Annotated in this window: 82 protein-coding genes; 41 read left to right on the forward strand and 41 right to left on the reverse strand. The window is 49.4% G+C overall.

The genetic code is table 11. The features are described 5' to 3' along the window. The first annotated feature begins 157 nt into the window (after positions 1-157). From CX664_RS03050 to CX664_RS03065, 4 genes are read left to right on the forward strand one after another with little or no spacing between them, the layout of a single operon-like run. Positions 158-733, forward strand: a complete 576-nt coding sequence (locus CX664_RS03050; protein ID WP_101745307.1) for an adenylyltransferase/cytidyltransferase family protein — start codon at positions 158-160, stop codon at positions 731-733. Beyond that, the gene (locus tag CX664_RS03055; RefSeq protein ID WP_101745308.1) at positions 730-1,344 is read left to right on the forward strand and encodes an NUDIX domain-containing protein; all 615 of its coding nucleotides are present in this window, start codon (positions 730-732) and stop codon (positions 1,342-1,344) included. Before CX664_RS03050 ends, CX664_RS03055 begins: the two co-directional genes overlap by 4 nt. Next, a complete protein-coding gene (locus CX664_RS03060) occupies positions 1,319-1,900 on the forward strand; it encodes a hypothetical protein (RefSeq protein ID WP_101745309.1) in 582 nt (193 codons plus the stop codon). The genes CX664_RS03055 and CX664_RS03060 overlap by 26 nt, the downstream gene beginning before the upstream one ends. 54 nt (positions 1,901-1,954) lie before the next feature. Next, positions 1,955-2,299 carry a tryptophan synthase subunit beta gene (locus CX664_RS03065; protein ID WP_101745310.1) on the forward strand — a complete coding sequence of 115 codons (345 nt, stop codon included), beginning with the start codon at positions 1,955-1,957 and terminating at the stop codon, positions 2,297-2,299. Positions 2,300-2,364: 65 nt separating this feature from the next. Here CX664_RS03065 and def read toward each other — a convergent pair whose 3' ends face one another. Further along, entirely contained in the window at positions 2,365-2,976 is a 612-nt protein-coding gene (gene def, locus CX664_RS03070) for a peptide deformylase (RefSeq protein WP_101745311.1), read from the reverse strand. A gap of 161 nt (positions 2,977-3,137) precedes the next feature. On the opposite strand from def, the gene purU reads away from it, so the two are divergent. Together purU and CX664_RS03080 are read left to right on the forward strand one after the other, a co-directional pair. Further along, positions 3,138-3,992 (forward strand): formyltetrahydrofolate deformylase, encoded by an 855-nt coding sequence (purU, locus tag CX664_RS03075; RefSeq protein ID WP_101745381.1) that lies wholly within the window; start codon positions 3,138-3,140, stop codon positions 3,990-3,992. Between the two features lie 110 nt (positions 3,993-4,102). Beyond that, positions 4,103-4,387, forward strand: coding sequence for a Lar family restriction alleviation protein (locus CX664_RS03080; RefSeq protein WP_101745312.1), 285 nt, complete (start codon positions 4,103-4,105; stop codon positions 4,385-4,387). On the opposite strand, the gene znuA is transcribed toward CX664_RS03080, so the two are convergent. Then, on the reverse strand, positions 4,380-5,321 hold the full coding sequence (gene znuA, locus CX664_RS03085; RefSeq protein WP_101745313.1) for a zinc ABC transporter substrate-binding protein ZnuA: 942 nt from the start codon (positions 5,319-5,321) through the stop codon (positions 4,380-4,382). The genes CX664_RS03080 and znuA overlap by 8 nt on opposite strands. Positions 5,322-5,462: 141 nt before the next feature. On the opposite strand from znuA, the gene CX664_RS03090 reads away from it, so the two are divergent. After that, positions 5,463-5,717: a hypothetical protein gene (locus tag CX664_RS03090; RefSeq protein ID WP_101745314.1), complete on the forward strand. Its 255-nt coding sequence runs from the start codon at positions 5,463-5,465 to the stop codon at positions 5,715-5,717. Positions 5,718-5,823: 106 nt separating this feature from the next. Here CX664_RS03090 and CX664_RS03095 read toward each other — a convergent pair whose 3' ends face one another. The 3 genes from CX664_RS03095 to CX664_RS26150 all read right to left on the reverse strand — a co-directional run bounded on the left by CX664_RS03095 (position 5,824) and on the right by CX664_RS26150 (position 8,612). Continuing rightward, complete coding sequence (locus CX664_RS03095) at positions 5,824-7,281, reverse strand: hypothetical protein (protein WP_101745315.1); 1,458 nt, start codon at positions 7,279-7,281, stop codon at positions 5,824-5,826. A 35-nt stretch (positions 7,282-7,316) separates the two neighbouring features. After that, a complete protein-coding gene (locus CX664_RS03100; protein WP_101745316.1) occupies positions 7,317-7,805 on the reverse strand; it encodes a type III secretion system chaperone in 489 nt (162 codons plus the stop codon). A 630-nt stretch (positions 7,806-8,435) separates the two neighbouring features. Further along, complete coding sequence (locus CX664_RS26150; RefSeq protein ID WP_163372284.1) at positions 8,436-8,612, reverse strand: hypothetical protein; 177 nt, start codon at positions 8,610-8,612, stop codon at positions 8,436-8,438. Positions 8,613-8,839: 227 nt separating this feature from the next. Between CX664_RS26150 and uvrD the strand changes: the two genes are divergently transcribed. Further along, the gene (uvrD, locus tag CX664_RS03105) at positions 8,840-11,017 is read left to right on the forward strand and encodes a DNA helicase II (RefSeq protein ID WP_101745317.1); all 2,178 of its coding nucleotides are present in this window, start codon (positions 8,840-8,842) and stop codon (positions 11,015-11,017) included. 223 nt (positions 11,018-11,240) lie between these two features. Continuing rightward, positions 11,241-13,604 (forward strand): WD40 repeat domain-containing protein, encoded by a 2,364-nt coding sequence (locus CX664_RS03110; protein ID WP_101745318.1) that lies wholly within the window; start codon positions 11,241-11,243, stop codon positions 13,602-13,604. A 70-nt stretch (positions 13,605-13,674) separates the two neighbouring features. Here CX664_RS03110 and CX664_RS03115 read toward each other — a convergent pair whose 3' ends face one another. Continuing rightward, positions 13,675-14,646, reverse strand: coding sequence for an ankyrin repeat domain-containing protein (locus CX664_RS03115; RefSeq protein ID WP_180966358.1), 972 nt, complete (start codon positions 14,644-14,646; stop codon positions 13,675-13,677). A 232-nt stretch (positions 14,647-14,878) separates the two neighbouring features. Here CX664_RS03115 and CX664_RS03120 point away from each other — a divergent pair, with 232 nt between their 5' ends. Further along, the gene (locus CX664_RS03120) at positions 14,879-16,000 is read left to right on the forward strand and encodes a TRAP transporter substrate-binding protein (protein ID WP_101745320.1); all 1,122 of its coding nucleotides are present in this window, start codon (positions 14,879-14,881) and stop codon (positions 15,998-16,000) included. Here the strand turns inward: CX664_RS03120 and murI are convergent. Further along, complete coding sequence (murI, locus tag CX664_RS03125; RefSeq protein ID WP_244910618.1) at positions 15,976-16,878, reverse strand: glutamate racemase; 903 nt, start codon at positions 16,876-16,878, stop codon at positions 15,976-15,978. The two genes, CX664_RS03120 and murI, sit on opposite strands and share 25 nt — an antisense overlap. Before the next feature lie 272 nt (positions 16,879-17,150). After that, the gene (locus CX664_RS03130) at positions 17,151-17,846 is read right to left on the reverse strand and encodes a hypothetical protein (protein ID WP_145999789.1); all 696 of its coding nucleotides are present in this window, start codon (positions 17,844-17,846) and stop codon (positions 17,151-17,153) included. A gap of 464 nt (positions 17,847-18,310) precedes the next feature. Between CX664_RS03130 and cdd the strand changes: the two genes are divergently transcribed. The 5 genes from cdd to parC all read left to right on the forward strand — a co-directional run bounded on the left by cdd (position 18,311) and on the right by parC (position 25,090). After that, positions 18,311-19,219, forward strand: coding sequence for a cytidine deaminase (gene cdd / locus CX664_RS03135; protein ID WP_101745322.1), 909 nt, complete (start codon positions 18,311-18,313; stop codon positions 19,217-19,219). A gap of 35 nt (positions 19,220-19,254) precedes the next feature. After that, complete coding sequence (locus CX664_RS03140; protein WP_101745323.1) at positions 19,255-19,518, forward strand: hypothetical protein; 264 nt, start codon at positions 19,255-19,257, stop codon at positions 19,516-19,518. A gap of 187 nt (positions 19,519-19,705) precedes the next feature. Beyond that, positions 19,706-20,992 (forward strand): FAD-dependent monooxygenase, encoded by a 1,287-nt coding sequence (locus CX664_RS03145; protein ID WP_101745324.1) that lies wholly within the window; start codon positions 19,706-19,708, stop codon positions 20,990-20,992. A gap of 266 nt (positions 20,993-21,258) precedes the next feature. After that, the gene (locus CX664_RS03150) at positions 21,259-22,719 is read left to right on the forward strand and encodes a di-heme oxidoreductase family protein (protein ID WP_101745383.1); all 1,461 of its coding nucleotides are present in this window, start codon (positions 21,259-21,261) and stop codon (positions 22,717-22,719) included. A gap of 115 nt (positions 22,720-22,834) precedes the next feature. Continuing rightward, positions 22,835-25,090, forward strand: a complete 2,256-nt coding sequence (gene parC, locus CX664_RS03155) for a DNA topoisomerase IV subunit A (RefSeq protein WP_101745325.1) — start codon at positions 22,835-22,837, stop codon at positions 25,088-25,090. Between the two features lie 108 nt (positions 25,091-25,198). Here the strand turns inward: parC and CX664_RS03160 are convergent, their stop codons facing one another. The 5 genes from CX664_RS03160 to trxA form a co-directional block, all read right to left on the reverse strand. Next, entirely contained in the window at positions 25,199-25,846 is a 648-nt protein-coding gene (locus tag CX664_RS03160; protein ID WP_101745326.1) for a TetR/AcrR family transcriptional regulator, read from the reverse strand. 159 nt (positions 25,847-26,005) lie between these two features. Beyond that, on the reverse strand, positions 26,006-26,734 hold the full coding sequence (locus CX664_RS03165; protein ID WP_101745327.1) for a CDP-6-deoxy-delta-3,4-glucoseen reductase: 729 nt from the start codon (positions 26,732-26,734) through the stop codon (positions 26,006-26,008). Positions 26,735-26,805: 71 nt separating this feature from the next. Further along, positions 26,806-28,275 carry a 4-hydroxy-3-polyprenylbenzoate decarboxylase gene (ubiD, locus tag CX664_RS03170; protein WP_101745384.1) on the reverse strand — a complete coding sequence of 490 codons (1,470 nt, stop codon included), beginning with the start codon at positions 28,273-28,275 and terminating at the stop codon, positions 26,806-26,808. Between the two features lie 312 nt (positions 28,276-28,587). After that, a complete protein-coding gene (gene rho, locus CX664_RS03175; RefSeq protein ID WP_101745328.1) occupies positions 28,588-29,847 on the reverse strand; it encodes a transcription termination factor Rho in 1,260 nt (419 codons plus the stop codon). A 331-nt stretch (positions 29,848-30,178) separates the two neighbouring features. Then, positions 30,179-30,502 (reverse strand): thioredoxin TrxA, encoded by a 324-nt coding sequence (gene trxA / locus CX664_RS03180; protein ID WP_101745329.1) that lies wholly within the window; start codon positions 30,500-30,502, stop codon positions 30,179-30,181. A 408-nt stretch (positions 30,503-30,910) separates the two neighbouring features. On the opposite strand from trxA, the gene CX664_RS03185 reads away from it, so the two are divergent. Continuing rightward, positions 30,911-32,416, forward strand: a complete 1,506-nt coding sequence (locus CX664_RS03185; RefSeq protein WP_101745330.1) for a Ppx/GppA phosphatase family protein — start codon at positions 30,911-30,913, stop codon at positions 32,414-32,416. A gap of 224 nt (positions 32,417-32,640) precedes the next feature. After that, on the forward strand, positions 32,641-33,747 hold the full coding sequence (locus tag CX664_RS03190; protein WP_101745331.1) for a hypothetical protein: 1,107 nt from the start codon (positions 32,641-32,643) through the stop codon (positions 33,745-33,747). Positions 33,748-33,813: 66 nt separating this feature from the next. On the opposite strand, the gene CX664_RS03195 is transcribed toward CX664_RS03190, so the two are convergent. Further along, entirely contained in the window at positions 33,814-35,658 is a 1,845-nt protein-coding gene (locus tag CX664_RS03195) for a Na/Pi cotransporter family protein (RefSeq protein ID WP_101745332.1), read from the reverse strand. 593 nt (positions 35,659-36,251) lie between these two features. On the opposite strand from CX664_RS03195, the gene CX664_RS03200 reads away from it, so the two are divergent. Continuing rightward, entirely contained in the window at positions 36,252-36,674 is a 423-nt protein-coding gene (locus tag CX664_RS03200; protein ID WP_101745333.1) for an H-NS family histone-like protein, read from the forward strand. A 51-nt stretch (positions 36,675-36,725) separates the two neighbouring features. Here CX664_RS03200 and CX664_RS03205 read toward each other — a convergent pair whose 3' ends face one another. The 4 genes from CX664_RS03205 to rpmB all read right to left on the reverse strand — a co-directional run bounded on the left by CX664_RS03205 (position 36,726) and on the right by rpmB (position 39,397). Further along, positions 36,726-37,391, reverse strand: a complete 666-nt coding sequence (locus tag CX664_RS03205; RefSeq protein ID WP_101745334.1) for a hypothetical protein — start codon at positions 37,389-37,391, stop codon at positions 36,726-36,728. Between the two features lie 31 nt (positions 37,392-37,422). Beyond that, the gene (gene trhP / locus CX664_RS03210) at positions 37,423-38,748 is read right to left on the reverse strand and encodes a prephenate-dependent tRNA uridine(34) hydroxylase TrhP (protein ID WP_101745335.1); all 1,326 of its coding nucleotides are present in this window, start codon (positions 38,746-38,748) and stop codon (positions 37,423-37,425) included. A 211-nt stretch (positions 38,749-38,959) separates the two neighbouring features. Continuing rightward, the gene (gene rpmG, locus CX664_RS03215) at positions 38,960-39,127 is read right to left on the reverse strand and encodes a 50S ribosomal protein L33 (protein ID WP_034834535.1); all 168 of its coding nucleotides are present in this window, start codon (positions 39,125-39,127) and stop codon (positions 38,960-38,962) included. A 33-nt stretch (positions 39,128-39,160) separates the two neighbouring features. Next, positions 39,161-39,397: a 50S ribosomal protein L28 gene (gene rpmB / locus CX664_RS03220; RefSeq protein ID WP_101745336.1), complete on the reverse strand. Its 237-nt coding sequence runs from the start codon at positions 39,395-39,397 to the stop codon at positions 39,161-39,163. Positions 39,398-40,143: 746 nt separating this feature from the next. On the opposite strand from rpmB, the gene CX664_RS03225 reads away from it, so the two are divergent. Next, a complete protein-coding gene (locus CX664_RS03225; protein WP_101745337.1) occupies positions 40,144-44,994 on the forward strand; it encodes an NAD-glutamate dehydrogenase in 4,851 nt (1,616 codons plus the stop codon). On the opposite strand, the gene CX664_RS03230 is transcribed toward CX664_RS03225, so the two are convergent. After that, positions 44,991-45,311 carry a hypothetical protein gene (locus CX664_RS03230; RefSeq protein WP_101745338.1) on the reverse strand — a complete coding sequence of 107 codons (321 nt, stop codon included), beginning with the start codon at positions 45,309-45,311 and terminating at the stop codon, positions 44,991-44,993. The genes CX664_RS03225 and CX664_RS03230 overlap by 4 nt on opposite strands. A 393-nt stretch (positions 45,312-45,704) precedes the next feature. Next, positions 45,705-48,452 carry a DNA polymerase I gene (gene polA, locus CX664_RS03235; RefSeq protein WP_101745339.1) on the reverse strand — a complete coding sequence of 916 codons (2,748 nt, stop codon included), beginning with the start codon at positions 48,450-48,452 and terminating at the stop codon, positions 45,705-45,707. 93 nt (positions 48,453-48,545) lie between these two features. Between polA and CX664_RS03240 the strand changes: the two genes are divergently transcribed. The 6 genes from CX664_RS03240 to CX664_RS03265 all read left to right on the forward strand — a co-directional run bounded on the left by CX664_RS03240 (position 48,546) and on the right by CX664_RS03265 (position 53,712). Beyond that, positions 48,546-48,953, forward strand: coding sequence for a DUF2782 domain-containing protein (locus CX664_RS03240; RefSeq protein WP_180966359.1), 408 nt, complete (start codon positions 48,546-48,548; stop codon positions 48,951-48,953). 45 nt (positions 48,954-48,998) lie between these two features. Beyond that, the gene (locus tag CX664_RS03245) at positions 48,999-49,988 is read left to right on the forward strand and encodes a homoserine kinase (protein WP_101745341.1); all 990 of its coding nucleotides are present in this window, start codon (positions 48,999-49,001) and stop codon (positions 49,986-49,988) included. A gap of 135 nt (positions 49,989-50,123) precedes the next feature. Continuing rightward, positions 50,124-50,603, forward strand: coding sequence for a Fur family transcriptional regulator (locus CX664_RS03250; protein WP_101745342.1), 480 nt, complete (start codon positions 50,124-50,126; stop codon positions 50,601-50,603). Positions 50,604-50,616: 13 nt separating this feature from the next. Beyond that, positions 50,617-51,390, forward strand: coding sequence for a zinc ABC transporter ATP-binding protein ZnuC (gene znuC, locus CX664_RS03255; RefSeq protein WP_101745343.1), 774 nt, complete (start codon positions 50,617-50,619; stop codon positions 51,388-51,390). Then, positions 51,390-52,175 (forward strand): zinc ABC transporter permease subunit ZnuB, encoded by a 786-nt coding sequence (gene znuB, locus CX664_RS03260; RefSeq protein WP_101745344.1) that lies wholly within the window; start codon positions 51,390-51,392, stop codon positions 52,173-52,175. Before znuC ends, znuB begins: the two co-directional genes overlap by 1 nt. 67 nt (positions 52,176-52,242) lie before the next feature. Further along, complete coding sequence (locus tag CX664_RS03265; protein ID WP_145999790.1) at positions 52,243-53,712, forward strand: hypothetical protein; 1,470 nt, start codon at positions 52,243-52,245, stop codon at positions 53,710-53,712. 118 nt (positions 53,713-53,830) lie between these two features. On the opposite strand, the gene CX664_RS03270 is transcribed toward CX664_RS03265, so the two are convergent. From CX664_RS03270 to CX664_RS03290, 5 genes are all read right to left on the reverse strand, one after another. Then, positions 53,831-54,487 carry an SCO family protein gene (locus CX664_RS03270; protein ID WP_101745346.1) on the reverse strand — a complete coding sequence of 219 codons (657 nt, stop codon included), beginning with the start codon at positions 54,485-54,487 and terminating at the stop codon, positions 53,831-53,833. A gap of 9 nt (positions 54,488-54,496) precedes the next feature. After that, entirely contained in the window at positions 54,497-55,399 is a 903-nt protein-coding gene (gene cyoE / locus CX664_RS03275) for a heme o synthase (protein ID WP_101745347.1), read from the reverse strand. 2 nt (positions 55,400-55,401) lie between these two features. Next, positions 55,402-56,502: a COX15/CtaA family protein gene (locus tag CX664_RS03280; protein WP_101745348.1), complete on the reverse strand. Its 1,101-nt coding sequence runs from the start codon at positions 56,500-56,502 to the stop codon at positions 55,402-55,404. 73 nt (positions 56,503-56,575) lie between these two features. Then, the gene (locus CX664_RS03285) at positions 56,576-57,160 is read right to left on the reverse strand and encodes a hypothetical protein (protein ID WP_145999791.1); all 585 of its coding nucleotides are present in this window, start codon (positions 57,158-57,160) and stop codon (positions 56,576-56,578) included. 14 nt (positions 57,161-57,174) lie between these two features. Beyond that, entirely contained in the window at positions 57,175-57,879 is a 705-nt protein-coding gene (locus CX664_RS03290) for an SURF1 family protein (RefSeq protein ID WP_101745350.1), read from the reverse strand. 102 nt (positions 57,880-57,981) lie between these two features. On the opposite strand from CX664_RS03290, the gene CX664_RS03295 reads away from it, so the two are divergent. Beyond that, entirely contained in the window at positions 57,982-58,197 is a 216-nt protein-coding gene (locus CX664_RS03295) for a DUF2909 domain-containing protein (RefSeq protein WP_101745351.1), read from the forward strand. Positions 58,198-58,200: 3 nt separating this feature from the next. On the opposite strand, the gene CX664_RS03300 is transcribed toward CX664_RS03295, so the two are convergent. The 6 genes from CX664_RS03300 to CX664_RS03325 form a co-directional block, all read right to left on the reverse strand. Then, complete coding sequence (locus tag CX664_RS03300) at positions 58,201-59,091, reverse strand: cytochrome c oxidase subunit 3 (RefSeq protein ID WP_101745385.1); 891 nt, start codon at positions 59,089-59,091, stop codon at positions 58,201-58,203. 86 nt (positions 59,092-59,177) lie between these two features. Further along, positions 59,178-59,741, reverse strand: a complete 564-nt coding sequence (locus CX664_RS03305) for a cytochrome c oxidase assembly protein (protein WP_101745352.1) — start codon at positions 59,739-59,741, stop codon at positions 59,178-59,180. Between the two features lie 15 nt (positions 59,742-59,756). Beyond that, entirely contained in the window at positions 59,757-61,349 is a 1,593-nt protein-coding gene (gene ctaD, locus CX664_RS03310) for a cytochrome c oxidase subunit I (protein WP_101745353.1), read from the reverse strand. Between the two features lie 11 nt (positions 61,350-61,360). Then, the gene (gene coxB, locus CX664_RS03315; protein WP_101745354.1) at positions 61,361-62,548 is read right to left on the reverse strand and encodes a cytochrome c oxidase subunit II; all 1,188 of its coding nucleotides are present in this window, start codon (positions 62,546-62,548) and stop codon (positions 61,361-61,363) included. 776 nt (positions 62,549-63,324) lie between these two features. After that, complete coding sequence (locus CX664_RS03320) at positions 63,325-64,245, reverse strand: hypothetical protein (RefSeq protein WP_101745355.1); 921 nt, start codon at positions 64,243-64,245, stop codon at positions 63,325-63,327. Between the two features lie 60 nt (positions 64,246-64,305). Beyond that, a complete protein-coding gene (locus CX664_RS03325; protein WP_101745356.1) occupies positions 64,306-65,217 on the reverse strand; it encodes a hypothetical protein in 912 nt (303 codons plus the stop codon). Between the two features lie 424 nt (positions 65,218-65,641). Here CX664_RS03325 and CX664_RS03330 point away from each other — a divergent pair, with 424 nt between their 5' ends. Beyond that, positions 65,642-66,292 (forward strand): hypothetical protein, encoded by a 651-nt coding sequence (locus CX664_RS03330; RefSeq protein ID WP_101745357.1) that lies wholly within the window; start codon positions 65,642-65,644, stop codon positions 66,290-66,292. A gap of 311 nt (positions 66,293-66,603) precedes the next feature. On the opposite strand, the gene CX664_RS03335 is transcribed toward CX664_RS03330, so the two are convergent. Both CX664_RS03335 and prlC read right to left on the reverse strand, forming a co-directional pair. Continuing rightward, positions 66,604-66,858, reverse strand: coding sequence for a YheV family putative zinc ribbon protein (locus CX664_RS03335; RefSeq protein ID WP_101745358.1), 255 nt, complete (start codon positions 66,856-66,858; stop codon positions 66,604-66,606). Between the two features lie 141 nt (positions 66,859-66,999). Further along, positions 67,000-69,048, reverse strand: a complete 2,049-nt coding sequence (gene prlC, locus CX664_RS03340) for an oligopeptidase A (RefSeq protein WP_101745359.1) — start codon at positions 69,046-69,048, stop codon at positions 67,000-67,002. A gap of 310 nt (positions 69,049-69,358) precedes the next feature. Here prlC and CX664_RS03345 point away from each other — a divergent pair, with 310 nt between their 5' ends. The 4 genes from CX664_RS03345 to CX664_RS03360 all read left to right on the forward strand — a co-directional run bounded on the left by CX664_RS03345 (position 69,359) and on the right by CX664_RS03360 (position 71,454). Beyond that, positions 69,359-69,940: a gamma carbonic anhydrase family protein gene (locus CX664_RS03345; protein WP_101745360.1), complete on the forward strand. Its 582-nt coding sequence runs from the start codon at positions 69,359-69,361 to the stop codon at positions 69,938-69,940. 192 nt (positions 69,941-70,132) lie between these two features. Continuing rightward, a complete protein-coding gene (locus CX664_RS03350) occupies positions 70,133-70,363 on the forward strand; it encodes a hypothetical protein (RefSeq protein WP_145999792.1) in 231 nt (76 codons plus the stop codon). A 94-nt stretch (positions 70,364-70,457) separates the two neighbouring features. Further along, on the forward strand, positions 70,458-71,048 hold the full coding sequence (locus CX664_RS03355) for a YhgN family NAAT transporter (RefSeq protein WP_101745362.1): 591 nt from the start codon (positions 70,458-70,460) through the stop codon (positions 71,046-71,048). A 112-nt stretch (positions 71,049-71,160) separates the two neighbouring features. Beyond that, positions 71,161-71,454, forward strand: a complete 294-nt coding sequence (locus CX664_RS03360; protein ID WP_101745363.1) for an ArsR/SmtB family transcription factor — start codon at positions 71,161-71,163, stop codon at positions 71,452-71,454. 267 nt (positions 71,455-71,721) lie between these two features. Here CX664_RS03360 and mnmG read toward each other — a convergent pair whose 3' ends face one another. Next, a complete protein-coding gene (gene mnmG / locus CX664_RS03365; protein ID WP_101745386.1) occupies positions 71,722-73,602 on the reverse strand; it encodes a tRNA uridine-5-carboxymethylaminomethyl(34) synthesis enzyme MnmG in 1,881 nt (626 codons plus the stop codon). Between the two features lie 672 nt (positions 73,603-74,274). Here mnmG and CX664_RS03370 point away from each other — a divergent pair. The 4 genes from CX664_RS03370 to CX664_RS03385 all read left to right on the forward strand — a co-directional run bounded on the left by CX664_RS03370 (position 74,275) and on the right by CX664_RS03385 (position 80,361). Beyond that, positions 74,275-75,285 carry a Fe(3+) ABC transporter substrate-binding protein gene (locus CX664_RS03370; RefSeq protein ID WP_101745364.1) on the forward strand — a complete coding sequence of 337 codons (1,011 nt, stop codon included), beginning with the start codon at positions 74,275-74,277 and terminating at the stop codon, positions 75,283-75,285. Between the two features lie 13 nt (positions 75,286-75,298). Beyond that, positions 75,299-76,936 carry an ABC transporter permease gene (locus CX664_RS03375; protein WP_101745365.1) on the forward strand — a complete coding sequence of 546 codons (1,638 nt, stop codon included), beginning with the start codon at positions 75,299-75,301 and terminating at the stop codon, positions 76,934-76,936. Next, the gene (locus tag CX664_RS03380; protein ID WP_101745366.1) at positions 76,933-78,132 is read left to right on the forward strand and encodes an ABC transporter ATP-binding protein; all 1,200 of its coding nucleotides are present in this window, start codon (positions 76,933-76,935) and stop codon (positions 78,130-78,132) included. The genes CX664_RS03375 and CX664_RS03380 overlap by 4 nt, the downstream gene beginning before the upstream one ends. A gap of 201 nt (positions 78,133-78,333) precedes the next feature. Beyond that, on the forward strand, positions 78,334-80,361 hold the full coding sequence (locus CX664_RS03385; RefSeq protein WP_101745367.1) for an F-box/WD repeat-containing protein: 2,028 nt from the start codon (positions 78,334-78,336) through the stop codon (positions 80,359-80,361). A 143-nt stretch (positions 80,362-80,504) separates the two neighbouring features. Here the strand turns inward: CX664_RS03385 and CX664_RS03390 are convergent, their stop codons facing one another. The 4 genes from CX664_RS03390 to CX664_RS03405 are packed head-to-tail and all read right to left on the reverse strand — an operon-like array spanning position 80,505 to position 86,650. Further along, on the reverse strand, positions 80,505-81,842 hold the full coding sequence (locus tag CX664_RS03390; RefSeq protein ID WP_101745368.1) for a lysine N(6)-hydroxylase/L-ornithine N(5)-oxygenase family protein: 1,338 nt from the start codon (positions 81,840-81,842) through the stop codon (positions 80,505-80,507). Continuing rightward, complete coding sequence (locus CX664_RS03395; RefSeq protein WP_101745369.1) at positions 81,839-83,677, reverse strand: IucA/IucC family protein; 1,839 nt, start codon at positions 83,675-83,677, stop codon at positions 81,839-81,841. Before CX664_RS03395 ends, CX664_RS03390 begins: the two co-directional genes overlap by 4 nt. Then, entirely contained in the window at positions 83,674-84,702 is a 1,029-nt protein-coding gene (locus tag CX664_RS03400) for a GNAT family N-acetyltransferase (RefSeq protein ID WP_101745370.1), read from the reverse strand. Before CX664_RS03400 ends, CX664_RS03395 begins: the two co-directional genes overlap by 4 nt. A gap of 28 nt (positions 84,703-84,730) precedes the next feature. After that, the gene (locus CX664_RS03405; protein WP_101745371.1) at positions 84,731-86,650 is read right to left on the reverse strand and encodes an IucA/IucC family protein; all 1,920 of its coding nucleotides are present in this window, start codon (positions 86,648-86,650) and stop codon (positions 84,731-84,733) included. Positions 86,651-86,904: 254 nt separating this feature from the next. On the opposite strand from CX664_RS03405, the gene CX664_RS03410 reads away from it, so the two are divergent. From CX664_RS03410 to CX664_RS03435, 6 genes are all read left to right on the forward strand, one after another. After that, positions 86,905-88,179: an MFS transporter gene (locus CX664_RS03410; protein ID WP_101745372.1), complete on the forward strand. Its 1,275-nt coding sequence runs from the start codon at positions 86,905-86,907 to the stop codon at positions 88,177-88,179. After that, entirely contained in the window at positions 88,161-88,553 is a 393-nt protein-coding gene (locus CX664_RS03415; protein ID WP_145999793.1) for a hypothetical protein, read from the forward strand. The genes CX664_RS03410 and CX664_RS03415 overlap by 19 nt, the downstream gene beginning before the upstream one ends. A 115-nt stretch (positions 88,554-88,668) precedes the next feature. Then, positions 88,669-89,499, forward strand: a complete 831-nt coding sequence (locus CX664_RS03420; protein ID WP_101745374.1) for an ABC transporter ATP-binding protein — start codon at positions 88,669-88,671, stop codon at positions 89,497-89,499. Beyond that, positions 89,500-90,423, forward strand: coding sequence for an iron-siderophore ABC transporter substrate-binding protein (locus tag CX664_RS03425; protein ID WP_101745375.1), 924 nt, complete (start codon positions 89,500-89,502; stop codon positions 90,421-90,423). Continuing rightward, on the forward strand, positions 90,420-92,438 hold the full coding sequence (locus CX664_RS03430) for an iron ABC transporter permease (RefSeq protein WP_180966360.1): 2,019 nt from the start codon (positions 90,420-90,422) through the stop codon (positions 92,436-92,438). The genes CX664_RS03425 and CX664_RS03430 overlap by 4 nt, the downstream gene beginning before the upstream one ends. A 98-nt stretch (positions 92,439-92,536) precedes the next feature. Then, complete coding sequence (locus CX664_RS03435; RefSeq protein WP_101745377.1) at positions 92,537-94,747, forward strand: TonB-dependent receptor; 2,211 nt, start codon at positions 92,537-92,539, stop codon at positions 94,745-94,747. An 86-nt stretch (positions 94,748-94,833) separates the two neighbouring features. Here CX664_RS03435 and CX664_RS03440 read toward each other — a convergent pair whose 3' ends face one another. The 3 genes from CX664_RS03440 to CX664_RS03450 form a co-directional block, all read right to left on the reverse strand. Continuing rightward, the gene (locus CX664_RS03440) at positions 94,834-96,297 is read right to left on the reverse strand and encodes an F-box/WD repeat-containing protein (RefSeq protein ID WP_101745378.1); all 1,464 of its coding nucleotides are present in this window, start codon (positions 96,295-96,297) and stop codon (positions 94,834-94,836) included. Between the two features lie 549 nt (positions 96,298-96,846). Continuing rightward, positions 96,847-98,355, reverse strand: a complete 1,509-nt coding sequence (locus tag CX664_RS03445; RefSeq protein ID WP_101745379.1) for an F-box/WD repeat-containing protein — start codon at positions 98,353-98,355, stop codon at positions 96,847-96,849. A 258-nt stretch (positions 98,356-98,613) separates the two neighbouring features. Next, positions 98,614-100,035: an F-box/WD repeat-containing protein gene (locus tag CX664_RS03450; RefSeq protein ID WP_101745380.1), complete on the reverse strand. Its 1,422-nt coding sequence runs from the start codon at positions 100,033-100,035 to the stop codon at positions 98,614-98,616. Positions 100,036-100,202 lie beyond the last annotated feature (167 nt).

A 100,202-nucleotide genomic window follows, 5' to 3' on the forward strand; every position in this document is an offset into this window, starting at 1 on the left:
GCAGACATCCTGAAATCCATATGAAACGGCGAAGAGCCTGAATCTTTAACCGCTTCGGAATAAACCAACTGTCTGGCTGCCTTCGGTAGACCCTGTAAAATCGATATAATCAGGCCACGCTTTTGTCAGCGCGGATACCATCAAACACGGAGACTCAATGATGAGCCCTATCAAGCTGGGTGTTTTTGGCTCAGCATTTGACCCACCAACACTTGGGCATCTGGATGTGTTACAACAGGCAGCCACCTGCCATGACTGCATCCTGCTGGTTCCCAGTGCCTTTCATGCTTTTGACAAAAACCCTCTGCCATTCGGCCTCCGTGTGCAGATGCTGCAATGCTTTATTGATGAAGCAGAGGCTGGCTGCCCCCTGGAGGTATGTGATCTGGAGGCAGAACTGCTGGAACAGAACCCCGGCAGGCCGGTATACACCTATGACCTGATGGCAGCCTTGACCAGTCAGTACCGGGATAAAGCCACACTGTCCTTCATCAGAGGGCCGGATAATGCCAGGCCGGAAACCTGGAACCGATTTTATAAATCGCAGGAAATTGAGGAAACGTGGCCGATCTTTACCGCCACTGAACGGGTGGCCATCCGCAGCAGTGAGGTCCGCAATATTCTTGAATCCGAAAAAATAGCCGATGATCTTCAGCAGGGGTTGAATATGCTGCTACCTTCTGTTCAGGCGTTTATTATCAATAACAACTTATACCAGACAGGGAACCCATGAAGCTTTCAGGTCTTGATGCCCGCGATGTACAGGTTCAGGAAGAGGCAAAGGTTTATTCAGGCTTTCTGAAGCTCTTTAAATACACGATTACGCATCGGCTCTTTAACGGGGGAGTCAGCCGTCCCCTGATCCGTGAAGCCACCGTCAGGCCACCCTCTGTGGGCGTTATATTGTTTGATCCGGTTCATGACCAAGTGGTTCTGGTGGAGCAATTCCGCATGGGACCTTTTTTGAGTGACGATGACCCCTGGTTGCTGGAAGTGGTTGCCGGCATCAGTGAGCCTGGCGAAACCCTGGAAGAAGTTGCCCTGCGCGAAGTAGAGGAAGAGACCGGTTATCAGATTACCTCATTAATGCCGGTCTCTGATTTCTATGTCAGCCCCGGAGCCAGTAACGAAAAACTCAAGCTTTTCTGTGGTCTGGTAGACGCCACGGCTGCTGGCGGCATTTTTGGTGTTGCCGATGAAGGTGAGGATATCAAGGTTCATGTTCTTCCCTTCCGGGAAGCTTATGATATGGTGGAAGACGGAAGGATTGCCAATGCTCCAGCGGTCATTGCACTGCAATGGCTTAAGCTGCATCACCATGAGTTATGCCAACATGAAAAATAACCTCTTCCCAACCTGGCTCCGGCAACGGTATGCCTTTATCTTTATTGTCAGCTTTTTTGCGGTGACGCTCGCTGGATGCCAAACGAACGGCAAGATTTTCCCTGAATTGAAGCAGGAAAAGCTCACGAAGGATAATAATTGGACCGTATTACCCTTTATCAGCCACGCTAAAGTTCCATACGAGGATCTTATTCAGCTTGAACGTATGTTGTTGGTCCAACTGCCCTCGAAAGGTATAAAAAACCCTACAATTTATCACTTACCTAAAACTTTCTCGGTTCCGGATTACCTTTCCGAGGTCTTCCAGGTTGAGCAAGCCCGCGTGTGGGCCATCAGTCAACACATCAAGTACTCCATATCTGCTGAAATTCTTGAATGGCGCTATGACCAGCAGAATCGCTTTTCCACAGCTCTGAGCTTGAAAGTTAATGATTTATCATCGGGAGACCTGGTTTGGAGCATAGATGGCCTGGGAGAAGGGCGACCTGGTGAAGCGGCCTACGACGTGAGCCGCAAACTGATTGCTGATCTGGTGGCTGCCATGCCGCTTCAATAAGCACAGCGGCACCGGAAAACGGATACCAATTAATCAAAAACGAGAGAAAAGGACATGCTCTACGTACTCAGGGATGATAACAATCAGGTGTGTGCCGTTTCAGAGAAACCGCTGTCCAATGAGTGGCAACAGACCGGGATGGACGACGAAAGCCTGATGCTCTTTCTGCACAATAATCCGGAAATCAGCACCGGCATTATGACGTCTTCCGATGCCGATTTTATCCGGGTACTTGAAGATGTGATTGATCTGTTAATTGATAAGCAGATCATCCAGTTCACCGAGTTTCCGGATGCCGTTCAGGCAAAACTGCTCCATCGTCGCAGATATCGTGAAAGTCTCAGGAGTAATGCGGATACTACGCAGCTTCTGGAAGACGGTGATGACAGCATCTTTTAACTGAAAATCTGCCATCGTCAGAGTCAGATGGCTTTCACATGAATTCTCAATGCCTGGTCAGCAGGCTATCTTTCCGCCGAAATCATCCCCGGTGGTGTCATTCGGGCATTGATGGTTGGCCAGTTTTCCGGCCAACAGCTTTGGGTTTCCATTGATATATTGGGCACCATCAGCGTTGTTTCATCAATCCGTTCCGGAAACAAGATCCCGTCCAGGTGATCAATTTCATGCAGCATAACCCTGGCGGCAAACCCATCCAGAACAGCCTCAATAATATTGCCCTGATCATCAAAGCCCCTGACTTTCACGTTTGCCGGTCTGTTCACCCATCCTCTGATACCCGGAACGGACAAGCATCCCTCCCATGTCCAGCAGGTTTCCTCACTGACTTCTATGATCTGGGGATTGATCCAGAATGAAAGCGGAATATCGGGCACGACGGGATAACGTGATTTCGTCTCCTCAGTCACTCCTATGCACAATACCCTTGCCCCCCAGCCAATCTGAGGCGCGGCAATACCAATACCGTTTGCCTCAATTTGCCTGTTACGCAGAGTCTGGAGATTGTGCTGGAAATCATCGGTCAATATATCATCAACCCACACCTGTTGATGTTGCTGAAAAAGCAGGGGATCACCCATGATGACCAGATCCGGGCTATCAGGCAAACGCATCATTACAAGAACCGCTCCACATCTGGTTATAATCAATCAGTGTAACTTAATGACCCCGCAGAACGGTGAAAATTCCACTGAAGCACTGATCAGCATCAGGCAAAATATGATTTCATAGCGACTACTACTTATAATTGCTGCTCAATTTACGTTTATTAAGCACCATGAACAGAACTTATCGTTTACTTGTTTCCTGCCCGGACGCTACAGGCATCGTAGCCACCGTCAGTGACTTTATCGCCAGACACGGCGGCTGGATTGTTGAAGCCAATCACCACGCTGATCCAGTGACCGGGCGCTTTTACATGCGCAATGAAATCAAAGCGGACAGTCTGCCTTTTTCTCTGGATGAATTTAAACATCATTTCACCCCTGCTGCTGAAAAGCTCAGTCTGGACTGGCGCATCAATGACTCAGGAGTTCCCCAGCGTGTTGCCCTTCTGGCCAGTAAAGAGGCCCACTGCCTGTCTGACCTGCTTTACCGCTGGCGAAGTGGCGACCTGAAAATGGAAATACCCTGTGTCATCTCCAATCATGAAGATTTGCGCAGCTATGTGGAGTGGCATGGTATTCCCTATCACCATGTACCTGTGGATAAAGGGGATAAGGCATCGGCCTTTGAGGCAATGACATCACTGCTGGAACAGTACAGTGTTGATACAGTTGTACTTGCACGTTATATGCAAATTTTGCCACCGCAACTGTGTGAGCAGTATGCCGACCGTGTCATTAATATCCATCACAGCTTTCTGCCTTCTTTTGTGGGTGCCAAGCCCTATCATCAGGCCTACGAGCGAGGCGTTAAGCTGGTGGGTGCCACCTGCCACTACGTGACGGAAATCCTTGATGCGGGCCCGATCATCGAGCAGGACGTCATCCGGGTTGGGCATCACCACCTGCCAGAAGATATGGTGCGCTTAGGAAAGGATGTCGAGAAAAGTGTACTGGCACGGGGATTGAGGTATCACATCGAAGACCGGGTTATTGTTGATGGCAGCAAGACCATTATTTTAGGATAGTGCTATACGATTGCCGCCATCCTGTGGATAAGCTGTGAAAGTCTGTGCATAAGCTATGAATACACAGGGTATAACCAATCCATGACGCAGATATCGCTCAGGGAAGAGTCATGAAACTACAGTCCTGCCCCTGTTGCCGGGGTAAAGCCATATTTGCCGACCTGATCATCGGCAAAGGCAGTCAACGGGTAAAAATGTGGCAGGTCAGCTGCACTGGCTGTGGTTTATCCACAGAGATGGACGAAGATAAAAGATATGTGGCAAAACGCTGGAATCTTCGCCAGGAGTACGCAAATCTGAAAATGTGGGTAACATTGCTGGCAGCCCTGCTGCCAGCGTCGATCATCATCAGTCTGCTGCTTGGCAACCTGATGGGTATCAGCCTGATCAGCTGAGTTTATCACTCTTCTTCACCGTACCCTGAATACAACTGGTGATGTTATCCACAAGCTGGTTGATAAACGTTGCATAGCTTTCAGGTCCGGATTGAATATTTTCTGCCAACGGGTCAAGCACACCAACCTGGACGGAAAGCCCTTCTGTCAGCCGCTCAATATAAGCAGGCTGGAACTGTGGCTCCCGGAAAATGCAAGCTGACCCCACTTTGTTCAACTGCCCTTTCAGGCTTACCAGGTGCCGGGCCCCGGGTTGCTGCTCAGGATTCAGGGTGAAATAGCCGGCAACTTCCAATCCATACTGCTCTTGTAAATAGCCATAGGCATTATGAAAAACGAAAAATGGCTGCCTGCCTGATTGTTCTACTTTTTGACCGTTGCGTACGTCCGTCTGGTCCATGCTGTTCAGAAACAGAGCAAGATTACGCTGATAGCGAGACTGGTTAACCTTGTCCACAGACATCAACACCCGGGCCATCTCTCTGGCAATAACCCTGGCGTTATCGGTGCTCAACCAGATATGAGGGTCATAGTCACCATGATCGTGATGCTCTCCATGCTCGTGAATATGGTGCTCATGCTCTTCACTGCTGCGCAGGCGAATGCCATGCATGTCCATCGCGGATACGGCTTTTACCCCCTTTGCCGAGGCCAGCATTTTTGGCAGAAAAGTCTCCATTGAAGGGCCTACCCAGAAAATGACATCCGCATTTCTTAACTTGCGGGCATCAGAGGGCTTGAGGCTATGGCTATGAGGTGAGCTTCCCGGAGGCAACAATACCTCAGTATGAGTCACCCCCTCCGTCACCGCCTGGGCAATCAGCTGCAAGGGCTTGATGCTGGCAAGAACCTTTGGTGGCTCAGCACTTGCGAAGCAGCTGACAGTCATTAGTAATGCTGTCATCAGCAACGGTTTAACAGGGACAAACTGCATACAAAATCCGCTCTTTTGGAAAGCGTTATAATATAACACTTCAATCTGAATAGGTATCAGGTGAGTGGTCTTCACTGGATGCGATTAACACAGCAACAAGTTGAATTCTCCAGTGCCCACTGGAAAGGCTATCATTGAGCTATGGCAGGGCTTGGCTCCTTTGCTTTTGGAGACGCTGCCAGAAGGCGATTGGAGAAGTACAAAAGCAGATCGCATCTCACGCCCAAAAATGTGATCTGTTCAGAAATGGCTGTTCTTCTCTATCAGTTATTCGTGATTGAAGAAGACGAGAGTCAAGGTTTCATCAGACTTGACGCCAGACGGACGCTTCCCGGAACGCTGGCCTTATCCCTTTTTGAGGGTGCTCTTTGGAATCTCATTGGCCGGGGAAAATAATAGACACCTCCCCGGGCCAATAGCGATGGGGAAACAACCCGGTGTTAGCTATAAAAGTGCAAGCTCATTTCAGGATTTGCAAATACTTTTTTGCAACAGAATCTGTTTAGACCTCTACTGGTCGTTCTCGCTCCCCTTTTACAGTGATGCCTCCGTCCGGGATCCAGAAAAAACTAACGGGCTCAAACTGTGTTGGTCTGATTTTGTCCTTAATCGTATCCCAGCACAGAGGTCTCGGGTCGTTGTCTCTCACCATAGTGCTGATTTTTCCATTCTTGCCAAATTTGTTGCTCCAGGCGATTGTCTCGCTGCTTTCGACAAGCGTTCTGTTTTCCTCTCGCCTCAACCAATGAAAAGGGGCGGGTGTCTTTGATTTGTCCGCCAACAAACAGGCCAGATAGAATTCAGGCCGCTTGCCCGGCTCTCGGTCATTCAAAGATAATTCATCGATTCGCTCGACTCCATCTTGTTCAGCACCGCGTATGTACATTTCCAGCATAACCCCGGCTTGGCGCTGCTGAAGGTTTTCAAGCCTTTGAATCTCTGATTGATTATTCTCTAGCTTGGCTGCCCAGAGTTTTTGCCCTATCGTCTCGTCAAAGACAAAGTTGTTGTCTATGGTTTTAGGGTCAACCAACTTATAATTCAATGATCGTCCCATCTCGGGCTGTTTTTTGTCCAGATCGGGGTCATAGCAGCTCACTGCGTAAGCGTAACAATTGACGCCAGGATTTCCGTACCAGTTGACAGCAGAGCCTTTGCCGGGTGTACTATACAGCCGGTCCTCCATAGCATCAAACAACCGTTTCCCGAAAGTCGTTAATACAACTTCCGGGCCATGCCCTGCTCGGTTCTCGCGGCAACTATAGTCTTTCAAAGCTTCGTGAATATCGACTTTGCCGTCATTTTGGAGCGACTCAAGGTCGGTAACCAAGTCTGAAAGTACATGATAATTGCCGCCTGTTGCGGCAACCAGCACGTGAGCTTGAACCGCCAATCGGTCTTCCGGACCAAGCCTCAACATGGCGTCCGACAAAAAGGCGGCCTCCAGCCTGCTGTCCCGATCTGTGAACAGTTTGTCAACCTTTCCTTCAACAAGTTCTGCGACTTCTTCAGGCAACTGCCTGATTGCTTCTTGTGATATGTCTTTTAGTTTTTGGATCTGAATGTCTTTGTGAAGATCCCGGATTCTATCGTACGGCAGAGTCCTCAGTTTTTCCTTCACCTCTTCGTGAAGAAGCTTGGCGACGACAACATCCGTCTTGGTGGAAAATGTGCCATGAGTAATGGTCTGTGTGACCTTTCCAATGATGGTTTCTACTTCATTATCCGTGAATCCGCTCTCGCGCAACGCACTTTCAACGTGCTCCCTGGCTCGCTTGGCCCGTGTTACGCCGCTAGTTCCAAACAACCACCCAGAACCCCACTTTATCTGAGATGTCTTTACGTAGATTGTCTTCCCTGTATTGTCGGTTGATTGGTCCGTGCGTAAATGCTCATTACCCTCCGCGGCTTCGGCAGCCTGTAAGATGTTGTGCAGTTTGTTATGCAGAATTTGATCCATCACTTGATTCTCTTAAGGGGATTGATTTGTGTTGTTCAGACCTTAAAAAGACCATCCGTAATCGGGGCGATATCTGCATACGGACTTTCTTGTGAATCATCGTTTTCTGCTGTTAAACCGCCCTGCATCATAACGGCCTGCCAACGACGCGCACGAGCGGTGAAGTTCTCAACCACCGTCCGTAACATTGAAAGATCCAGATCTGCAACAAACAGATCGAGCAATTGCATCAAGTTTCCGCCTGGCTCGGTCAAAGCGATCCGAATCCCTTCCGTGGTTTCAAATAGCCAGTTGTATTCCAGCAGCGTTTGATACGTATAGTTCTGCCGCTCTTCGCCAGGCTTGCCAATCGGGGCGATCAAAGTGAGCTTTTGTAGTTCCGGGCTATACAAAAAATCAACCCACACCGATTCTTCGTAGACCAAAGTCCACCCACTCTCATCCTTCTTCTTTACGATTGCATGAACATCTGTTAACGGGCCGACATCAATCATTAGTTGATTGATTTGTTCGAGTTGTGACATTCAATACTCCCTTATCAAGCAATGGCACCTGCGCAAGCATCTAACCCTCAAATTACCTGTGTAATGGTCTTGCCACTCAGGATTCAATTAATACCTAAATCATGAAATCCAGATTTCAAGAGGCCAAATAAATGAATTGAACAAGCCTTCCTAATTCAAACATGCTGCCTTCGAGCCAATATAGCCCTTTCAAGAGAATACGCCACACCTGATTCGTCACATTTTTGCCTGTTTTGGTGCAATATTTTCACGCGTCATGGGCATTTGTTACAGGTAATTGTCATCTGTCTTCTATCTATCAACAGTTCACCTTAAGTGTCAAAATAACCCGCGTTCTAACCTGCTGAAATTTGATCAGGGATCATAAGGCCTCTGATTAAGGCCGATGAAGCAATCCAGAAACCAGTGAAGAACAATGACTACAAAATGGCTACATTGAGTGGCAGTGTGGCATGGCTCACCAAAAAGCCGATGTCGACAAAACGACATTAAACCATCACAAAAACCAGTTTCAGCCTTGCTAAATTCTTGACGAAAGGACGGAGCAATTGAAAATCGCAGAGAGTCGTATTTTTGCGAAAACAAACCTTCGCCAGCGAGTACGCAAAGGTTCGTATTTATTTGAAGTGGTTAGATGCCTTCCCAGTAATCTTCCCCAAAGATGGCGCTGAGCCGCTTATCTTCTTCCCGATCCTCAAGCGCTCTGCGGATTTGCAGGGAGCGCTTGGAACCTTTCTGCTCAAGTTCAGGACGGATCAGGTGCTCATCCAGAATGAACTCTTTCTCGGCTTTTTTACCTTTTCCCATAACAGCATCCTCTTCTTGTATTTGTTATTAAATGATGCCTGATTACGATTACCAAAATATTAAATTACTGATCGTACGACAACTACTCATGTCGTATAAAAATGTGCGATAAATCGCACAAATCAACCATTACAAGACCTCATGGCGCAGTTTCGCTAAACTCTCACTGTTCTGGAAAATACTCTCCCCATCACCAGGGGGCATCGACTTCTGACTGAAAGATTCTTATGGACGTAACCTCAATACTTGATTCACTGAATGATGCACAGCGCAGTGCTGTTGCAGCTCCCGTCAGCTCTATGCTGGTTCTGGCCGGTGCCGGTAGTGGTAAAACCCGCGTACTTGTCCACCGGATCGCCTGGCTGGTGCAGGCTGAAGCCATGTCCCCTTATTCGGTGATGGCCGTCACCTTCACCAACAAGGCCGCGGCAGAGATGCGCTCACGTATTGAGGAACTGCTGGGCATCGCCCCCAGGGGAATGTGGGTGGGTACGTTTCATGGTCTTTCCCACCGTCTGCTCAGGGCACACTGGAAGGAAACAGGACTGCCCGAAAACTTTCAGATTCTGGACAGTGACGATCAGCTGCGCGTGCTCAAACGGATTATGAAAGCCATGCAGCTGGATGAACAGAAGTGGCCGCCACGTCAGGCCCAGTGGTTTATCAACAGCAAAAAAGATGAAGGACTTCGTCCCGATTACATTGATCCCGGTTACGACCCATTTGAACGCACCATGGTTGATGTTTATCGACGCTACCATGAGTACTGCGAACAGGTGGGAGTGGTGGACTTCGGGGAGCTGCTGCTGCGGGCACACGAGCTGCTGCTGAAGCGGGCCGATATTCTCCAGCATTACCGCGAACGCTTCCGATACATTCTGGTGGATGAGTTTCAGGATACCAACGCCGTGCAGTATGCCTGGCTGCGATTGCTGGCGGGAGACCAGGACAAGCTGATGGTGGTGGGTGATGATGACCAGTCCATTTATGGCTGGCGCGGTGCCAGAATTGAGAATATACGTCAGTTCACCCATGACTTCCCCAATGCCCAGACCATCAAACTGGAACAGAATTACCGCTCTACCGGCAATATCCTGCAGGCCGCCAATGCCGTTATTGCCAATAACCCGGATCGTCTGGGAAAAGAGCTGCGTACCGATGGTGATAAAGGCGAGCCAGTGCACCTGTACGCCGGCTTTAACGAGATGGACGAAGCCCGATTTATTACTGACCGGATTAAAGATGCCATCACCAAAGGCACGGCCCGCAGCGATATTGCCATCCTTTACCGGTCCAATGCGCAGTCCCGTATTCTTGAAGAGGCGATGCTCCGGGCTGCGATCCCCTACCGAATCTACGGTGGGCAGCGCTTCTTTGAACGGGCAGAGATCAAAAACGCCCTGGCCTATCTCCGGCTTGTCCGGTCGCCGGATGACGACACCTCTCTGGAGCGGGTAATCAATATTCCCACCCGGGGTATCGGTGAGAAAACCGTAGAAAAGCTCAGAGAGGCGGCCCGGAGTCAGGGTATTTCACTGTGGCAGGCGCTGAAAAACCTGGTGGCAGCCTCGGCGGTTGGCGGTAAGGCGGGTAAATCCATGGCCGCTTTTGTGGAATTGATCGAGTCCCTGAGCCATGCCGGTGAAACACTGGATCTGGGTGAGCTGTCCGACCATGTGGTCACCATGAGCGGCCTGATTGACCACCACAGCAAAGAGAAGGGCGAGAAAGGTCAGGCCCGGGTGGAAAACCTGGAAGAACTGGTGAATGCCTGTCGTCAGTTTGATATGGACGAACTGTTCCTTGATGACCAGCAGGGTGAAGAAACCGAAACCATGACACCTCTGGATGCCTTCCTGGCCAATGCCGCACTGGAAGCGGGTACCAGTCAGGCCGATCAGTTCCAGGACAGCGTGCAGATGATGACGCTTCACTCTGCCAAGGGGCTGGAGTTCCCGCTGGTCTTTCTGGCCGGTATGGAGGAGGGGTTATTCCCCCATAAAATGTCGTTGGATGAAGGCAACCTTGAGGAAGAGCGTCGGCTTTGTTATGTGGGTATTACCCGAGCCATGGCAACCCTGTATCTGACCTATGCCGAAAGCCGACGCCTGTACGGCAGTGAAACCATGAACCGCCCTTCCCGTTTTATTCGGGAGATCCCCGGTGAACTGCTCCAGGAAGTGCGCCTTGGTGGCACCATTACCCGACCGGTAGCGACTCGCATGGCACCGGCATCCCCTGACCACGGTCTGTCACTGGGCCAGCGCGTCCATCACAACGTGTTTGGTGAGGGAATCGTGATTAATTACGAAGGTGATGGCAACCAGGCCCGGGTGCAGGTCAATTTTGATTCTGAAGGCGCTAAATGGTTGATGATGGCTTACGCTAACCTGTCTCCAATCTAAGGGCATTGCTGATGGTGCATTGCCTCTTGCCTGTTTTCGCCGCCGACGCAGGCAGCCTCGTAAAACCCTGGAGCAGGAACTTTTGTTAAATTGCCAGATCTTAATGCTCAGGAACTGAATAAATGATCAGGCAGGTAATAGATGATGATTCCAACACCCTTGGGATACTAACCTACCATGCCCGTATAAATTCCATTCCTGTGTCAATTTGACCGGAGTTATCATGCAACCAATTGCGCAAGGCAGTGCAGCCGCAAGCAGAATAGAAACCAATGAACGGCAGTTATTTAATGATCTGAAAACGCTGAATAAATCAGTGGCTGCCTTTAACAAACAGGTCTCAGAAATTTCTGGACCGGACCAGTTCAAATCACTTGAACGGTTGAGGCTGGATTCACCACCTGAATTGACGTTCATCACCGCTATCGGTAAGCGTAAGCTGGAAATTATCGGACTGAACGTTTCCATGGTGCCGCAGTCGCCAGGCATTGGTTTGGCCGATGCATCGCAACAACATGATGAGCAACAGAATATTCCGTACGATAGTCACACCGAGCCTGAACCGACAGATAATACTATAGGGCCTGCTGGTGCCATTTCAGCAAATAGTGGCAATACCCTGACAAGACCATCAACTGACGACTCATATACCGAATCATCAACTGACTACTCAGACACCGAATCATCAACTGACACCTCAGACACCGAATCATCAACTGACACCTCAGACACCGAATCATCAACTAACATCACCTCAGGCACCAAATCATCAACTGACATCATCTCAGGCACCAAATCTATTGACCCAATCAAGGCTCGTATTATCCAATGCCAGGCCAATTATCTGGAACTCAAACTGGCGACTGGCGTCGGTTGTTATATTCGCGATGTCAGCATCAGCCCAACGAGTAAAAACCTGATTATCAATGGTTGCGACGATGAGAACGAGTTTAGTCTGAGCATCTGGCGACAGGGTGCGGATGGCAACTGGTTGCCAAAAGGGCGGGTCAAGAGTTCTGATGCAATCTTTCGTTACCAGCTTAACCAGTCGGAAAATACACTCCTGAGCATCAGCTATGATGGCAATATCTCGATGAGTACGCTGAACAGCGATGGCCGTTGGCAGGAGGCGGTGGTGCTTGAGCACACCACCACTGATGAAAAGTGTCCGAGGGTTAAGGCAGACTTCAGCCCCTTGCAGGACAAAATAATGTCCTACGATCCACAGACCGGCAAAATCAACGTATTGCGCGAGGATAGCAACGGTCGGTGGACCCCGCTAACCCAGGCTAAAGAGATCAGTCACTGTCAGCAAACTGTGCCACATCAAGTGCCTTTCGAGGCCACGAACCATTATTTACTGACTTACCAGGGTACAACAGCGACCATTTGGGGCTGTAGCGATGAGACTCACTGCCTGGAGGAGCAAAAGGTCATTGAGTGCAATAGGCAAATTGCCGGTGCTCAGCTGAGTCATGATGAGCAACATGCCATGATCTTCACCGAAGGTGGCCAGGCTATCTTTCTGGGTTGTGATGTCGATGGCAATTGGTCACAGATCGGGGAGATCTGTCATCCTGAATGGAGCATGAATGAAGACTACCAACCTTGCGCCAAACCTATTTGCGAAGCCGCCTTCAACGCCTCCGGGCACCTTGCGCTGACCCGTGATACCGACAATACATTTATTATTTCAGGTTATGACGCCAACGGTGACGCTAACGACAATCCCTGGGTAGTAAAAGCGAAAATTCACAGGTGTGCAGAGGCCAAATTCAGCGCCTCCGGGCATAAATTATTGGCCAACTCCGGTATTGGCTCCTTTAAACTCTGGGACTACAACAGTACTGACCATCGGCTGGTTAATGGCCAGACCATTTACCACAGTGGCAGTCACAAAGCTATCTTCAGTCCCTCAGAGAACCTTCTTCTGAGCTATGGCAATGAAACAAATTTCGCCTGTATTTGGGGGCATGACGAGGAAGGTGATCTGATTGAGAAAACGAGGATATATCATCAGGGGGGGATTGACTATGCTGCCTTCAACGCTCAGGAGGACTGTGTGCTGACCCGCAGTCGTGACCGGACGGTAAAAATTCAGGCCCTCGACAGCCAGGGCAAACGTCAGGAACCATTGGTGGTTCAACATCGAAACAGTATTATGGACGCTCGGTTTTCCCGATCAGGGCGGCTTGCCTATACCATTAGCCTGGACGACACCGCTTGTATCCTGGGGCGCAACGATAATGGCCAGTGGATGAAACTGGCGGTGACGGACTCTGATGCCGACTTCATCAGGGACGCTAGTTTTAATGAATTGGAAAACCATTTTCTAACCTATGGCAACAAAATGAACAAGAAGGACAAACACCAGCCTGGCCTTGTGCAACTCTGGGGTATTGGTGATGATGGCAAATGGTCAAAAAAAGAGCAGATAAAACTGGATCATCCCGTTAAATCGGCCAAATTTAGCCCTGATGGTGATCATTTATTGATCTACTGTAACGATGGTATATGTTATTTTGCTGACTTTTTAAAAGGCGGTACTGCATTACTCTGGAAGATTCCTGCCAGCCCGGGGCAGTAATAACCCACCTGGTTATTTCATGCCCGATTTTTCTTCCTCATATCAGACGGCATTCCTGCTCTTTTCTTGCCTATTCCTGCTGCAGTGCTTTCAGCTCCAATGACGTTTTTGCCCCTTTGGCAATCAGGCGTTCTGCGCACGCAGGGTTGCTCCTGTGTTTGGCGAGGTCCAGTGGTGTGATGCCAGGGCGTTCAGTAGCGACGGCATTGACATTCGCTCCCTTAAAGAGCAGCGCTTCCACGCAATCGACCCTTTCCCAATTGGCTGCGTGGTGCAGAGGAGTGAGGCCAAATGTACAGGTAACGTGGATATCTATCCCCGGGGTGTCGAGCAGCAACTTCAGGCTATCGGTGTTACCCTTTGCAGCGGCCCAGTGTAAAGGAGTGAGACCATAGACATCCTTGGCATTGATATCCACCCCGGGGTGAGCAATCAGCAATTTCAGGCAATCAGTGTGACAGGGGGTACCATTTGTAGCAGCCCAGTGTAAAGGGGTGAAACCATCGTCTTCGAGGGCACTGACATTCACTCCCGGGGTCTTGAGCAGCACCTTGAGGGAATCGGTGTCACCACAAAAGGCGACCATGTGTAAAAGGGTGGATCCATCGCTTAAGGTAGCGTTGACATTCGCGCCCGCCATACACAAAAGCTCCAGGCATTTGCTATTCCTTTCCTGCAAAGTAATTAACAACAGACGTTTATCCAAAGGTATGCTGGCACCATGATCGGCTTTAATCTTCAGAATCAGTGCCAGTGCTTGCCAATTTCCGGAGCGGCAGGCGTACTCCTCTAGCGATTTGGATTCGCAAAGCAATGGCAGCACGGGAAGCTTCTGACATTCGGAACAGCGGCGTTGGCCCAGTTTGAGTTGCTGCTGATCAGTCAGTAGGGGAATACAACCAAGGTGAAGCTGGCATCCATACTGACACGATGCCTTGACTTGCAACCGGCCAGCAAATTCGTTTGTGGTGCCGCCATCCTGCTCCTGACAGATACTGCATTTAAACGACTGATCGCCAGTATTAACCCTGATACTATCCATGTTTGCACCTGTATTCATGACTATTAACTGCCATGAGACAATAAGCGGCAGAGGAAGTTCCTTATCCTGAGTAACTTCCATTTTTTTCCTGCTCGTAACAAAACCTCAACAGGCCCTGAGGCTCCTGCTTCAAAGCCTCTCTATTAATGGCAGCTTGTCAGCTTCCACCTATCCAATTACTATGCTTCTGTCGTGTTCCCTATAAATAAGATTAAGAAAACAGGGTCTTTTCATGAAACGTCGTAATTTATTGTCCTCTTTCGGGGTCGCTGCCGCAGTTGCAGCACTGGCAGGCTGTGGCCAGGGTGAACAACCGCAGCAAACCACCAATACCGGATCATTAGCACCAGAAGCTCAAACAGCCATCGAGTGGAAGCTGGTGACGTCCTGGCCAAAAAATTTCCCGGGTCTGGGTATCGCGCCTGAGCGCTTTGCCGAGTCCGTTAATAAAATGAGTAATGGTCGGCTGACCGTCAAAGTGTATGGTGGCGGTGAACTGGTGCCACCACTGGAAGTATTTGATGCCGTATCCAGTGGCACGGCGGATATGGGGCACAGTGGCGCTTATTACTGGAAGGGTAAAGACCCGGCCACCCAGTTCTTTACTGCCGTTCCCTTTGGTTTGAACGCTCAGGAAATCAGCAGCTGGATTCACTATGGTGGCGGGCAGGCGCTCTGGGACGAGGTGTATAAACCATTTAATGTAAAACCGATGGCCGGTGGCAACACCGGGGTTCAGATGGCGGGCTGGTTCAACAAGGAGATCAACAGCCTGGATGACCTGAAAGGTCTGAAAATGCGCATCCCGGGTATGGGCGGTGAAGTACTGCAGCGCCTTGGCGGGGTACCTGTGAATATCCCCGGTGGCGAGCTATTTACGGCGCTTCAGACCGGCGCTATTGATGCGACTGAGTGGGTCGGCCCATACAATGACCTGGCCTTTGGTTTCTATAAGGCCGCTTCTTACTACTACTACCCGGGCTGGCATGAGCCAGGCAGCATGATGGAATTCACCATCAATCTGGATGCATGGAATAAACTGCCAGAAGACCTGCAAGCCATTGTCAAAACGGCAGCCCGCGCAGCAAACCAGGACATGATTGATGAGTACACCGCACGGAATAATGCGGCGTTGCAACAGCTGGTGAATGAGCACGGGGTAACCGTAAAACGTTTGCCGGATGACGTACTTGTTGAACTGAAAAAGGTAGCTGATGAGATTACTGAGGAAGTTGCGGCCACCAGCGATGTGGCTGGACGAGTTTATCAATCGTTCAGCGAGTTCCGCGAGCAGTCCAAGGCTTACCACAGTATTTCAGAAGTCGCTTTTTATGAAGCCCGCTCTTTTGAGTAATTGACAACGTTCTCGCCGCAATGGACGCCACCGTCTCCCAGTGACGGTGGCGTCATCACCTCTGACCCGACGGGTAAATGTCTCACGGCAACAAATCCCATTTTCTCCAACGCTGGAACCAGAGCACTTACCTGATCATCCAGCCCTGTGTGCATAAAGAGATCGTGTGGTGCTGACTCTGCATCAAACCCGGCCGGGTCCAACAGGCTGGCAACCCTGCGGGCAATAGCAGAGCCTGAGTCGATCCAGTGAATGTCGGCAGATACCTGCTGCAACGCTGTTCTCAGCAAAGGGAAGTGGGTACAGCCAAGAACTACCACATCCGGTACCTCTTCTTCGGCAAAAAAAGGGCCAAGAATCCGGTGCAGATCGTGCTCTGAAACCGGCTCGCCCCGAAGGTGCTGTTCAGCCATCTGTACCAATTCGCTGGAACCCACTCGAATCACCTGACAATCCCCGGCAAAATCATCAATCAGCTGGTCGGTATAGCTGCGGGCAATCGTGCCAGGTGTCGCCAGAAGCCCGATGCAGCGTTTTTTTGAGTACTCACTGGCCGTCTTGATGGCTGGCACCACGCCAACAACGGGGAAATCCAGCTCTTCGCGTACCCTGGGCAGAGAGATGGTACTGGCGGTATTGCAGGCAATAACAGCGAGCGAGGGATCAAACTGTTCGGCTAACGCATTCAGGCAGAGGCTGGTACGCTCAATCACTTCCTGCTCGGGCTTTGGGCCGTAGGGAAACCCCTGAGTATCGGAACAGTAAACCACCGGAGCATAAGGTAAAGCCTGCTTTATTTCCTGATAGATACTGAGGCCGCCGACACCGGAATCGAAAATAACGATCGGCTTTACCTTTTTATTCACGGCTGTTTTCACAAGATGTTTCCACAAAAATGGTTTATTTAGCTTTTGACCATCAACAGAGTGATGAAGTTTCTCCAACCGCCATTGATGACGCAATAAGCGTTGTTTCCCATTAATAGTAAGTCTGTGAGACGGCAACCTGAAGGTAATGCATTATCTTTGGTCATATGTCGCCCTGCAACCAGCCTGCACCCGGACAACTCTGCGGGTGTGGGAGAGAAAAGCAAAAGGATGGGGGGAGGGGAAGCCCCCAAAGAGGCTTAAGACGCGATAACTAACGTCTGTCATTTAGCCAGAGACTGAAGCAGTTGAAGATCCTTATCAATTTGTACTGCCATTGCTCCGAGTGTGGTGATGTCAAGTCTATCCTGGCTGAAGACCGGTTCAGGATTCTGGATACCATCACCCATTTTTTCCGCTTTTTGCTCACCCTCCATACGGTTTATAACCGGCCTCATATTCAAGAGTTTTGGCTCAAGCTCGTTCTGATGAGCCAAAATAGCCTCCCCTAATTGATCCCTTACATCCTGGGGCATCTTGCTGAGGATATCTTCGCAACCAATGAGGCTGCCGCCGTGTTGCAAAAAGGCTTTTGCCGCCTCATAGTTGCCGGAGCTTAACGCATAATGAACGGGTGTACCTGAATGACACCACCAGCCTGCCTCATTTAACTCGCCCTTGTGGAGACTATCTTCGATATAGTCGCTCATAGCAGCATCCTGAAATACCGGGACCGTATAGAAACTTCTGGGAGCGATTTTATCGGCGGTGCACAGCGCGGCAATCATCTCAGGACTGCCAGATTCTGCCAGGGCATAAAGCAGGGGCTTATTGTTGACTGACAGTTGCTGTATAGGTTCGAGCAACAACTTTAATTCTGATTGCCGATTATTTTCCACACATCTTTGATTATGTGCTATCACTTCATCCTTCATCGCCTCAAGATGTTTGTTAAAATCCTCGACATTATTTTCCTTCAATACCTTGGAGATATCTGCCGCCCTGGCGGACTGACCGCATATCATGTTATTGATGCCGCTGGCGATCCCTGAGAGTGCTTTGGTAATAGTCCAGCTGCTTTTATCACTGTGGACCGATCCACCGACTCTCGGAACATGCTGTTGACTGGGGGCCGCACTTATTGTTCTCCCATTCCAACTGCCCTCTTTGCCGATTTTTCCGGATTTTTCGGGAAATTCGCCTCCTTGTTCAGGGATTTTTATTGGGGCATTCCCGGGTTTATGTAGTCCATTGGTGCCGCAGGTCATAATCAAATCCTTTTTTAATCAATCCTCGATTAACTTTAGCTAAAGTGTGATTCCGTTTCTGTTACTGGTAAATCCATATCCCTTCGAGCCCTGTAAACCATTGAAAAAGAGCAATGGAAATTCTCTCTTTTCCGTAGTACATAAGCAGCCTTGAATCCTGTCACCGGAGTAACGCTATGAATCACAGAGCTTTTCAGGATCAACTGGCTCAGTTCCCGGCTAATGCTGCGGATATCCTGCAACAGTTGATTCACCAGCAGGGCCGCCTTGAGCCAGAGCAAGTGAATGAGCTTCAGGGATTAATGGAGGTGCCATCGGAGCATCTTCTCAAAGCACTGCTTCCTCTCGCTGCCGCCATGAGCACCTGCCCGATCTCAAATTTTTCCGTAGGGGCGGTTGTTGAAGGCTTTCGACCGGAAGGACAAGGGCCGGTCTATCTGGGTGCAAACCTTGAAATAGCCGGGCAGCCTCTGAAAATGGCCATTCACGCCGAGCAGGCAGCGATCTGCAATGCCTGGCACCAGGGAGAAACCCGGCTGCGCCGTCTGATGGTCAATGAAGCCCCCTGTGGGCACTGCCGACAGTTTATGAACGAACTGAACGGGATCGACCAGGTGGATATTCTGGTCAGTCAGCTCAATAGTGACCAGCAGCGCCACTATAGGATCTCAACCCTGCTACCAGACGCCTTTGGCCCCGGCGATCTGAAGCAAGACACTCGACTGATGAGCCCGTCGCTGCTCTCCTTCGAGAGCCCGGACCCTGCTGATAAGCTGGTCAATGCAGCAACAGAAGCGGCCCGCCGGAGTTATGCGCCTTATTCTGGCTGTCACTCAGGCGTTGCTCTTCTTATAGATAATGGAGATATAATTTCCGGTAGATATGCTGAAAACGTAGCCTTCAACCCGGGAATGACCGCCGTAGAGGCTGCCCTGGTTAATCTCCGCCTATCCAGCCTGACCAAGGCACCGGGTAAGATTATTGACGCTGTTATGGTTGAAAACCAGGCCTCTATCTCTCATAAGGCCATGGCAGATTCAATCATTAGTCACACAGGAACAGAATTACGCTATTTCGTTGTATAAACTTATAGGAACTCATTGAGCAAGGAGGCCAGATTGTGAGTTCCGGTTACAGAATTGATTCATCATCCTCTCCCCATCTTGACTACGGCCAGGGCAATGGCGACAGTACGGGTCACAATGACAGCAATGCAAATCCTTCCTCTACAGACCACAAGTCTTACATTGACCGCTCAGGCTCAAGAAAGGGTCGGGATAAATCTCTGGAAATGCGTAAGGCCCGTAAAAAAAACCGGCGCAAAAAGAAAAAAATCTCTGAGAGAAATACCAAAGAGTTTAATGATGGCCAGACCGATGAGTGAAGGCCATCACCAGACTGCAGTTAACGTTCTTTCTCAATAATCCCTTCTCAGCCAATAGCATCTTCCCCCGAAGGGTGCCCCCGGACACTTCATTTGACTAATTCCATTCCCGGTGAAAAGATCCTGATGAAGATAGATGGTGTGCGCTGCTGCACGGATTTATGACGCTTACATACAATGCTTGCTTATGAAAAGAACAGACGCACAAAGTGATGACCAGCAACACTACGATGTACTTATTGTCGGCGGAGGTATGGTGGGTGCCACGATTGCCTGTGGCCTTGGCCAGCAGGGAATAAGGGTTGCCTTATTCGACCACTGTGCGCCATCGCCATTACCAGCGGACGCACTACCTGAACTGCGAGTGTCTGCACTCAGCACTGCATCGGAGGAAATTCTTCGCCAACTGGGCGCATGGCCACATATGCAGTCCATGCGTATGACACCGTATCGTCGTATGGCAGTGTGGGAAAAACTGCACTCCCCCTTTGGCAAAGAGATAGATTCAAGAGCCAACCGGGTGATGTTTGACGCCAGGCAGATTCATCACTCGCAGCTGGGTTTTATTGTTGAAAACCGGGTGACTCAGTCAGGTCTGTTAGAAGCCATCAAATCTTACCCATCCGTCTCTTTTTTCTGCCCGGTCAGTATTCAAACCATTCATACCTCTTCGACGCCCCCGGTGATTGAGTTGTCCGATGGTCGTCACTTTTCCGGTGATCTTTTAGTGGGGGCTAACGGTGCTAACTCACGGGTTCGCCAGGCTGCCGGGCTGGCCATGAAGCAACGGGACTATGAGCAGCAATGCTTGGTGGCAACGGTCGAAATTGCGGGCGGTTGTCAGGACATTACCTGGCAGGCCTTTACCCCGACAGGCCCGGAGGCCTTTTTGCCACTGCCGGATATTAACGGCAGAAGTTACGGATCTATTGTCTGGTATAACCACCCGGAGAAAGTTCGGGAACTGCTGGCACTGTCCGAAGAGGACTTCATTGAAGCGCTGGTAACCACTTTTCCTGCTGAACTGCCGGATGTTATTGAGCTCCATGAGCGTGGTGCTTTTCCTATTGCCCGCCGCCATGTTACTGAATATTTTCGCCAGGGTGTCGTTCTTGCCGGCGATGCAGCTCACACGATAAATCCCCTGGCAGGACAGGGGGTAAACCTCGGTTTGCAGGATGCCGCCTGGCTGATTGAAATTCTGGTGGATGCCTTGAGGGCCGGTGAAAACCCCGGCAGCCCGGAGGTTCTTGCCCGGTATGAACAGGCCAGACGAAGCGATAATGCCTTGATGATGAACACCATGGACGCTTTTTACCATACCTTCAGTAATCAGAGTAAGCCGCTGCAGCTTCTGCGAAATCTCGGCCTGACTCTGGCTGGCAAGCTGTCACCCGCGATCAACCAGGTAATGAAGTACGCCATGGGACTTTCTGGCAAACAGCCCAGGCTGGCTACCGGAAAAAAACTATAAATCCAACATTGGTCTTGTTGTTATGGTTTGCGGTGTGTTCAGCGCCATGATTTCTGACTCTCTGTACTGGCGGCTCATTTACATATCACCGTTAAATTGCCCTGCCCGGGCAATTGATTATTGTCTGACTTTTGCCGATTAACAGCATTACAAATAAACAAAAATAACACATGAAGACAGCCTCAATTTAAAGCACGCTCATCGTGCTTCTGCCTTCAGGCTTCCCTGGCAGCAACTGTTATGAAGGATTGATTTCAAGGATGATCATGACTAATAACCTCTTTTTCATCGTCTTAAGTCTGCTGTTTTTGCTGTCTGGCTGTGATTTTTCCAAGGAATATAACAAGCGGCCAGCTTATGAACAGTTCCAGCCGGGGGAAGATATGCCCGGTGGCACTGCTTCTGTTTGGGTTTCCGGGTTTAATACCATTGCCAAGCCTTCCGCCAATATGCCGGTATTTAACCGCTTAAACTTCCATAAAGGCAATGCGCTGTTCCGCCAGGACTGGCAGCCGGAATCCGGGGATGATCTGGCTTCGGATGGGTTAGGGCCTCTGTTTCATACTCCCAGCTGCAGCGGTTGCCATATTCATGATCGAAGAGGCCATGCACCAGAAGATGGAGAGGTGACCGATGCATCGGTTCTGGTTCGTCTCAGCATTCCGGCAATCACTGATGAGCAGAAGAAACGCTTGAAAAAATCAGGCGTGATTCCTGAGCCTACCTACGGTGGACAGCTGCAGGTCAATGCCCTTGAGGGTGTAAAGCCTGAAGGAAAGGTCAGGGTTACCTTTGAATATTTCAAGGTAGCCTTTGCCGATGGTCATCAGGTTGAGCTTCGAAAACCGATATTCACCATGGAAAACCTTGGCTATGGGCCTTTGGCTGAAAACACCATGATATCCATGCGGATTACGCCATCAATGATCGGCATCGGCCTGCTGGAAGCCATTTCCGAGAACAGCCTGCTGGCGAATGAAGACCCTGAAGATCAGGATGGTGACGGTATTTCAGGCAGAGCCAACCGGGTCTGGGATATCCAGAAGCAGAGAACCTCCATTGGCCGGTTCGGTTGGAAAGCAGGGGTACCGACTCTGCGACAGCAGTCGGCTGGGGCATTCAACGGGGATATGGGGCTGACCACCAGCCTGTTTCCAGATGAATCCTGTACTGAGTGGCAAAAGGATTGCCTGGAGGCTCCCAGCGGTGCGGCACCGGATGTGTCTGACTTTGTTCTGGATAAAGTGGTATTTTACAGCCGTAATGTGGGGGTGCCTGTTCGCACCAATGCCAAAAAGCCAGAGGTGCTAAAGGGCAAGAAATTATTTAATGAAGCGGGTTGTGCGGGCTGTCATCAACCCAGTTTCCGAACGGCCTCCATGGATGTTCAATCGGAAACCGCCATGACCGTTATTGAGGAGGAGCAGGCCAATCAACTGATCTGGCCTTACAGTGATTTTCTTCTGCATGATATGGGGGAGGGGCTTGCGGATGGACGCCCGGAGTTTCTGGCCACTGGGAGAGAATGGCGCACACCGGCGCTCTGGGGTATTGGCCATACCCAGCTTTTGGATCGAAGAACCGGCTTCCTGCATGATGGTCGCGCCAGAAGCTTAATGGAAGCGATCCTCTGGCATGGCGGGGAAGCCAAACAGTCCCGGGGCAATGTGTTAAAGATGAATGTCCGTGAGCGAAAGGCTCTGGTGGCTTTTATCGAATCGCTTTGATTTCTGCCAATGTGGTTAAAAAAATCTTATTGTTATACCACCATAACTTTTAGAACAAGAAAGATACTTGTTATCATGACGGATTTATTATCAGAGTCCTGAAACAGGTTTAAGCATGGCGGAGCAGATCCTTATTGGCGACGATGGAGTTGAGCGTCAGTCCCTGAGAGCGTATACCGAAAACGCGTACCTGAATTACTCCATGTACGTCATCCTGGATCGTGCCCTGCCCCATATAGGGGATGGCCTCAAACCTGTCCAGAGACGCATTATCTATGCAATGAGCGAACTTGGCTTGAAAAATACCGCCAAGTTCAAGAAGTCTGCCCGTACTGTGGGTGATGTGCTCGGTAAGTTTCATCCCCACGGAGACAGCGCCTGCTACGAAGCCATGGTGTTGATGGCACAACCTTTTTCCTATCGCTACCCACTGGTGGATGGACAGGGTAACTGGGGCTCGCCTGATGACCCTAAATCCTTTGCCGCCATGCGTTATACCGAGTCACGCCTCACTAAATATGCTGACTCATTACTGGGAGAGCTTGGCCAGGGCACAGTGGACTGGGTGCCAAACTTTGACGGAACACTGGAAGAGCCATCCATACTGCCAGCGCGCTTACCCAACCTTTTGCTGAATGGCACCACCGGTATTGCTGTTGGTATGGCAACCGACATTCCACCGCACAATCTGCGTGAAGTGGCCAACGCCTGTATTCACCTGCTGGAGAACCCCAGGGCAGGGGTTGCCGAACTTTGTGAGCATATTCACGGGCCTGATTTTCCAACGGAAGCTGAGCTGATTACCCCTCGGTCTGACCTGATCAAAATGTACGAGTCGGGCAGGGGCTCTTTACGAATGCGCGCGGTCTACCAGCAGGAAAGTGGTGATATTGTGGTGACGGCCCTGCCACACCAGGCATCCGGAGCGAAGGTTCTGGAACAAATCGCAGCACAGATGCAGGCCAAAAAGCTGCCAATGGTCGCTGACCTGCGGGATGAATCCGACCATGAAAATCCGACTCGTCTGGTGATCGTTCCCAAGTCTAACCGGGTAGATACCGACAGCCTGATGAACCACCTGTTCGCCACCACTGACCTGGAAAAAACCTACCGGGTTAATATGAACATGATCGGTGTTGATGGACGCCCCCAGGTTAAGGCCCTCGACAAAATGCTGGGCGAGTGGCTTACCTGGCGCAGTGAAACGGTACGTCGTCGTCTACAACACCGGCTGGATAAAGTGCTCAGCAGACTTCATATTCTTGAAGGTTTGATGATCGCCTTTTTGAATATTGATGAAATTATCGAAATCATCCGTACAGAAGATAAACCCAAAGCTATTCTTATGGAGCGCTTTGGGCTTTCTGACATTCAGGCTGAAGCCATCCTTGATCTCAAATTGCGACATCTGGCCAAACTCGAAGAAGTAAAGATTCGTGCAGAGCAGGACGACCTGGAGCGGGAGCGTAATTCACTTGAGTTGACCTTGGGATCAGAAAAACGTCTTAAGACGCTTATAAAAAAAGAGCTCAAAGCGGATGCTGAAAGTTTTGGCGACGATCGTCGCTCTCCCATCGTCGTAAGATCTGAAGCCCAGGCATTATCACAATCAGATTTGATGATTTCTGAATCTGTCACCATCGTACTGTCCAATAAAGGCTGGGTACGTTGCGCCAAAGGTCATGATGTTGATCCGTTGACGCTTAATTACAAATCTGGCGACGGCTATCGTTTATCTGCAAAAGGGCGGAGCAATCAGACTTCAGTATTTCTCGATTCTACCGGGCGAGCCTACTCCGTTCTGACCCATACGCTGCCTTCGGCAAGAGGGCAGGGTGAACCATTAACCGGACGAGTCAACCCTCCCTCCGGCGCAACCTTTGAAGGTTTGTGTGTTGGTGACGCCAGTGATTGTTATCTGCTGGCCAGTGATGCGGGTTATGGTTTTATTGCACAATTCTCCGATATGGTCAGTAAAAACAAGGCCGGAAAAACCCTGCTGACACTGCCCAAAAATGCCCATGTACTGACGCCAATACCCGTAAGCGGCAACAACCCGATGCTGGCCGCCATCACCAATGAAGGGCGAATGTTGGTATTCCCATTGCAGGACCTTCCCAAGCTTGGCAGGGGGAAAGGCAATAAAATTATTAATATTGCCTCTGCCCGTGCAGCCGAGAGAAATGAGCTGATGACTCAGCTTGCCATCATCAATGACGGTGATGCGCTGACACTCTTTGCCGGCAAACGCCATGTTACTTTAAAAGCCACCGACCTTGAGCATTATCGTGGCGAGCGGGGAAGACGTGGCAACAAGCTTCCCAGGGGCTTTCAGAAAGTGGATAAGGTTGAAGTGATTTCTGCAGGGTAACCTGCAGAATGATTAAGCGTCTTTTCGGATAAGCCTTTCAAGGCTTATTCCGATGAACTTCCCCCATGGAAAAATGTGATGACTAAAAGAGCATTATAAAAGTTTGTTTTAGTTATTGATTCCACAGCCACCCAGTATCATCTGGCAGACACTTTCGGTATAGGCTTCCACGTCCTCGGCATCCAGGTCCTCTTTACCAAGAACAGAAGCAACCTGGGGACCATAGTCGACGTAGTATTGAGTCGTTGCCCAGATGGTAAATAACAGATGAACGGGGTCAACCGGTCTCATCTTACCCTGGGCAATCCAACCATTAATAACCTCGGATTTTTCCTGAATCCAGTCATTAAAAGGCTGCAAATGCTCTTTAATATGCTGCCCTCCATGCAGTATTTCACTACTGAATATGCGGGATGCATTTGAATGAGCCAGCACATATTTCATTTTGGCCCGGATAAATTGTCTTAATGATGTTTCAGGATCATCATCTGGGTTGAGGCCACTGAAAACAGACTGCCATAGCTCCATGATGTGATTGAGCACCGCACCGTATAGCTCAACCTTACTATTGAAATAGTAGTGCACATTCGCTTTTGGCAAGCCAGCCCGGTGGGCAATATCGCGAATAGACGCTCCCTTAAATCCGCTGGCGACAAACTCATCTTCTGCGGCTTGAAGAATAATTTGAATGTTTTTCTGCCGGACCCGACTATTTTTTAATCCTGCCTGATCTGTTTTTGAGGGTGATGGTTGCATACTGAATACCGTACCTTGCATTGATTATACTCGATTTGAATATAGACAAGGGACGGGCTTTTTCCACGGCTTAATAAAAAACGACAGTAATCAAATAAAAAATACTGTCGTTTTTATTAAACTATGTGAATTATCTACTGTCGATATGATTAAGCCTTATCAAGATCTCGGCGCGTATGCAAAGACATCAGAGTGAATATTTTTCGCCTGGAAATTTTCTGCTACCAGTGCATCAAATGTTGCATAAACCATCTGCACAGATCCGCTGATAAAGACCTCACTGCCAAGGAGAAGGTTTTTGTCGTCTATAACCGCCTCAAACAAAAGCCCATGACGCCCTTGCCAGCCCGCTTCTCCAAGCGCATCACTGACCACCGGGTGGTAGTGAAATTGAGAAGAAGCCCAGTGAATAGGAAGATTAGGCATATAAAACCCTTCTGGCGAACGAGCCCCCCAGTACAGGTAGATATCTTGATGCCCTGACTTGTTCAATGAGAACTCAATCATGCTTTTCATCTGGGCAAATCCGGTACCCGCAGCGATAAACACCAGTGGTTTATCCGGAACACTTTCAAGAAAGCACTGACCTTTTGGCATTCGGATTGAAATGCTTCCCTGCTCAAGCTCATTGAATAGTTCAATGGAATTAGCGCTGGAAGATAACTTTTGAATATGTAATTCCAGCTCCTTTTGACCGGGAACCGGGGGACTGGCTATAGAGAACGCGCAGGCTTCACCACCTGCCAGGAGAATCTCAAGGTACTGCCCTGCCCGGTAGTCCGGGAAATAGCCCTCATGAGGCTTGAGGATGACACGGTAAATACCTTCCGATAACAACTGAAGATTGGCAACCTGGCAAGACTGGGTGGAAACTGGGTTGTTCTGCACGAATACCGCTACCTCTAACGCTTAAAACTTCAGGAACCCCGGGCTTCCTAAAGCTATATGCTACATACGTATTAATTATCGATGCCAAGCTGATCCCAAATAGCATCAACCCGATGTTTAATGGTATCTGTCATCGAAATGGCTGTTCCCCACTCCCGGCTGGTTTCACCTTCCCACTTGTTGGTGGCATCAAAGCCGACCTTTGATCCCAGTCCAGCAACGGGAGAAGCAAAATCCAGGTAATCAATGGGCGTGTTGTCGATGAAGACTGAGTCTCTTTTCGGGTCCATACGAGTAGTCATTGCCCATATCACATCATTCCAGTCCCTGGCATTGACATCATCATCGGTCACAATCACAAACTTGGTGTACATAAACTGTCGCAGGAATGACCAGACACCCAGCATAACCCGCTTGGCATGCCCCGGATACTCTTTACGCATGGTAACGACTGCCAGCCGATAAGAGCAACCCTCTGGCGGTAAATAAAAATCAACAATTTCAGGAAACTGCTTCTTGAGAATAGGGACGAATATTTCGTTAAAAGCCAATCCCAGTATTGCCGGTTCATCCGGCGGGCGCCCTGTATAGGTGCTGTGATAAATGGGGTTACGCCGGTGTGTCACACATTCAACCGTAAACACCGGGAATGACTCAACCTCGTTGTAATAGCCGGTATGATCGCCGTATGGGCCCTCATCCGCCATCTCGCCGGGATAGATAAAACCTTCAAGGACAATCTCGGCACTGGCAGGAACCTGCAGATCATTCGTGCGACTTTTGGTTAACTCGGTTTTTCTGCCCCTCAACAGACCGGCAAACGCATATTCTGATAATGAGTCAGGGACCGGTGTCACAGCACCAAGAATGGTCGCGGGGTCAGCGCCTAAAGCCACTGATACCGGAAAAGGGGTATCCGGGTGTTTTTTCTGCCAGTCCCTGAAATCAAGCGCCCCACCCCGATGGGATAGCCAGCGCATGATTAATTTATTCTTGCCAAGCAGCTGCTGACGATAAATACCCAGGTTCTGTCGCTCTTTTTCCGGGCCACGGGTAATGACCAGGGGCCAGGTGATTAATGGTGCGGCATCCCCTGGCCAGCAAGTCTGAATTGGTAGCCGGGTTAAATCAATATCATCACCTTGCAGTACCACTTCCTGGCAAGGTGCCGATTTAACCACCTTTGGTCCCATGTTCAGCACCTGCCTGAACAGCGGCAGCTTTTCAATGGCATCTCTCAAACCTTTGGGAGGATCCGGCTCTTTCAGGTAGGCCAACAGCTCACCCACTTCCCTCATTGCACCGATATCCTTCTGCCCCATCCCCAGGGCAACCCGCTTCTGCGTGCCAAACAGGTTCGCCAACACCGGCATATCAAAGCCTTTGGGTTTTTCAAACAATAGGGCGGGACCACCTTTTTTCAGGGTTCGATCACAAATTTCAGTCATTTCCAGAACCGGGTCAACTTCAAACGTGATTCGCCTGAGCTCCCCCTGTTTTTCCAGCTGATCAATGAAATCCCGGAGATCCTTGTATTTCATGAATATTTCTTCTTTGGCTCTGACTTTTTCAGGCTTTGGCAGTTTTCTCATGAACAGTGAAAACTGCGTCAGTTGAAACAGGTGATAAAGAGATTATTGCTGTCTGGTTATGAGGATCGAATAACCGAAGCTTGCCTTTCACGGTCTTTTCGGCCCGCAAAATGAACGGACTGAAAGATCAAAGTCTGACCAGGTAGTTGCGCAATGGCTCATTGGTAGAAACAGGCTTGCAGGGGCTTTGGCCTTATCCCCCGGCAGAGACTGTGATCGTGATCGACATCCTTCTCACAGTCCTTCCTGTGGGAATAAAAATTACTTCCGTTTCATGGACTGGAAGAATTCTTCATTCGTCTTGGTGTGCTTCATACGGTCCAGCAGGAATTCAATGGCCTGAATTTCATCCATTGGGTGCAGGATTTTACGCAGAATCCACATACGCTGAAGTTCTTCTTCTGTGGTCAGCAGATCTTCACGGCGAGTGCCTGACTTGTTGATACCAATAGCAGGGAAGACCCGCTTTTCAGCCGCCCGACGGTCAAGGTGGAGTTCCATGTTACCGGTACCCTTGAATTCCTCAAAGATAACCTCATCCATCTTGGAGCCGGTATCAACCAGTGCAGTTGCCAGAATAGTCAGGCTGCCACCCTCTTCAATGTTACGGGCAGCACCAAAGAAACGCTTCGGACGCTCAAGGGCATGAGCATCTACACCACCAGTAAGCACCTTGCCGGAAGAGGGAATCACAGTGTTGTAAGCACGGGCCAGACGGGTAATGGAATCCAGCAGAATAACAACGTCTTTCTTGTGCTCTACCAGACGCTTGGCTTTTTCCAGCACCATCTCGGCAACCTGCACATGACGTGAAGGAGGCTCATCGAAGGTAGAGGCGACCACTTCACCGCGCACGGAACGGGACATTTCGGTAACTTCTTCCGGACGCTCATCAATCAGCAGAACAATCAGGTAGCACTCCGGATTATTACGGGTAATGTTTGCCGCAATATTTTGCAGCATCAGTGTTTTACCCGCTTTAGGAGGAGAGACAATCAGGCCACGCTGACCTTTGCCAATGGGAGCTACCAGGTCGATAATTCGAGCGGTTAAATCCTCTGTTGCACCATTTCCCATCTCCATAGTGAGACGGTCCTGGGGAAACAATGGCGTAAGGTTTTCAAACAGGATTTTATTGCGGGCATTTTCTGGTTGGTCAAAATTGATTTCATTCACCTTGAGGAGGGCAAAATATCTTTCTCCCTCTTTGGGTGGACGAATTTTCCCGGAAATCGTATCACCCGTTCTCAGATTAAATCGGCGAATCTGACTTGGGGAAACATAAATATCGTCCGGTCCCGCCAGATAGGAACTATCAGCAGAACGGAGAAATCCAAACCCATCCTGGAGAATTTCCAGAACACCGTCACCATAGATATCTTCACCACTACGTGCATGGCGTTTGAGTATGGTGAAAATTACATCCTGCTTCCTGGAACGGGCAAGGTTTTCGAGACCCATTTCATTCGCTATCGCCAGAAGTTCAGGAACAGACTTTTTCTTCAGTTCGGTAAGATGCATAACCAGTAGTGTGCGAATGTTAAATTGAAAGGTAAGTGGCCGTTGTCTTTGCAGGAAGATCAGAAAGTATTTGACTTATTATGATAAAGGACAGCTAAGTGTTGATTGATGCCTGCGAGTGTTTATAACGGCTGCCCTGTCTGGGCCATATCCCTGAGGTCAGAAGATTCCTGACAGCCCTGTGTAATTACAGTCTATATCCATTTCTGGAAAATAATCAAGAATTAAGACTTCGTCAACTGAATTGATTTAAAAATTTAATCAAATGGCTATAAAATTGAGGCCAGTCAAGTGGCTGTAACGGTCTGTCACAACCACCAATGACCAGCAATTACAGATTGCTATCCAAAAATGCGGTCAGCTGTGATTTGGACAGGGCCCCCACTTTCGTAGCTTCTACGTTGCCGCCCTTAAACAGCATCAGCGTAGGAATACCACGCACACCGTATTTTGGCGGGGTTGCCTCATTCTCATCAATATTCAGCTTGCAGACGGTCAGCTTGCCGTCGTAGTCCTGGGCAATTTCATCAAGAACGGGGGCAATCATTTTGCAAGGACCACACCATTCAGCCCAATAGTCAACCAGTACCGGACCTTCCGCCTTCAGAACCACTTCTTCGAAGGAGTCATCTGTCACTTTGACAATTTCGCTCATGGAATGGATCTCCTAACCAGGGTACTTAATTAGTACTTAAAAGTGTTTAAAGTAAACTCAGGAGCCTTGACCGAGGGCAAACCAAACAGGCTGCCAAAAGATATCACCGGCCCAGAACTGACCTATTATGCCTGATTCATGGAATTTTGTGGCTTTTTTTTCTATAAAAATGCCATCGAGCATGGAGGCTTATAAGATTGCCATATGACACAGGCCTGTTTTTCAGTCATCAGTGTAGCTTTGCCCCGGGCAATACAGCCAGTAGGATTTGTGTGCATAACTCGATTAAAGTTAACCTTTTAACATCGGTTATGCTCCGGTCTGCAACCCGGTATTGTCTGGTTGTTGAAATGAGCATTGAAAGCACTGAAAAACATTATATTTTCAATACATTAGCTATGAAATACCATGACAAAACAAGGGCGTGAACAGTCCGGCAGCCTACCTCTGGTAGCCGCCATAGACCTTGGCTCAAACAGCTTTCACATGATCGTTGCCAGGGTGGATCAGGGTGAAATCCGACCGGTAGAAAGGCTGGGCAAAAAGGTTCAGTTAGCTGCAGGGCTTAACCAGCACGACGAGCTAACGGCTGAAGCAATGAAGCGGGGCTTCAGTTGTCTGGAACAGTTTGCCCAGTACCTCGCTGGCAATACTTTTCAAGCGGTCAGAGTCGTGGGTACCAATGCCCTGCGTAAGGCCCGAAACAGCGATACTTTTGTTGACCAGGCCCAGTCTATCCTGGGCTACCCGGTTGAAATTATCGCGGGCAGGGAAGAAGCTCGTCTCATTTACCTTGGTGTTGCCCAAACCCAGTCCGATGATAATGAGCGCCGTCTGGTGATGGACATCGGTGGCGGGAGTACCGAGTTCGTTATTGGCGAACGTTTTGAGCCAAAGTTGATGGAAAGCCTGCACATGGGCTGTGTGGTATTTACCGACCGTTTTTTTGGCAGCGGAGAACTCACACCACAACGATTCCAGTCCGCTTATTACGCTGCACGACTGGAATTACTCAATATTGAACAATCATTTACCCGTTTGGGTTGGGTTGATGCCGTAGGGTCATCAGGTTCAATCCGTGCGGTCAGCAGCATTCTTCAGGCCATGGGAGAGAGTGATACCATCACCCGGGAAAATCTGGAGATGCTCAAGCTCAAAGTCCTGAAGTTTAACCAGATCGGCCGTGTTCGTTTTCCCGGGCTGAAGCCAGATCGTCAGGCGATTTTTCCAGCAGGCCTGGCCATTCTCATGGCAGGCTTCGATGCCCTTGGCATAGAACGCATGCATTACTCTGACGGTGCACTTCGGGAGGGGGTTCTGCACGACATGCTCGGGCGGGACCGCCATGAAGACGTTCGGGAGCGAACCATAAATGCCCTGATGAGCCGCTATCATGTTGATGAGCAACAGGCCTTCAGGGTCATGAATCATGCCCGGAACTGCTTTGCCATGACGGCTGATATCTGGGAGCTGGGTGACTGCGACCTTGAACTGCTGTCCTGGGCTGCGCGTGTGTGCCAGATAGGGCTTGATATCTCCCATACACAGTACCATCGACATGGTGCTTACCTGATCGATAACTCTGACCTGATGGGTTTCAGCAAGAGAGAACAGCAGCAACTTGCGCTGCTCGTCAGGGGCCACAGACGTTCCATATCCAAGTCACTCCTTTCCGCCTGGCCCAAGGCGGTATCACGCAAGCTGATGCGGCTGATTATCCTGCTGCGCATTGCCAATGTGCTGAGTCATGGTCGCGACGATACCTTACCGGAATATTCCATAAGCTTATCCGGCTCTACCATATCCCTGTTTTTCCCGGAAGACTGGTTAGAACAACACCCTCTGACCGAAGCGTACTTTGACTCAGAACGAAGCTATCTGGCAAAAATAGGCTTCAAGTTACTGGTGGCATAGCAACGTACATAACAACGTACATAACAACGTGGTGAGGAACTAATCTGACCGCACAGTGTCAAAACAGTACGGACGAACTGTTCGGGTCTTTGATCTGACAGGTCGATATACGATCAGTGCTGTTCACTCAGCCTGCTTGATATAAATTAAGGATATCACTGGCTTTTCCAGCTTGCGTGTAGCTTATGGAAACTGGTTGTCCCTATTAATTAACAGGTGTTTCTATGATTCTTCCAGCTACCCACACAACCCAGACCATTTTGGCTCATCCTGTCCAACAGCTTCTGACAGCGCAGTCAACAAACCAGTACACGACTGAAAGTTTTGGTAATCAGCCGGGGGCTGAGGTCCTGGCCAACCGGCTTAATCAATTGGGTGAAAACCTGAAACATGTTCCTGCACATGCACTCATACACATGTGCCATAACTTCACCACTGCCTTTAATCTGCATTCAATCCTGGTGGCAGAATCCAGCCGGTTGAACGCCATAAAAATACTGCTGGCCGCTAATAACTGCACAGACCCGGCATCAATTCAGTTATTTGCCAAGAAATTCCATGATATTCCAGACTCCAATCCCAGCGTGAATTTAAGAGACAATGCGGCGGAAGACAATCAGCTGGTAATTACCCAACCCGAGGTATACCAGGGCCAACCAACGACATTCAACAACTATCGACAAACATTATTAGAGCACTTTATTGTCTGCGCATTCCCGGAGCCAGAATTTACTGTGCAACAGCAGACGCAGCTGAAAGATGCATTAACCCTGGCAGGCAGGCAGATTACCGGCAATTGGGGCTTCGGATGTCTGGATGAGCCAGTATCCTATGGCAACTTTAACCGGGAAACCGTCGCCCGCCTCTCTGCCCGTCTGAGCTACCCCAGGCAGCCTGAATGTGCCGAAAAGCTGGCTCAGATATACATGGAGCTTCAGGAGGCGTTGTTCAATCCGGAGTCAGATTTGATCAAGCTGCTGTCCGACAACTGGCAGTTTGAACTGGTAACCCTGCTGACGGAGGAGAGCGACAATCCGGCCACCCTGAGCAATGAAGCGGCCTTGCTGTTATCACTTGCAGTCAGTGAGAATCATTCGAATGCTGAGAGATTGGCGGAAGAAGGAGAAATTGAGAGGTTGACGGAAGAAATTGGTATTTTTTCAATAGATCTGGGCCGTTTTGCCGACGCAAATCTCGTGTTGAATTTCGCCGGGGCTGCCAACAAAACCCAACTTGTTAATGACGACATCAGGGCCGCAGAGGTAGCAGTTATCCGCTTCGCTGATGAACTTCTGGGTGTAAAAATTCCCCTGGAGTCACTGCATGCATAGTAGTTACCGCTTCTCCCGAGTCTGGAAACCTGAACGAGGTCGGTCAGTGAGTAATTCATGGCTCACTCATTTTTCAAAAGAGCCAGCAACGTTTTTTGGAGGAGTAGATCGAGCCTCAAAATTAAGATCGATCTCTCGATATTCTTCGCGATCCCTGGTTAACATAATCACGGCTCCATCAATAAGACTGGTGCAGGCATCATGTACATGGGCACTGTCATTCATCAAAGAGCTGGCCATAAATGAGTCAACCAGGTTGGAGCGAATGAGTTCATTCAGTTTTCTGTGCATCTGCTCATCCTGCTCACTCAGCTCCAGCTTTAACTGTTCCGCATGCTGACGAATATGATCATAATTGCGTCGTACTCCCAATACATCAATAAGCTTCAGGACTGAGGCAAGGCACAGTCTGAGCTGGTTGTATTGGTGGCGTATCTGCTCATTATCCGAATGCAGGTAATACCCCATATTTTTATAGATATGCTTGACATGCTTTATGGCCTGGACAAAATCACGACAGGCAACTTTAAGCGCAAATAACTCCTGCACCTGCGCTCTGGGAAGATTCCCTTCTATGGCTCCTGAATAGTGGATAATGTCCGCATAGATACCTTTGATATGTCGAATATACAGCTCTTTTATGGTCCATGGCTGATCATCGCGTATCCAGCTGTTCACCAGATCCGTCAGACTGTCCGACTCCCTCAGCTTGTCACCGGTAAGATATATTCCATAACAGATCAGTTCGAGTGTATTTCTGTATAAATGGTCGCACTCCCGGGTCAGGGCTCTTAGCGCCGTATCCGGATAATTCAGTGTTGCCGGGGTTAAGTAGCGCGCCCGGTGAATGGCAGGATTATCCTCAGTGGCAAGATTCAGATGAGACTGCCTGTCAGGATCGACAAAGAGCGTCTCCAGCCAACGGATAAGCAGCTGGAAAAAAGGAAGTTGAACGACTATTCCCATGACATTAAAGAGACTGTGGAACAGCGCAAGCTTCAGCGTGTAGTCGTCTGCCCCGATTGGAAAGAATCCGGCAGTAAAATCCACAAGCACTTTTAACTGGGGCAACAAAAGGATAGCCAGAGCAGCGGTGGCCACATTAAACGTAATATGTGCCACAGCCAATCGCTTCCCTGCTGCATTTGCCCCCATCGCTCCCAGCACTGCCGTTATGGTTGTACCGATATTTGAACCGATAGCCAGTGCTAACGCATTATCGTAAGTCAGCTGCCCCGCTGCCAGGGCAGAAAAGGTGAGTACCAATACCGCATTGGTGGACTGCATGATGATGGTGGCCAGAACACCAAAGATCGTGAAGACCAGAATGCCCTGCATTCCTTCCATGGAGAAGCTACTGAAATCAATCACAGTCTGGAATGCTTCAAAACCCTCTTTCATGTAATGAATACCAAGAAAGAGAAAGCCAATACCCAGCAAGATGCAGCCGAAGCCACTGAATGTTTTCTCCCGCTGACTCCTCAAAATCAAACCGAAAACGAGTAAGGGCATGGCATAGGAAATCAGCTTTAACTTCATACCATACAAGGCAACTAACCATGCACCGACAGTGCTGCCCAGATTTGCCCCAAAAATGATGCCTACGCCTGCAGCCAAGCCAATCAGGCCGGCACTGAGAAATGAAATAACAATGACGGAAACCAGCGAACTGGACTGAAGGACAGCGGTCGTGGTGATACCGAAGGCCAGACTTTTCCAGAGACTGTCGGTGGTTTTCTGAAGGAACGCCTCAAGCAGCCCCCCTGTAAAGACCTTAAACCCCTTTTCCAGATAAACCATGCCCAGCAGAAAAATAACCACACCCGCCGTGATCACCTGAAGCTCTGAGCTAACCCAAAAGCCATAAGTCAATAGCAGCAGTGCTGTTGGAAGAACAACGCGTCCGAGCATATTTAGTCCCAGGCCAACCGGTAACACCCATTCACAATCCCCATGAGCAGAAAATACGGGGCTATAGCGTCTGTTATCGACGGGTAAACAGGATCCCTCCAATGTATCTGTTCTTCAATTAATCACCATCGGGAAAACGGTTGAGCTCTGGCTGAAAAACGACGGGGCGAAAGCAAGGGTTCGGTCAAATATTGCAACATGGATGACAACAAAAAGCCGCATTGAGCCAAAGCTACGGCCCTGACTTACGCAATACAATCCAGCAAAGTATCTGAATAAAACATGTGCCTTATAACTTGATAAATAGAGGGCAGTAACCGACTGTTAACAGGGGGAACCAGTAAAATGAAGAGCTGTATTTTATAAGGATCAAACTCACCATTTCCTTGCCAATCAAACAAAATACATTACTTTTATTCATATTGAACGAGTAATAAGCAGAACCATTCTGTGAATTACCCCATACCTGCATAACTGACAGGTAACCGTTCCAGTCTTGCTTTACAGATATTTGTCGACTTTCTTAATGTCCGTGTTGATGCATTATTTATTGCCTCATACGGTCAAGGGCTCCAGTAGATTGAGGGTATACAATGAAATTACTGGATGAGTTACATCATCGGCTAGGTAGTAAATCCCGGATTCGCTCACTATTCAAAGATGTCAGTGTTCAGGAGCTGGAAAAAATTCTGGACCGCCTGAAAGGGGTACATAAGGAAAAATTGCAATCCAGGGTTAAAGAGGATGCAAAACGACAGAAAAAGATGAAAGACATTGTCGCTATACACAAAGAAATGGCGGAACTTGGTATTACGCTCTCAGATCTCGACAACATTAACGACCCGGGCAAAACGGGAAAACGCCGACGAACTGTCGCAAAGCATACCTTTCAATATGAAAATCCAGCCGGACAAACTGTGTACTGGGAGGGCTCAACCACAGGAAGACTGCCAAAAGACTTTCAGGAGTACCTGGAAAAAACTCAGAAAAAGCGGGCAGAGTGCATTATTAAGTAAAGTCAGGATTCTGTAAAAATACCGTTTCTCATTATCCCCGGCGTTGATCAGTTACAGCTGTTGCATGTGGGTGACCATTGAGCGAATCCAGAGCGTCAGGTCATCCATATCTTCAAGGGACAGTAGTAAAAGGGCCATATCAAGTGGGTCCAACTCACCTTCATGTTGAAAGACCTCACCTTTGCAGGCTGAAATCATATTCCGCAGTTCATCCACAGCCATCTTTACTTCCTGATTAACCTCCAGCAAAGCCCGGGATTGTTGTTTTCTAAATCCTGCGATGCCCAGGCGGTCCTGTTTTGCAACGCCCGACTTCAAGCTATAAACAACGCTGGCAAAGTGTTGATTCAACTGTTCAACGGAACGCTGCAAATCTTCGGTAAGCCTGGGAGGTCGATACGTTAATCGCTCAGCCAGTCGGCAGATCAGGTGAGCCAGGTTATTCTGAGTCTGTAAGAGGGAGAGCACCAGCCCCTTGGGCTGCGCGGTCAATGTTGGCTGGTTGAGTCTGGCCAGAATTTCCTGCTCCAGTTTTTCCACGGCTGGCAGAAAATCAACAAGCCATTTCGCCCGTTCATGCCACTGGTCATCGGCAGTTAACCGGCTCTGCAACTGCCTGTTCAATAGCACCAGGGCGTCCAGGATCACCTGTCGATGCTGGCTTAACGGCTTATAGGCAGAGCCGGAAAAAATACTGGTAAAGGTCGTAAGATCCATAACGATCTTATCGACTCAGAATATCACCGGATTAGGGCAGATTTCGCACCAGCAGTGAGTGGGCATTTGGCAAAACACCGTCAGGCTTTGGTATTTTTACCAGGTGGCCCGACCCGGGAGCTACATCAATACGTTCACCACGGCGATTTTCCAAATGCTCCAGATTGAACACATAGTTGCCTTTGGGGGTCATCAGCTCCAGGGTATCCCCCAACTCAAAGCGGTTTTTCACATCCACCGTTAGCTGCTGATCGTCAAACTCAACAATTTCACCGACAAACTGCTGCTTGCTTTCCCGGGAGTTACCGGTTTCATAATTCTGATACTCATCGTGCACATGGCGACGATAAAAGCCTTCGGTATAACCTCTGTTGGCCAGATTCTCCAGAGTGTCCATCATGCCCATATCAAAAGGATTACCCGCTACGGCATCATCAATGGCTTGACGGTATACCTGGGCGGTTCTGGCAACATAATAAAAAGACTTGGTCCGCCCTTCGATCTTGAGGGAGTGAATGCCCATCTCCGTTAAGCGACGAACATGCTGAACAGCCCTGAGATCCCTGGAGTTCATGATATAAGTGCCATGCTCATCTTCAAAAGCAGGCATATACTGGTCCGGACGCCCCTTTTCCTGCAGCAGGAAAATAGAGTCAGATGTTTCGCCAGTCCCAAGGGTTGGAGTAACCATCTCCGGGCTGCTACTGACCGGAATCACATCACCGCTCTCAGTCTCTTTCGCCTCATGGGCCTGATACTGCCAGCGACAGGCATTGGTGCAGGTTCCCTGGTTCGGGTCTCTTTTGTTGATATAACCGGAGAGCAGACAGCGGCCCGAGTACGCGATACAGAGCGAACCATGAACAAACACCTCAATCTCGGTATCAGGGCACTCTTCCCGGATCTCCTGAATCTCCTCCAGGGATAACTCACGGGACAGAATAATCCGCTCAACCCCCTGCCTGGCCCAGAATTTTACCGTGGCAAAGTTCACCGCGTTCGCCTGAACCGAGAGGTGGACTGGCATATCCGGCCAGGTTTCACGCACCATCATAATCAAACCCGGATCGGACATGATCAGTGCATCAGGCCCCATGGCAATCACCGGCTCCATATCCCGGAGATAGGTTTTCACCTTACTGTTATGGGCCGCAATATTACTGGCCAGATACAGCTTTTTGCCCAGGGCGTGAGCCTCATCAATGCCTTTTTTCAGATTGTCCAGTTTAAAGTCGTTATTGCGCACTCTCAGACTATAGCGGGGCTGGCCAGCATAAACAGCATCTGCACCATAGGCAAAAGCAAAGTGCATATTCTTCAGTGTTCCCGCTGGCGAAAGGAGTTCCGGTTTCATCATGACCTACAGCTGATGTTCTTGAATGGCGCGCATTATAACAGTGCAACCACAATGCAACAGTAGTGAGAGCTCACAGTTCCTAAGTGCAAAGCAGGGGATGGCAGGTTTTGATCCTGAGCAGGAATATTAACAGAGGGGGGAAAGCGCAACAGAAGTGAGTAGCGGTCCGTATCAGTTTGCCTGATACGGACCAGAGCAAAGCAAACAAGATTTACTTGATCTTGTATTCCTTGTACTCAACGTGCTTGCGAACAACCGGGTCATACTTCTTGAACACCAGCTTGTCAGGCGTATTACGCTTGTTCTTGGTGGTGGTGTAGTAGTGACCAGTGCCTGCGCTGGAAACCAGCTTGATTTTCTCACGAATACCTTTAGCCATGATTTATGCTCCTGCTAAGTTAGCTATCTCGACTTAAAAAGATTGACCGCTGGCGCGCAGATCAGCCAGAACGGCATCAATGCCTTTCTTGTCGATAATACGCATGCCTTTTGCAGAAACACGCAGGCGCACAAAGCGCTTTTCACTTTCAACCCAGAAGCGCTTGTGGTGCAGGTTAGGCACGAAGCGACGACGGGTTTTATTCTGAGCGTGGGAAACATTGTTCCCGGTAACCGGGCGCTTGCCGGTAACCTGACAAACCTTGGACATGTGGATAGCCTCTCAAACCGTCTCTTAAACCAAAATCACCAGCCATGAGGCCGGAAAACTTAACTGAATTCCAGTGTCTGCTTCGGGCAGATCTGCCCATGGTTACAGAGTCAAGAGACCTTCAAGACTCATCAGCAGCTACCCTCATACAAAGATCGGGCTTTATACCAGAATTGGACGCCGCTTGCAAATTCCATCAGGGCTACGGATTATGCTTAGCCCGCGCAAAATCAGCAATCCCAAGGCATTTTAGCTATTTCTCGACTATCTTGACGAGAGGCTTGACGAGCAGCTTGACGAGAAGGTTGACAGAAAAGCTCAACGAGAAGGCTGTCAGCAAAGCCAGGCCAACATTGTTAACGCAACCAGACACTGTTTAATCGGCTCATTACCAATAGAGCAAACGCAATTTTATACAGCGGTATTGATCGATGTCACCCAAAAGTTGTCACTGCGGAAAACCAATGATAGTACGTCGTGGTGATCAATTTATTCTGGCCCATAAGCATTGACAGTTATGGTAAGTAGTTGGCCAAATGGAATCGTATATTTCTGGCTAAGTGGGCAGTTGCTATGCAAGACGCAACGTAGGGAGCATAGCCGTAGCTATGTGACCGGAGTTGCAACGCCGCAGAGTGACTGACAACTTAGTCAGAAATATATGATTTCATTTGGTTAACTACTTATAACCCGGCAAATCAGGTGGGACAGTTTGCCGTACTCAATTCCAGTGACAGAGGAATATCATGGACCGCTTTACCGATTTTCGAGCCATCATCGTTAATCAGGTTCAATCGCTTCTGGCAAAGCGCATGTCAACCAAAGAATATGAGCAAATACAGGCGCTTGCTGATGCCTATTACCGGGGAGTTGCCAGCAAAGACCTGACCCGGATCAATACCGATGACTGCTATGGCGCACTCCTCTGCCTGTGGCAGTTTCTACAGGCCCGGCAGCCGGAACAAATCAAGATCCGCGTCTACAACCCGGAACCGGAAACCCACCACTGGCACTCCACACACAGCATTATTGAAATTATCACGGATGATATGCCCTTTCTGGTGTCTTCTGTGTTGATGGAGCTTGATCGTCAGAAAATAAAAGTTTACAGCCTGAATCACCCCACCCTTCGATTAGCGAGGGACAGCACAGGTCAGCTGCAAGCCATCAGCACGCCACAGGCAGAAATAACCGAGGCCGTTATTCGGGTTGAAATAGACCGCCAACCGGAACAACTGGATTTAGAAAAAGTCGCTGCCGGTATCCGGGATATCGTTGCAGATGTTCACAAAGTGGTTTCTGACTGGGAGGCCATGCAAACCAGGCTGGATGACGCCATTCAATGGTGTCAAAGCCACCCCGTGCCATTACCGGATGTTGAACAGAAAGAATCGCTTGCTTTTATGAAGTGGCTGAAAAAAGACAATTTTCTGTTCATCGGCTTTCGCTATTACGAGATCATCCATGGGTCAAACACACTAAGACTGCGCGCCAACAGTAAAACCGGTCTGGGGACATTCCGGGAGGCCCCCCATCAGCATCCGGTAGAGCAAGAGCTGTCCCCCTATATTGCCTCACAAATTCAGGCACCTGAGTTACTGGTTATCACCAAATCCATCAGCCGCTCAACGGTTCATCGTCCCGCACACCTGGACTATATCGGGATAAAACAATTTAACGATGCCGGTGTAGTCACCGGAGAATGGCGTTTTTTCGGACTGTTTTCATCAACCGCCTACAACATCCCGCTGGATAATATTCCGCTGATACGAAAGAAAGTGGCCAGGCTTTTAAAAAGCAACAGCTGCCCGATAAACAGCCACCGGGGTAATGCCCTCCGCCACATTATTCATAACTACCCAAGGGACGAGCTCCTGCAGGCAAGTTTCGAACAACTTAAGGCCGTCATTAATGGGATTCTTGACTGCCATGAATTGCGGCAGTTGAAAGTATTCCTTCGTCCCGACCCCTATGACCGCTTTATTACGGTGCTTATTTACGTATCCAGAGATAATTTCAACACAGAACTTCGCTTACAGATGCAACAGATCCTGCTCAGTGAGCTGAGTGGCAACAGTATTGATTTCAATGTTCAGCTATCGGAAAACCCAATGGCGCAGTTGCAATTTACCGTGCATTGTCGTCATGCCAGTCAGCAGGATATTGATGTTGAACGGCTGGAAGCCATGATTCATGAAGCGATGCTGAACTGGACAGATCACCTGCAACAGGCGTTAAAAGAGGCATTTGGTGAGGCTTCGGGTAACCGGCTGGCGCAGTGTTATCTGCAGGCATTTCCCGCCGCGTACCGGGAGGACGTTACCCCCCGACAGGCAGTAGCAGACATTCAACGTCTGGAATCGATAAAAGACAGTCATCAGATAAGCACCAGCCTCTACCGTCCGGTGACTGACCATTATCGGTGGCACTTTCGGGTGCTGGGTAAAGGCCCACTTCTGGCACTCTCAGATGTGCTTCCCATTCTTGAGAAGATGGGCGTCAGGGTTCGCAGTGCGAGGCCTTATGCCATCACCCCCTATCGACAGGAACATGCCTGGGTGCTTGATTTCAGTATTGAGCCTGATGGCCATGATAACGCTCTGACAACCAAAATAAACCCGCCGGACGTTGACACCTCAAACCATACCAACCTTGAAGATACCCATCTGCGGGAGCAGTTTCGGGAGGTGTTTATTCGCACCTGGAAGGGGGATATGGAGAATGACGGGTTCAACGGTCTGGTGGTTTCAGCCGGTTTGAACTGGGAGCAGGTTGTGCTCATCCGGGCTCTGTCCAAATACCTGATGCAACTGCCAGTGCCCTTCAGCCAGAGCTATATGCAAAAAGTTCTGAACAGCAACCCATCGGTGGTGCGTGAAATCGTAGACCTGTTCAGCATCCGTTTTTATCCGGATTTCCGTGGTGATCGCCTTAACATGGCCAATGCCTGCTCTGACCGGATTTACCAATTGCTGGACAGTGTCGCCAACCTTGATGAAGACCGGATCCTGCGTCACTTTCTCAGCGTCATCGAGGCCATGTTGAGAACCAGCGCCTATCAGAAACAGGGGGAGCCAAAAGGTTATCTGTCGTTCAAACTGCAACCGGAAAAGATTCCAACCTCACCTCAGCCAAGGCCCATGTTTGAAATATTTGTCTACTCGCCTCGCTTTGAAGGCATCCATATGCGCTGCGGGAAGATTGCCAGGGGAGGATTACGATGGTCAGACCGGATGGAGGATTTCCGCACCGAGATTCTGGGGCTGGTCAAAGCCCAGATGATCAAAAATGCCATTATTGTTCCCCACGGGGCCAAGGGGGGCTTTGTCACCAAAAATCTCCCGGCCAATGGCTCCAGGGAAGAAATACAGGCGGAAGGGATTGCATGTTATCGAGCATTTATCTCCGGACTTCTGGATCTGACCGATAACCTGCAGGGCGGAAACATCATCCCTCCGGAAAAGGTTATACGCTACGATGATGACGACCCTTACCTTGTGGTGGCAGCGGATAAAGGCACCGCCAGCTTTTCCGATATCGCCAACGATGTATCCCAATCCTATGGGTTCTGGCTGCGGGATGCTTTTGCCTCTGGTGGCAGCCAGGGCTATGACCATAAAAAAATGGGGATCACTGCCCGGGGTGCCTGGGAGTCGGTAAAAAGGATCTTCAAAGAGCGTGAAATCGATACCCAGACCCGGGATTTTACAGTCATCGGTATTGGTGATATGTCCGGTGATGTATTTGGCAATGGCATGCTACTTTCCAACCATATTCGACTGATTGCCGCCTTTAACCACCAGCATATCTTTATTGACCCCGATCCGGATATTTCAGTCAGCTTCAATGAGCGTCAGCGCCTGTTTAATTTACCCCGGTCCTCCTGGGACGATTACGACCGCAGCAAACTATCAGAAGGTGGTGGCGTATTCAGTCGCCAGCTAAAAAGCATTCTTTTGAGCAAGCAGGCCAGAACCGCACTGGCAACGGATAAAACCATTCTGTCGCCTGCGGAACTTATCCAGACAATTCTGAAAGCACCAGCGGATCTGTTGTGGAATGGCGGCATTGGCACTTACATAAGAGCCAGCAGTGAAAGCAATGCCGATGTCGGGGACCGGTCCAATGATAATGTCAGGATCAGTGCCAGTGAACTGAATACCAGCGCGGTAGGAGAGGGCGGAAATCTGGGCCTGACTCAGTTGGCAAGAATTGAATTCTCCAGCAGAGGCGGCCTGATCAACACCGACGCCATAGACAACTCAGGGGGAGTCAACAGCTCAGACCATGAAGTCAACATCAAGATTCTGCTCAATCAGATGGTGGATGATGGTGACATAACCATAAAGCAGCGTAATAGTCTGCTGGCCAGTATGACCGATGAGATCGCCAGGCTGGTTCTCAGGCATAATTTTTTACAGAGCCAGAGGCTAAGCCTGAGCCTGCAACAGAATGTTCTGCTGTTTAATGACCACCGCTTTCTGATCAGAAATCTCGAACAAAAAGGGCGTCTTAACCGGGCTCAGGATGGCCTGCCATCGGATACAGAAATTAAAGCCAGGGTGAAAGCCGGTGAAGGCCTTACCCGGCCAGAAATAGCCATTCTTTTGTCCCATACCAAGCTGGAGCTTTTTGAATCCCTGGTCTCAGCCAATGTGGCTGATGACCCGATACTGGCGGCAAAACTGCTGGACTATTTTCCATCACAACTGCGCAACCAGTTCCCTGATCAGATCAGACATCACCCATTAAAAACTGAAATACTGGCGACACATCTAAGCAACGAGGTTGGCAACCGGATGGGAGCGACGTTTATTGAGTATATCCATCAGGAAACCCGACAGTCAGAGCTTAATTGTGTCCGGGCATTTATGGCGATAAAAGAGATCTTTTCCATTCCATCCATCTGGGATCAATTTGAAAGTCTGGGTTTTGCTGTCAAAGATGATATCCAGAGAATAGAACTGTTCCGGATACAGCAGCATATCGAAAAAGCCTGCATCTGGTTGCTGAAGAATCATGGCTGCCCTATGGATATAGAGTCGCTCATCAGTAACTATAAACCGGGCGTCTGTGCCGTCAGTGGACAACTGGCACAGCTGCTCGGAGAGGAAGATTGCGCCTGGCTCGGTGGCAGGGTTGCCCGGCTTCAGGAAGCACAGCTGCCGCAAACGCTGGCGGAAACCTGTGCGAGCCTTCGATATCTTTATTACGTACTGTTTATGGTCAGTGTGGCGAATGAATATCAATTTACCGTTATTGATGTGGCCTCTGTCTTTTTTGCCCTTGAAGATTATCTGTGCCTGCCCTGGTTAAGAGAACGTATTCGTCAACTGCCGGTTAACGACCTCTGGCAACGCAAGGCACAATCATCTTTGAAAGATCAGCTGGATCGAACCCTCAATGATAATTGTATTCATGTTCTGACCCATTCACAGGGAAAGCCGGAAGAGCGCCTTAACCGGTGGCTGGAAAAAAATGCTGAGCTGATTGATCGCTGGAAAGCGACAATCCGGGAAATACAATCCGCCAGAGAGCAAAATCTTGCCATGCTGTCAGTAGCTGTACAGGAACTGTCGCTTATTGCCTCAAGCTAAGGAGGCTGACCAAGAACAGACTGCCTGCCCTGCTGCGGTGGCAGCAAATTGGTCAATAGAGAGATAAAGAAATGAACAATACAGGCGCAAAAAAAACGGTCATCAGGGGAAGATGACCGTTTCATGACATCTGTTACAGCAACATCGACAAAGTACAAAGCTAAGGGTTTATCGTGATCCGGGTGACTATCTTGAAAAACTCCGAGCATCCCAGGGAAGTAATCAACCAAGCCCACCGCCTCAGGCTCTTTAACGGTCAACAAACCCCATTCTTTAGACTCGGTTGGATAAAAATTCGGCAGAAAAAAAGCCAGCATCCGGGGGAAGGATACTGGCTATATAGCTTCGGCTACAGGGGAGCAGCCTACCACTCAAGTTAATGTCAACACAAAACACACAGTGAGCAACAAGAAATCAGAATCGAACTACTGCTTTTTTCTCATCCTCATATACTCAGACAAGCAAAATTCCAAAAAGTTCCCTGAAAAATAAAAAAAATTTAAAAAAAACCAGCATCCTGAAAAAGGACACTGGCTTTACACGATAGATGCGGGGAAACATATACCGCTTCAACATCAACAACACTTAACACACAAGGAGCAACTCATTTGAGACTCACTATATGAGACAAGCAATATGGTAATAAAGTTCCACCGTTTACAAAAAACTTACAAATAGAAGGAACCCATCAAATACATTGAAACCGTGTACTAATGGGCTTCATCCCAGTTATCCCCAATACCGGCTTCAACCAATAGTGGAACACTGAGCTCGGCAGCACTGGACATCTGCACTTTTATCCCTTCAACAACGGCGTCAACACTCTCATTGGCAACTTCAAGCACCAGTTCATCGTGGACCTGCATAATGACACGGGCATCAAGCCCCGACGCTTGCAGCCACTCATCAACCCTGATCATCGCCTTCTTGATAATATCTGCGGCAGTGCCCTGCATAGGTGCATTGATCGCTGTTCGCTCAGCACCCTGACGGCGCATACCGTTTCTGGCATTGATTTCCGGCAGATACAGACGACGACCCAATATTGTCTCCACATACCCCTTTTCCCGTGCAAAGTTTTTGGTTGTTTCCATATACCTTAAAACACCCGGGTATCGTGCAAAGTACAGGTCGATATATTCCTGTGCCGATTTCCTTGATACCCCCAGCTGTTTGGCGAGTCCGAACGAAGACATGCCGTAGATCAGGCCAAAGTTAATGGCTTTGGCACTTCGTCGCTGATCACCCGTTACCTCATCAAGCGCCACGCCAAATACTTCAGCCGCTGTCGCCTTATGGATATCCAGCCCATGGGCAAAAGCATCCAGCAGGCCTTTATCGCCAGAGAGGTGTGCCATGATTCGCAGCTCGATCTGGGAGTAATCTGCCGCCACCAGCTGGTGACCTTCCGGTGCAATAAATGCCTGTCGCACCCGACGGCCTTCCGGTGTTCGAATGGGAATATTCTGCAGGTTAGGATCCGAGGAGGATAGTCGTCCAGTGGCGGTTACGGCCTGATGATAAGAGGTATGGATACGACCCGTCGCCCCATTAATCATCTGCGGAAGTTTCTCGGTGTAGGTGGATTTGAGCTTGCTTAAGCTTCGATGCTCAAGAATCAGCTTGGGCAGTTCATAATCCAGGGCAAGCTCCTGCAAGACCTCTTCGGCGGTTGATGGCTGCCCCTTGGGCGTTTTCTTGATAACCGGCAGTTGCAGCTTATCAAACAGAAGCTCCTGCAACTGTTTGGGTGATGATAAGTTAAATGCCTGTCCTGCCACATCGTGGGCCGCTTGCTCCAGTTCCTTGAGGCGCTGGCCAATCTCCAGGCTCTGTTGTTTGAGCAGGACACCATCCACCAGGGCACCATGGCGCTCAATACGTGAAAGAATATCAACCAGCGGCATTTCTACTTCCCGGAACACCGCCGTCAACGAAGGCTCAGCCTGTAACTGCTCCCAGATGGCAAGATGGAGACGTAGCGTAATATCCGCATCTTCTGCCGCATAGGGGCCCGCTTTCTCAAGCTCAATCTGGTTAAACGTCAGTTGTTTAGCACCTTTGCCGGCAATATCCTCATATTTAATGGTTTTATGATTCAGGTAATGCTCAGCCAGGGCATCCATATTGTGCCGGGTGGCGATGGAGTTCAAACAGTAGGACTCAAGCATGGTATCAAAAGCGGCCCCCTTGATTTGAATGTCATATCGGGCCAGCACGCTCTGGTCGTACTTAAAGTTCTGACCTACTTTCTGTTTGGCCGGGTCTTCCAGCAAAGGCTTGAGTTTTTCCAGTACCCAGTTTCTCTCCAGCTGGGCTGGTGCTCCCAGATAATCATGGGCAACGGGCACATAAGCGGCCTTGCCGGGCTCAATGGCAAATGAAACTCCCACCAGTTCAGCCACCATGTAATCCAGGCTGGTGGTTTCGGTATCAAACGCAAACAGCTCTGCCGATTCCAGCTGAGTTATCCAGTCAAGAAACTCGGTCTCCTCAGTGACCACTGAATACTCACCGGTAGTACCTGATGTTTGTTCGTCAGATTCATTGCCATCGGAAACAGAGCCTTCTTTCTCCAACTCGGCAATCAACGTCCTGAATTCGTACTCTTTAAACAGCGCTAACAGTTGCTCTTTATCAAGGGGCTGCATTTCCAGACTTTCAATGGCAACCGGCAGCTCTACATCGGTCTTGATGGTGGCCAGCTGCCGGGACAACAACACAATGTCCTTGTGCTCGGTGAACTTCTCAGCAAAGTTTTTGCTCCCCCGAAAACCAAGCGCAGCCACTTCATCCAACCGCCCGGCAATCTCATCGATACTGCCGATGCCATTAAGCAGAGCCAATGCTGTTTTCTGACCAACACCCGGCATACCCGGGATGTTATCGCTGCTATCGCCCATCAATGCCAAATAGTCAATAATCAGGCTGGCAGGAATACCAAACTTACTTTCAACACCCTGTTGATCGGTATACGCATCATTCATGGTGTCAATCAGCGACACATGCTCAGTCACCAGCTGGGCAATATCCTTATCGCCCGTGGAAATGATGGTGTTGATCTTTTTCTCGGTTGCCTGTCTGGCCAGCGTTCCAATCACATCATCCGCCTCAACGCCTTCAATCATTAACAGAGGCAGGCCAAGCGCACGAACAATGTGATGTATGGGTTCTATTTGTGAGCGCAAGTCGTCCGGCATTGGTTTCCGGGTGGCTTTGTACTCGCTGTACAGGTCATGGCGGAAGTTTTTCCCCCTGGCGTCAAAAATGACTGCAACATGGCTATCCTGATATTGACGCATCAGACTGCGCAACATGTTTGTCATGACCCGGATAGCGCCCGTTGGTCGGCCATCAGCCGTGCGCAGATTGGCCCGCTCAGAAGCATGAAAGGCACGATAAAGGTAAGATGAGCCGTCGACGAGTATGAGTGGCGGCGTACTGGCTTGTTCTGACATGGATTACGGACTCACTTACGATTCTGGGTAACTGGGTATAGAATGCTCCCCAGCAGTTTAATGGTTTCCACCGCAATTATCATGAGGCTCCTGATGAAACCCTTGATAAAAAGAGCGCAGTTGGGTCTGGTGTTCTTACCCTTGTTGCTTTGTGGCTGTGCAGCACAAAGTCCGGAAGGTTCAAAGCCGGAGCAGCGAACAGCCCATACGGATAGGGGCCAGAGAGCGGTTGTGTTTACTGATGAAGCCATTAAAAAGATTCCCAGACACCTGCGCCCTGAAGCGTTGGAGAACAGGGATGACACATCGGTCGTGATTCGTGCCGGTGATTCCAGGACTTATAAAGAGTACCGGGTCGGTGGCCAGCTTTATGCGGTTCAGGTGATTCCCAAGGTAGGTAAGCCCTACTACCTGATAGCCTCAGATAATGAAGGCAACCCCATTGATCCAACAAAACGTATCCTGTTAGTGCCTTCATGGACCATTTTTGAGTGGCACTGAGTACCAACAGAACCATAGATATAATCATCCAGGAACAGGGACTTCATGTCTGTTTATACCCATTTGACACAACAGGAAATCGAGCAACTTCTGACTCGTTATGACCTGGGTAACTTAACGTCCTTCCAGGGCATTGAAAGTGGCGTTGAGAATACCAACTACTTTCTGGATATTGATGACAAGGGCAATCACCAGCGCTATGTATTAACCCTCTTTGAGTATCTGCCAGCCGACACACTGCCATTTTTTATCCAGTATACGGATGAGCTTAAAGCGTTCGGCCTGCCTGTACCCAACCCGATTCGGGATAAGAGTGGCGTTGCTCTCCAGTCGGTAAAAGGCAAACCGGCGCTGATTGTGCAATGCTTTGCCGGGCAGCACCCTGATGCCGGAAACCTCTCTCTGGACCAGTGCCAGCAGATTGGTGCGATGCTGGCAAAAATCCATAAGGCAGGACAAGATTCCTCCCTTTATCAGGAAAACCAGCGGGGACTTGCCTGGCTTGATGCCCAGCAGAAAAGACTCATTCCACTGCTTGGCCAGGATGATGCCCACTTTATGGCTGAGCAATGGCACAACATCTCTGATGCTTTGCCAGCGTTTGACAATCTGCCAACCGGGCTGATTCATGGCGACCTGTTTCATAATAATGTACTGTTTGATCAGGGCAGAATCTCAGCCGTGATTGACTTCTATCAGGCCTGTAATGACTGGCTGATCTATGACCTGGCGGTTACTGTAAACGACTGGTGTCTTACCGATAGTCTTGAACTGGATGATCACCGTACCAAAGTATTGATGGATGCTTATGCACAGATCCGGCCTTTTACTGAGAATGAACAAAAAGCCTGGCCAATCATGTTACGGCTGGCTGCTTTCAGATTCTGGATTTCCCGGCTGATTACCTTCGTATACCCGGAAACTCAGGCAGATAATGAGCAGGAGGCAAACCTCCTGCGTCATTTTCTTGATCCGAATAAATTCAGGGATATGCTGAGAAAACGAACAGAGCTTGCGCTGGCAGAATTAATCTGATTGGTTGGTATCTATTGAATCAGTATCCACTGGAACTTCAGGAAGAGTTTCACTTGATTTTAATTTTACTTTTGTAGCTATGAAACCCCGGAAAAGCGTTATATTATAACATTCAACAGTTTATTCGATCGGATCATGTCTTGCTTTAATCCCTACAGAGACCATAACCATCAGCACTGTATCAAAGATGCTTTGAATGAAGCCCGTTTACTTTGCCGGAGCCGCAATATCCGCCTGACGCCCCTCAGAGAAAGGGTGTTAGAGCTGGTCTGGCAGAGCCATTGCCCGGTCGGGGCCTATGAAATACTGGCAGAACTGACTCAGGGAGAGTCCAAACCCGCCCAGCCCCCCACCGTCTACAGGGCATTGGATTTTCTCCGGGAGCAAGGGCTGGTCCATCGCTTGTCATCCATCAATGCCTACATTGGCTGCAGCCATCCGAGCACACCACATAACAGCTGCTTTCTGATCTGTACCCAATGCCGGACCACCATTGAAATTGAACACCCGGCCATTGAACATTCCCTGGAAGACTGTGCCAGTGAACACGGCTTTATCATTGCGGATGCCTCAATAGAGCTGGCTGGTTTATGCACCAACTGCAAAACGAATTGAATAATTACATATTATGAATCAACCATTAATAGAGTTGAGCAATATCTGGATGAAGTTCCAGAACAGAGAGGTACTGACCGGGATCGATCTGCAGGTGAATCCCGGTGAAATCGTTACCCTGATAGGCCCGAACGGTGCAGGAAAAACCACCCTTGTACGGGTAGCCCTTGGATTGCAGGAACCCACATCCGGCCAGCGCTCCGTCAGAAAAGGGCTGCGCATTGGCTACATGCCGCAAAAGCTTCATATTGATGACTCCATGCCACTGACAGTCAACCGGTTCCTGAGGCTGACCGGTTGTCGTTTAACCGCCGTTCAAGACGCCCTTGGGCGAACCGGCGTCAGCCATGTGCTCCAGTCTCCCCTGCAATCGCTGTCGGGTGGTGAGCTGCAAAGGGTTCTGCTGGCCCGGGCACTGCTGCATAAACCTCACCTGCTGGTGCTGGATGAACCGGTGCAGGGGGTTGATGTCACCGGACAAAAGGAGCTTTACCAGCTGATCACGGAGATTCGCAACGCATCCAGAGACCGTGAGCACTGCGCCGTGCTGATGGTGTCCCACGACCTCCATCTGGTTATGGCATCCACCGACAAAGTCATTTGCATCAATCAACACGTCTGCTGCTCCGGCCACCCTCACCAGGTTAAACAACACCCGGCGTACCTTCGCCTGTTTGGTGGAGAGTCGGACGAGCTGGCGGTATATACTCACCATCACGACCACCATCATGGCGTTGACGGGCATATTCTTGAGCCACAAAGCCCTGTATCTGAAGGAAAACAATGATGCCGGATATTCTCTTATCTGCCTTACTGGCAGGCTATGGCGTGGCTCTTCTGGCAGCACCACTGGGCTGCTTTGTGGTCTGGCGGCGTATGGCTTATTTCGGTGATACCCTCTCTCACTCTGCTCTGCTGGGGGTTTCACTGGGGCTGATGCTGGATATCAATATCAACCTGGCCGTTATCGCCAGTTCACTGATGATTGCCGCTATCCTGGTCAGCTTCCAGGAAAAACAACAAATGGCTTCCGACACCCTGCTGGGAATCCTTGCCCACAGTTCGCTATCCATTGGTCTGGTCACCGTTAGCTTTGCGGATAATGTTCGGGTAGATATGATGTCCTATCTGTTCGGTGACCTGCTGGCAACCGGCCCCTCGGACCTTTACTGGATTTACGGAGGAGGTGCCCTGGTTCTGGCGACACTGGCATGGCTCTGGAAACCGTTGTTGTCCATGTCTGTTCATGCCGAGCTGGCCCAGGTGGAGGGCATTCCGGTCAGGAAACTCAGAATGACGCTAACCCTGCTAATGGCCCTGGTGATCGCCGTAGCCATGAAGATAGTCGGTGTCCTGCTGATTACCTCCCTGATGATTATTCCGGCAGCGACCGCCCAGCGGCTGGCGCGCACCCCAGAGCAGATGGTGATTGTTTCAGCACTGCTTGGCATCCTTGGTGTGTCCGGAGGCCTGGCGGCTTCATGGTATCTGGACACGCCTGCTGCCCCTTCAGTGGTTGTAGCCAGTTTTTTACTTTTTTTAATCACCCGGTTGATAAAAAGAAAGCAATAATAAAACCTGAGTCTGCGAGTTCACAATACAGAAACCTGCTCGAAAAGCCTGCTGCTCAAGGCTTTTCGTGCAAAGTCAGGCAAACTTAACGAATGCGAGAGAAGTTATGAAAATAAATTTTCCGAATATTTCTGAGCACAACAAATATACTCAATCGTTTGCCCGTTTACAGATTTCACCTAAAAAATTTGTCTCAACTGAACAAGATCCAGTTGAATCCGTTGATATTGATGAAGGAGAACATTATCTGGTCTGCATTGAGCACGGCATTAGAAAAATTGGCATACTGCCTGCGGATATCCAAATACTACTAAAAAAAGATCTTGATACCAGTACTCCGTGGGTAGCTTCTCAAAATGCACTCGAAAAAGCAGAACCAGCCTCGCAGTTAACTGCTCAAAAGCTTCTGGCAGATCCCCAGTGTCAGTTGAATTATCAGCTTTTTCATTTGAGCAGGACTGCTCAGAAACTGTCGGCACAACCTCATTATCAGTGGAACTCTCAACGGAAATACCAGGCGGTAGAGCAGTTTCAGAAAAATCTGCCAACAGTTTTTGAGCAGTTACCCTCACAGCAGCCCAGTGTTTCCGGGGAACAAAGTCCTGTAAACACACCTTCACCAGCAGAAAATGAGAAGTTATCTCCATGGTTTATTAAAGGAATGGCAGGGAAACTTTTAACCAGAAAAATTTTGGTCATCGAAGAACCATTTCAACTTAAACCTACAGTAGGAGAATTGGCAATATATTTAGGAATGATCAGTGATGAAAAAGAATTACCAAGATTTGCTAAAAATACAAAAGTACTTACAGAAACAGCAGATGGATCACTTGCAATGGCTGCTAAAGTGATTACTGATCAACTTTATAATCAGCATTCTGAGGTAACCATTTTAAAGGGCAGTACGACAACAGATAAAATAATTACTTTGAATACTCCTCTTAAGCGTACATTAGCGGACATTGCTATCGATGTCATCATCACAAAATATCATGACGCTGTTGCGTACAAAAAGGAACTGGCCCGATGGCTGCCAAATCACCCATTAGTAGCCTACATGGAACAGTTGGTAGCTTTAACCACTAAAATCCCTGATTACAAACCTTTGGATGATGAAACAAACAGTAAAACCAATCAACAAAAAAGAGCAATCATTAATTATATAGAAAAAATCAAACGACCATTAATAAATTTGCTAAAGGAACATTATCACCTGCGTTTTATTGAAGCGCACACACCAGAAGAAGATCTCCAGGAAGCGATTGATTATTATCAAAGAACAACCAGCAATCCTGTTCTCGACCTGGTCCAGCTTGATGAGGAATTGTTAAAGCCACACGGTATTGAAACCTTTCTTGATATTCACGCCTTCTTCAAGACACCTTTAATGAATATGAATAAAAGAAATAATTTCAAACATAATATACGAACGCCTGAGGAAGCTGAAAACTTCACACAATTGGCGAATTTAGCCATTGACCTGGTTTATGAAATCAGTAAATTTATCGAGCTTGAAATGATTCGGACCGATTCTTGACCCATCGTACTTTCGATCAGACCGCTGCCACGTAAAAACTTTTGGTTGGAACTCTCTATTAATTTGCAAAGCCAGCATCCGCTGGCTTTAACATCAAAAGGATTGTAAAAATCAAGACTCACTGGCTCTTGTCAATACTTAACAACACAGTCCTGAGCTTACCGGGTTCCAACGGTGGCCGTATAAACCCGTGATAGTGTCCTTGCGGATTAACCAGGGCCAGATTGGCACCGTGATCCACCAGATAAAACTCATCCTCAGGATCAACCACCGGGGTGAACGGGACATTCATCTGAACCGCCAGGTTATAAACACCAGCGATTTCTCCGGTAATGCCGGTGAAGTCCTTATTAAAGTAGGGTACATAGCCTTTCAGTTTGTCAGGGGTGTCTCTTCGCGGGTCCACCGTCACCATCAGGTATTGCATCTCTTTCGCCAGACTTGGCGACTTCTCCTTGAGCAGTGCGTCCAGCTTATTTAACTGACTGAGCGTTGCCGGGCAGATATCAGGGCAGAAGGTAAAACCGAAATAGACCAGGCTCCAGCGCCCCTTAAGATTTTCTGCGACAAATGGCTGGCCGTTATGGTCAACCAGCCCATCCATAGTGAAAGCCCTGGGTGTTTCAAACACCACCGCCCCCATCTGTTGCAGCTGCTCTTTGGATAACGCTGGCTTGTTGATAAATTTATTCGCCGTCACCCCGAGCACAACAGCAACGGCTGCCAGTAAAATAGTGACCGTCTTTTTCACCCCTTTACTCCTTTCTGTGTCCACAGGGACTCCTTACACCCAGAGATAAAATGAATAGTGGTCCACCAGTAACACCACAAATAACAGCATCAAATAGGTAATTGAAAACCTGAAGGTCTTGATGGCGGCGTGAGGTCTGCTGTCACGTAGCAGGACAATGGACCAGTATAAAAAGCGTGCTCCCAGGATGGTTGCACCCATCAGATAGATCACCCCACTCATACCCGTCAGGAATGGCAACAGGGTGACCATAAACATGATGATGGTGTAGAGCAGAATATGAAGTTTGGTGTAAGCCTCACCATGGGTAACTGGCAACATGGGAACATCCGCTTTGGCATACTCCTCCTTGCGATGGATCGCCAGGGCCCAGAAGTGAGGCGGCGTCCAGGCAAAAATAATCAGTACCAGCAAAAGGCCATGGCCTTCAAACTGTCCGGCCACGGCAGTCCAGCCGAGCAGGGGAGGAGCTGCCCCGGCCAAACCACCAATAACAATATTCTGTGGCGTTGCCCGTTTCAGAATCAGCGTATACACCACCGCATAGCCCATCAGGGAGGCAAATGTTAACCAGGCGGTCAGAGGATTAACCAGCACAAACAGCATGGCCATTCCCAGTGAACCAATAATAAAGGCAAAAATGACCGCCTGGAGCGGTTCAACCCGACCGGTGGCCACCGGACGATTATGGGTTCTCGCCATCACCGTATCGATCTGTCGGTCAACGACATGATTGATCACCGCTGCGGCACCGGCACAGAGAGCAATGCCCAGGTTACCAAAGAACAGAATATCCAGAGGTACCCAACCGGGTGTTGCCAGGTACATACCAATAACCGACGTTAAGATCATCAGCGCGACCACCTTCGGCTTGGTCAGCTCAAGATAATCCTTCCAGTGGGTACTCCCTGCCGGTAATACATTACTTTGACTCATGCTCAGCCCTCTCTTTCCTGCAAATCCTGCAAACTGTTGTTCAAACCACTTTTCTTAAGAGCACCGCCGAATAAGAAGTAGTTATAGGCCACCAGTGATAGCAACAACAAGGCACCACCCAGATTATGGGCTACGGCAATACTCAACGGCAGGCTCCAGATGATATTGCTCAGGCCAAGGCCCACCTGGACCGTCAACATAACCATAACCAGCAGCATCAGTTTTCGAACCGTTGATCCTATAGAACCGCCAACCCTGAAAGACACCCTGAGCGCAATAAACATTTGCAACGTCAGCAATATTACTACCAGTATTGCTCCCACTCTGTGGGCAAAATGTATGGCGGTTCTGGCCTCAGCATGCAGCTGCCCACCCAGATAATTCGGACCAATATCCTGCCCGACATCAAATCCTTCTGCAAAATTCATGGGTGGCAGCCACTGACCCTGACACATTGGCAAATCAGGGCAGGCAAGGGCTGCATAGTTGGAGCTGGTCCAACCACCAAGACTGACCTGACCAACCACCAGCACCAGACTGAACACCGCCAGCCACTTCAGGAACAGGAACGGCTTATCCGGCACCTTTTCTCGATGCACGCCGGACAACCTCAACGTTAAGAGAAACAACAGACTGAAGGTGGCAAAACCGCCCAGCAAATGAGCAGTTACAACCTGGGGCCATAGTTTTAGTGTGACGGTCCACATACCAAAAGCGGCCTGCAGGGTAATCAATGCAAGGATCAGAATGGGTAGCTTGAACGGCTGACCCGGCTCACGCCGGTGTCTGAATGCCTGAATAACAATCATCAACACCAGGAGCATCAGGGAACCAGCCACATAACGGTGGATCATCTCTGCCCAGCCCTTATCTACTTCAACCGGAGCCTCCGGAAAGAGCGACTCGGCATGGGCAATCTCCTGCTGAGTATCCGGCACAGTCAGAAAACCATAACAGCCGGGCCAGTCAGGACAGCCCAGCCCGGCATGCACCAGCCTGGTATAGGCACCCACACCAACCACAATGCTTGCCAGCAGTGTTGCGATCAGCGCCAGATAAAATCCTTTTTTCTTCATTGCCACTCCAGTGAGTTGACTACCCATTACCAACCCTTTTTTTAACCAAAAAATACCACATTAATCAAAAACCAATGACGCAATAATCATTTAGTACCCATTAACCGATATTGGACGCTTTCAGCAGCTTTTGCAGATCTTTCAGCACATCACCCCCGGGCTGATCAACCCGGTATCCCATGATCAGATTACCCAGCGGATCAATGATAAAAATACGGTTCTCTGGCCAGTGCTTAAGGCCGAGCGCGGTTTGCACATGGTTTTTGTCCGCGTTCAGCCAGTAAATGCCCGGATGTTCCGTTTCAAGTTCTGAGGAGGGCACCGGTTTTTCCGGAGCAATGTAAAACCGGGTCACCCGTTCAGACTCTTTTCCCAGGGCAATATGCACCTGACGAGTTTTATACAGGCTGGCGACACAATCAGACTCTTCACAACGGGCACTGCCAAACACCACCACTCGCCAGAGGCCCTCTGTTTCTGCGGCATCTACACTCTTTTCACCATCCTGAAGATGCAGCGCGGCAAACTGGGCCGGTGGTAGTAAAAGCTCGCCTTTATTGGTTCTTCCTTCTGGTATCCACGCCCCGGTAAAGTACATAATCCAGGCCATCCCCATAGCCATGGATGGGATCAAAATGACAAGGGCAAGCTGCAGCCGATTCTTATTCGTGGTTGTCTTGGTCATGATCACCTCACACGTCATGCTTGTTTTTGTTTACCTGAGCGAATCATCTGGAACCCATACAGCAAGAGCAGGACCAGTGCCATGGCAAACCATTGAAAGGCGTAGCCCAAGTGCTTCTCTGATTTCAGATTAATCACCATTGGGCGCATCTGTTCAGCACCCGGCTGACCGGCTCTGAGCACCATGTAAAAATCCGGCGTCGTGCTCTCTATGGCTTCGGATATTTTCAGTGAGTCAAACGCCTGGATGCGTTTCGGCCAGCCTTCTTCCCAGATGTCTTCCGCCAGCATAAAGGGTTTGCCCAGGGGCTTATACGCAAAGCCGGTCAGTATCAGATGCTCCGGATCTGTCATCACCTCCGGCAGTCGTTCCCGATCACCAGCGACAATCCAACCCCGGTCAATCAACAACCATGCTCCGTCATCGGTCAGAAACGGCATGAACAGCTCATACCCGGCCTCGCCCTGGAAAACCTGATTATCCAAAAGAAAGTAGCGATCCGGGTCAAACCGGCCGCTCACCGTAAAAGGGAGATACAAAGGATCTTCGTGACGTTGAGCCTGGGAAAGTGACAACGGCTCAAGAGCATGGCGAGACTCATAAGCCTGCTCCAGCATCAACTTTTGCTCGTAACGTGATAGCTGCCAGAAGCCCAGACTCACCAGTACCGGCAGGGTGGCAATCACTAACAGGGTCAACTTCAATCTGAATCCAAACATCAAGTGAACTGTCTTTCTATGCTATTGTGTCCCAGAAAGTGCGGAAAATACTGAGTTCATCTCAGGAGTTTGCCTTGTGGATAACTTTCTTGAGTCAGGAATATGTGGATAAAATTCGTCGTTATTGTTCTTTTTATTGCCGTGGTTATCAGTCTGGGTACCGGCTTTTATTTTTTGCTGACTGAGAAGAAGAGTTCGCCCAAACTGCTGAACTCCCTGAAAGTTCGTATCGGTCTCACTGTTTTGATTATGGTGATTATTGTCGCCGCCTGGCTTCATGGAGATATCCACAGCCAGGCACCCTGGTTGTATCGATAACCGTTAAATCAGATAAACGAAAATAAACAGTCCAACCCATACAACATCCACAAAGTGCCAGTACCAGCTGGCGGCTTCAAAGGCAAAATGGTTATCCGCCTCAAAATGCCCCTGATAAACCCGCACCAGCATCACCGCCAGCATAATGGCTCCCAGGGTTACATGAGCACCGTGAAAACCGGTCAACAGGAAGAAGGTTGAGCCATAAATACCAGCACTGAGGGTCAACCCCAGTTCGTTATAAGCCTCAATGTACTCTTCAACCTGGAAAAACAGGAATGCGGTGCCGAGTATCAGCGTCAGAATCAACCACAGTTTTATCTTGTAGCGGTCATTAGCGCGCAGTGCATGGTGGGCCAGTGTCAGTGTGATACTGGAAGCAACCAGCAGAAGCGTATTCAACAGCGGCAGGTGAAAGGGATCCACAACATCGGCAGCGCCCACAAAAAGATCATTGTCCGGATTCACCATCAGTGGCCAGCTCGCAGTAAAATCTGGCCAGAGCATTTCGTGGGTCATCGCCCCTTCACCCTCACCGGCAAGCCAGGGGACGGCCAGAACCCGAACATAGAACAGGGTGCCAAACAGTGCGGCAAAGAACATCACTTCGGAAAAAATAAACCAGAACATTCCCCAACGGAATGTCCGGTCCATCTGCGGGCTGTAAAGCCCGGCCCGGGACTCCTGGATGACATTGCCGAACCAGCCAAACAGCATCCAGGCCATAATCAGGCCACCGGCGTAAAACACATAGTGTGCACTAGAGTCCTTAACACCGGCGCTCATGTCATTCATCATCATGCCGGCCCCGAGAAGGGTCAGAAAAAGTCCAATAGACGCAATGATTGGCCATTTACTTTGGGCCGGAACGTAGTAGGTACCTTCGGTAGCCATAATACTTTCTTTCACCTCTCCTGATCTGACAGGGAGTACGCCTTTTCTCCCGAACAATCTTCTTTAGAAAATAAAGCTCAAAACATTCAGTTTAAATGGGTTACATCAAACAGCGTATAAGACAAGGTTAGCTTTTTTATATGCTTCGGCAGATCCTGATCAACGATAATCCGCAGTGGCATCACCTTTTCTTCCCATGGCTGCAACGTCTGTGTGGTAAAACAAAAACACTCGACCTTATGCAGAAAGTTGGTGGCTTCAAACGGCGTCACACTGGGAATGGCCTGGCCCACTATTGTTTTACCCGTGGGGTTTTTCGCAACAAAGTTGAGCAGGCCCGGTTCGCCGGGATGCACAGTGACCTGGGGGGTACTGGGGTAAAAGTCCCAGCTCATACCCGCATTCTTCGTGGCTACAAATTGCACCTTGATATCGCGGCTGGTATCCACTTTGGCTTCTGCCGCCTTGTACATGTATGGGTCAGGATCCGTCTTGCCGTTCAGGCCAGTCACCTGACAGAACACGTTGTACAGTGGCACCATGGCAAAACCAAAACCGAACATGCCACAAGCTACGAGTATGGAGCGAATGACAGTACGACGAGTTGAATGCTCGATGGCTTCAGGCTGCTCTCTATCCTGTTCACTCATACAGACTCCTGTCGTTTACTTTACATCCGGTGGTGTGGTGAAGGTGTGATAGGGCGCTGGTGATGGCACACTCCACTCTAATCCTTCAGAACCTTCCCAGGGCTTGGCCTCAGCTTTTGCTCCCCCCCTGATGCATTTAATCACGATAAACAGGAACAGGAGCTGCGTGGTTCCAAACATAAAACCACCAATACTGGCCATTTCATTGAAGTTGGCAAACTGCAGTGCGTAGTCCGGAATCCTGCGTGGCATGCCCGCCAGCCCGACAAAGTGCATCGGGAAGAACGTCAGGTTCATCCCGATAAAGGACATCCAGAAATGCACTTTGGCCAGCGTCTCGTCATACATATAGCCAGTCCATTTTGGCAGCCAGTAATAGCAGGCAGCATAGATGGCAAAAATTGCCCCCGGCACCAGTACATAGTGGAAATGAGCCACCACGAAATAGGTGTCGTGGTATTGGAAATCAGCAGGGGCAATTGACAGCATCAGCCCCGAGAAACCACCAATGGTAAAGAGCACCACAAACGCGGTGGAGAAGAGCATCGGGGTTTCAAAGGTCATGGAACCACGGAACATGGTGGTCACCCAGTTGAATATCTTTACCCCGGTGGGTACCGCAATCAGCATGGTGGCGTACATAAAAAACAGCTCGCCAATCAGCGGGATGCCCACTGTGAACATGTGATGCGCCCAGACAATAAACGACAGAAAGGCGATACTGGCGGTGGCGTACACCATGGAGGTATAGCCAAACAGGGGTTTGCGTGCAAATGCCGGAATAATGGCGGAGACGATCCCGAAGGAGGGGAGGATCATGATGTACACTTCCGGATGCCCAAAGAACCAGAAAATATGCTGGAACAGTACCGGATCACCACCACCACCGGCATTGAAAAAACTGGTACCAAAATGAATATCCATCAACATCATGGTCACTGCACCCGCCAGCACCGGCATTACCGCGATCAGCAGATAAGCCGTGATCAGCCAGGTCCAGACAAACATGGGCATTTTCATCATGGTCATCCCGGGGGCTCTGAGGTTCAGAATGGTCGCGATAATATTAATCGCCCCCATGATGGAAGAGATCCCGAGCATGTGGATCGCAAAGATGAAAAATGTTGTTGAAGGCGGTGCATAGTCTGTAGATAGTGGCGCATAAAAGGTCCAGCCGAAGTTGGGGCCACCACCTTCCATAAACAAGGTGCTCACCAGCATCACGGCAGCAAAGGGCAGAATCCAGAAGCTCCAGTTGTTCATCCGGGGCATGGCCATATCCGGAGCCCCGATCATCATGGGAATCATCCAGTTAGCCAACCCGACAAAAGCCGGCATAACGGCACCGAATACCATGATCAAACCGTGCATCGTGGTCATCTGGTTGAAAAAAGCCGGCTCGACAATCTGCAGTCCGGGCTGGAACAGCTCAGCCCGAATGATCATGGCCATGGCCCCACCGGTCAGAAACATAATGAAGCTGAACCACAGGTACATGGAGCCAATGTCTTTGTGGTTGGTGGTCAGAACCCAACGCATCAACCCTTTGGCAGGCCCGTGATGATGCTCCTGATCCAGGGAAGAAGCAGTATCTGTTACCGAAGTCATATCTACTCTCCTTACAGGCTCGCCTGCTGGTTATCTGGCATGGTCTGCTTGGCCGGATCTTCTACGTATTCGCCAGTTTTCTTGTACTCCACAATCTCTTTAGGGGTCACCATTTCACCGGTGTCATTGCCCCAGGCATTCCGCTCATAGGTGATCACGGCAGCAAGGTCCACCTCACTCAACTGGCCGGCAAAGGCCTGCATTGCCGACCCCTTCTTACCGTTCATAACAATATCGACATGTGCTCCGATCTGATCCGCTTCAGTGGCCATCGGGCTGCCTTTCAGTGCCGGGAAGATCGGCGGCATGCCGGCACCGTTGGGCTGGTGACATACAGCGCAAGCCTTTGTGTAGGCCTGCTCACCTCTGTCCATCAATTCCGCCATGGTCCATGTTTTATCGGTCAGCTCACGCTCTTTGCCCGCTGCGGTTTTTTTCGCCTGCAGCCAGGCGTCATAGTCTTCCTGTGACTTGGCCTCAACCACAATGGGCATATAGCCATGATCCTTACCACACAGTTCGGCACACTGCCCGCGGTAAGTACCGGGCACTTCAATATTGGTCCAGGCTTCGTTGATAAATCCGGGAATGGCGTCACGCTTGACTGCCAGGGCAGGCACCCACCAGGAGTGAATCACGTCAGCAGCGGTTACCAGAAAGCGAACTTTTTTATCCACAGGAATCACCAGCGGCTCATCCACTTCCAGAAGATAGTTGGGGTTCTTGTCCCGAACATTCCGGATCTGTTCCCGGGGTGTACTGAGGTTACTGAAAAAAGAGACACCTTCTCCGACATATTCATACTGCCACTTCCACTGATAGCCGGTAATTTTGATATCAATGTCGGCCTCGTCAGTATTGTAGATTTCCACCAGCGTTTTGGTCGCCGGAATGGCCATCAGCACCAGGATCAGAAAAGGAATGGATGTCCATACAATCTCAACCAGTGTGCTTTCATGAAACTGGTGAGCTACTGCGCCCTTGGATTTACGGTGCTTGAAAATGGAATAAAACATGACACCAAAGACAATCAGGCCAATCACGACACAGATCATCAATATGGTCATATGGAGTCCGTAGATATTCCGGCTGACCGCCGTCACACCTTCGGTCATATTGACTTCCCATGCAGCACGGCTACTACCCGTTACAGCCAGTCCCGCAAGAAGAAGAAAGAGAGATTTCGCCTGCTGCATCATTATTCCCTTACATCCCCTGACTATCCGCTGATCGCAGCGGAAACTTCTTATTATTATTGTGCAGATTTGTTGCGCTGCTTTACTTCTCAGAGGTGCGACTGCCAACGGAGCAGTTTTTCGTCCGGTTGCCTGTGTCACGATACTGACCTTTCCAATGGTCTTGTGTTGTTACCAACGTTCATCGTCTCCACCCCATGATAAAGCCCGTTTGTGTCATTTACGCAGGTAAACCACAGATGGATTTATTGAGAGGAAGCGAGATTGCTTATATTTATCTGATCTGAAAAACCCCACTACATCTATTCAAGAGCAGATATGCAATCAGTATTGAGACCAAAACAAACGGCTTAACATACACATAACTGCAAATCCAACACCTCACGCCATAAAAATACTATGGCAAATCATTCAAAGCAGAACACTCTAAGTCTGACAATAATCGTTATAGAGTATAGTTCTAAAAAACCATTAAACAACATGCTGAAAGAAAATGAAATCGCCAATTTTAAAATACTGTAAATGTCGTTTAATAGATTCCTGACATTTCCCATATCACGCCTGTAAAGGGCTGTAATTAAACAATATTTTATTCAGGTTCTATGGTGCAAAAATTTATGCCCAAGACATTCTGTTGTAACTAAAGACAATCCCCTCTGCAAAAATCAGAGAAGCAGTAAGTCTAACCAGGCTCTATCACCCTTTATAAACAGGGTTCGCCATTGCCTCTTTGGGATCTTATGAAATCAAACGTTAAGCCACCTGCAAAAATGGCTGTGTTACGACAATTTCTGCTTCTGTCTCATAAACATTTTGAAGCGCTCATACATTTCCCAGTTTTCAATAACACTGTACTTACAGTTGTCGCAGACCGTTACACAACCGGCTTTTAATATGCCATAGTGGCACGTTTTAACGGGTTTACTAAGCTCCCTTTTCAGCCAATACCTTATAATCTTTATTTCATCCAGGCTCCAGCCATCACGCAGGGGCATGCACTCCTTGTTAAAAAATTCGTGAAATTCTTCATCGTCTTTGCTCCAGAGAATACTCAGGGGAATATTATTTTTAACAATAAAGTCGTTAACGTCTTCACACTCTTCGTCATTCACGAATGCAAAGAAATAATTAATACGCTCATGTTTAGCCAGGATCATGGCACTGTGGAACCTGGCCAATGCCTGATACTCTTCGGGAGCGAACAACTCTTTACCAGACCAGTCTTTGTTCAGAAACTCAGTCAGTTCTGCAGGCAGCCTTGCTAATATTGAATCAGCCAGTGACTTTGTTTCATCCTCAGTAGGGCCATCTTCTCTCTTTCCGTCTATCCATCGTTTTCTCAAAAATTCAGTTATGTTAAATTCAAGACTGTTTTTAAGTTTTTCCGGGTTGATCTCCAAATCGAGACCGGGAACACGTCCGAGGTGAGAATTACAGGGATAAACGAGCAATAAATCATTTTCCTGAAACTTTGTCGGTGGTTGTTCAGGCCCTGCTTTCACGACACAAGACGTTTGAGTGGTTATTTGACGTTTATCCAGTGGGTGCTCTGGGCTCTCTGTGGAATCAGGAAGATGGCGTAAAGAGGCTGGAATCCCCTGAACTTTACCATTCGACTCAGCAGATGCAATAGCTTGAGGGCTGTCTGATTTGACCAGAGGTACATGTGGCTGAACAGGAAAATTTACTGATGAATACATAAGTACTTATTTCCTCTAGTTTGGCTCAAAGACACCATTTTCGGCAAACCAGTGGCAGTCTTATGACAATTTTTCCAACTGGCTCTCAAGGTTTTTAATGCGATTATATGCAGCCCGGTTTTCATGTATGCGGTAACTACGGTCGCAGATTGACACACAATCAGCTTTTAATGGGCCATAATGACAATAATCGACGTAGCTCTTCAGGCGATCATGGTCAGGATATTTCTGACAACGTTTCAATTCGTAGTTCAGCCACTCCTTAATATACCGCACTTCGTCTTCGCTCCAGCCTTTGAGCAGAGGTAAGCACTCCTTTATCAAAAATTTTTTAAATTCACCGCACTTTTCGTACCCGTAACTTGGGTATTCCCAGCCTTGTTCTTCACATATCTCGTAATTCAAAAGATCGTCTTCATTGAAAAAAATGAATGCAAAGTGGAACTTCGCCAGAGCTTGATACTCCTCGGGGACAAACCAGTCTCTACCAGACCAGTCTTTGTTAAGGAACTCATATAACGCTGCCGGCAACCTTGTTATTATTGAATCTGCTAATGACTGTTCTTCTTCCCGGGTGGGTTCATCTTCGATCTGAAAACTTTCATAACGATCATCCAATATGCCATGAATATGCCATCTAAGGGCATCTTTCAGTTTTCCCGGATTTACGTGCAAATCCACACTGGAGTGGTCAGAAAAATCTTGTGGGTAAATCAGCAATATATCATTTTCCTGAAACTTCGTCGGTGATATGCCAAGCTCTGTTTTTACGCCACCAGGCTCAACAGTAGTGATTTGTTGTTCATCCAGCGAGAGCTCTGGACGCTCCCCGGAATCAGGCAGCTGGCGTGAGCTGGAGGCTGTTATCTGAACGTTGCTATTGAATGCAGTTGCGATAGCAGCTTCGCTGATCTCTGGTTCAGACGGTGGTAAAGGTATTGGCTGAGCATTGGAGCTTGCTAACGGAGGCATAATAGCTCTACAGACCCTTTAGTTAATTTGAGGCCATAAATTTCAGTCAGACAAAATTGATGACTTCCATCGCTTATCATTTCGCGGTCATTGGATTCAATTGAACAACAGATAGTTCCGGTCTGTTGAAAAAATTTTCTATTATTAAATTCCAGACACCCCTGAGATGCCTCTGGGAAAAGCTGGCATGGCATATATTGTGTGCCATTTTTTTGACTGCACAACAGGTTCCAAAATTTAGAAAAACCCTTATTTTGCAGTGTTTTTTACATTATTTTTTATTTATAAAAATATTGAAATATATGAAAAATGAATATTTACCGTCTCTTGTTTTATCGTTGGTACTATGGTCTTTTAAACATCTACCAGACAGCCATTGCCAGTCATTCCTGCTGGCACGAATGGATGAACACAGGGGGTCAATATGGATGTACAGGCAATCCGACAGTTAATCCTTCAGGTCAAAGAGTTGGAAGCGCAAAGCAGACATCTGCAAACGCTTATCAGTGATCGGATTGAACAATTACATCGCACGATTGAGCTGCCTGATGATAATGCCTGTGAGACATTGCTGATCTTTACGATGGATTATATTGACCATGTGCCGGACTTTCTGGAAGCGCTTAATGAAGCCTCCCGGCAAGTGGGTATTCACCGGTTTATCTCACCATTTCTGGATATTGCTGAAGAAAACTTTATGGCGGCCATAACCCGGGATCAACCCGTTTCCGGGCTCGATTTATTGCTTGATAAAGCCTATTTTGCCCATCGGCTTATTGAAGAAGTAAACGACCAATATCTTGTAAAAACCGGATCAACGCTCATCCCCATGAATATGACCTGGGCGAACCTGATTGTTCATTCAATATTGGGGGAAAAGTTTGCCAATGCGCTGGATGTGATTGTGGATAAAACGGTGGATCAGATGATGCGCTCGCAAGCGATTTATCATGAAGAGAAATTCAGGGAGTTTATCCATGATCGCAGTGCTGAGGAGTGGATCAGGATCTGGTCACGCTGGAACTGCCTTTCCAACAATCTGGGTATTGAGCTTAAATTTACTGCTTCGGCCTGAACCGATGCCTAAGGTTGAACCAGCTAAACCTCCATTACACCTTTTGCAGCGACTTCTATTCCCGGGTAACCCTCCGGGAGAAAGGCCGTGCAACCTCCAACAATCCCCCTCAAACACCGTTCAAGGCACGAAATAATGCAGCATTTCGATTATTTGGATGGAAAACTACTGCGCTTCTTAAGAATTCATGGATACCGGTACTGGTGGTAACATACCAGCAGAACTTGCCCCCGGTTGTTGCCGGGCAGCTCTGGCTGGTTGTCAAAATCCGATTATCTCACGCAGTAAGGTAGACCAACACCAATGTCCCCTTACTGCTTTTTTACCGGTGGATCATCAACAAATCGAATAATGTCCGTATGATCTTCCAGAATGCTCTCTTCACGGGCAATACGGGCCTCTGGCAAATTCCCCTCCAGCCTCGGATTGACTTCCATCTCATCACTGAAGCCGCATTCCACGCATTCCCGGTAATCCCGCTCAGTCTCACTGCGGAACATTCGAACTGAATCCATTGTGCCGCAGGAGGGACATACCGCTCCTGCAATAAAGCGCTTGGTTTTCATGGCTCTTAATCCCTGACTGATGTGATAGTTATACGCAACAGAAAGCACCTCAAACTCTCTGCTGCGTATTTATTTCAAATAGCCGTCATTTAACGGCAAAACTTATCATGGATGGGGCAAAATAACTCAAAGCCCAAGCCATTAAGCCGTTTGAATACCGCTGTGTCGCAGCAACGCATCAATCTCTGGCGCTCGGCCGCGGAAGTTGACAAACAGCTCCATAGGTTCAGCAGAACCGCCTTTTTCAAGCACCTCATGGAGGAAGGACTCACCGGTTTCCCGGTTAAAAATCCCTTCTTCTTCAAAACGTGAAAACGCGTCAGCGGATAACACCTCAGCCCATTTATAGCTGTAATAGCCCGCAGCATAACCACCGGCAAAGATATGGCTGAAGCTGTTCTGAAAACGGTTGAAAGATGGCGGCAGCACCACTGCCACCTGCTTGCGCACCTGATCCAGCACGGACTGAACATCAATGTTATCCCGATATTCCTTGTGCAGTTTGAAGTCAAAAAGTGAAAACTCCAACTGCCGGACCATCATCATGGCAGACTGGAAGTTTTTTGCCGCCAGCAATTTATTCAGCATCCCTTCCGGCAGCGGCTCGCCGGTTTCAAAATGACCGGAGATAATGGCCAGCCCTTCCTTCTCCCAGCACCAGTTCTCCATAAACTGACTGGGCAGTTCGACGGCATCCCAGGCAACGCCACTGATGCCGGAAATCGCCGCATAATCCACTTTGGTCAGCATGTGGTGCAGACCGTGACCAAACTCATGGAACAGCGTCACCACTTCGTCGTGGGTTAACAGTGCTGGTTTATCGCCCACCGGCGGTGTGAAGTTACAGGTCAGGTAGGCCACCGGCAGTTGTAACTTGTCATCCTGTTTCCAGCGGGAACGGCAGACATCCATCCAGGCACCACCACGCTTATGCTCCCTGGCATAAAGGTCCAGGTAAAAGCGACCGATCACCTCTCCTTCTCTGGTGATGTTGAAAAAACGAACATCTTTATGCCAGGTATCCACGTTATCCACCGTGGCAAACTCAACGCCGTAGAGTCGATTGACCACGTCAAACATTCCGGCAATGGCTTTTTCCGCCGGGAACCATGGGCGCAGTTCTTCCTGGGAAATGGCGTACCGCTGCTGGCGGAGTTTCTCGCCATAATAGCCAACATCCCAGGCTGCAAGATCTTCAACGCCGTACTCTGCTTTGGCAAACGCTTTCAGTTCCGCCAGCTCCTGCTCCGCCTGGGGCTTGCTTTTGGCGGCCAGGTCTTGCAGAAATTCAATGACTTTATCCGGAGACTCCGCCATCTTGGTGGCCAGGGAGTATTCAGCGTAGTTCTCAAAACCCAGTAACCGGGCCAGTTCATGGCGAAGCTTCAGGATCTGCCTGATGTTGTCCGTGTTATCAAACTCCCCGGCATTTGGCCCCTGGTCAGACGCGCGGGTAGAGAAGGCGGTGTAAACCTCTTTCCTGAGCTCCCGGTTATCGCAATAGGTCATCACCGGAAAGTAGCTTGGAAAATCCAGATTCAACAACCAGCCCGCTTTCTCTTTTGACTCGGCCAGCTGCCTTGCCCCGGCCAGGGCAGACTCGGGTAATCCGGCCAGCTCCGATTCATCGGTAATCAGCTTGCTCCAGGCCATGGTGGCGTCCAGAACATTGTCAGAGAATTTGCTGGTCAGTTCGGACAGCTGCTTTTTGATCTCGCCGTAACGGGCTTTCTGCTCATCTTCCAGGGCAACACCGGCTAAACGGAAATCCCTGAGGTTATCGTTAATCACTTTCTGCTGAGCACTGTCCAGCTGCTTAAACGCTTCAGAATCTGCCAGGGACTGGTAAGCCTCGAACAACTGACGGTTCTGGCCAATACGGGTAGAGTATTCAGAGAGCAGCGGCAAACAGCCATTGTACGCTTCCCGCAGTGCTTCGCTGTTGACGACCGCGTTCATATGACCAACCGGTGACCATGCCTGCCCCAACCGGTCATCCAACTGATCCAGGGGCTCCTGCAAAGAGCGCCATCCGAGAGCGACACCTCCGAAAGCGGCACCGGAAGCCAGTAACGCGGCAAGTGCCTTTTCATTATCAGCAATAATGGATTCAATGGCGGGTTTTACATGTTCCGGCAGAATTTTGGAAAATGGGGGAAGTTCACTGGATTCCAGTAGCGGGTTAATCATAAGACAGCTCTCTATACTTTTTAAATTTCATGGTAATTATTGGTAATAGATGGGTGCGTCATCCGGTGAATTCAAGCAGAATCCGGTCAATGCACCAGGAGGCTGTCCGAGAATAGCGCCCGTAGCGAGGATGGCAGAAAATTGAGGATAAAAAGTCGGAATTTTTTAGTTAATAGTGGTTCTATTTACTAAAAAATTCCGACTTTTTAGACCAATTTGCTGCCACCGCAGTAGGGCAGTCTATTCTCGGACAGCCTCCTAGCCATTATTTGCATCCACTGAGGCAGAAACATCAGAGGAGTCCTGCTCAATGAGTCAAGCCATCCGAAGCTTCAATAATAAAATGCCAGTTCTTGGCGAAAGGGTCTATATCGACGAGAGCTCAGTTGTGCTTGGCGATGTCACGATCGGCAATGACAGCTCGGTATGGCCAACGGCGGTTATTCGTGGCGATATGCATTCCATCCGTATTGGCGACAGAACCAGCATACAGGATGGTTCAGTTCTGCACATTACCCATGCCAGTGATTTCAACCCCGCTGGCCATCCGTTGACCATTGGTGATGATGTAACAGTAGGGCATAAAGCGGTTTTGCATGGTTGTACCATCAATAACCGGTGCCTGATTGGTATTGGTGCCATTATTCTGGATGGTGCCGTGGTGGAAGAAGAAGTCATTGTCGCAGCCGGTTGCCTGGTACCTCCTGGCAAGCGTCTTGAGAGTGGTTTTGTCTACAAGGGAAGCCCGGCCAAAAAAACACGGGAACTATCGGAAAAAGAGCGCAGTTTCTTCCAATACACCGCTGGAAACTATGTCAAACTGAAAGATAATTATCTTGATAATCAGGCTCTTGATAGTCAGGCTCTTGATAGTCAGGCTCTTAATAAATAGTAGAAGGGCTGCATCCAGCCCTTGAGCCAGTCCTTAATACCACTTAAAAATCATAACGTTAATTACTCCCCCTGCATTTTTTAATCATCCTTATGAACTTAAGTAGTAATGACGCACAGACTGGTCATAACTAATCTGAAATTATCAATACAAAATATGACTTTTTTCATTTACTGCCAGAAGGAATTTCATATGAGCCAACTTTACGATGTGAGCCAGGAAAACAACCCTATTTATATACAAGCCGAGTTAGCCGATGCAGCCTTAAAAGCCGAACAATTAAGGGAAGCCAGGGAAGCCGCCGATAAGCACCACTTCAAGCTCCAGTTGGAGGAAACCATTGATCTTGACGGCAATGGTGATGGCAGGAGCCACGATTCCCGGTTGCTGAATATCCTTGCCCGTCAAAGTGTCATAGGCTGATTTATTGCCCTGAATACCCCACCAGAGGCCTATCTATGCCTCTGGTGAATATGTTATAAGCGCGTCCAGATAAACACAGCTGGCTTTTTCAAACATGGACATTTATTCAACCGTTATACTGCTATTCCTGATCATGGATCCTTTGGGCAATATGCCTGTCTTTATCTCAGTTCTGAAAGGAGTTCCTGAACAGAGGCGTAGCAAGGTGCTTATCAGAGAGCTGCTGATTGCCCTGGTTATTCTTCTGATCTTCCTTTTTGCCGGAAAATACCTGCTGCTATCACTGCATTTGAAGCAGGAATCGGTGAGTATTGCCGGTGCGATTATCCTGTTTATTATCGCCATTCGCATGATTTTCCCATCCAGCCGGGGTGGCGGCATCATGGGCAGTACCCCAGACGGTGAACCATTTATTGTTCCCCTGGCGATTCCCCTGATTGCCGGCCCATCCATTCTGGCAACGCTGATGCTGGTCTCCAGCCAGCATCCGGGAAATCAGTGGCCACTGGCCATGGCCGTTTTTATCTCCTGGGCATTGAGCGCCGCCATTCTGATGATGTCGGGTAAAATTATGAAACTACTGGGTAGTCGGGGCATATTTGCTATTGAGCGGCTGATGGGGATGATCCTGGTGATGCTCTCTGTGCAGATGTTTATGGATGGTATTGCTCACTATTCGGCCTAGTAAATACTTACTGACTGCTTCCTGAAAACAATCAACAAACCGGAAGCAGTTCCTGTACAAACCCACCATATTTCCACTATCATCGAACTATTTTCCTCATAAGTTTTCTACCATGGATCTAGATACCTGCGCCAAGGCTCTGAAAGAGTTGGGTCACCCTTCACGACTTGGAATCTACAAACGCCTGGTCAGGTCTGGCCATCAGGGTGTGCCGGTGGGAGCCCTGCAAAAAGAGCTGGACATTCCGGGTTCAACCCTTTCCCATCATATTTCAGCCCTGGTCTCTGTGGGGCTGGTTAAGCAGAAGCGGGATGGCAGGACACTGTATTGCATTCCCCAGTTCGCCACCTTCAATGAGGTCATGGGGTTTCTCAGCGAGGAGTGTTGTGCGGATGAGTCAACGTAATCCGGCGAGGTAGAGTTACCAGTGCCTGATCCATCAGGTACTGGTAACTAGGAGCCTGTAGGACTTAAGACTGTCCTACGCGGCAACTGCTCCTGCGTTGCTCTAGCTCCTGCATCCATGCAGTCGTGCGGTTGCGATAAATTGGTCTAAAAATTCCTGCTTCTTCGTCAAATAGCCCCGCTATTCTCCTCAGAAGCAGAAATTTTTATCCTCAATTTCTCGCAATCCTCGCTACGGACGCTTAAGTCCGACAGCCTCCTAGATCAATTAAGCAGCCATAGAGCGCTTTTTCATATAAACCAGCAATAGAGATACGGCAGCAGGTGTCATCCCCTGGATACGGGCAGCACGGCCCAGTGTCTCCGGTCGGGCATCGGTCAGCTTCTGCTTCAGCTCGTTGGAAAGCCCTTCGATCAATGTGTAGTCCAGCGTCTGTGGTATGCGGGTGTTCTCATAACGTCGCATACGGTCTATCTCTTCGGTCTGACGGTCAATATAGCCCTGATACTTGGTCTGTATCTCCACCTGTTCCGCGACCTGATCATGGGTTTCCGCGTCTCCCACCAGTCCGGCCACATCGTTATAGGTCAGTTCCGGACGACGCAGCAGTTCCAGAAGGCTGTATTCACGGCTTAAAGGTTTGCTGAGCTTATTTTCCAGGGTACGGGCAGCATCACTACCGGGATGGACAAACGCTGCTCTGAGGCGCTCAGACTCCTTCTCAATACGCTCTTTCTTGTCACTGAATGCCATCCAACGTTGATCATCCACCAGACCCAGTGCCCGGCCTTTCTCCGTCAGGCGCAGGTCGGCGTTATCTTCCCGCAGGATCAACCGGTATTCTGCCCGGCTGGTAAACATGCGGTAAGGCTCACTGGTGCCATTGGTAATCAGGTCATCCACCAGCACACCGATGTAAGCTTCATCACGACGTGGGCACCAGGACTCTTTATCCTGTGCCCTGAGCGCCGCATTCATACCCGCCAACAGCCCCTGTGCCGCCGCTTCTTCATAGCCGGTGGTACCGTTGATTTGACCGGCAAAGAACAAGCCACCAATGGCTTTGGTTTCCAGGGAGTACTTAAGCCCTCTCGGGTCAAAGTAATCGTACTCGATGGCGTAACCGGGACGGGTAATATGGGCATTTTCCAGACCACGAATGGATTGGATCAGATTGATCTGCACATCAAAGGGCAAACTGGTGGAGATGCCATTGGGATACAGCTCATGGGTGGACAACCCTTCCGGCTCCAGAAAGACCTGATGGGAGGTTTTATCCGCAAACCGGGTAATTTTATCCTCAATGGATGGGCAATACCTCGGACCTATCCCTTCAATTACCCCGGTAAACATGGGTGAACGGTCCAGTCCTCCACGGATGATCTCGTGGGTACGCTCATTGGTATGGGTGATATAACAGGACACCTGTTCAGGGTGATGCTCAACCGTGCCAAGGTAAGACATCGCCGGCATCGGGGTATCCCCCGGTTGCGCTTCCATCACGGAAAAATCCACACTTCGGGCATCAATACGGGCAGGCGTCCCTGTTTTCAGACGTCGAACATCCAGAGGCAGTTCTCTCAGCCGGTTGGCCAGGGCAATGGATGGCGGATCACCGGCCCGGCCACCGCTGTGGTTTTCCAGACCAATATGAATTCGACCGCCCAGGAAAGTACCTGCGGTCAGAACAACGTTTGCGGCAAGAAAACGAACGCCCATGTTGGTCACGACACCACGCACCTGGCTGGTGTTGTCATCAACCACCAGATCATCTGCAGACTGCTGAAATATCCACAGGTTCTCCTGGTTTTCCAGAATCGAACGAATGGCGGCCTTGTAAAGTGCCCGGTCAGCCTGTGCCCGGGTAGCCCTGACCGCCGGTCCTTTTCTGCCATTGAGCACCCGAAACTGGATACCGGCAAGGTCCGTCGCTGTTGCCATGGCACCGCCAAGGGCATCCACCTCTTTGACCAGATGACTTTTACCAATCCCGCCAATGGCCGGATTACAGGACATCATCCCCAGCGTTTCGATGTTATGGGTCAATAACAACGTTTTAACGCCCATACGAGCTGCCGCCAGGGCGGCCTCCGTACCGGCATGACCACCACCGATCACAATCACATCAAATTGTTTTGGGAAATCCACTGCCAACGTCTGTCACCTGTTATCAAGAGGAGATAAGGCTAGCAATTATACACCGGTTAGCCAGTGCTGTGACCCATCATTGGATAAGCGTGACCTGAAGACTTCACAGTGCCAGCCCGATAACCAGGCTTGCATAACGGGCGTGAGTGGCAACCGGTCACGTAATTTTACTCACAGCCAGTAGATCTGCCCAAAAAGTTTGGTTTTTTCTTATCAAACGACGAAGTTCTTCCAGGTAAACAACAGTAATAACAGCGAATAGCTGTTTTTTAATGTTATCTTATTTTTTTTATTGATATTGGTGTTGATAAAATCTGTGGATAAACATATAAAACCCTTTATTTTCAATAGATTATAAATTGAACAACCCTGTTACATTGTTGGTCACAAGCTTTAGTTAACCTGTCATTAAACTGTGGAAAAAAACGACCTTATCCACAGGGTAATTTTATCAAAGGGTTATTCCCTGTGTTGTTCATAGCTTATCTGTGTATATTTCCACATTTCCATAATGCCCGGGTACTTTGCCCGACAGTCAGCTGTTATGGGATCTACCGGGTAATTGGCGGATTTATCGCCATTGAATTTATCCACAGAGCAATAAAGCAGTTGCGAAGTCAGGGAAAATAAGTACAATTCGCAAACGATAATAATTCTTGTTTACAGACTGCTATGAAAAAACTCCTCTCTATTACTTCCGCTATTGCGATTTCCTGTTCTTCTTTGCTGGCCCAGGCTGCCGAAGAGGTCAATATCTACTCTTATCGTCAGCCTTTTCTGATTGAGCCCATGCTGAAAGACTTTGAACAGGAAACGGGCGTAAAGGTTAACGTGGTGTTTGCCAAGAAAGGTCTGGAGGAGCGTATTGAGCGGGAAGGCAAATTCAGCCCGGCAGATGTCGTACTGACTTCCGACATGATCAGTCTTTTTGATCTGGTTGACCGTCAACTGGTACAACCCGTGAACAGTAAAACCATTAATGAGAACATCCCTGTGCACTTAAGGGACCCGGATAACCAGTGGTACTCATTAACCATGCGGGTGCGTAATATTTACAGCTCCAGGCGCAGCGACAAGCCCGTTGATATCAACTACGAAGACCTGGCCAGCAGCAAGTTTAAAGGCAAGATCTGTACCCGCAGTGGCAAGCACCCCTACAACATTGGCCTGGTCGCCTCGATGATCGCCCATAACGGTGAAGCACAAACCAAACAGTGGCTGGAAGGGGTAAAAGCCAACCTGGCCCGTCGTCCCCAGGGGAATGACCGGGCCCAGGTCAAAGCGATCAAAGAGGGGGTTTGTGATGTCTCTCTGGGCAACAGCTACTATTTTGGCAAGATGATGGAAAATGATGATCAGAAAGCCTGGGCTGATGCCGTTTATATTAACTTCCCGAACCAGAAGACGGTGGGTTCCCATGTCAACATTAGTGGCATGGTGATGGCAAAGTACGCACCGAACAAGGATAATGCCCTCAGGCTGATGGAGTACCTGGCCAGTGAAGAGGCTCAATCCATTTATGCCCGGGACAATATGGAATACCCGGTCAACCCGAACGTTCCAGTGTCTGACACCGTGGCGGCATGGGGAGAATTCAAGGCGGATCCACTGCCTATTTCAGACATTGCCGCCAACCGAACCAAGGCTCAACGTCTTCTGGACGAAGTAAAATTTGATCTTTAGATCTTATTAGTGCATGAATCACAACTTACCAACCTACTGGAGGGCTGGCAGCTGGCTGCTGGCCCTTTTACTTTTTTCCCCTGTTATCGCCCTGGTCCTGGAGGCTCTCGCCCCTGCCAGCGAGTTATTTGACCATCTTTGGGATACCGTCCTGACCACCTACATCGTGAACAGTGTTCTTCTGATTCTCGGGGTAGGGGGACTTGGGGCTGTTCTGGCGATCCCTGCCGCCTGGGTGATGGCCAATGCCCGGATTCCGGCAAGAGATCAGCTTCAGTGGTTACTGGTATTACCACTGGCCATGCCATCCTACGTTATTGCCTATATCTATACCGACCTGCTGGAATTTGCCGGACCAGTGCAGCGTTTTCTCAGAGCGCTCACGGGTTGGACGTCAGCCGCAGACTATTCCTTCCCGGAAATACGCAGCCTGGGCGGCGCTATTATTGTGCTTGCCCTGGTGCTTTATCCCTATCTGTATCTGCTGGCCAGAACCGCGTTTCTTGAGCAATCGAAAAGCCAGACCCTGGCCAGCCGACTGTTAGGTTGCTCACCACTGCACAGTTTTTTCCGGGTAACCCTGCCCATGGCCCGTCCCGCCATCATTACCGGTCTGGCGCTTATGGGCATGGAAGCCCTGGGTGATTTTGCCACGGTAAGCTATTTTTCCGTGCCCACATTAACCACGGCGGTATACGACACCTGGCTAGGTTATGGCAGCCTGAATGCGGCGGCAAAAATCTCGGCCATGATGTTGCTGGTGGTCATGTTGTTGATCAGCATGGAAAAATACAGCCGTCGTAAACAGCAGCTGTACCAGAAAAATACCGGGCAGGAGCAGCGGGAGTTGATCGAGCTTTCCGGCTGGTCAAAATGGCTGGCTATCGGCTGGTGCTGGCTGCTGGTCACCCTGGGTTTTTTGCTGCCTTCTCTGGTGCTGGTGGAGTACCTGATTGCTTATTTCGATGATTCATGGAGCAGTGCTCTGTTTGAATACGGTATCAACAGTCTGATGGTTTCCGGTTCCGCCGCTGCAGTTGCCTGCTTTATTGCCTTGTTCCTGGGTGTTTATCAGCGTTTACAGCGCACGAGCTTGTCCCGTATCCCTGCTCGCCTGGCCTCCACCGGTTACGCCCTGCCGGGCAATGTTCTGGCCATTGGGGTACTGATCCCTATGACGCTCTCGGATAATTTGCTCAACGAACTGCTGATTCACTGGCACCAGTCACCGGTTGGGCTTATGTTCAGTGGCTCTGCCATTACCCTGGTGTTTGCCTACGTGGTGCGGTTCTCCGCCGTTGCGGTTGGCAGCGTTGAGTCCAGTCTTGGGCGAGTGTCTCCGTCACTGGATATGGCCAGCCGAACCCTGGGGTGTAACCCCGAGGAAATGGTCAAGCGTGTGCATCTGCCGTTAATTCGCAAAGGCATGCTGGCAGGGCTGCTGCTGGTATTTATTGAGGGAATGAAAGAGCTGCCTGCCACACTGCTACTGCGCCCCTTTAATTTTGAAACACTGGCTACCCGGGTCTTCCAATATGTGTCTGATGAGCAGCTGGAATATGCGGCACCTGCCGCATTAGTGCTGGTTCTGGTAGGATTGGTGCCCCTTATTATGCTTAATCGCTCTCTGGAAAGGCAGGAACAGCAATGAGTGCCCTGAACATCACTGAACTTGCCTGTGCTTATGATCGGTCAGCCAGAAAAAGCAGCGCCACTGCCGATCCTCTGGTCCTGTCCGGGGTAAACCTGGCCATAGAGGATGGTGAAATTGTCTGCCTGCTGGGTCGCAGTGGCTGTGGTAAGTCGACCTTATTAAAAGCGATCGCCGGTTTGATTCAACCGGTATCCGGCACCATTGAACTGCATGGCCGGGAAGTCAGCTCAGCTGCCCGGGTAACACCGCCAGAGCAGCGGGGCATCGGCATGATCTTTCAGGATTATGCCCTGTTTCCCCACCTGACGGTGTTTGACAATATCAGTTTTGGACTTAACAGTTTTGGACTTAAGGGAGCCTTCGGCCAGAACAAACAGACCTCCGAACAAGTCAGGCAACGGGTTCAGGATATGCTGCAGCTGGTGAACCTTTACGGTCTTGACCAGCGCTATCCACATGAACTGTCCGGAGGACAGCAACAACGGGTGGCCATCGCCAGGGCACTGGCCAACGAGCCTTCCATTCTGTTGCTGGATGAGCCGTTTTCCAATATCGACAGCCAGGTCCGTCAGCATCTGGTCAGGGAAATACGGGATATTCTGAAGCAGCAAAAAGTCGCTGGACTGTTTGTGACCCACAGTCGTGAAGAAGGTTTTGCTTTTGCGGATACCATCGCTGTCATGGGGCAGGGCAGAATCATGCAGCAGGGGACGGCCTTCGATGTCTATCACTACCCTGATAACCGTTTTATTGCCGACTTTATGGGGGCCGGCAATGTTCTGCCGGCCACCATTGAAGATGAGTTTCATGTGAGCACCCCGTTAGGCGTTGTGGCATCCACCCAACCGCTCTCTGTGGAAAAGGCAGGCACAAGCCTGGAGTTGTTTATCCGACCACAGATGGTTGCCCTCTCGGCTGTGGATAAATCTGAAGGCTTACTGTCTCAGGCCTCTACCGATACTTTTCCACAGGCCACCATTACCCGGCAGCAGTTTATGGGAAAAGGTATACGCAGCGAGATTCACCTGGACTGTTGCCAGGGGAGTTATCAGCTGGTAGCAGAGCATTCAAATCCGGTAGCCGGGAATGCCAACGTTCAACTGAACATTATTCCCCATGATCTGGTGCTGTTTGATGCTGATGGCCTGAACGCACGCCAAAAAGAAGAACCGCAACATGACGCCAAGACATAACTGATGTCAGGCTAACCCGGATATTTCATAAACTTGCTCCCGTTTGTCCTTTGCCGCTCTTAGGGAGTTTTGCTCATTCGACCGTACTCCCCGGTACTTCGCTCCCTCACAAAATCCCTTAGCGCGACAAAGTCCTGAGAATTATTTCAGATATGCCATCTCTGGACTAACCTCTTAATCAGATTTTTCCGGAGTGATCTGATGAGAGAGTTTATCTTGCCATTGCCTCCTGCACAGGAAAAACCAGATGAACCTTGTCTGAGTGAAACGAATCCGGTTATTCCTGAACAATCAGCTCATTTTCACAGGTGGAGTATTACCTCGCTACCGGTGGAATTATTGTTGAAAATTACCGGTTATTTACCCCTTAAGGACGCGTGTAATTTGGCACTTGTTTCCAGAAGAATGCACACTGTCCTGAATGAATATGGATTATTTGAAGTTGTTCGGTGCTACGGGAATCTGAGTAAGAATGAACAGCTGTTTTACCGGAGTCTGAGTATTACCAATCAACCACTGATTCATCATCTGCGGACATCAAAAATACAAGTCATTGCCGGGCAATCGTATTGTACTGAAAATTTTCCGGCAATCTGTGCATATCACGCTGATCATTTACGCAATGAAACCATTAATGCCACCTCACTTAAATTTGTGCTGCAAAACTCGTTTGGCAGGGAAGATAACATCATTGATTACTTTCTCAATGAGAATCACAGTCGGCTGCTCATTAATGATCGTCACGGCTCTCAGAGTTCTATCTGGACGGCGGGAAGTAATGGCTGCTGGAACAGGGAATTCACTATTGAGGGGCGCTGTTTCTTCGATTGTTTTAATAGCATTGATCAATACCATGACAATACTGTTTTTATCTCTGTTGATCCTCCCCCCTCTGATAGACCTGCTTTTAAAACCTATGGCGCTAAAGACGCTTTACTGTCGATTATTCAGCGGGATGGGAAAGGCTTATGGACTGAAACACAGCAAATGACTGTCGCTGAGCTTTTTCCCCATGTTGGTAATGAACAAAGTATTGATGTTAACTCTTTATCTTTTGAGGTTTCACCCGATGGCAAATCTCTGATTTATTCTGCATACACCACGCATAGCATGATTTTAAGTCGGGAATTGAATGGTCAATGGGCAACCAAAGGTGATTGCCCCCGGGGTTACAGTATTTTCAGCCCGGACAGCAATCATATTGCCATCGATCTTGAAGAATGTATCGGATTCTTTGGCAAACAAAAGGATGGCCGCTGGCTAGCCAACGGGATACTGAAATTTAACATGTATACAACGGCTCTGACAAAAACAGGAATAGATATTGATGATATAGGAGGTTTTGACACAATTGCATTCAGTCCGGACAGTCAACATTTTGCGGCATGTTTCAATTATGCCGGGGAAGATTCCGACGACATGGAAATACATGTAGAGGATTTCTTCGTGGTTGTTTTTAGTCTTGGTGATAACGGTCGATGGTCTGAAACCATAAGAATCACTAAACATCAGCCCCACCCCGTCCTATGTATATCACTGGAAGTAACCTTCAGTCCCGATAGTCAGTATCTGGTTGTTCATAGCGAAGATAATTTTGATATCTGGCATTTAACGGATAACAACGGTTGGGTAGCGGAAATAAAAGATCATGACTATTTCCAGAAGTCCGGGAGGGTTTTGCCTAATTCAATGGTGACATTCAATGTGGACTCCTCGGTATTTGTGCTGTTTCAGGAGGGATCTGCAATGGTCTGGCAATTGGACGGGGCCGGAATGTGGCACTGCCAGCACATGTTTACTTATATTTGTGACAGGGGATATCCTCGCAGGTCTGCAAACTCCGCTGTTCCTACTGCCCAGAAGCTCAGCCCGGACGGACACTCGATTATTTGTACTGACGATCGGGGGAGGCTGGATATCCAGGTGCAAAAGAAATACGGTGAATGGGTCCGGCAAACCCCGGACTCTGATTTACGACTCTGTGAACCGGATTTTAATCACGGTGGGTCCCTTTTTGCCGGCCTTGATGTTAACGACAAATCTTGCCTGGTTGTACTGGGCATAACCCCAAAGGGTGTCTGGCAGGAAAAGGGCCGCCTGCAAGCGGAGGGTTGCATTGACAGCTTCAAATTCAGTCCTTGCGGTCACTCCATACAGATCAGCTCTATGGATGGCGACCGGAAAATCCTGTCTTTTTGGCGGATCGAGCGGGAGGTTGACCAAGAATAGCCACCGTATGTAATGTAGCAGCAGCTGCCCGATAGAGCAGTCCATTCTCAGACAGCCTCTTACATCAGATTGCATGCCTTTCTTTAATCTGAATTTAAAGGACTATTCCACCAACCTTATAGATAGAGGTTGGTGAAAAAAAACTACCCATTTTCTCCTTTGCCATTGGTCAGAAAATCCGTATTACTCTGCCAGTGGATAAAACCGGGGGGGTGATTGACCGGAAATACATCGTCGTTCATCAAGTCATTGATGATGGTTGCTGAGCGCCAGGCCGTGAGGCTCAACTGCGGCTCAACAATGCCGTGACTGTGTAAACCGGCATTCACCGCATAAATCCGTCGGTCTTCCGGGCCATCCCAGGCCACTTTAAAACTTGGGGATAGCTTGAATCGATTTTGCTGATCCAGCGTTAACCGTTCCCGAATCGGCTCCAGATACTCGGGCAGTGCATTCTGAAAGCCAGTACATAGAATAACCACGTCAGCGCCCAGCCGTTCATCACATTCTGACAATGCATTGAATAAACGCAGATCATAATAGCCTGTGGACGTTAAGGACATATCCGCTAACGTTCGATCCGGCAGCAATTGCCAGCTCACATCACCGTTGCCAAGATAGGTTCGGTCATAAAGCTCCCGGTAGAGTTCCAGCAGATAGGCCGGGGTAATTCCATCACTTGCCAGCTTTTGATAATTGACGATGTGCTGTTTTTTATCACTGGGCAGTGACAGAAACTGGCTCACATAGCCCGGGGTGAAATACTCATTGGTAAAGGGGCTTTCATCCAGAGGTTCAAAACCCGCTCGCCGGGATACCCAGTTCACCTGAGTAACCTTTCCCCACTGGCCTCGCAGACAGTTCAGGAAGACTTCGGCCCCGGTCTGTCCGCCGCCAATAACCGCCACCCGTTTATTGGCTAAATCTACATCCTGAGTCATCAGGCTACCGGCATGGAAGCAGTGCGGGCCGAGCCATCGCCGGGTACACTGCGGGGTATAGGGTGATTTGCCGGTGCCCAGACAGAGATTTCTGGCTTTAAAGGATTGATGGTCAGACTTCAGCACAAAGTGATGATCGGTAAAGCTGACTTCCCGAATTTCAGTATCAAACGTGACCGAACCCAGGTTAGTTGCCACCCAGCTCAGGTATTCAACAAACTCTGTACGACTGATGACCATTTTTTCGGTGGAGAGAAATGAGTAAAAACGCCCTTTATTGACCAGAAATGAAATAAACGACCATGGGCTTGTGGGCTGAACAGCGGTAACCAGGTCTTTCAGGCAGGAAGTTTGCATATGAGCCCCTGGAAGCATTAAACCCGGATGCCAGCCAAAGGTTGCTTTTTTGTCAAAAAACCGGGTTGAAATGGTGGGCTGACTATCCAGCAGGGCAGCCAGGCTCAAATTGAATGGCCCGGCACCCAGTCCTGCCAGTTCCAGAATATCGGTTTCGCAATCCGTGATTTTTTGCAATCTCATGGCACTTCCCTGAATGTCGTTGCTAATGGGTTGTTAAGCGGTGTACCCAGTTCCGGCAGTGGACGTTCACTGGCGTCACCATAACCCAGTTTGAATCGGACTCTGTTCAGGCAAACACGGGCCATTTCCGGTTGGAACAGGTCAAACAGTTTAAAGCGCCCGTTCAGTTCCGGATGTGCTTTCATATACAACTGCAGTTGTTTACCAAGGAGTCCGTAAAAGTCCACCTCCGAAAACCCTTTTTCCGCCAGGCCTTTTTCTGCCAGACAAGCGGAAATAAAGCGCAGAACGCTGACAAAGTGCCCCGTCTGCAAGTCATGGATAAGGTATTCAGCGGGCAGTCTCGTAGTCACTGAGCGGGCATAGTCACTCAGGCTTTCCAGCTCAGGAAAGTCCTGATCAATAAGACGCAAGTCCCCCTGAAAATCTTTAAGAGCAACACGGACAGGCTGATGATGCTCAAGCACCACCGTGACATTCTGGCCATGGGCCACCAGGCCAACACCGTATTTACAGAGCAAATGGTAGAGTGGGATGACCACCGAATTGAACAGTCGGGTCAACCATTGTCTGGCTGACAGCCCTGAACGGTGAATGTACTCATGGATGAGCGGTTCATTGAAACCATCCCGTTGAAACAGGGTGGAGATCAGGACAGCACGTTCAGATGTCTTGATTTTGTCGTGTACACTCTGTCGCCAGATGCAGCCCAGCATCTCATGATAACGATAGGGAGCATCCTCAACCTGGGTAAATATCGGGTTGGGGTAGAAGGCACCTGCGGGCTCTTCAAGGATGATGACGCCCCGGTTTGCCAGCGTTGGGTCAGTATTCACAATATTGGCCAGCCACCTGGATATCATCGGCCCGGCCTTGATGTATTGACCGGGAATACCCCGATAGCAGGAGGTGTTTAAAATCGAGAGCGGCAGCTTAATGTTCAACTGTTTGGGTCTCTGCCGGTTTGATAGCGTACGCAGAGACTGTTGCGGCAACATGGGATCACCAAAAGCCCCCAGATGAACGATACGACCCGCGGCAATCTCACCAGCAAATAAATTCACCAGCTTGTTCTGCCACTGCCATGGGTGAACCGGCAGTAGGAAATACGCTTCTGCTGTTAAATTCATTCCATGAAAGACGTCTAAAAGCTTAGCCTGAGCCTCCGTATCAAGCACTGCAGACAATAACGCCTGCTCAGAAAGGTCGTCTATTTTAGATAGCTGACAATGGTTTCGGCTGACGGCCAGCCATTCCAGTTGAATATCCGGCAGAAATTCGGTGGCATAGGCCTCATAGTCATTGCCCCCCCAACCGATACGGCCTTTGCTGACGGTCACTTTCGGGTGACCATCCAGATAACATTGGAGTTCATCATCGGTCAGGTCAATCAACTCAGCGGCAGTTTTTTGATGGTAGTTCTGCTGTACCCGAACTTCGGCCATCAGGGTGTTGGCCAGCTCTTCCAGAAAATTTGCCAATATTACCGACGTGAGATGAAGCTCTGTCCGGGCATCAATAAATAACTGACTGACATCGGGAAATGAGGAGCACTGACCATCAGGTCCGGTACGAATAATGGAGGCCGGGTCAATGATCAATTGATCCCAGACGGTTCGCCAGGCTGCAAACTGATAGCTGGTGCCACTTTGCAGCTCCAGGGTGAAATCACCGTTATCAAGCTCCAGTGGTGAAATTGCTTCTTCCCAGCTCAGTTCACTGAGACTTTTGGCCAGCAAACGTTGGTTAGCCTGTAACCAGAAAGAGGAGGGTTTGGTCTTCAGTGGACTCTTCCGTAGACTCTTTAGTAGAGACTGTGTGACCGCCTGATTCATAGCTGTACCTCCCTGAAAAATGTACGTCGATAACCGTTTACCAGAGCTGCCCGTTTATGGGGGAAATCAAACGTTTTGACAAACGACCAGCCGGCAGGTGCCAGCAACTTCAATAAACGCCGATTGTCGGCCCTTGGCTCGCCAACCAATCGGCCGGTTCTCGGATCGTCCAGATAGAGGAAGTGGGTTATGGATTTGGTCCAGCTATTGGAAAACCGTTTTCCCAGGAAGTCCGGGTTTCCCACCAGAAGATGAAAACCACGGTCCCATGGCTGGCAGTCATAATAGGGAGCAATGCGATCTTCCATCGCCCAGTAAAGCTCAAAGTAACCAAAAGGTTCACCGTTAATACTGCCTAACAGGGGCCAGGTTTTTCTGTCTTTGAGCAGCGTTTGCAGGTAGTTGCGCAGCTCTTCCCTGCTCTTTGCCAGTTCCCAGAACTCAGCAACTCGCGGCTGATTCATCCACTGATGAAAAGTGGCCAGGTCTTCCTCCGGATCAATGGAGCGGAACGAAATAGTGAGATCATTCTGATAATCATAACGATGATAAACGACACCGGAAGGTTGTAACGGTCGCAGCGGGTGGGAAATGCCATTGCTGTTTTCCGTCCAGATTTCTGGCGTCAGTACATTGTTGTTTTGCCAATGCCAAAGCGTACGATTCTGGTAAAAGCCGGTTCTGACGTTGATGCTCTCCCCGGAGGTTTGATCAATATCATGTCGCCATGACCCTGACTCCAGCTGTTCAGATATCAGGGGAGACAAGTGAATTTGTTCCAGCGTTGGATGGTTTGCATACAGATAATCCAGGCCTGCCGCCATGAGATGATCGGGAATCCTGTCCTGCAGGTCGGAGCTATTGGCCGGAGAAATAACCAGCCTGTCGGTGCCAGACATGCTCAAATGCAGTGAAGTGGTAGCATCATTGATCAACAGTGTGTTGGCGCTGAGAGGCTTCAGTGTTATCTCCGGATGCAGAATACCCGGCAGTGTTTTTCCCGGAAGTTTCATTGTTGTTGTCATTGCTGTCCCTGTTTTGGATTTTTGGCAATTAAGATAGAAGTTCGTCCTGTGACAACCCGACGAGTGGGTTAGCTAGCGGGTGATACACTGCCAGAGGATTCTCCAGGGTGTTCTCATTCATATCGCAGTAAGAGCAATAAAAGTTGCCCTTTGACCAGAGTTCAGGACTGTTGAGAATGTAGTCCAGACAACCTGTATCTCTGGGATCAGACGCTCTGAGCTTCACCAGAAACTCCCTCAGAGCCATCAGCAGTGAAGATTCTGAAGTGACTTGCCCAGCCCCAAGGGCACTGATGACACCAAAGGTGGAATTGATAATCAGATAATAGGTAAACAACCAGTTGCCCAGTTCACCATCCACATGATGCTCCTGCTGCCTGGTTTCTTCTGAGATCGTCTCCGCCAGAAGTTCACGGGCGGTATGGCTGTAGCCCGTTCCCTGGCAATCACGGAAATAGACTTTCCGGGGATAACCCTGTTTCAGAGTGATCAACAGGTTCTGCTGATGGGCACCAAATAAAAGACCAAAGTCTGACTGTCCAATCATTAGCGGTTCTACGACGGTTGACAGGTATTGGTTAAACCAGCGAACAGCTATTCTTTCTGGTGGAAGCTGCTCTTTGTCAGCCAGTTTCCGGATCAGTGAAACCAGCCTTGATGCACCGTCAGGATTATCCTGGGTCAGGCTGGCCAGTAACTCGGTTGACCTCAATGTTTGAACGTTATTGAATGGATTTTCCCGCAGAACCATCATGGTCTCTGGCAATATCTGCCCATCCGGTCCCCTGATCGCCCCATGGGCAGGCTCGGTGATCACCTCAAAGTCCGGGTAGCGCTGCTTCATTTCCGTGCCAATGGACGTATGATATTTCACCTGATGGATCTCTTTGCCGCGAATCACCTCTTTAGGCAACAGGTGGCGCACAGAGTTGGTCAGTTTTACGCTGAGTGAATACTTCAACATGAAAGATGCGTGGCTGGCATGCAGGGAACGCACGGATGATGTTGCTCTCCAGTCACTGCCCTTTAATCCATAATCAACCAGTTTTTTTTCCTGAATCAACTGACGTATATAGTTACTTTTCAGCCACTGTTCAGCCTGCCATGGATGGGCAGGCAAGAGCGTTTGATGCTCCGGGGTTGCATGGAGTAATGCAGCTGGAAAGTTCTGGTCTTCTTCTGCCAGTTGTCTGGTCAGTTCATTGAACGACAGTGTATGAACGCTGTCGGCATCGAGCAGGTCGGAGTCTATGGCAAACCAGTGGAGCTGGAAGCTGCTACCAAACTCAGGCATATACCGGGCGGCATCATCCCGACTGAATTGAGCATAACTTTTCGGGCAGGGATGGACAGAGTGCCCTGTCAGCAGTGACTGTTCTGAAGTCTGAAAATCCCCGGGACCGTTAAAAATGTCGTCTAATGATGGCTGACGGGCTCTCAGATTGGTTTCAATATTGTTAACACTGTGATGAACCCGTTCCAGGAAGTTTCTCCGGCTCTGTGGATCGGTCTGCCAGAGAATATCCCCGGTTACCAGCAACTGAACGGCCTCCATAAAAGTGATGGGAGTAGCCGTTGCTTTTGCCGGGCTCGATAAAATGACGGGCATTAAAAACTGGTGACGCCCGGTTATTGAAAAGTGACTGATAAATACCAATAGCGATACATCATGAACAGGGATATTGATCACATGATCAATGTTCTTCCCGGTGGCAGAGTTCAATTGTGATCGATAACGCTCTATCACTTTAAACTCATTAACTTGATGTAATGTCCAGCCTTGCCATTCCCGCAGGAGCGCATTAAAAAAACAGTTAGCGCTCAGCACTTCAGCCTGGTTTCTGACAATAGCCGCATCACTTCGCCGTTGAGCATTCAGGCTATCGGGGTATATGCCGGACATTATTTTATCAGCCGACGATTTCAGTATTGAATCTGAGGACATCATTATTATTTCAGTTTTTATGGTTCAACGAATTACGCTCTCATCAACAACGTTGTTGAGAGTTAGTTATTAAAAGTTTTAATACGGGTTGGTCATCAATTCTTAACTTATTCACCAACCCATTTTCTTTTTCAACGGTCTGTTATTTTCACTTTTTAAAATCGACCCCATCCTGGATTGGGTTGCTATCCTATATGATAACAATTATCATTTGCAACAAATTGAATAATATAAATGTGCAGCATTGAGAATTGAACATGCCGGAAAATGCGTTATATCACGTTTCAACAGACACCCATTCCGGGCAATGCTCTTTCGGACAACAACCTGCCCGGAATAACTTTTGTCGTTTGATCGCGGTATTCCTGCTGGGAACTGGCCAGACAACGCTGCTGATCAGCCTGCCAGCCATTCTGGAAGAAACCGGAATTGGCTATGGTGTGCTCAGTGTCATGGTTGCTCTTGGTACCGGATTGTTTATCGTATCGGCCCCCATCTGGGGACGGATATCAGACATATATGGTCGTATACCTGTAATCATCTCGGGTACTGTCGGCATAGCCCTGAGCTTTTTGATGCTGACCCTGTCTATTCAGGGAGTGGTGTCTGGTGTGCTGAATCAACAGCAGGCAATTTTCTTAATGTTCTCTGCCCGCATCGTCTATGGGCTGCTTGCATCTGGCTTGTACCCGGCGGTTCAGGCATGGGCTATTGATGACAGTGACCAATCAAATCGAGCCAGAATGCTCAGTCGCATCACGGCAAGTATTAATGTGGGTCGGCTGTCCGGCCCCCTGGTGCCAGCCTTATTTATCGGTTGGGGAAGCGCTTTTCCTGCCGGTGTGGTATCGCTGCTGGCCATGGTTCTCCTCACGATGCTGGTCATTTTACCCGTTGTATCAGTCAGGCATGACAAGATGTCAACAGCCCGTAATGGCAATGTGCGCTTATTGGGATTAATGACAGAGACCTGGCCGTTGCTGTTACTGGCGTGCTCAGTCACCACGTTGTTTGGTTTTCTGCAATACCTGGCCGGTCCCCGACTTCATCTTATTGTTCATGACGGAGTCACCACCACCCGATTACTGTCAATCCTGATGATGCTGGCAGCACTGTCGACCATTATTGCCCATCTGGTCGCTGCCCGGTGGGTTCAGCGAAATCTGGTTATGGCATTGAAGTGTGGGAGTGTGTTGTTGCTGATCGGCAGTATGTTCATGGTGACCGGTGAGCACCTGTTCTGGCTGGCCAGCGGACTGACCATCAGCGCCGCTTCGGTTGCTTTATTAACACCCGCCTATACGGCATTGGCATCTGCTCAGGCCAGCAGTCAGCAGGGTGCTCTTACCGGCATGCTCACTATGATCCATACCATTGGCTATACGCTGGGAGCATTGCTGGCTGGCACGATGAACAGTAATGGCTGGCAGCAGGAGTTGGTCGGGGTGCTGGTTGCCAGCGTATCACTGATGATCACTTTTTTATGGGTTGATCATAAACACGGGAAGTCATTATGTCTGCGATTCAAATGATGGGTTGGCCAATGGTTACCATCCGCTTTAATGCTCCGGCAACGGATCAGGATGCACAGGATTGGTTACATGAGTTATCCGGGCTTCTGGACAGAAAAGAGCCCTTCAGCATGGTGATACATGCGCAGCCTAACAGTGAGTTTTCTCCCATAGCTCGCAAACTGCTTGGGCTCTGGTTTAAGGAGAAACGGCAGTTGCTGGGCTTATATTGTTCCGGTGTCGCCAGACTGGTTGGCTCGGAACAAGAGGGTGACCGTGTAGTCAGTAAAAATATGCAAAGTGCCATGCCGTTTCCCATGAAGGCGTGCCTGGATTGGAGTGAAGCAAGGGATTGGGCAATGACTCAAATACAGGATAAAAAGAAAATCACTTGAATGACTAAACGATAATCAATATCATTCGCAACCATCTCAAAAACTGGCCAATAAACCAGCATAAAACGGATCAGTCTGAGACAAACGACACAGTTCATCAAAAAAAGAAAAATGGATGTCTAATCATACACTCTGCCTTAATCAGGCAAGTTACCGTGTTAATGGCAAGCAGGTGATCAAGCCGATCAGCCTTGAGTTGGCTCCCGGACGAATAACCGCCATTCTCGGACCGAATGGTTCGGGCAAAAGCACGCTGTTAAAGATGCTTTCCGGTTTGATCACGCCGGATAGCGGAGCAGCGTTACTTGCTGGAAAACCGCTGATGCAGTGGCACAGAAAAGCGCTGGCCCGGAAGCTGGCACTGTTACCTCAGCACTCACCCGTGCCCCTGGGAATGTCAGTTTCTGAACTGGTCGCCTGTGGTCGTTACCCCCATGCAGGGCCCTTTGGCCGGATGAAATCCTGTGATCGCCGGGCAATCAACACAGCGCTGGCTCGGGTGGATATGGTGGGCTTCGCGAAGGCACGAGTTGATCACCTGTCCGGGGGAGAAATGCAGCGGGTATGGCTGGCGATGGTACTGGCCCAGGAGACCGGAATTTTATTGCTGGATGAGCCCACCTCATGGCTTGATATTGCCCATCAACTCCAGCTGCTCAATATCGTACGGACGTTGAACCGTGAGCAAAATACGACAGTCGCCTGGGTTCTTCACGACCTTAATCAGGCGCTGCAGTTCAGTGATGATGTGGTGTTGATGAACCAGGGAGATCTGGTACGACAGGGCAGGGCGGACCGAGTAATCGACACGGACGTTATTGCTGATGTGTTTGGTGTTAAAACCACCAGAGTTCAGCCAGAAGGTTATGATCACTACCTGTTTTTGCCATCAGCGAACAGTTCACCAGAGCCGTTGCCGAGTGTATCAGACAAGGAAGTTGCCTGAATGTCAGTATCTTTCAATGCCAGGCTTCACGCTGCTTTTACCTTACTGCTGCTACTCGCCACTGCTGCCCAGTCAGCCGGGGCATCATCTTTCGATTCAGGCAAAAAAATACCCGATAAGATTGCTGCCCTTAATTGGACCCAGGCAGAAATGTTGCTGACTCTGGGCATTACACCTGCGGGTGTCACGTCAATCAAAGGTTATAAGGAGTGGCAATCCAATAGTCCGATAATGCCAGACGGGGTTCGGGAGCTGGGCTTAAGATCCGAACCATCACTTGAGGCCATTGCGGCGCTCAAGCCGGATTTAATACTGGGCTACCAATGGCGACACAATCGAATTATTTCAGAGCTGGAAGCCATTGCACCCACGGTGCTGTTTACCCAGTATCCCACAACAGACACCCCTTCAAACTACTACCACAGGATGCAGAGTGTCTTTCGCTCTGTCGCTCGGCTGATCGATCAGACGACTCTGGCGGAGGAAAAGCTGCGGGAAATGGAGCAGTTAATGGGTCAGGCACGGCGTCATATCCAACAAGCCGGTATGACTGGACAGTCAGTGGTCGTTGGTAAATTTGTGGGAATGGGGCTTGGGCTCAGGGTCTATGCCGATGAGTCCATGGCGGGGGCCATCGTTAATGAGCTGGGTCTGGTGAATAGCTGGCACAGCGCTCTGCCCGGGCGGGACTTTACCCATGTTGACCTGTTAAAGCTGACCACCATTGGTGATGCCAGCCTGCTTATTATCGGTAGTCAGCCTGATGACCTTCCGGCCATGACTCGATCTCCGGTATGGCAGGCTATCCCTGCGGTCAGGGAAGGGCGGGTTCACTATTTGCCGGCACTGTGGTCCTTCGGAGGACCGTTGTCCGCAACCCGTATGGCAACGGCAATCGTGTCACAACTGGCACCGGAGGCATGATGAATTACTCCGTACCCTTTAAAGCAACCACGGTCTCTCTGTCAGTATTTCTACTGTATGTGCTGGCCGTGACAATCTCTTTAATGACCGGCCCATCAGGCATTGACGCCAGTTTGCTGGTTGATATGCCATTTTTTCCATCGTCCGTACCGGGCGGAAGTATCCGCGAGCATCAGCCCCTCAATGCAACCATTGTTACCTGGTTGTTACTGCCCAGAACCCTGATGGCTTTACTCTGTGGTGCAGCCCTGGGCGCGGCCGGGGTACTGATTCAGGGAGCAACCAGGAATCCCTTTGCCAGCCCTGCAACCCTGGGCGTTAATGCCGGGGCCATGGTCGCGATTGTGATGGGATCGGTATTGCTGCCGGATATTACCGGGCAATACCCGGTCGTGGTGGCATTTACCGGCGCAATAATCACCACATTACTGGTCTTCCGTCTGGCCAGTGCCATCAGCCATTCGCCGGTTAACCTGGTGCTGGTGGGGATGGCAATCACCCTCTCTTTTGGTGCTATCAGTGCTGGCATGCTGATGTTTTTCGAAAACCGCCTGGATGGGTTGTATACCTGGGGGGCCGGTAATCTCTCCCAGTTCGATTTTCAGGCGGTTCAGCACAGCTGGCCAATAATCCTGCTGTTCACCCTTATCGCGTTATTCTTTGCCCGGCAACTTGACCTGATTGCCCTGGGGGCAGAACAGGCCCAAACCCTTGGGGTAAATGTACGACATACCGTTGGCTTTTCGTTGCTGATTGCCGTGATCCTGTCTTCTACCGTCGTCAGTCAGGTGGGGATGATCAGTTTTGTTGGCCTGATTGCGCCTCATATTGCCCGGGGCCTGGGCTGTCAGTCGGTATGGTCGCGACTGCTGCTGGCTTCGGTGGTGGGGGCATTGTTGCTGCTCAGTGCTGATATTGCCGCACGATTGATCCCGATAATGGTCTCGGACTCCCATTACAGCTTTCCCGCTGGCGTCATGACCACCATTGTTGGAGCCCCGTTTATGATCTTTCTACTGACGCGGAGAAACCGGGTCGGTGCACTGGGGACAACGCCGGGAGAAACGGGTATACGTGCACTGTTCTCTATGAACCCGAACCGCACTCTGGCAGTTCTGTCCTTACTGGGTCTGATATTGATGGGATTGAGCCTGTTCAGCCAGATAGAGATGTCATTTATGCATCTGCGCTGGCCCAGGGTCATGAGCGCTGCGTTTGCGGGTGCGGCACTTGGGGTTTCCGGTCTCGTGTTACAAACATTAACCCGAAACCCACTGACCAGCCCGGACGTATCGGGATTAACGACAACCGCTGTTTTATTTATTGTTTTGGGTGCCGTTCTCTACCCGGGAATAGACAGTTTTGGTTTGATGCTGTTAGCCATATCCGGCAGTGGTTTTGCGTTGATCCTGTTGCTGACCCTGAGCCGTCTGACCGGTTTCAATCCCCTATTATTTGCCCTGGGCGGTCTGTGCCTTTCGGCGGTTGCCGCCACCCTGATCAGTATGGTGCTGGTTCTGGGCAGCAACCAGTCCAGTGAAGTGCTGATCTGGCTGTCCGGCAGCACCTATGCCGTGACTGATGCGCGCACTTATCCCCTGTTTTCAGCCGTTATAATCCTGCTTCCCATTTTGTGGATGATGTGGCATAGGCTCGATATTCTTCAGCTTGGTGCCTATCTGCCCACGCTGCTCGGTATCCGTGTATCCGTCACTATTGCGCTGCTGCTGGTAATCGTCGCTTTGCTCAGTGCAGTCAGTGTGGCGGCGGTAGGCGGGGTTTCCTTTGTCGGACTGATGGCTCCCCATATCTGCAGAGTGACCGGTATGTCCAGTCACCGTCATCTTATTCCGGCAGCAGCCATTACCGGGGCATTGTTACTGGTCAGCAGTGACTGGTTATCACGAACCGTTATCGCTCCCTTTGAAATACCCTCAGGCCTTTTTGTTTCCGGTGCCGGTGGTATTTACTTCATCCTTCTGCTGCTCAGCGGAAAATACATCCAGCGTCGTTAATTTAATAAAAGAAGTAAAGAGGCCTGCAGGAAGCAGGTCCTGCATAACTACAAGGACTTAATAAGAATGACAATCATTACTCATGGAAAAGTCGAAAAATGAAGAGTAAAAAAATACCTCTGCCACTCATGGCGGCGATTTCTCTGGTTACCGCCGCTCAGGCGACAGCAGCTTCAGAGACAGCGGTGACCACCCTGGACCAGATAGTGGTTACCGCCTCCCGGTCAGAATCCAGCGTTTCCAATATTTCTGGCACGGTTCAGGTAATCGGCCAGCAGGAGATTATTCAGCAGTCCCAGCCGGGACAGAAGCTGGCGGATATTCTTGAACAGGCTGTTCCCGGGTTTGGACCCAGCACGCAAACGGTGACAGACAGAACCCAGAGCCTCCGTGGCCGGAAAGTATTGGTCCTGATCGATGGCATTGCTCAAACGGAGAACCGTCAGATCAGCCGACAACTGAACTCTATCCGGCCAGAAAATATTGAACGTATCGAGATTATCTCCGGTGCCAGTGCAATTTATGGTGGTGGCGCTACTGGCGGGATTATCAATGTCATTACCCGTAAGCCTGAAACCGATGAGTTGCAGTTTGCTTCGGAAGCAGGATTCAAAGTATCCGGTGATGAACTGACCACCTGGACACTTAACCAGAATATCAGTGGCCGCTCCGGTGCCTTTGACTATCTGTTCAGTGGCACCTATGAAAGTCGTGGCGGTATTTTTGATGCAGACGGTAACCGGGTTAACCCTGATCCATCCCAGGTCAGCCGCATGGATACCGATAGCAAAGATGCGCTGATTAAACTTGGGTATGACCTGACCGACCAGCAGCGACTGGAGGCAACGCTGCAATTCTTTGATGACCAGATGGATTCTGATTATGCACCCGATATTTCATCCGTACCTGGTGGCAATATTGCCGACTCACCCGCAGCCCTGAAAGGACTTGAGCTGGAAAAACAGCCTTACAGTCAGCGACAGTCTATTGACCTTGTTTATAAAGACGACGATTTTCTGGGCAATAACCTTCAGGCACAGACCTACTATCGTGAGCGTGAAGCCCGATTCTTTCCCTATCCCAACGTCATTCGAGGAGTTGGTACATTTATAAACCAATCGACGTCTACCGCTGAGGTTTTTGGAGTAAAACTGAACCTTGACCGTTCGCTGAATAATCAGCTCAAGCTTTCCTACGGCCTTGATTATGATGTGGACGATGGCGAGCAAAGAGGGCAGCTGCATGATTTAGCAAAATATATAGCCAGTGGTGGCAGAGTTATTGAGCCCACAGGCCCAGAGTATGAATATGGTCCTGATGTTGAAACCAAAACCCTTGGGCTTTATTTGCAAACCTCCTATGATTTAACCTCACAGCTGACGCTGAATGGCGGTATCAGGTATGAGCGTGCAAGGCTGGATATCAGTGATCATATGCCTCTCGCTGAAACTTGGATTGCACCACAATTAGGGATAACAAAAACTCCACTGGAAGGTGCCGTTAGAAAATACGACGATACGCTGTTTAATCTTGGCTTCGTCTTCCATCTGAATCAAAGTAATGAGCTGTTCGCTAATTACTCTCAGGGTTTTGACGTGCCCGATGCGTCGAGAATTCTGCGTGATACGGTCTCCCCGGTTAGTCGTCTTCCTAATAGCCTGCCGCTCCCGCGAACCAATATTTCTGAAGCAAACCTCGATGCCATCAAGACAGATAGTTACGAGCTTGGATGGCGGGGTAACTTTGACAATATCATTGCCAATGTCTCCGTCTTCTACAATGAATCGGACAAAACCATTGCCTTCAATGAAGACTACAATGTAGACCTGCTGGATCAAAAAAGAAAAGTCTACGGCATTGAGGGGGCTATTGAATATTTCCTGAATGATTACTGGTACGTCGGGGGTACTTACGCCTTTACTGAAGGACGCAGCTATTACAAGGAAATAGGGGAGTGGCTGGACCTCCAAGCAGCGGATGTCTCACCGGAGAAATTTACAACGTTTGTCGCTTATGATCAGGGAGATCTTAATGTCCGTCTGCAATCCATGACCTTCCTGGATTATGACAAGGGGAAAAAAGTTAACGGCTCTACAGTGACAGACCTTGAAGTTGATGGATACACAACCGTTGACCTTCTGGTTTCCTACGACCTTCCCATGGGCACCCTTAAAGCAGGAATAACCAACCTGTTGAATAAGGACTACGAGACCGTATACAGCCAGTGGGCCAGGACAACCTATAGCGGTATCAGTGCACACAAGGCTGAAGGTCGAGTCTATAACCTGAGCTACCGGGTCGAGTACTGATAAGGCATCAAGAGCCTGTTGACATTTCGTTGCGGGCTCAGTTTGTCAGATTGCTAATATACGACAGCTTGTTTTTACATTAACAATCAACGAATTCTCTTCTTTTTCGTGGGAGGTGAGCAGGAATCCAGCCGCCCACCGGTCTGGGCTGATTTCAACCGGTTGTGTTTTCCATGGGGTGTCACCCTCCGTCGCTTCTCTTCGGGTTTGTTCAGACGCCACACCCTTATGGTCTGGTCAAGAGAACAGGAAGCCAGCCCCCCATCAGGCAATGCTGTGACGGATTTCACACAAGCGCTATGCCCCTTCAGTATTGCCACGCATTGCTGACCGTCGGGCTTGCTCAGATCCCACACTCTTACGCTCAGATCACCAGGACCCGAGCAGGAAGCCAGACGCCCATCGGGCAATTGCGTGACTGACAACACTATGCCGGTATGCCCATTCAGCGTCGCCACGCATTGCTGGCCGTCGGGCTTGCCCAGATCCCACACCTTTACGGTATTGTCAAAAGATGAACAGGAGGCTAGCCGCCCATCGGCCAATACCGTGACTGACACCACCCAACCAGCATGCCCTCTCAACGTCGCCACGCATTGCTGGCCGTCGGGCTTGCCCAGATCCCACACCTTAACGGTCCCGTCATGAGCGCAGGAAGCCAGCCGCCCACCGGGCAATACCGTGACTGACTCCACCCAGCCGGTATGCCCATACAGCGTCGTCACGCATCGCTGGCCGAGATCCCACACCTTTATGGTTTGATCAACAGAGCAGGAAGCCAGCCGCCCATCAGGCAATACCGTGACTGACTGCACCCAGCCGCTATGCCCATACAGCGTCGCCACACATTGCTGGCCGTCTGGCTTGCTTAGATCCCACACTTTTACAGTCCCGTCATCAGAACAGGAAGCCAGCCGTCCATCAGGTAATAACGTGACTGAGTTCACCCTTTCAGTATGCCCAATTAGCGTCACCACGCATTTCCGCCGACCAGACCTACCCAGATCCCACAACTTCACGGCCCGGTCATCAGCACCGGAAGCCAGCAAACCATTGGCCAACGCCGTAACTGAGTTCACACCCCATTTATGCCCTCTCAGAACTGCCACACAGGTTCTCCAGGCTTTGCTTCCCAGGTCAGCAAAGTATTGATTGCTTACGAATCGATAATAGGCAAGCCGTAATAAACGGTCATGAATTTTATTGCCAGGAACAGCGGGTACATCCCTGTTTTTAATTATTTTTCTATAGGCTTCAAAGGCAGAGTCATAATATCGAATGGCCAGTTTTTTCAGTTTTTCTTCTGTGTTGAACAGTGTCATTAAACGCTTATTTGTTAAAGCCAGGCTTCTAACATCAACGAAAGACAGGTTGTTAGAAATTTTAACCAGGAGTTCATTTGGCAATACCATTAAAGACGACACCTGTTCCGGATGAACAACCGAAATCCCTGCAGTGGTTTTTTTCCCTGTCTGGTTGCCCGATGGATATGTTTCCCGGGGATAATGAGGGGAAGAGCCGTTAGCATTATCAGCGATATTATTAGCCATGCAGTCTCTGACCAGTTAATAGCTCTAAAGTTCTCTTCCTGAAAATATAATAATCAGTCTGCTTGAATTCAGGTTATATCACTCCGCCCTGATAAAGAGTAAAGCCCTATTCACCTCCTGACCCGACTATAAAAAAGTCGTTAATAAATAAATGAATTAATGAGCGCATGAATCCGGTCCTGAAGACAAAATAAGGGTCTAAGGCAGGCCATTGCGTGGCAACTTTCATTAAGATACCACTGCTATTTTTTACATCATTAAACGATTGTTCTTCTTTGTATGAGGAGGAACAAGGAGGCAGCCATCCATGACTTTGTTCATCCTGTCGGTGTGCACATTCTACGCCGCCACGCATGGCTACCCTATTACATGGTTTCAATGAGTTTGACGTGTACAATCTCCGTTCACCCTGAGCGGAGTCGAAGGGTGCTTGGCACGATCTATCAGAGACTGGAGTTTCCGCCTTTAGGCCCTATGGGTCCTTCGACAGGCTCAGGACGAACGGAGTGCGGAGGCACGACAACCCGTCAAACTCATTGAAACCATGTACTACCCGTTGGACTCTCTCAGATCCCATACCTTTACGGTATTGTCAGCAGAGCAGGAAGCCAGCCGCCCACCGGGCAATGACGTAACAAAGACCACCCAGTCGGTATGTCCATGCAGCGTCGCCACGCACGGCTCTCCGACGGGCAAGCTCAGATCCCATACCTTTACGGTATTGTCAAAAGAGCAGGAAGCCAGCCGCCCATCGGGCAATAACGTGACTGAGTCCACCACACCGGTATGCTCACGCAGCGTCGCCACGCAGGGCTGCCCGTAAAGATTGCTCAGATCCCATACCTTGACGGTCTGGTCAGAAGAGCAGGAAACCAGCTGCTTACCGGCCAGTGGCGCGACTGAATTCACCCTGTTAGTATGCCCATTCAACGTTGCCACGCATGGAGGCCCCCGGAAATTGCTCAGATCCCACACCTTTACGGTATTGTCCTCAGAGGAGGAAACCAGCAGCCCATCAGGCAATTGCGTCACTGAGTACACCCATGACTTATGACTTTCCAGCGTCGCCATGCATTGTTGCCCGTCGGGCTTGTTCAGATCCCAGATCTTTACGCTCCTGTCAGTAGCACAGGAAGCCAATCGCCCATCGGCCAGTGTCGTGATTGATTTCACCCTGCCAGTATGCCCATTCAGCGTCGCCACGCATTGCAGCCCGTCGGGCTGGTTCAGATCCCACACCTTCAGGGTCTTGTCATCAGAGCAGGAAACAAGCCGACCGTCGTGCAATGTTGTGACTGAGTTCACCCTGCCATTATGTCCATGGAGCGTTGCCACGCATTGCTGCCCGTCGGGTAGCTTCAGATCCCACACCTTCAGGGTCTTGTCAAAAGAGCAGGAAACCAGCCGCCCATCAGCCAATGCCGTGACTGAGCTCACCCTGTCAGTGTGCCCCTTAAGTGTCGCCACGCAGGTTTTTTGGGTATGAATTCCCAGAGACTTCAGGTATTTATTACTTGCGTTTCGATGATCAGCAAGCCGTAGGCAGGAAGCCCGTTGCCCATCGGCCAATGGTGTGACTGAGTTCACCCCGACAGTATGCCTTTTCGTCGCCACCCAGGCTTGCCAGGTATTATTTTCCAGAGAAGCCAGGTATTGATTGCTTAAGCATCGATGATAAGCAAGCCGTAATACCGGGTCATAAATTTCATTGTTCGGAACAGCAGGTATATGTACATCCCTGTCTTCAATCAGGTTTCTATAGGCTTCAAGGTCAGAGCCATAATATTGAAGGGCCAGTTTTTTCAGTTTTTCTTCTGTGTTGAAAAGTGTAATCAAACGCTTGCTGGTTGTAGCCAGGTGGCTAACATCAACGAAAGACAGGTAGTCGGAAATTTTAATCAGGAGCTCATTTGGCAATGCCAGTAAAGGCGACACCTGTTCCGGAGGAACAACCGAAATCCCCTTCGTAGTTTTTTCTCTTGACTGGTTATCAGACGGGTTGCTTCCCTGATAGTGGTTAGGTGGAATATTATCAATATTAGCGATATTTCTTTTCACACCATTTCTGACCGGTGAACAGCTCTAAAGTTCTTTCTCGAAATGCAAAAATCAGCAGCCTGAATTCAGGTTATATCACTGTGCCCCGATAAAGAGTAAATCTCTATGCACTTCCCTACCCGACGATAAAAACGTCGTTCACTCAATAAATAAAAATTAGTGAATGCAGGAATCCGGTCCCGGAAACATGATCAGGACTCAAGGCAGGCCATTGCGCGGCAACTTTCACTTCAGATACCACCGGTAATTTTTACATCATTAAACGATTTTTCTTCTTTTTCGCGGGGGGGAGCAGGAAGTCGGCTGCCCATTCAGCGTTACCACGCATTGCAGCTCGTCTGGTTTGCCCAGGTCCCACAACTTTATGGTCTCGTCAAGAGAGCAGGAAGCCAGTCGCCCACCGGGCAATGGCGTAACAAAGAACACGTCTTTGGTATGCTCTTTCAGTGTCGCCACACATTGCTGGCCGTTGGGCTTGCTCAGATCCCACACCTTAATAGTCTGATCATCACCACAGGAAGCCAGCCGTCCATCGGGCAATAGCGCAATTGACTTCACCCAATCGGTATGCCCATTCAGCGTCACCACACATTCCTGGCCGTTGGGCTTGCTCAGGTCCCTCACCTTAATAGACCCATCATGAGAACAGAAAGCCAGCCGCCCATCGGGCAATGGCGTGATTGTGAACATCCAGCGGAGCGCATTCAGCGTTGCCACACATGCCTCACCGGCGGGCTTGCCCAGGTCCCACAACTTAATGGTCTCGTCAAGAGAGCAGGAAGCCAGGCGCCCATCGGGCAATGTCGTAACACAGGTTACCCAATTGGTATGCCCATTCAGCGTCGTCACACATTCCTGGCCGTTGGGTTTGCTCAGGTCCCACACCTTAATAGTCCCATCATGAGAACAGGAAACCAGCCGCCCATCGGGCAATTGCGTAACTGAATCTACCTCCCTGGTATGCCCGTTGAGCGTCGCCACGCATTGCTGGTCGTCGGGTTTGCTCAGATCCCACACCTTTACGGTTTTGTCTTCAGAGCAGGAAGCCAGCCGCCCATCGGCCAATGCTATGACAGAGCTCAGCAGGGAGGTATGCCCATGGAGCGTCATGACGCATTGCTGCCCGTGGGGTTTGCCTGGATCCCACACCTTTATGGTCTGGCCAGCACAGGAAGCCAACCGCCCATCAGACAATAACGTGACTGAGATCACCCCGGAGGTATGCCCATTCAGCGTCGCCACGGCGGTTTGCAGGGTATTACTTTCCAGAGAAGCCAGGTATTTATTGCTTACGTATCGATGATAAGCAAGCCGTAATAAAGGGTCATAAATTTCATTGCCCGGAACAGCAGGTATATCCCTGTTTTCAATCATTTTTCTATAGACATCAGAGGCAGAGCCATAATATTGAAGGGCCAGTTTTTTCAGTTTTTCTTCTGTGTTGAAAAGTGTAATCAAACGCTTGCTGGTTGTAGCCAGGTGGCTAACATCAACGAAAGACAGGTAGTCGGAAATTTTAATCAGGAGCTCATTTGGCAATGCCAGTAAAGGCGACACCTGTTCCGGAGGAACAACCGAACCCCCCTCTGTCGTTGTTTCTCCTGCCTGGTTACCAGACGGGCTTGTTGCCTGGTAGTGGTCAGGGTACATGGTATCAATATCAGCGATATTTCTTTTCACATCCTCTGACCGGTAAACAGTTTTAAAGTTCTTTCCTGCAAAGACAATAAATCCGATTTAACCGCTTGCTGAATCCACATTATGAAAAAAATGTGGATCATTCAGTTTGCCAACCCTGGTATTTATAGGTTAAGTAGCTGGCCATATGGAATCATATATTTCTGGCT

The organism is Endozoicomonas acroporae (genome assembly GCF_002864045.1).
Lineage (GTDB): Bacteria > Pseudomonadota > Gammaproteobacteria > Pseudomonadales > Endozoicomonadaceae > Endozoicomonas > Endozoicomonas acroporae.

What these genes read in the sequence shown, in the direction of transcription:
- CX664_RS03050 (WP_101745307.1), top strand. Translation starts at nt 158, where the DNA reads ATGATGAGCCCTATCAAGCTGGGTGTTTTTGGCTCAGCATTTGACCCA.
- CX664_RS03055 (WP_101745308.1), top strand. Translation starts at nt 730, where the DNA reads ATGAAGCTTTCAGGTCTTGATGCCCGCGATGTACAGGTTCAGGAAGAG.
- CX664_RS03060 (WP_101745309.1), top strand. Translation starts at nt 1,319, where the DNA reads ATGAGTTATGCCAACATGAAAAATAACCTCTTCCCAACCTGGCTCCGG.
- CX664_RS03065 (WP_101745310.1), top strand. Translation starts at nt 1,955, where the DNA reads ATGCTCTACGTACTCAGGGATGATAACAATCAGGTGTGTGCCGTTTCA.
- def (WP_101745311.1), bottom strand. Translation starts at nt 2,976, where the DNA reads ATGATGCGTTTGCCTGATAGCCCGGATCTGGTCATCATGGGTGATCCC.
- purU (WP_101745381.1), top strand. Translation starts at nt 3,138, where the DNA reads ATGAACAGAACTTATCGTTTACTTGTTTCCTGCCCGGACGCTACAGGC.
- CX664_RS03080 (WP_101745312.1), top strand. Translation starts at nt 4,103, where the DNA reads ATGAAACTACAGTCCTGCCCCTGTTGCCGGGGTAAAGCCATATTTGCC.
- znuA (WP_101745313.1), bottom strand. Translation starts at nt 5,321, where the DNA reads ATGCAGTTTGTCCCTGTTAAACCGTTGCTGATGACAGCATTACTAATG.
- CX664_RS03090 (WP_101745314.1), top strand. Translation starts at nt 5,463, where the DNA reads ATGGCAGGGCTTGGCTCCTTTGCTTTTGGAGACGCTGCCAGAAGGCGA.
- CX664_RS03095 (WP_101745315.1), bottom strand. Translation starts at nt 7,281, where the DNA reads ATGGATCAAATTCTGCATAACAAACTGCACAACATCTTACAGGCTGCC.
- CX664_RS03100 (WP_101745316.1), bottom strand. Translation starts at nt 7,805, where the DNA reads ATGTCACAACTCGAACAAATCAATCAACTAATGATTGATGTCGGCCCG.
- CX664_RS26150 (WP_163372284.1), bottom strand. Translation starts at nt 8,612, where the DNA reads ATGGGAAAAGGTAAAAAAGCCGAGAAAGAGTTCATTCTGGATGAGCAC.
- uvrD (WP_101745317.1), top strand. Translation starts at nt 8,840, where the DNA reads ATGGACGTAACCTCAATACTTGATTCACTGAATGATGCACAGCGCAGT.
- CX664_RS03110 (WP_101745318.1), top strand. Translation starts at nt 11,241, where the DNA reads ATGCAACCAATTGCGCAAGGCAGTGCAGCCGCAAGCAGAATAGAAACC.
- CX664_RS03115 (WP_180966358.1), bottom strand. Translation starts at nt 14,646, where the DNA reads ATGGATAGTATCAGGGTTAATACTGGCGATCAGTCGTTTAAATGCAGT.
- CX664_RS03120 (WP_101745320.1), top strand. Translation starts at nt 14,879, where the DNA reads ATGAAACGTCGTAATTTATTGTCCTCTTTCGGGGTCGCTGCCGCAGTT.
- cdd (WP_101745322.1), top strand. Translation starts at nt 18,311, where the DNA reads ATGAATCACAGAGCTTTTCAGGATCAACTGGCTCAGTTCCCGGCTAAT.
- CX664_RS03145 (WP_101745324.1), top strand. Translation starts at nt 19,706, where the DNA reads ATGAAAAGAACAGACGCACAAAGTGATGACCAGCAACACTACGATGTA.
- CX664_RS03150 (WP_101745383.1), top strand. Translation starts at nt 21,259, where the DNA reads ATGACTAATAACCTCTTTTTCATCGTCTTAAGTCTGCTGTTTTTGCTG.
- parC (WP_101745325.1), top strand. Translation starts at nt 22,835, where the DNA reads ATGGCGGAGCAGATCCTTATTGGCGACGATGGAGTTGAGCGTCAGTCC.
- CX664_RS03160 (WP_101745326.1), bottom strand. Translation starts at nt 25,846, where the DNA reads ATGCAACCATCACCCTCAAAAACAGATCAGGCAGGATTAAAAAATAGT.
- ubiD (WP_101745384.1), bottom strand. Translation starts at nt 28,275, where the DNA reads ATGAAATACAAGGATCTCCGGGATTTCATTGATCAGCTGGAAAAACAG.
- rho (WP_101745328.1), bottom strand. Translation starts at nt 29,847, where the DNA reads ATGCATCTTACCGAACTGAAGAAAAAGTCTGTTCCTGAACTTCTGGCG.
- trxA (WP_101745329.1), bottom strand. Translation starts at nt 30,502, where the DNA reads ATGAGCGAAATTGTCAAAGTGACAGATGACTCCTTCGAAGAAGTGGTT.
- CX664_RS03185 (WP_101745330.1), top strand. Translation starts at nt 30,911, where the DNA reads ATGACAAAACAAGGGCGTGAACAGTCCGGCAGCCTACCTCTGGTAGCC.
- CX664_RS03190 (WP_101745331.1), top strand. Translation starts at nt 32,641, where the DNA reads ATGATTCTTCCAGCTACCCACACAACCCAGACCATTTTGGCTCATCCT.
- CX664_RS03195 (WP_101745332.1), bottom strand. Translation starts at nt 35,658, where the DNA reads ATGCTCGGACGCGTTGTTCTTCCAACAGCACTGCTGCTATTGACTTAT.
- CX664_RS03200 (WP_101745333.1), top strand. Translation starts at nt 36,252, where the DNA reads ATGAAATTACTGGATGAGTTACATCATCGGCTAGGTAGTAAATCCCGG.
- CX664_RS03205 (WP_101745334.1), bottom strand. Translation starts at nt 37,391, where the DNA reads ATGGATCTTACGACCTTTACCAGTATTTTTTCCGGCTCTGCCTATAAG.
- trhP (WP_101745335.1), bottom strand. Translation starts at nt 38,748, where the DNA reads ATGATGAAACCGGAACTCCTTTCGCCAGCGGGAACACTGAAGAATATG.
- rpmG (WP_034834535.1), bottom strand. Translation starts at nt 39,127, where the DNA reads ATGGCTAAAGGTATTCGTGAGAAAATCAAGCTGGTTTCCAGCGCAGGC.
- rpmB (WP_101745336.1), bottom strand. Translation starts at nt 39,397, where the DNA reads ATGTCCAAGGTTTGTCAGGTTACCGGCAAGCGCCCGGTTACCGGGAAC.
- CX664_RS03225 (WP_101745337.1), top strand. Translation starts at nt 40,144, where the DNA reads ATGGACCGCTTTACCGATTTTCGAGCCATCATCGTTAATCAGGTTCAA.
- CX664_RS03230 (WP_101745338.1), bottom strand. Translation starts at nt 45,311, where the DNA reads ATGCTGGCTTTTTTTCTGCCGAATTTTTATCCAACCGAGTCTAAAGAA.
- polA (WP_101745339.1), bottom strand. Translation starts at nt 48,452, where the DNA reads ATGTCAGAACAAGCCAGTACGCCGCCACTCATACTCGTCGACGGCTCA.
- CX664_RS03240 (WP_180966359.1), top strand. Translation starts at nt 48,546, where the DNA reads ATGAAACCCTTGATAAAAAGAGCGCAGTTGGGTCTGGTGTTCTTACCC.
- CX664_RS03245 (WP_101745341.1), top strand. Translation starts at nt 48,999, where the DNA reads ATGTCTGTTTATACCCATTTGACACAACAGGAAATCGAGCAACTTCTG.
- CX664_RS03250 (WP_101745342.1), top strand. Translation starts at nt 50,124, where the DNA reads ATGTCTTGCTTTAATCCCTACAGAGACCATAACCATCAGCACTGTATC.
- znuC (WP_101745343.1), top strand. Translation starts at nt 50,617, where the DNA reads ATGAATCAACCATTAATAGAGTTGAGCAATATCTGGATGAAGTTCCAG.
- znuB (WP_101745344.1), top strand. Translation starts at nt 51,390, where the DNA reads ATGCCGGATATTCTCTTATCTGCCTTACTGGCAGGCTATGGCGTGGCT.
- cyoE (WP_101745347.1), bottom strand. Translation starts at nt 55,399, where the DNA reads ATGAGTCAAAGTAATGTATTACCGGCAGGGAGTACCCACTGGAAGGAT.
- CX664_RS03280 (WP_101745348.1), bottom strand. Translation starts at nt 56,502, where the DNA reads ATGGGTAGTCAACTCACTGGAGTGGCAATGAAGAAAAAAGGATTTTAT.
- CX664_RS03285 (WP_145999791.1), bottom strand. Translation starts at nt 57,160, where the DNA reads ATGACCAAGACAACCACGAATAAGAATCGGCTGCAGCTTGCCCTTGTC.
- CX664_RS03290 (WP_101745350.1), bottom strand. Translation starts at nt 57,879, where the DNA reads ATGTTTGGATTCAGATTGAAGTTGACCCTGTTAGTGATTGCCACCCTG.
- CX664_RS03295 (WP_101745351.1), top strand. Translation starts at nt 57,982, where the DNA reads ATGTGGATAAAATTCGTCGTTATTGTTCTTTTTATTGCCGTGGTTATC.
- CX664_RS03300 (WP_101745385.1), bottom strand. Translation starts at nt 59,091, where the DNA reads ATGGCTACCGAAGGTACCTACTACGTTCCGGCCCAAAGTAAATGGCCA.
- CX664_RS03305 (WP_101745352.1), bottom strand. Translation starts at nt 59,741, where the DNA reads ATGAGTGAACAGGATAGAGAGCAGCCTGAAGCCATCGAGCATTCAACT.
- ctaD (WP_101745353.1), bottom strand. Translation starts at nt 61,349, where the DNA reads ATGACTTCGGTAACAGATACTGCTTCTTCCCTGGATCAGGAGCATCAT.
- coxB (WP_101745354.1), bottom strand. Translation starts at nt 62,548, where the DNA reads ATGATGCAGCAGGCGAAATCTCTCTTTCTTCTTCTTGCGGGACTGGCT.
- CX664_RS03320 (WP_101745355.1), bottom strand. Translation starts at nt 64,245, where the DNA reads ATGTATTCATCAGTAAATTTTCCTGTTCAGCCACATGTACCTCTGGTC.
- CX664_RS03325 (WP_101745356.1), bottom strand. Translation starts at nt 65,217, where the DNA reads ATGCCTCCGTTAGCAAGCTCCAATGCTCAGCCAATACCTTTACCACCG.
- CX664_RS03330 (WP_101745357.1), top strand. Translation starts at nt 65,642, where the DNA reads ATGGATGTACAGGCAATCCGACAGTTAATCCTTCAGGTCAAAGAGTTG.
- CX664_RS03335 (WP_101745358.1), bottom strand. Translation starts at nt 66,858, where the DNA reads ATGAAAACCAAGCGCTTTATTGCAGGAGCGGTATGTCCCTCCTGCGGC.
- prlC (WP_101745359.1), bottom strand. Translation starts at nt 69,048, where the DNA reads ATGATTAACCCGCTACTGGAATCCAGTGAACTTCCCCCATTTTCCAAA.
- CX664_RS03345 (WP_101745360.1), top strand. Translation starts at nt 69,359, where the DNA reads ATGAGTCAAGCCATCCGAAGCTTCAATAATAAAATGCCAGTTCTTGGC.
- CX664_RS03350 (WP_145999792.1), top strand. Translation starts at nt 70,133, where the DNA reads ATGAGCCAACTTTACGATGTGAGCCAGGAAAACAACCCTATTTATATA.
- CX664_RS03355 (WP_101745362.1), top strand. Translation starts at nt 70,458, where the DNA reads ATGGACATTTATTCAACCGTTATACTGCTATTCCTGATCATGGATCCT.
- CX664_RS03360 (WP_101745363.1), top strand. Translation starts at nt 71,161, where the DNA reads ATGGATCTAGATACCTGCGCCAAGGCTCTGAAAGAGTTGGGTCACCCT.
- CX664_RS03370 (WP_101745364.1), top strand. Translation starts at nt 74,275, where the DNA reads ATGAAAAAACTCCTCTCTATTACTTCCGCTATTGCGATTTCCTGTTCT.
- CX664_RS03375 (WP_101745365.1), top strand. Translation starts at nt 75,299, where the DNA reads ATGAATCACAACTTACCAACCTACTGGAGGGCTGGCAGCTGGCTGCTG.
- CX664_RS03380 (WP_101745366.1), top strand. Translation starts at nt 76,933, where the DNA reads ATGAGTGCCCTGAACATCACTGAACTTGCCTGTGCTTATGATCGGTCA.
- CX664_RS03385 (WP_101745367.1), top strand. Translation starts at nt 78,334, where the DNA reads ATGAGAGAGTTTATCTTGCCATTGCCTCCTGCACAGGAAAAACCAGAT.
- CX664_RS03390 (WP_101745368.1), bottom strand. Translation starts at nt 81,842, where the DNA reads ATGAGATTGCAAAAAATCACGGATTGCGAAACCGATATTCTGGAACTG.
- CX664_RS03395 (WP_101745369.1), bottom strand. Translation starts at nt 83,677, where the DNA reads ATGAATCAGGCGGTCACACAGTCTCTACTAAAGAGTCTACGGAAGAGT.
- CX664_RS03400 (WP_101745370.1), bottom strand. Translation starts at nt 84,702, where the DNA reads ATGACAACAACAATGAAACTTCCGGGAAAAACACTGCCGGGTATTCTG.
- CX664_RS03405 (WP_101745371.1), bottom strand. Translation starts at nt 86,650, where the DNA reads ATGATGTCCTCAGATTCAATACTGAAATCGTCGGCTGATAAAATAATG.
- CX664_RS03410 (WP_101745372.1), top strand. Translation starts at nt 86,905, where the DNA reads ATGCCGGAAAATGCGTTATATCACGTTTCAACAGACACCCATTCCGGG.
- CX664_RS03415 (WP_145999793.1), top strand. Translation starts at nt 88,161, where the DNA reads ATGTCTGCGATTCAAATGATGGGTTGGCCAATGGTTACCATCCGCTTT.
- CX664_RS03420 (WP_101745374.1), top strand. Translation starts at nt 88,669, where the DNA reads ATGTCTAATCATACACTCTGCCTTAATCAGGCAAGTTACCGTGTTAAT.
- CX664_RS03425 (WP_101745375.1), top strand. Translation starts at nt 89,500, where the DNA reads ATGTCAGTATCTTTCAATGCCAGGCTTCACGCTGCTTTTACCTTACTG.
- CX664_RS03430 (WP_180966360.1), top strand. Translation starts at nt 90,420, where the DNA reads ATGATGAATTACTCCGTACCCTTTAAAGCAACCACGGTCTCTCTGTCA.
- CX664_RS03435 (WP_101745377.1), top strand. Translation starts at nt 92,537, where the DNA reads ATGAAGAGTAAAAAAATACCTCTGCCACTCATGGCGGCGATTTCTCTG.
- CX664_RS03440 (WP_101745378.1), bottom strand. Translation starts at nt 96,297, where the DNA reads ATGGCTAATAATATCGCTGATAATGCTAACGGCTCTTCCCCTCATTAT.